This window comes from Pseudomonas sp. IT-232MI5 (assembly GCF_949767845.1).
GTDB lineage: Bacteria > Pseudomonadota > Gammaproteobacteria > Pseudomonadales > Pseudomonadaceae > Aquipseudomonas.
This window is the reverse complement of record NZ_CATKQE010000003.1, coordinates 115,343-230,685: the sequence shown is the minus strand read 5'-3', so window position 1 is coordinate 230,685 and position 115,343 is coordinate 115,343. Positions and strand designations below refer to the sequence as shown.

96 protein-coding genes, 2 tRNA genes and 1 pseudogene (2 of these 99 running past the window's edge) are annotated in these 115,343 nt (G+C 59.5%); 59 read left to right on the top strand and 40 right to left on the bottom strand.

Annotated features, from left to right (window positions below; all coding sequences use genetic code 11):
- The 11 genes from ACM6JQ_RS03620 to ACM6JQ_RS03570 form a co-directional block, all read left to right on the top strand.
- Window positions 1-1,351, top strand: partial view of a methyl-accepting chemotaxis protein gene (locus ACM6JQ_RS03620; RefSeq protein WP_414893238.1) — the 3' portion only. Its footprint begins 596 nt before the window's first position; only the last 1,351 of its 1,947 coding nucleotides appear in the window; its start codon lies beyond the left edge, outside the window; it ends in the stop codon at window positions 1,349-1,351.
- 248 nt (window positions 1,352-1,599) lie between these two features.
- The gene (gene aroQ, locus ACM6JQ_RS03615) at window positions 1,600-2,052 is read left to right on the top strand and encodes a type II 3-dehydroquinate dehydratase (protein WP_007914604.1); all 453 of its coding nucleotides are present in this window, start codon (window positions 1,600-1,602) and stop codon (window positions 2,050-2,052) included.
- A 48-nt stretch (window positions 2,053-2,100) separates the two neighbouring features.
- Entirely contained in the window at window positions 2,101-2,562 is a 462-nt protein-coding gene (gene accB, locus ACM6JQ_RS03610) for an acetyl-CoA carboxylase biotin carboxyl carrier protein (RefSeq protein ID WP_007914603.1), read from the top strand.
- Between the two features lie 17 nt (window positions 2,563-2,579).
- Window positions 2,580-3,938, top strand: a complete 1,359-nt coding sequence (gene accC, locus ACM6JQ_RS03605) for an acetyl-CoA carboxylase biotin carboxylase subunit (protein WP_007914602.1) — start codon at window positions 2,580-2,582, stop codon at window positions 3,936-3,938.
- 237 nt (window positions 3,939-4,175) lie between these two features.
- Complete coding sequence (gene prmA, locus ACM6JQ_RS03600; RefSeq protein WP_007914600.1) at window positions 4,176-5,054, top strand: 50S ribosomal protein L11 methyltransferase; 879 nt, start codon at window positions 4,176-4,178, stop codon at window positions 5,052-5,054.
- Window positions 5,055-5,084: 30 nt separating this feature from the next.
- Window positions 5,085-6,368: a DUF3426 domain-containing protein gene (locus ACM6JQ_RS03595; protein ID WP_414893237.1), complete on the top strand. Its 1,284-nt coding sequence runs from the start codon at window positions 5,085-5,087 to the stop codon at window positions 6,366-6,368.
- Between the two features lie 185 nt (window positions 6,369-6,553).
- Window positions 6,554-7,564, top strand: coding sequence for a tRNA dihydrouridine synthase DusB (gene dusB / locus ACM6JQ_RS03590; RefSeq protein ID WP_414893236.1), 1,011 nt, complete (start codon window positions 6,554-6,556; stop codon window positions 7,562-7,564).
- Window positions 7,561-7,881 carry a DNA-binding transcriptional regulator Fis gene (gene fis / locus ACM6JQ_RS03585; RefSeq protein WP_003221275.1) on the top strand — a complete coding sequence of 107 codons (321 nt, stop codon included), beginning with the start codon at window positions 7,561-7,563 and terminating at the stop codon, window positions 7,879-7,881. The genes dusB and fis overlap by 4 nt, the downstream gene beginning before the upstream one ends.
- Window positions 7,882-7,964: 83 nt before the next feature.
- Window positions 7,965-9,572: a bifunctional phosphoribosylaminoimidazolecarboxamide formyltransferase/IMP cyclohydrolase gene (gene purH, locus ACM6JQ_RS03580; protein WP_007914589.1), complete on the top strand. Its 1,608-nt coding sequence runs from the start codon at window positions 7,965-7,967 to the stop codon at window positions 9,570-9,572.
- A 149-nt stretch (window positions 9,573-9,721) separates the two neighbouring features.
- A complete protein-coding gene (gene purD / locus ACM6JQ_RS03575) occupies window positions 9,722-11,017 on the top strand; it encodes a phosphoribosylamine--glycine ligase (protein ID WP_414893235.1) in 1,296 nt (431 codons plus the stop codon).
- Between the two features lie 99 nt (window positions 11,018-11,116).
- A complete protein-coding gene (locus tag ACM6JQ_RS03570) occupies window positions 11,117-13,891 on the top strand; it encodes a hybrid sensor histidine kinase/response regulator (protein WP_007914583.1) in 2,775 nt (924 codons plus the stop codon).
- Window positions 13,892-13,913: 22 nt separating this feature from the next.
- Here ACM6JQ_RS03570 and ACM6JQ_RS03565 read toward each other — a convergent pair whose 3' ends face one another.
- Genes ACM6JQ_RS03565 through ACM6JQ_RS03555 form a run of 3 tightly spaced genes read right to left on the bottom strand, consistent with a single transcriptional unit; the run spans window position 13,914 to window position 16,109 of the window.
- Entirely contained in the window at window positions 13,914-14,555 is a 642-nt protein-coding gene (locus tag ACM6JQ_RS03565; protein WP_007914580.1) for a hypothetical protein, read from the bottom strand.
- Window positions 14,552-15,253, bottom strand: a complete 702-nt coding sequence (locus ACM6JQ_RS03560) for a hypothetical protein (RefSeq protein WP_414893234.1) — start codon at window positions 15,251-15,253, stop codon at window positions 14,552-14,554. The genes ACM6JQ_RS03565 and ACM6JQ_RS03560 overlap by 4 nt, the downstream gene beginning before the upstream one ends.
- Before the next feature lie 55 nt (window positions 15,254-15,308).
- Window positions 15,309-16,109, bottom strand: a complete 801-nt coding sequence (locus ACM6JQ_RS03555) for a hypothetical protein (protein ID WP_414893233.1) — start codon at window positions 16,107-16,109, stop codon at window positions 15,309-15,311.
- Between the two features lie 233 nt (window positions 16,110-16,342).
- On the opposite strand from ACM6JQ_RS03555, the gene ACM6JQ_RS03550 reads away from it, so the two are divergent.
- Window positions 16,343-16,939 carry a MarC family protein gene (locus ACM6JQ_RS03550; RefSeq protein WP_007914577.1) on the top strand — a complete coding sequence of 199 codons (597 nt, stop codon included), beginning with the start codon at window positions 16,343-16,345 and terminating at the stop codon, window positions 16,937-16,939.
- An 86-nt stretch (window positions 16,940-17,025) separates the two neighbouring features.
- Here the strand turns inward: ACM6JQ_RS03550 and ACM6JQ_RS03545 are convergent, their stop codons facing one another.
- From ACM6JQ_RS03545 to cobG, 5 genes are all read right to left on the bottom strand, one after another.
- A complete protein-coding gene (locus ACM6JQ_RS03545; protein ID WP_414893232.1) occupies window positions 17,026-24,186 on the bottom strand; it encodes a TcdA/TcdB pore-forming domain-containing protein in 7,161 nt (2,386 codons plus the stop codon).
- A 292-nt stretch (window positions 24,187-24,478) separates the two neighbouring features.
- Window positions 24,479-26,179, bottom strand: a complete 1,701-nt coding sequence (gene cobJ / locus ACM6JQ_RS03540; protein ID WP_414893231.1) for a precorrin-3B C(17)-methyltransferase — start codon at window positions 26,177-26,179, stop codon at window positions 24,479-24,481.
- Window positions 26,179-26,913, bottom strand: a complete 735-nt coding sequence (locus ACM6JQ_RS03535) for a precorrin-2 C(20)-methyltransferase (protein WP_007914574.1) — start codon at window positions 26,911-26,913, stop codon at window positions 26,179-26,181. Before ACM6JQ_RS03535 ends, cobJ begins: the two co-directional genes overlap by 1 nt.
- Window positions 26,910-27,536 carry a precorrin-8X methylmutase gene (locus ACM6JQ_RS03530; RefSeq protein WP_007914573.1) on the bottom strand — a complete coding sequence of 209 codons (627 nt, stop codon included), beginning with the start codon at window positions 27,534-27,536 and terminating at the stop codon, window positions 26,910-26,912. The genes ACM6JQ_RS03535 and ACM6JQ_RS03530 overlap by 4 nt, the downstream gene beginning before the upstream one ends.
- Window positions 27,529-28,824 carry a precorrin-3B synthase gene (cobG, locus tag ACM6JQ_RS03525; RefSeq protein WP_414893230.1) on the bottom strand — a complete coding sequence of 432 codons (1,296 nt, stop codon included), beginning with the start codon at window positions 28,822-28,824 and terminating at the stop codon, window positions 27,529-27,531. Before cobG ends, ACM6JQ_RS03530 begins: the two co-directional genes overlap by 8 nt.
- A 132-nt stretch (window positions 28,825-28,956) precedes the next feature.
- Here cobG and cbiE point away from each other — a divergent pair, with 132 nt between their 5' ends.
- From cbiE to ACM6JQ_RS03475, 10 genes are all read left to right on the top strand, one after another.
- The gene (gene cbiE, locus ACM6JQ_RS03520; protein WP_095113535.1) at window positions 28,957-30,168 is read left to right on the top strand and encodes a precorrin-6y C5,15-methyltransferase (decarboxylating) subunit CbiE; all 1,212 of its coding nucleotides are present in this window, start codon (window positions 28,957-28,959) and stop codon (window positions 30,166-30,168) included.
- Window positions 30,161-31,258 (top strand): cobalt-precorrin-5B (C(1))-methyltransferase, encoded by a 1,098-nt coding sequence (locus ACM6JQ_RS03515; RefSeq protein ID WP_095113534.1) that lies wholly within the window; start codon window positions 30,161-30,163, stop codon window positions 31,256-31,258. Before cbiE ends, ACM6JQ_RS03515 begins: the two co-directional genes overlap by 8 nt.
- On the top strand, window positions 31,255-31,983 hold the full coding sequence (locus tag ACM6JQ_RS03510) for a cobalt-precorrin-6A reductase (protein WP_095113533.1): 729 nt from the start codon (window positions 31,255-31,257) through the stop codon (window positions 31,981-31,983). The genes ACM6JQ_RS03515 and ACM6JQ_RS03510 overlap by 4 nt, the downstream gene beginning before the upstream one ends.
- A 159-nt stretch (window positions 31,984-32,142) precedes the next feature.
- Window positions 32,143-32,445, top strand: a complete 303-nt coding sequence (locus ACM6JQ_RS03505) for a type II toxin-antitoxin system RelE/ParE family toxin (protein ID WP_122606498.1) — start codon at window positions 32,143-32,145, stop codon at window positions 32,443-32,445.
- A gap of 3 nt (window positions 32,446-32,448) precedes the next feature.
- A complete protein-coding gene (locus tag ACM6JQ_RS03500; RefSeq protein WP_007914567.1) occupies window positions 32,449-32,739 on the top strand; it encodes an addiction module antidote protein in 291 nt (96 codons plus the stop codon).
- A 97-nt stretch (window positions 32,740-32,836) separates the two neighbouring features.
- Window positions 32,837-33,235, top strand: a complete 399-nt coding sequence (locus ACM6JQ_RS03495) for a DUF2946 domain-containing protein (protein ID WP_007914565.1) — start codon at window positions 32,837-32,839, stop codon at window positions 33,233-33,235.
- 48 nt (window positions 33,236-33,283) lie between these two features.
- A complete protein-coding gene (locus ACM6JQ_RS03490; RefSeq protein ID WP_007914562.1) occupies window positions 33,284-33,763 on the top strand; it encodes a copper chaperone PCu(A)C in 480 nt (159 codons plus the stop codon).
- 21 nt (window positions 33,764-33,784) lie between these two features.
- Complete coding sequence (locus tag ACM6JQ_RS03485; protein ID WP_414893229.1) at window positions 33,785-34,231, top strand: DUF2946 domain-containing protein; 447 nt, start codon at window positions 33,785-33,787, stop codon at window positions 34,229-34,231.
- Between the two features lie 85 nt (window positions 34,232-34,316).
- Window positions 34,317-36,437 carry a TonB-dependent copper receptor gene (locus tag ACM6JQ_RS03480; RefSeq protein ID WP_414893228.1) on the top strand — a complete coding sequence of 707 codons (2,121 nt, stop codon included), beginning with the start codon at window positions 34,317-34,319 and terminating at the stop codon, window positions 36,435-36,437.
- A gap of 101 nt (window positions 36,438-36,538) precedes the next feature.
- Window positions 36,539-37,912, top strand: coding sequence for a PepSY-associated TM helix domain-containing protein (locus ACM6JQ_RS03475; RefSeq protein WP_414893227.1), 1,374 nt, complete (start codon window positions 36,539-36,541; stop codon window positions 37,910-37,912).
- A 43-nt stretch (window positions 37,913-37,955) separates the two neighbouring features.
- Here ACM6JQ_RS03475 and ACM6JQ_RS03470 read toward each other — a convergent pair whose 3' ends face one another.
- Window positions 37,956-38,285 (bottom strand): hypothetical protein, encoded by a 330-nt coding sequence (locus ACM6JQ_RS03470; RefSeq protein WP_414893226.1) that lies wholly within the window; start codon window positions 38,283-38,285, stop codon window positions 37,956-37,958.
- 318 nt (window positions 38,286-38,603) lie between these two features.
- Here ACM6JQ_RS03470 and ACM6JQ_RS03465 point away from each other — a divergent pair.
- The 12 genes and pseudogenes from ACM6JQ_RS03465 to ureC all read left to right on the top strand — a co-directional run.
- Window positions 38,604-39,881, top strand: a pseudogene (locus ACM6JQ_RS03465) (TonB-dependent receptor); the annotation flags it as partial.
- A gap of 247 nt (window positions 39,882-40,128) precedes the next feature.
- Window positions 40,129-41,394: an urea ABC transporter substrate-binding protein gene (gene urtA, locus ACM6JQ_RS03460; RefSeq protein WP_007914554.1), complete on the top strand. Its 1,266-nt coding sequence runs from the start codon at window positions 40,129-40,131 to the stop codon at window positions 41,392-41,394.
- Between the two features lie 331 nt (window positions 41,395-41,725).
- Window positions 41,726-43,228, top strand: a complete 1,503-nt coding sequence (urtB, locus tag ACM6JQ_RS03455; RefSeq protein ID WP_414893225.1) for an urea ABC transporter permease subunit UrtB — start codon at window positions 41,726-41,728, stop codon at window positions 43,226-43,228.
- Window positions 43,228-44,307, top strand: a complete 1,080-nt coding sequence (gene urtC, locus ACM6JQ_RS03450; protein ID WP_414893224.1) for an urea ABC transporter permease subunit UrtC — start codon at window positions 43,228-43,230, stop codon at window positions 44,305-44,307. The genes urtB and urtC overlap by 1 nt, the downstream gene beginning before the upstream one ends.
- Window positions 44,304-45,173 (top strand): urea ABC transporter ATP-binding protein UrtD, encoded by an 870-nt coding sequence (urtD, locus tag ACM6JQ_RS03445; protein ID WP_007918913.1) that lies wholly within the window; start codon window positions 44,304-44,306, stop codon window positions 45,171-45,173. The genes urtC and urtD overlap by 4 nt, the downstream gene beginning before the upstream one ends.
- Before the next feature lie 143 nt (window positions 45,174-45,316).
- The gene (gene urtE / locus ACM6JQ_RS03440; RefSeq protein WP_007918914.1) at window positions 45,317-46,015 is read left to right on the top strand and encodes an urea ABC transporter ATP-binding subunit UrtE; all 699 of its coding nucleotides are present in this window, start codon (window positions 45,317-45,319) and stop codon (window positions 46,013-46,015) included.
- A 43-nt stretch (window positions 46,016-46,058) separates the two neighbouring features.
- Entirely contained in the window at window positions 46,059-46,898 is an 840-nt protein-coding gene (locus ACM6JQ_RS03435) for an urease accessory protein UreD (RefSeq protein ID WP_414893222.1), read from the top strand.
- Window positions 46,899-47,228: 330 nt separating this feature from the next.
- On the top strand, window positions 47,229-47,531 hold the full coding sequence (ureA, locus tag ACM6JQ_RS03430) for an urease subunit gamma (protein ID WP_003221215.1): 303 nt from the start codon (window positions 47,229-47,231) through the stop codon (window positions 47,529-47,531).
- Window positions 47,532-47,540: 9 nt separating this feature from the next.
- Window positions 47,541-48,074, top strand: coding sequence for a GNAT family N-acetyltransferase (locus tag ACM6JQ_RS03425; RefSeq protein ID WP_414893221.1), 534 nt, complete (start codon window positions 47,541-47,543; stop codon window positions 48,072-48,074).
- 5 nt (window positions 48,075-48,079) lie between these two features.
- Window positions 48,080-48,613 (top strand): GNAT family N-acetyltransferase, encoded by a 534-nt coding sequence (locus ACM6JQ_RS03420; protein WP_016984790.1) that lies wholly within the window; start codon window positions 48,080-48,082, stop codon window positions 48,611-48,613.
- Window positions 48,613-48,918: an urease subunit beta gene (locus ACM6JQ_RS03415; RefSeq protein ID WP_007915947.1), complete on the top strand. Its 306-nt coding sequence runs from the start codon at window positions 48,613-48,615 to the stop codon at window positions 48,916-48,918. Before ACM6JQ_RS03420 ends, ACM6JQ_RS03415 begins: the two co-directional genes overlap by 1 nt.
- Before the next feature lie 202 nt (window positions 48,919-49,120).
- The gene (gene ureC, locus ACM6JQ_RS03410; protein WP_194935505.1) at window positions 49,121-50,821 is read left to right on the top strand and encodes an urease subunit alpha; all 1,701 of its coding nucleotides are present in this window, start codon (window positions 49,121-49,123) and stop codon (window positions 50,819-50,821) included.
- Window positions 50,822-51,007: 186 nt separating this feature from the next.
- Here the strand turns inward: ureC and ACM6JQ_RS03405 are convergent, their stop codons facing one another.
- On the bottom strand, window positions 51,008-51,313 hold the full coding sequence (locus ACM6JQ_RS03405) for a chaperone modulator CbpM (protein WP_016984795.1): 306 nt from the start codon (window positions 51,311-51,313) through the stop codon (window positions 51,008-51,010).
- A gap of 23 nt (window positions 51,314-51,336) precedes the next feature.
- On the bottom strand, window positions 51,337-52,287 hold the full coding sequence (locus ACM6JQ_RS03400; protein WP_414893220.1) for a DnaJ C-terminal domain-containing protein: 951 nt from the start codon (window positions 52,285-52,287) through the stop codon (window positions 51,337-51,339).
- A gap of 291 nt (window positions 52,288-52,578) precedes the next feature.
- Between ACM6JQ_RS03400 and ACM6JQ_RS03395 the strand changes: the two genes are divergently transcribed.
- Window positions 52,579-53,853, top strand: coding sequence for an Hsp70 family protein (locus ACM6JQ_RS03395; RefSeq protein ID WP_095113524.1), 1,275 nt, complete (start codon window positions 52,579-52,581; stop codon window positions 53,851-53,853).
- Between the two features lie 123 nt (window positions 53,854-53,976).
- On the opposite strand, the gene ACM6JQ_RS03390 is transcribed toward ACM6JQ_RS03395, so the two are convergent.
- From ACM6JQ_RS03390 to ACM6JQ_RS03380, 3 genes are all read right to left on the bottom strand, one after another.
- Window positions 53,977-54,990 carry an AI-2E family transporter gene (locus tag ACM6JQ_RS03390; RefSeq protein ID WP_007915933.1) on the bottom strand — a complete coding sequence of 338 codons (1,014 nt, stop codon included), beginning with the start codon at window positions 54,988-54,990 and terminating at the stop codon, window positions 53,977-53,979.
- Between the two features lie 279 nt (window positions 54,991-55,269).
- Complete coding sequence (locus ACM6JQ_RS03385; RefSeq protein ID WP_007915930.1) at window positions 55,270-55,575, bottom strand: PsiF family protein; 306 nt, start codon at window positions 55,573-55,575, stop codon at window positions 55,270-55,272.
- A gap of 63 nt (window positions 55,576-55,638) precedes the next feature.
- A complete protein-coding gene (locus ACM6JQ_RS03380; protein WP_007915928.1) occupies window positions 55,639-56,433 on the bottom strand; it encodes an AraC family transcriptional regulator in 795 nt (264 codons plus the stop codon).
- 96 nt (window positions 56,434-56,529) lie between these two features.
- On the opposite strand from ACM6JQ_RS03380, the gene ACM6JQ_RS03375 reads away from it, so the two are divergent.
- Window positions 56,530-57,417: a DMT family transporter gene (locus ACM6JQ_RS03375; protein WP_095121883.1), complete on the top strand. Its 888-nt coding sequence runs from the start codon at window positions 56,530-56,532 to the stop codon at window positions 57,415-57,417.
- 109 nt (window positions 57,418-57,526) lie between these two features.
- On the opposite strand, the gene ACM6JQ_RS03370 is transcribed toward ACM6JQ_RS03375, so the two are convergent.
- The 3 genes from ACM6JQ_RS03370 to ACM6JQ_RS03360 form a co-directional block, all read right to left on the bottom strand.
- Window positions 57,527-58,405, bottom strand: coding sequence for an alpha/beta fold hydrolase (locus ACM6JQ_RS03370; protein ID WP_414893218.1), 879 nt, complete (start codon window positions 58,403-58,405; stop codon window positions 57,527-57,529).
- Window positions 58,406-58,496: 91 nt separating this feature from the next.
- Complete coding sequence (locus ACM6JQ_RS03365; protein WP_095113522.1) at window positions 58,497-58,802, bottom strand: DMT family transporter; 306 nt, start codon at window positions 58,800-58,802, stop codon at window positions 58,497-58,499.
- Entirely contained in the window at window positions 58,803-59,441 is a 639-nt protein-coding gene (locus tag ACM6JQ_RS03360) for an FMN-dependent NADH-azoreductase (RefSeq protein ID WP_095113521.1), read from the bottom strand.
- Window positions 59,442-59,549: 108 nt separating this feature from the next.
- On the opposite strand from ACM6JQ_RS03360, the gene ACM6JQ_RS03355 reads away from it, so the two are divergent.
- Window positions 59,550-60,479 (top strand): LysR substrate-binding domain-containing protein, encoded by a 930-nt coding sequence (locus ACM6JQ_RS03355; RefSeq protein WP_176472347.1) that lies wholly within the window; start codon window positions 59,550-59,552, stop codon window positions 60,477-60,479.
- Between the two features lie 90 nt (window positions 60,480-60,569).
- Entirely contained in the window at window positions 60,570-61,103 is a 534-nt protein-coding gene (locus tag ACM6JQ_RS03350; protein WP_007915920.1) for a ferritin-like domain-containing protein, read from the top strand.
- A gap of 93 nt (window positions 61,104-61,196) precedes the next feature.
- On the opposite strand, the gene ACM6JQ_RS03345 is transcribed toward ACM6JQ_RS03350, so the two are convergent.
- Window positions 61,197-63,272, bottom strand: a complete 2,076-nt coding sequence (locus ACM6JQ_RS03345; RefSeq protein ID WP_414893217.1) for an AsmA family protein — start codon at window positions 63,270-63,272, stop codon at window positions 61,197-61,199.
- Between the two features lie 384 nt (window positions 63,273-63,656).
- Between ACM6JQ_RS03345 and ACM6JQ_RS03340 the strand changes: the two genes are divergently transcribed.
- The 7 genes from ACM6JQ_RS03340 (at window position 63,657) to ACM6JQ_RS03310 (ending at window position 68,943) form a co-directional block, all read left to right on the top strand.
- Window positions 63,657-64,124 carry a hypothetical protein gene (locus ACM6JQ_RS03340; RefSeq protein ID WP_095113518.1) on the top strand — a complete coding sequence of 156 codons (468 nt, stop codon included), beginning with the start codon at window positions 63,657-63,659 and terminating at the stop codon, window positions 64,122-64,124.
- Window positions 64,125-64,279: 155 nt separating this feature from the next.
- Window positions 64,280-64,912 (top strand): TetR family transcriptional regulator, encoded by a 633-nt coding sequence (locus ACM6JQ_RS03335; RefSeq protein WP_007915913.1) that lies wholly within the window; start codon window positions 64,280-64,282, stop codon window positions 64,910-64,912.
- 300 nt (window positions 64,913-65,212) lie between these two features.
- Window positions 65,213-65,713, top strand: coding sequence for an urease accessory protein UreE (ureE, locus tag ACM6JQ_RS03330; protein WP_007915912.1), 501 nt, complete (start codon window positions 65,213-65,215; stop codon window positions 65,711-65,713).
- Window positions 65,710-66,384, top strand: coding sequence for an urease accessory protein UreF (locus ACM6JQ_RS03325; protein ID WP_007915911.1), 675 nt, complete (start codon window positions 65,710-65,712; stop codon window positions 66,382-66,384). The genes ureE and ACM6JQ_RS03325 overlap by 4 nt, the downstream gene beginning before the upstream one ends.
- Window positions 66,385-66,395: 11 nt before the next feature.
- Window positions 66,396-67,010: an urease accessory protein UreG gene (ureG, locus tag ACM6JQ_RS03320; RefSeq protein WP_007915910.1), complete on the top strand. Its 615-nt coding sequence runs from the start codon at window positions 66,396-66,398 to the stop codon at window positions 67,008-67,010.
- 27 nt (window positions 67,011-67,037) lie between these two features.
- A complete protein-coding gene (locus tag ACM6JQ_RS03315; RefSeq protein WP_007915909.1) occupies window positions 67,038-67,610 on the top strand; it encodes a HupE/UreJ family protein in 573 nt (190 codons plus the stop codon).
- Window positions 67,611-67,809: 199 nt separating this feature from the next.
- Complete coding sequence (locus ACM6JQ_RS03310) at window positions 67,810-68,943, top strand: AGE family epimerase/isomerase (protein ID WP_007915908.1); 1,134 nt, start codon at window positions 67,810-67,812, stop codon at window positions 68,941-68,943.
- Between the two features lie 54 nt (window positions 68,944-68,997).
- Here ACM6JQ_RS03310 and ACM6JQ_RS03305 read toward each other — a convergent pair whose 3' ends face one another.
- The 9 genes from ACM6JQ_RS03305 to ACM6JQ_RS03265 form a co-directional block, all read right to left on the bottom strand.
- Window positions 68,998-69,903 carry a cation diffusion facilitator family transporter gene (locus ACM6JQ_RS03305; protein WP_007915907.1) on the bottom strand — a complete coding sequence of 302 codons (906 nt, stop codon included), beginning with the start codon at window positions 69,901-69,903 and terminating at the stop codon, window positions 68,998-69,000.
- A gap of 200 nt (window positions 69,904-70,103) precedes the next feature.
- On the bottom strand, window positions 70,104-70,868 hold the full coding sequence (locus tag ACM6JQ_RS03300) for an SDR family oxidoreductase (protein WP_007915905.1): 765 nt from the start codon (window positions 70,866-70,868) through the stop codon (window positions 70,104-70,106).
- Between the two features lie 840 nt (window positions 70,869-71,708).
- Window positions 71,709-72,425, bottom strand: coding sequence for an ABC transporter ATP-binding protein (locus ACM6JQ_RS03295; protein ID WP_007915900.1), 717 nt, complete (start codon window positions 72,423-72,425; stop codon window positions 71,709-71,711).
- Window positions 72,422-73,294 (bottom strand): ABC transporter ATP-binding protein, encoded by an 873-nt coding sequence (locus ACM6JQ_RS03290; protein ID WP_007915898.1) that lies wholly within the window; start codon window positions 73,292-73,294, stop codon window positions 72,422-72,424. Before ACM6JQ_RS03290 ends, ACM6JQ_RS03295 begins: the two co-directional genes overlap by 4 nt.
- Entirely contained in the window at window positions 73,291-74,592 is a 1,302-nt protein-coding gene (gene livM, locus ACM6JQ_RS03285; RefSeq protein WP_007915896.1) for a high-affinity branched-chain amino acid ABC transporter permease LivM, read from the bottom strand. Before livM ends, ACM6JQ_RS03290 begins: the two co-directional genes overlap by 4 nt.
- A 3-nt stretch (window positions 74,593-74,595) precedes the next feature.
- The gene (locus ACM6JQ_RS03280) at window positions 74,596-75,510 is read right to left on the bottom strand and encodes an ABC transporter permease subunit (RefSeq protein WP_007915894.1); all 915 of its coding nucleotides are present in this window, start codon (window positions 75,508-75,510) and stop codon (window positions 74,596-74,598) included.
- Between the two features lie 239 nt (window positions 75,511-75,749).
- Complete coding sequence (locus ACM6JQ_RS03275) at window positions 75,750-76,883, bottom strand: ABC transporter substrate-binding protein (RefSeq protein WP_414893216.1); 1,134 nt, start codon at window positions 76,881-76,883, stop codon at window positions 75,750-75,752.
- 368 nt (window positions 76,884-77,251) lie between these two features.
- Window positions 77,252-78,535 carry an NAD(P)/FAD-dependent oxidoreductase gene (locus tag ACM6JQ_RS03270; protein WP_414893215.1) on the bottom strand — a complete coding sequence of 428 codons (1,284 nt, stop codon included), beginning with the start codon at window positions 78,533-78,535 and terminating at the stop codon, window positions 77,252-77,254.
- Between the two features lie 158 nt (window positions 78,536-78,693).
- Window positions 78,694-80,184: an aldehyde dehydrogenase family protein gene (locus ACM6JQ_RS03265; protein WP_007915887.1), complete on the bottom strand. Its 1,491-nt coding sequence runs from the start codon at window positions 80,182-80,184 to the stop codon at window positions 78,694-78,696.
- Between the two features lie 163 nt (window positions 80,185-80,347).
- Here ACM6JQ_RS03265 and ACM6JQ_RS03260 point away from each other — a divergent pair, with 163 nt between their 5' ends.
- A complete protein-coding gene (locus ACM6JQ_RS03260) occupies window positions 80,348-81,244 on the top strand; it encodes a LysR family transcriptional regulator (protein WP_038360422.1) in 897 nt (298 codons plus the stop codon).
- A gap of 96 nt (window positions 81,245-81,340) precedes the next feature.
- Here ACM6JQ_RS03260 and ACM6JQ_RS03255 read toward each other — a convergent pair whose 3' ends face one another.
- The gene (locus ACM6JQ_RS03255) at window positions 81,341-82,150 is read right to left on the bottom strand and encodes a helix-turn-helix domain-containing protein (RefSeq protein WP_038360421.1); all 810 of its coding nucleotides are present in this window, start codon (window positions 82,148-82,150) and stop codon (window positions 81,341-81,343) included.
- Window positions 82,151-82,324: 174 nt separating this feature from the next.
- Here ACM6JQ_RS03255 and ACM6JQ_RS03250 point away from each other — a divergent pair, with 174 nt between their 5' ends.
- The 5 genes from ACM6JQ_RS03250 to nadE all read left to right on the top strand — a co-directional run bounded on the left by ACM6JQ_RS03250 (window position 82,325) and on the right by nadE (window position 86,548).
- Entirely contained in the window at window positions 82,325-83,791 is a 1,467-nt protein-coding gene (locus tag ACM6JQ_RS03250) for an alanine/glycine:cation symporter family protein (RefSeq protein ID WP_095113513.1), read from the top strand.
- A gap of 134 nt (window positions 83,792-83,925) precedes the next feature.
- Window positions 83,926-84,195 carry a hypothetical protein gene (locus tag ACM6JQ_RS03245; protein ID WP_038360420.1) on the top strand — a complete coding sequence of 90 codons (270 nt, stop codon included), beginning with the start codon at window positions 83,926-83,928 and terminating at the stop codon, window positions 84,193-84,195.
- Complete coding sequence (locus tag ACM6JQ_RS03240; protein ID WP_038360419.1) at window positions 84,188-84,442, top strand: hypothetical protein; 255 nt, start codon at window positions 84,188-84,190, stop codon at window positions 84,440-84,442. The genes ACM6JQ_RS03245 and ACM6JQ_RS03240 overlap by 8 nt, the downstream gene beginning before the upstream one ends.
- A gap of 50 nt (window positions 84,443-84,492) precedes the next feature.
- Window positions 84,493-85,716 carry a nicotinate phosphoribosyltransferase gene (gene pncB / locus ACM6JQ_RS03235; RefSeq protein ID WP_414893214.1) on the top strand — a complete coding sequence of 408 codons (1,224 nt, stop codon included), beginning with the start codon at window positions 84,493-84,495 and terminating at the stop codon, window positions 85,714-85,716.
- A gap of 4 nt (window positions 85,717-85,720) precedes the next feature.
- Window positions 85,721-86,548, top strand: coding sequence for an ammonia-dependent NAD(+) synthetase (nadE, locus tag ACM6JQ_RS03230; RefSeq protein WP_095113511.1), 828 nt, complete (start codon window positions 85,721-85,723; stop codon window positions 86,546-86,548).
- A gap of 172 nt (window positions 86,549-86,720) precedes the next feature.
- On the opposite strand, the gene azu is transcribed toward nadE, so the two are convergent.
- On the bottom strand, window positions 86,721-87,167 hold the full coding sequence (gene azu / locus ACM6JQ_RS03225; RefSeq protein WP_007915878.1) for an azurin: 447 nt from the start codon (window positions 87,165-87,167) through the stop codon (window positions 86,721-86,723).
- Window positions 87,168-87,507: 340 nt separating this feature from the next.
- Here azu and ACM6JQ_RS03220 point away from each other — a divergent pair, with 340 nt between their 5' ends.
- Window positions 87,508-88,095 (top strand): TIGR00730 family Rossman fold protein, encoded by a 588-nt coding sequence (locus ACM6JQ_RS03220; RefSeq protein ID WP_095113510.1) that lies wholly within the window; start codon window positions 87,508-87,510, stop codon window positions 88,093-88,095.
- 68 nt (window positions 88,096-88,163) lie between these two features.
- A complete protein-coding gene (locus ACM6JQ_RS03215) occupies window positions 88,164-88,361 on the top strand; it encodes a hypothetical protein (RefSeq protein WP_095113509.1) in 198 nt (65 codons plus the stop codon).
- A 212-nt stretch (window positions 88,362-88,573) separates the two neighbouring features.
- On the opposite strand, the gene ACM6JQ_RS03210 is transcribed toward ACM6JQ_RS03215, so the two are convergent.
- The 4 genes from ACM6JQ_RS03210 to ACM6JQ_RS03195 all read right to left on the bottom strand — a co-directional run bounded on the left by ACM6JQ_RS03210 (window position 88,574) and on the right by ACM6JQ_RS03195 (window position 98,176).
- Window positions 88,574-89,464 (bottom strand): transglutaminase family protein, encoded by an 891-nt coding sequence (locus tag ACM6JQ_RS03210; protein WP_414893213.1) that lies wholly within the window; start codon window positions 89,462-89,464, stop codon window positions 88,574-88,576.
- Window positions 89,464-91,950, bottom strand: a complete 2,487-nt coding sequence (locus ACM6JQ_RS03205) for a circularly permuted type 2 ATP-grasp protein (protein ID WP_414893212.1) — start codon at window positions 91,948-91,950, stop codon at window positions 89,464-89,466. Before ACM6JQ_RS03205 ends, ACM6JQ_RS03210 begins: the two co-directional genes overlap by 1 nt.
- A gap of 88 nt (window positions 91,951-92,038) precedes the next feature.
- Window positions 92,039-95,314, bottom strand: a complete 3,276-nt coding sequence (locus tag ACM6JQ_RS03200) for a DUF2126 domain-containing protein (RefSeq protein WP_095113506.1) — start codon at window positions 95,312-95,314, stop codon at window positions 92,039-92,041.
- A gap of 549 nt (window positions 95,315-95,863) precedes the next feature.
- Window positions 95,864-98,176 (bottom strand): YgiQ family radical SAM protein, encoded by a 2,313-nt coding sequence (locus ACM6JQ_RS03195; protein ID WP_007915855.1) that lies wholly within the window; start codon window positions 98,174-98,176, stop codon window positions 95,864-95,866.
- 208 nt (window positions 98,177-98,384) lie between these two features.
- Between ACM6JQ_RS03195 and ACM6JQ_RS03190 the strand changes: the two genes are divergently transcribed.
- Window positions 98,385-101,006, top strand: coding sequence for a hypothetical protein (locus tag ACM6JQ_RS03190; protein WP_414893211.1), 2,622 nt, complete (start codon window positions 98,385-98,387; stop codon window positions 101,004-101,006).
- 372 nt (window positions 101,007-101,378) lie between these two features.
- Window positions 101,379-105,773 carry an NEL-type E3 ubiquitin ligase domain-containing protein gene (locus tag ACM6JQ_RS03185; protein ID WP_414893210.1) on the top strand — a complete coding sequence of 1,465 codons (4,395 nt, stop codon included), beginning with the start codon at window positions 101,379-101,381 and terminating at the stop codon, window positions 105,771-105,773.
- Window positions 105,774-105,812: 39 nt separating this feature from the next.
- Here the strand turns inward: ACM6JQ_RS03185 and dnaB are convergent, their stop codons facing one another.
- From dnaB to rnr, 7 genes are all read right to left on the bottom strand, one after another.
- The gene (gene dnaB / locus ACM6JQ_RS03180) at window positions 105,813-107,210 is read right to left on the bottom strand and encodes a replicative DNA helicase (RefSeq protein ID WP_007915846.1); all 1,398 of its coding nucleotides are present in this window, start codon (window positions 107,208-107,210) and stop codon (window positions 105,813-105,815) included.
- Between the two features lie 120 nt (window positions 107,211-107,330).
- Entirely contained in the window at window positions 107,331-107,777 is a 447-nt protein-coding gene (gene rplI, locus ACM6JQ_RS03175; RefSeq protein WP_003186385.1) for a 50S ribosomal protein L9, read from the bottom strand.
- Between the two features lie 18 nt (window positions 107,778-107,795).
- Window positions 107,796-108,689, bottom strand: a complete 894-nt coding sequence (locus ACM6JQ_RS03170) for a hypothetical protein (protein WP_007915845.1) — start codon at window positions 108,687-108,689, stop codon at window positions 107,796-107,798.
- A gap of 36 nt (window positions 108,690-108,725) precedes the next feature.
- The gene (gene rpsR / locus ACM6JQ_RS03165) at window positions 108,726-108,956 is read right to left on the bottom strand and encodes a 30S ribosomal protein S18 (protein WP_002551829.1); all 231 of its coding nucleotides are present in this window, start codon (window positions 108,954-108,956) and stop codon (window positions 108,726-108,728) included.
- Window positions 108,957-108,985: 29 nt separating this feature from the next.
- The gene (gene rpsF, locus ACM6JQ_RS03160; RefSeq protein ID WP_007915844.1) at window positions 108,986-109,405 is read right to left on the bottom strand and encodes a 30S ribosomal protein S6; all 420 of its coding nucleotides are present in this window, start codon (window positions 109,403-109,405) and stop codon (window positions 108,986-108,988) included.
- A gap of 306 nt (window positions 109,406-109,711) precedes the next feature.
- Window positions 109,712-110,479 (bottom strand): 23S rRNA (guanosine(2251)-2'-O)-methyltransferase RlmB, encoded by a 768-nt coding sequence (gene rlmB, locus ACM6JQ_RS03155; protein ID WP_007915843.1) that lies wholly within the window; start codon window positions 110,477-110,479, stop codon window positions 109,712-109,714.
- Window positions 110,476-113,106: a ribonuclease R gene (gene rnr, locus ACM6JQ_RS03150; protein ID WP_095113501.1), complete on the bottom strand. Its 2,631-nt coding sequence runs from the start codon at window positions 113,104-113,106 to the stop codon at window positions 110,476-110,478. Before rnr ends, rlmB begins: the two co-directional genes overlap by 4 nt.
- Window positions 113,107-113,332: 226 nt before the next feature.
- Between rnr and ACM6JQ_RS03145 the strand changes: the two genes are divergently transcribed.
- The 4 genes from ACM6JQ_RS03145 to ACM6JQ_RS03130 all read left to right on the top strand — a co-directional run.
- Window positions 113,333-113,419: transfer RNA gene (locus tag ACM6JQ_RS03145), tRNA-Leu, on the top strand.
- 180 nt (window positions 113,420-113,599) lie between these two features.
- A tRNA-Leu gene (locus ACM6JQ_RS03140) sits at window positions 113,600-113,686 on the top strand.
- A 287-nt stretch (window positions 113,687-113,973) separates the two neighbouring features.
- The gene (locus ACM6JQ_RS03135; protein ID WP_095113500.1) at window positions 113,974-114,984 is read left to right on the top strand and encodes an extracellular solute-binding protein; all 1,011 of its coding nucleotides are present in this window, start codon (window positions 113,974-113,976) and stop codon (window positions 114,982-114,984) included.
- On the top strand, window positions 114,984-115,343 hold the beginning of the coding sequence (locus ACM6JQ_RS03130; RefSeq protein ID WP_095113499.1) for an ABC transporter permease. It continues 1,206 nt past the right edge of the window; the window shows 360 of its 1,566 coding nt (coding positions 1-360); it begins with the start codon at window positions 114,984-114,986; the stop codon falls past the right edge of the window. The genes ACM6JQ_RS03135 and ACM6JQ_RS03130 overlap by 1 nt, the downstream gene beginning before the upstream one ends.

Here is a 115,343-nt window from a genome sequence, read left to right as displayed (position 1 = left end):
GCTCGGCGTCGTCGCCAACAATGAATCGGGCAGCGACGACTTCGCGGCGATGATGGGCATCGAGAACAGTGAAAAAACCGTCGCCGAAGATGCCGGGGTCGGCCTCAAGCGTGAACTCAACAGTTTGTTGGCCCGCTACCCGGCGGAGCTTGCGCGCACTCGCGACCAGATCCAGAAACGCGCCGACCTCAGCGCCGCCACTCACCAGAAAATCGCCGCCGTACAGCAAGCCATCGCCGGACTAGAGCCGGTGGTACGCGCCCAGCACGGCCAGATCCAGGGCGAAGTGCGCTTGATGCAAGGCGTGATGATCGGCCTGATTCTGCTGATCGCGTTGCTGATCGATACCTTGCAGCGCCGGCTCTCGCGCACCCTGACCAATCTGGCGCCGGCGCTTTCGACCTGGGCCGAAGGCGATTTCAGCCGCGATATTCATCTGGGCAAGACCAACCGCGAACTGCACGACATCGAAGCCTCGCTAAACCGCTTGCGTGCCTATCTGGTGGATCTGGTCGGGACGATTCGCGGCAATGCCGAACAAGTCGCGGGCAGCAGCCGCACCCTCGCCGAACTGAGCAACGACTTGCACAGCGGGGCAGAACATCAGGCCGGCGATACCGCGCTGATCCGCGATTCCCTCGGCGAACTTGAAGCGACAATCCAGCAAGTTGCCGGTGATGCACAACAGGCAGCAGAGGCCAGCCGTCACGCCGGACTGGCCGTTGTGCATGGCCAGACCGTGATCGGCCAGAGCCTGACCGGCCTGCACGCGCTGGTCGGTGAAGTTCAGGGCAACGCGCAGATGATCGAGCATTTGGCCGAAGAGTCGGCAACCATTGGCGGCGTGTTGACGGTGATCCGCTCGATTGCCGACCAGACCAACCTGCTGGCGCTGAACGCGGCGATTGAAGCGGCGCGCGCCGGGGAAATGGGCCGTGGTTTTGCCGTGGTGGCCGAGGAAGTGCGCTCGCTGGCACAACGCACCGCCGGTGCTACAGCGGAAATTCAGACGCTGATCGCCGGCCTGCAAACAGCGGCGCGGCAATCGGTCGAAGGCATGCGCGCACAGGTCGAACACGCCGAAGCCACAGCCAACCAGGCGCAAGCAGCGGATGGTGCGCTGGATAAAATCGTCGGCGCGATCCAGACCATCTCCGAGACGGCGATACGCATTGCCGATGTCACTGCGCAACAGAGCGGCGCTGTCAGCGAGATTCGCGATCACAGTGAGCGGATTCATCAGTTGGGTGGGGATAACTTGCTGCGGATCGGCCAAGGTCGCGAACAGGGCGAGAACTTGCTGGTTCTTGGCGGGCAACTGCATACAGCCGTTCAGGCCTTTCGTGTCTGACAAAGATCCCTGTAGGAGCTGCCGAAGGCTGCGATCTTTTGATCTTGCTTCTAAAAATCAAAAGATCGCAGCCTTCGGCAGCTCCTACAAGGATTGCCGCAAATGACCGGATCAAATCACTTGGTCACATATTTCGCGCAAACATCGGCCATCGTGCTGGCTATTGCATAGAACTGGACAGTCACAAAGTCTTTGCGGCATAGTCGCCGGGTTCTGACGATTGCTCACTCATAACAAGGACTACGCAGATGGCAACCCTCCTGGTGCTGCACGGCCCCAACCTGAACCTGCTCGGCACCCGCGAACCCGGCACTTACGGTTCAACGACCCTGGCGCAGATCAATCAGGATCTGGAGCGCCGCGCCCGTGAAGCCGGCCATCACCTGCTGTATCTGCAAAGCAATGCCGAGTACGAATTGATCGACCGCATCCACGCTGCGCGCGGCGAAGGCGTCGATTTCATTCTGATCAATCCGGCGGCTTTTACGCATACAAGTGTCGCATTACGTGACGCGTTGCTGGGAGTGAGCATCCCATTCATCGAAGTGCATTTGTCCAACGTGCACAAACGCGAACCTTTCCGCCATCACTCTTACTTCTCCGATGTAGCGGTGGGAGTGATCTGCGGCCTTGGCGCCAGCGGTTACCGACTGGCCCTGGAGGCTGCACTAGAACAGCTTGAAACACAGGCAACGACTTGAACTACAAGCGTTAAGCGCCCCTGACCGACCCTTGGGAGTTGATGATTCATGGATATCCGTAAAGTTAAGAAACTGATCGAATTGCTGGAAGAGTCCGGCATCGACGAGCTCGAGATCAAGGAAGGCGAAGAGTCCGTACGCATCAGCCGTCACAGCAAGACCCCGGCTCAGCAGTACTACGCGCCGGCGCCGATGCAAGCGCCGGCTGCCGCACCTGTTGCTGCTGCTCCGGTGGCTGCCGCCGCCCCGGCTGCCGCTGCTGCTCCAGCGCTGAACGGCACCGTTGCCCGTTCGCCGATGGTCGGCACGTTCTACCGTAAATCTTCGCCAACCTCGCCGTCCTTCGTTGAAGTCGGCCAGACCGTGAAGAAAGGCGACACTCTGTGCATCGTCGAAGCCATGAAGATGATGAACCACATCGAAGCTGAAACCAGCGGTGTGATCGAGTCCATCCTCGTCGAAGACGGCCAGCCGGTTGAGTACGACCAACCGCTGTTCACCATCGTTTGAACTGCGGAGAGCCTTTGATGACTGCGAAGTTGGAAAAAGTTCTGATCGCTAACCGCGGTGAGATCGCCCTGCGGATTCTGCGTGCCTGCAAAGAGATGGGCATCAAGACCGTCGCCGTTTACTCCAAGGCCGACAAAGAGCTGATGCACCTGGGTCTGGCAGACGAATCCGTCTGCATCGGCCCGGCTTCTGCCGCGCACTCTTACCTGCACATCCCGGCCATCATCGCTGCCGCTGAAGTGACTGGCGCTACCGCCATTCACCCAGGCTACGGTTTCCTCGCGGAAAACGCCGATTTTGCCGAGCAGGTCGAGAACTCCGGCTTCGCTTTCATCGGCCCGAAAGCCGAAACCATCCGCCTGATGGGCGACAAGGTTTCGGCCAAGCACGCGATGATCGAAGCAGGCGTGCCAACCGTTCCAGGTTCCGACGGCCCACTGCCGGAAGACGAAGAAACGGCGCTGCGCATCGGTCGTGAAGTCGGCTACCCGGTGATCATCAAAGCCGCTGGCGGCGGTGGTGGTCGCGGCATGCGTGTGGTGCACAAGGAAGAAGACCTGATCGCCTTCGCCAAACTGACCCGCACCGAAGCTGGCGCGGCGTTCGGCAACCCGATGGTGTATCTGGAAAAATTCCTCACCAACCCGCGTCACGTCGAAGTGCAAGTGCTGTCCGACGGCCAGGGTCATGCGATCCATCTGGGCGACCGCGATTGCTCGCTGCAACGTCGTCACCAGAAAGTTCTCGAAGAGGCGCCGGCACCGGGCATCGACGAGAAGGCACGCGAAGAAGTGCTGGCACGCTGCGTCAAGGCGTGCATCGACATCGGCTACCGTGGCGCCGGTACTTTCGAGTTCCTCTACGAGAACGGTCGTTTCTACTTCATCGAAATGAACACCCGTGTTCAGGTGGAGCACCCGGTTTCGGAAATGGTCACCGGTATCGACATCGTCAAGGAGATGCTCAGCATCGCCGCCGGCAACAAGCTGTCGTTCACGCAGGATGACGTGGTGATCCGCGGTCACTCGCTGGAATGCCGGATCAACGCTGAAGACCCGAAAACCTTCATGCCGAGCCCGGGTACGGTCAAGCATTTCCACGCCCCAGGCGGCAACGGCGTTCGCGTCGATTCGCACCTGTACAGTGGCTATGCGGTTCCGCCGAACTACGACTCGCTGATCGGCAAGCTGATCACTTACGGTGCCACCCGCGACGAAGCCATGGCCCGCATGCGCAATGCCCTGGACGAAATCGTGGTTGACGGGATCAAGACCAACATCCCGCTGCACCGTGATCTGGTTCGCGACGAAGGCTTCTGCAAGGGTGGTGTGAACATTCACTACCTCGAGCACAAGCTGGCTGGCGAGAAGCACTAAGCTTCAGCCCGCACCTGACAAAGCCGCCTTCGGGCGGCTTTGTTGTTTCTGCTGCAAAGTCAAAAGATCGCAGCCTGCGGCAGCTCCTGCCTTGGAATGCGAACTCCTGTAGGAGCTGCCGCAGGCTGCGATCTTTTGATCTTCAACCATGTTCGTGTTCTGCCGCGCGCTCGCGTAAACTTGCGCGCTTCTCGCCGGCCGCTAGGCTGCAATCAATATTTTTCAAAGGTGCCCGCCATGCCTTGGCTGCAAGTACGTCTCGCCATCAGCCCGGAACAAGCCGAAACCTACGAAGACGCTTTCCTTGAAGTCGGCGCTGTGTCGGTGACCTTCATGGACGCCGAAGATCAGCCGATCTTCGAACCGGAACTCAACACCACCCCGTTGTGGGCGCACACGCACCTGCTGGCGCTGTTCGAAGGCGGCACCGAACCGGCACCGGTTCTGGCCCATCTGGAACTGCTGACCGGCAGCCCGCTACCCGAGCATCACAGCGAAGTCATCGAAGACCAGGACTGGGAACGCAGCTGGATGGACGGTTTTGAGCCGATGCGTTTCGGCCAGCGCCTGTGGATCGTGCCGAGCTGGCACGCCGCGCCGGAACCTGATGCGGTCAACCTGCTGCTCGATCCGGGTCTGGCCTTCGGCACCGGCACGCACCCGACCACCGCGCTCTGCCTGGAATGGCTCGACGGTCAGGACCTGAAAGACTGCAACGTGCTCGACTTCGGTTGCGGCTCGGGGATTCTGGCGATCGCCGCCCTGCTGCTCGGCGCCAAGGAAGCGGTCGGCACTGACATCGACGTGCAGGCGCTGGAAGCTTCGCGCGACAACGCCGGGCGCAACAACATTGCCGATGAGCTGTTCCCGCTGTACTTGCCGGAAGATCTGCCGCAAGTTCAAGCCGATGTGCTGGTCGCCAACATTCTTGCCGGCCCGCTGGTTTCGCTGGCGCCGCAACTGTCCGGGCTGGTCAAGTCCGGTGGACGCCTGGCGCTGTCGGGCATCCTCGCTGAGCAGGGTGACGAAGTGGCTGCAGCTTACGCGCAGGACTTTGATCTCGACCCGATCGCCAATCGCGATGGCTGGGTGCGCATCACTGGCCGTCGGCGCTAATATGTCCGCCTGCATAATCCGGATCGCCGCATGACCGACAGTTTCGTCACCCAGTGCCCGCATTGCCAAACCAGTTTCCGCGTCAGCCATGCTCAATTGAGCGTGGCCCGCGGGGTGGTTCGCTGCGGCTCCTGCCTGCAAGTGTTCAACGCCGCCAAACAGCTGCTGGAACAACACGCCGGCAAGGACGCGGTGACGCCGATTGCACCACCGCTCGCCGAGCTGCCTGTCGAGGCGTCGCCGAGCATTGCCGCGCCGCCTGTTGTCGAGCCCCCCGCCATTGAACCTGCGGCACCGCGTGCCATCAGCCAGAAACAATGGAGCGCCTCGGCGCTTGATCTCGACAGCCTCGATCTGGACGAAGAACTGGCCCGTCTCGAACAACGGGAAATCCAGCCCGCCACCGAACTCGGCCGCCCGCGCGAAGAGTCCCTGAGCGCCCGTCGCGACAGCCCCGAGCCCGATGATGCCGCGTGGCCTGGCAGCCTGTTCAGCGAACCCGCCGATGAGCGGATCCCTGAGCCGGACGACGAACCACAAGCCGACGACATTGAACCGCTCACCTCCGAGCGCACCGAGCCTTCGCTGTCGCTGGAACCGGTGGATGTGGATGACGAGCCGGCGATTCCGCATCTGCGCTTGCACGACCCGATCGACCCGAATGCCCGCCGCGAACGCTTGTCGGCCAGCGACGAGGTCGATGACGACGATTTGCCATCGATCGAACCGCTGCGCAAAAAGCGCGAGCGCGCAGAGCCCGGCGTACGTGCCGAAGTCCTGCAGGACCTGACCGACGACCCACTGCAACTGGACTGGCAGAAACGCCGCTCACCGTGGGGACGCCGCTTGCTTTGGCTGTTGTTGGTCCTGCTGGCGGCAGGTGGACTGGCTGCCCAGTACATTTCCTATCATTTCGATGAACTGGCTCGACAGGATCAATACCGCCCGTGGTTTCAGCAAATCTGCCCGCAGATCGGCTGCACGGTGCCGTCGAAGGTCGACATCGCCCGGATCAAGAGCAGCAATCTGGTGGTGCGCAGTCACCCGGAGTTCAACGGTGCACTGGTGGTCGACGCGATCATTTATAACCGCGCGACGTTCTCTCAGCCCTTTCCATTACTGGAACTGCGCTTCGCCGACCTCAACGGCCACCTGATCGCCAGTCGTCGTTTCAAACCCGGCGAGTACCTTAGAGGAGATCTCGAAGGTCTGGCCGAAATGCCGCCGCAGACGCCGATCCATATTGCGCTGGATATTCTCGATCCCGGCCCCAAAGCGGTGAATTACAGCCTGAGTTTCCACTCACCCGAGTGAATCCCTGCATGGCTTTCGAATTGACGGCGGTTTTCTGACTTTGCCAGCCACGACCAAACCGGCGGCGATAACAGAATAACTGTTCAGATTTTGTTCAATTCAGCCTTTATCCAGTCATCGAGAGCGGGTATCATGCCAACCCTTTTTCGAACTCTCATGATCCGGCCCCACCTCAGGGAAGTCCTATGTCGGCGGTACGCATCGGCCCATACACATTGCAGAACGGCTTGATTCTCGCCCCGATGGCGGGCGTCACCGATCAGCCCTTTCGTCAGCTGTGCAAGCGTTTGGGCGCAGGGCTTGTAGTCTCGGAAATGGTCACCAGTGACATGAGCCTGTGGAACACCCGCAAGTCGCGCATGCGCATGATCCACGAAGGCGATCCCGAGCCACGCTCAGTGCAGATTGCCGGTGGTGATGCACAGATGCTGGCGGACGCAGCGCGGGCCAACGTCGAACTGGGCGCACAGATTATTGATATCAACATGGGTTGCCCGGCAAAGAAGGTCTGCAACAAGGCCGCCGGTTCCGCGTTGTTGAAAGATGAAACACTGGTGACCGAGATCCTGCAGGCCGTTGTGGCTGCGGTTGATGTGCCGGTCACCCTGAAGATCCGCACCGGCTGGGATCGCGACAACAAGAACGGCCTGACCGTGGCGAAGATCGCCGAGCAGGCCGGGATCACCGCGCTGGCAGTGCACGGCCGCACTCGCGCCGATCTTTACAAGGGTGAAGCCGAGTACGACACGATTGCCGCGATCAAGCAGGCCGTGTCGATCCCGGTGTTCGCCAATGGCGATATCGATTCGCCGGAGAAGGCCCGTTACGTGCTTGACGCGACCGGTGCCGATGGCCTGTTGGTAGGCCGCGCCGCCCAAGGGCGGCCATGGATTTTTCGCGAGATCGAACACTTCCTGCGTACCGGCGAGAAATTGCCGGCGCCGGAGCTGATCGAAGTGGAACACATACTGCTGGAGCATCTGGCCGCACTTCACGCTTTCTATGGGGACGTGATGGGCGTGCGCATTGCGCGCAAGCATGTGGGCTGGTATCTCGCAACCTTGCCGGGCGCCAGGGAGTTTCGCGCCCACTTCAATCGTTTGGATGGTACGGAAACACAATGCGCCAATGTTCGGGAGTTCTTCGCCGAGCATTACAAGAGCCTGACAGGGGACGAAGAAGGGGTGGCCGCATGACGATGATGACCGAGACTTTAGTGAGTGGAACAGCACCCGTGAGCGACAACGTGAATTTGAAACAGCACCTCAATACCCCGAGCGAAGAAGGCCAGACCCTTCGCGGGAGTGTCGAGAAGGCGCTGCACAATTATTTCGCCCACCTTGAGGGCGCGTCCGTCACGGATGTGTACAACCTGGTGCTCTCCGAAGTCGAGGCTCCCCTGCTCGAAAGCGTGATGAACTACGTCAAGGGCAACCAGACCAAGGCCAGTGAGCTGCTGGGACTTAACCGCGGCACGCTGCGCAAGAAACTCAAGCAGTACGATCTGCTGTAAGCATTCAATCAAACCAGAAAGGCGCCCGCGTAAAAAACGGTCGCCTTTTTTGCTGACTTCCTTTGCTTTTGATGGAAATTGAGATGACCGACCAGACTACCCGCCTGCCGATCCGCCGCGCCTTGATCAGCGTTTCCGACAAGACCGGGATCCTCGAATTCGCCAAGGAGCTTGAAGCCCTGGGCGTCGAGATCCTCTCCACCGGCGGGACGTTCAAGCTGCTGCGCGACAACGGTGTTGCCGCAGTGGAAGTCGCGGATTACACCGGTTTCGCCGAGATGATGGACGGTCGGGTGAAAACCCTGCACCCGAAAATCCACGGCGGCATCCTCGGTCGTCGCGGTATCGACGATGCAATCATGAGCGAGCACGGCATCAAGCCGATCGATCTGGTTGCCGTTAACCTCTATCCGTTCGAGGCCACCATCAACAAGCCAGGCTGCGACCTGCCGACCGCCATCGAGAACATCGACATCGGCGGCCCGACCATGGTCCGTTCGGCAGCGAAAAACCATAAAGACGTAGCGATCGTGGTAAATGCCAGCGATTACGCCAGCGTGCTCGAAGGCCTCAAGGCCGGTGGCCTGACCTACGCTCAGCGTTTCGACCTGATGCTCAAGGCCTTCGAACACACCGCCGCCTACGACGGCATGATCGCCAACTACATGGGCACCGTGAACCAGGCCGCTGAAACCCTGAGCACTGAAGGCCGCAGCGAATTCCCGCGCACCTTCAACAGCCAGTTCATCAAGGCCCAGGAAATGCGCTACGGCGAGAACCCGCACCAGAGCGCGGCGTTCTACGTGGAAGCCAAGCCTGCCGAAGTCGGCATCGCCACCGCGACCCAACTGCAAGGCAAAGAGCTGTCGTACAACAACGTGGCCGACACCGACGCCGCGCTGGAATGCGTGAAGAGCTTCGTCAAGCCAGCCTGCGTGATCGTCAAGCACGCCAACCCGTGCGGCGTGGCAGTCAGCCCGGACGCTGAGGGCGGCATCCGTCAGGCCTACGAACTGGCTTACGCGACTGACACCGAATCTGCGTTCGGCGGCATCATTGCCTTCAACCGTGAACTGGATGCCGAGACCGCCAAAGCGATCGTCGAGCGTCAGTTCGTGGAAGTGATCATCGCCCCTAGCGTCAGCGAAGAAGCCCGCGCCATTGTTGCGGCGAAAGCCAACGTACGTCTGCTGGCCTGCGGCGAGTGGTCGGCTGACCGCGCTGCAGCGTGGGACTACAAGCGCGTCAACGGCGGCCTGCTGGTACAGAGCCGCGACATCGGCATGATCAGCGCCGATGACCTGAAAGTCGTGACCAAACGTGCGCCGACCGAACAGGAGATCCACGACCTGATCTTCGCCTGGAAAGTCGCCAAGTACGTTAAGTCCAACGCCATCGTCTACGCCAAGAACCGTCAGACCATCGGTGTCGGCGCAGGCCAGATGAGCCGCGTAAACTCGGCACGTATCGCCGCAATCAAGGCTGAGCACGCCGGTCTGCAAGTGGCCGGTTCGGTGATGGCATCGGACGCGTTCTTCCCGTTCCGTGACGGTCTGGACAACGCGGCCAAGGTCGGCATCACTGCGGTGATCCAGCCGGGTGGCTCGATGCGTGATGCTGAAGTGATTGCTGCTGCTGACGAAGCCGGTATCGCGATGGTGTTCACCGGCATGCGCCACTTCCGTCACTGATTATTGCTTGATCGTACCCACGCTCTGCGTGGGCACGCAGCCCGGGACGCTCCGCGTCCCTCGGACGCAGAGCGTCCGTAGAGGCATTCCCACGCAGAGCGTGGGAACGATCAGCCCCCACAGAATTAGCGTCATCCGAGGTTTTTGAAATGAATGTTTTGATCATTGGCAGCGGTGGCCGTGAACACGCCCTGGCCTGGAAAGTGGCTCAGGATCCGCGCGTGCAGAAGGTTTTTGTCGCTCCGGGCAACGCTGGCACCGCCATTGAAGCCAAGTGCGAAAACGTCGCCATCGACGTGCTGGCCCTTGAGCAACTGGCCGACTTCGCCGAGAAAAACGTTGCCCTGACCATCGTCGGCCCGGAAGTGCCGCTGGTGGCTGGCGTCGTTGATCTGTTCCGCTCCCGTGGCCTGGACTGCTTCGGTCCGACCGCCGGCGCTGCGCAACTGGAAGGTTCGAAAGCCTTCACCAAGGATTTCCTCGCCCGTCACAAGATTCCGACCGCCGACTACCAGAACTTCACCGAGATCGAGCCGGCCCTGGCTTATCTGCGTGAAAAAGGCGCACCGATCGTGATCAAGGCCGATGGCCTGGCCGCCGGTAAAGGCGTGATCGTCGCCATGACCCTGGCTGAAGCCGAAGACGCCGTGCGTGACATGCTCGCCGGCAACGCTTTCGGTGACGCTGGTTCGCGCGTGGTCATCGAAGAATTCCTCGACGGCGAAGAAGCTTCGTTCATCGTCATGGTCGACGGCAAAAACGTTTTGCCGATGGCCACCAGCCAGGACCACAAACGTGTTGGCGACGGCGACAGCGGCCCGAACACTGGCGGCATGGGTGCCTACTCCCCTGCCCCGGTGGTCACCGCCGACGTGCACAAGCGCGTGATGGATCTGGTGATCTGGCCGACCGTGCGCGGCATGGCTGAGGAAGGCAACGTCTACACTGGCTTCCTCTACGCCGGTCTGATGATCGACAAAGCCGGCAACCCGAAAGTCATCGAGTTCAACTGCCGCTTCGGCGATCCGGAAACCCAACCGGTGATGCTGCGTCTGCAGTCGAGCCTGGTGCTGCTGGTTGAAGCGGCGCTCGCGCAAGCGCTGGACAAGGTCGAAGCCCAATGGGATCCACGCCCGAGCGTCGGCATCGTGCTGGCCGCTGGCGGCTACCCGGGCGACTACGCCAAGGGCGCAGCGATCAACGGTCTCGATGCTGCGGCGAAGCTGGAAGGCAAGGTCTTCCACGCCGGCACGGCACTGAAAGACAGCAACGTCGTCACTGCCGGCGGTCGCGTGCTCTGCGCCACCGCAATGGGCGCCAGCGTCGGTGAAGCGCAGCAGCAAGCCTACAAGCTCGCGGCCGCCATCGACTGGGAAGGCTGCTTCTACCGCAAGGACATTGGCTACCGCGCCATTGCCCGTGAACGTGGCGAAACCCAGGAATAAGCTGTCGATCAAGTCCGGCGAGGGATACCGTTCCTCGCCGGGCTGTTCCGCCGCCGCGCATCGTTATATTCTGGCATCAACCTACGAAGGGATTTCGCCGTGCGCTGGCTCAGGATTGCCATAAGCTTCACCGTCACGTTGCTGACCTTGCTCTGCATGCTCCCGGCCCAGGCCGCGCAAGGCAGTGGCTGGTCGGTATTGCTCGACGATCAAGGCAATCTGCAACTGAGTGATATCCGCTCCGCTCGCTACACCAATCAATTCAGCCCCATCGACCTTGACCGCCTCACCGCGTCCGAACCCGATGGCGCCTTGTGGCTGCGTTTCAGGCTGGCACCGGGCAAGCACGAGCAAGTGCTGCGCATCTTTGCCCCCGACCTGTCACAGCTCAATCTCTACGTACTCGACGGCGACAAGCTGATCGAGCAACGCAACACCGGCACCGACCAGCCGCAGGCCGAACGGCCGTTGCCGAGCAGCGACTTCATGTTGCCGTTGCCGCAGAGCGACAAACCCCTCGACGTGTATCTGCGCCTGGTGTCCGACCATCAGTTGCGCCCGCACGTCACCCTGCAATCGGCGGTGATGAGCGCGGCCAATCACAATCAGACGCTGGTCTTCGGTTTACTGTTCGGCTGCCTCGGCATGCTGCTGTTGCACAATCTGGTGCGCTACGCCTATTCCCGCTCGCGCAGCAGCTTATGGCTGGCGGTCTGCGAAGGCCTGCTGGGCCTGAGCCTGTTGCTGCTGCTCAACCTCGCCGGTCCCTGGCTGCCGAACTGGCATGCGGTGCAGACGCCGGGCGCCTATCTGGCGTTGCTGCTGACGGCGCCGGCCGGGCTGATGTTCGCCTATCGCTTCTTCGCCCCGCTCGGCCCGCATCCGCTGAACAAACTGTTGCTGGGCGACATTCTGTTTATCGTGACCTGTAGCCTGTTGCTGCTGTTCGTCAACACCCTGCCGCTGAACATCATCACTTATGCACTGGTGGCGCTGGCCGGCCTGAGCATGTTGTTCGTCGCGTTCTATCACTGGCAGAAGGGTTACCGCCCGGCGCGTTTGTTCGTCGCGGCGATGGTGGTGTTCAACATCGGCACGCTGATCATTCTTCCGGCCTTGCTGGGGCTGACATTGGTCTCGCCGCAAGGCTTGATCATGACCCTGATGGCATTCATCTGCATCAGCGGCCTGCTGATGAGCATCGCCCTCGGTGAGCGTCAGCGCAGCATCACCGAAAGCCGTTTCAGCGTCAGCCGCGACCTCGCCGCAAGCAATGCCGAGATCAACGCCAAAGCCGAATTCCTCGCCAAGATCAGCCACGAAATCCGCACGCCGATGAACGGCGTGCTCGGCATGACTGAACTGTTGCTGGGCACGCCACTGTCGGTCAAGCAACGCGATTACGTGCAGACCATCCACAGCGCCGGCAACGAACTGCTGACGTTGATCAACGAGATCCTCGACATTTCCAAGCTTGAATCCGGGCAGATCGAACTGGACGACGTGCAGTTCGACCTTAATGCCTTGATCGATGACTGCCTGAGCATTTACCGCGCCAAGGCCGAACAGCAGAACGTCGAACTGATCAGCTTCATCCAGCCGCAAGTGCCGCGAGTGATCAGCGGTGACCCGACACGTCTGCGTCAGACGCTGCTGAGCCTGCTGGAAAACGCTCTGAAGAAAACCGATGAAGGTGAAGTGCTGATCGTCGTCGCGCTCGACGAACGCAGCAGCAAGCCACGCCTGCGCATCGCTGTGCAGGACAGCGGCCAACCGATGGATCAGGAAGAACGCGACGCGCTGATGCACGCCGAACTGCACAGCAAGCACTTCCTCTCGGCGAATCGCTTGGGCGGCAATCTCGGTCTGGTCATCGCGCGGCAACTGATTCGTTTGATGCAGGGCGAATTCGGCATCAAGAGCGGCGCCAATCAGGGCAGCACCTTATGGTTGACCCTGCCGCTGGATCCGGATCGCCTCGAACACCCGACCTCCGATCTCGACAGCCCATTGCAAGGCGCACGAGTGTTGGTGGTCGACGACAACGACACCTGTCGCAAAGTACTGGTGCAGCAATGCAGCGCGTGGGGGCTGAATGTCAGCGCCGTGCCTTCCGGCAAGGAAGCGTTGGCCCTGTTGCGCACCAAGGCGCACCTGCGCGATTACTTTGATGTGGTGTTGCTCGATCAGAACATGCCGGGCATGACCGGCATGCAGCTCGCGGCCAAGATCAAGGAAGACCCGAGCCTGAACCACGACATTCTGCTGATCATGCTCACCGGCATCAGCAATGCGCCGAGCAAGATCATCGCGCGCAACTCGGGGATCAAACGCATCCTCGCCAAACCGGTGGCCGGCTACACCCTCAAGACTACGCTGGCCGACGAACTCAACCAGCGCAACAAAGGCCAAGTGGTGTTCCAGCCGCAAGTGGTCACCCCAGCCACGGCTGCCAAAGTGCCGAGCGACTTCCGCATCCTCGTTGCCGAAGACAACACGATTTCGACCAAAGTGATTCGCGGCATGCTCGGCAAGCTCAACCTGCAACCGGACACCGCCGCCAACGGCGAAGAAGCCCTGCAAGCGATGAAAGCCCAGCGTTACGACCTGGTGCTGATGGACTGCGAAATGCCGATTCTCGATGGCTTCTCGGCGACCCAGCAACTGCGCGCGTGGGAAGTCAGCAACCAACGCATCCGCACGCCGATCGTGGCATTGACGGCGCACATTCTCGCCGAACACAAGGAGCGCGCGCGTCAGGCCGGGATGGATGGGCACATGTCCAAGCCGGTCGAGTTGTCGCAATTGCGCGAGCTGATCGAGCACTGGGTTGCCCAGCGAGACCAGCAGAACCGGACGGCGTCGACCTTCTGAGCAGGATCGTATTGTTATTCGATCAGATCTCCAGGCCATCAAGGTATTTGAGTGAGCCGGTGATGACGGAGTTTTTCACCTTTTCGCGAAACTGTGCGTAATGCAGCGTGTTGAATGTAATGGCAGCAATTTGTTCAACGCTGTTGTGGATGAGTGTTTCATCCTCGCTGAACAAAAACCCGCTGGCCTCTCTCTCGATCTGGAACTGGCGGTGATAGATGCCCATTTCCACTTTGTTCGGGCCACTCATCACGCAGGGGATCATTTGAAAATATCCGACATTGGCACGCAGGCTCGAGGACTCGAACAGCCTGAGTGCCAATGCGTCACGCTCCATCACCTGCAGCGCACGCCGCATAGGTTCGCAGAACTGTTCACCCAATACCGCCGCGATACGCTGCGTTGCCTGACTGGCCATCAGATTATTGCGCGACGGCGTCAAGGTTTGCGGTTTCGGCACGTCCCATCCGACAAATTTCAGGACATTCCTGTAGTACTCGAACCAGTCCCCCGATAGTCCGTCCTCGAACGCCGCGCGCGTTGCTCTTTGCGCATAGGCTGTGCTCATGTAGATGTCGTCTCGATGGGTCGCAGGCAGGCCACCGGCAAACGCCACGACACTGCCGCCCACCACCGCAGCCTGCGGTGTAATCAAGTCCTTCATGCCGTAATCTCCTTGGGCAGATTCAGCACTGCCACGCTGTCCGCAAGTTTGTCCCTGACTTTCCTGGCAATCGCCTCACGCGCGCCGCTGTAGCGAATTTCCGACAGACTTGCCCGGGCGTGATGCACATGGACCAAGCCTTGAACCTCTTCGCACTGATACAACTGTTGAAATGGATTTTGGCTTAACTCGAGTGACGCCTCGAACTCAACAAACGCGCTTGCTATCGAATCGGCAGCATTCGCGACAATTACCAGTAGATGTACCTTCGCCAACGGCGGCGGCATGCTGTCCGACTCGGCCGTAGCCGATATTTTCATGAAACTGCGCAATCGCTGGATGGCGAGTTCGTCGCCCGGTATTTGTGCCATTCGCTGCAGAACAGCACCCATTATTCGGGTTTCAGACATGGCATCATTGCTTAACGCTGTATTGAAAAACTCCAGCGCGGACTGACTTCCGGGATTGCTGACCTGCCATGTCTGCTTCGACTTCTGATGGCGCAACCAGAAATCATCAAGGACACTCACGTACGTGCCGTACCAATCCGGGGACAGGGATTTTTCACGTTTCTTATTGGCAACCAGTTGCGCCAGCAAAATCGAATTGACCAGATCGCTATAAACTTCCAGCCGTTCACCATCGGGAATAATCACCACACAAGCCCCGACAATCAGAACTAAACACTCATCATCCATGTTAGGCCTCCGTAATAAAAAAGGGCAGTCGCCATGACTGCCCTTCTTCTGTCAATCAGATTTCATACTCTTCGATTTTCGATACCACGTTCAGACCCAGCTTAGTCCTGATGGCCATGCGCGCCTTATCAGCAACTTCGGTATTCTTGGCAAAGATCGTTTCACCGGTGTACAACTTCACATTGCGAATATCCACATCGACAAACATAACTTTAGTAGAAGTATTGCGACGCAGAAAACGCACAGCGCCGACGGCCATGATGGCTTCACCATTAACTTCGGTACAGACGCCAGCGGTGATGCCGCCAACGCCGTGGTTCAGCAGATTACGCTCATACAGAGTCAATGCGGTGTCGCGTTTTTTCAGAGCGGCGATGGCGTCGCCCGCCGTCTTCAGCATCAGCGCAGTTGCAGGACCAGGCACCGCAAGACCCGCTACCACCGAGCCGAGAATTTCCAGGACCAGTTTATCCATCCGTACGCTGGTGCCCGCAACTTCCAGATCGTTGTAGTACTTGGTAACAGGCGTCCAGCCTGAGTTGGTCATGACCTCGCGAAACAGCAGATACCACTCCAGGCCCTGGCTTTCGAGCGGGAATTTCTTGTTGGCTACAAGTGTCGCGAAAAGAAAGGCATTTTGTGCGTCGGTCCGATTGTCATCCGTCAGATGAGCAGAAAATGCCAAAAGACCCTCGCCAACAACTGCCGCCTTTGTCGGCGCGTCCACGGCGTCACCCGAATTAAGGGTCAGGGCAACACCACGACCCTGAATAGTTGGAACCTCATCAATTTCATATTGCTGCAAAGCACTAATACAGTTGGCGACATAGAGTTGTTGCATTACTGGGTTACTCACTTTCAATTCCTTATCATCATTTAAGCAAGCCTTCATTAACTTGCGAAAACGACCATAACCAAAGACACCAACACCCCACAAACAAAAACATGTAACACTACTTACCAAAGCAATAAAACCACAACTAACAAACAACTAAACCAATAACAATCAGCGCTATAAAAGTCGATACCCCAACCCCGCAAAGCGCTGATAGACTCCATCCCCACTCTCCTTCCCAGCGAGACATGACCATGCTCCACGTGTTGTTCAGCGTTTACCTGAAGATGCTGGTGCTCTACAGCCCGTTCTTCGTGCTGTCCTGTTTTATCAGTCTGACCCGCGGTTATTCGCGCAAGGAGCAACGGCGGCTGGCCTGGAAGGTCGCGGTGGCGACGCTGGTCTCCAGCGTCCTGCTGTATTTGTTCGGACGGGTGATTTTCGATGTGTTCGGCATCACCGTGGATGCGTTTCGCATCGGCGCCGGCAGTGTGCTGTTCATTTCGGCGCTGGGCATGGCGCAGGGCAAACCGGCGGTACAAGCCGACAACGTGCAGCAGGACGTCACCATTGTGCCGCTGACCATCCCGTTGACGGTTGGCCCGGGCACAATCGGTGCTTTGCTGGTGATGGGCGTCAGCCAGCCGCATTGGGACGACAAGCTCACCGCGATCATCAGTATCGCGCTGGCCAGCTTCACCGTGGGCGTGGTGCTCTACCTGTCCAATCGTATTGAGCGGATTCTGGGGGATCAGGGATTGCAGATCGTCAGTCGTTTAATGGGATTGTTTGTCTGCGCCCTGGCGGCGCAGATCATTTTTACCGGGATCAAAGGCTATTTGGTGCCCTGAAACCGGCCCCCGAGTGCGCCGGCCAAAATTAAAACGCCGCGAACGACAACGTTCGCGGCGTTTTGGTTTTCAGACGAATTCACCGGTCAGAGCAAATGGTCAGCCAGCACCGCCAGGCTGGCAGTTGCGTCATTGCCCTGCACGCTCGCCAAAGCCTTGAAGCATTGTTCGAGTGCGAACACGTACTGACGGCCAGCGATTTTGACAGCCAGTTCGCATGACCCCTGCTCCTCGATCCCGCGTACGATCAGACTGTGGCCATTGTCCGGATCGGCCAGTACCAGGTGGCCATCGATCCGCGACATCAGCCAATGCCCACACTCGGGCATATCCAGCACCAACAAGCCAGGTTCCGTCTCCTGCTCCGCGGATGGGCGCCGCACATCGACAACGATGCAATCGAGTCGCTGCCAGGTTGCGGCCGATATCCGATAACCCTCCGTGCGCGAACCGAAGGTCAGAATCAACCGTTCGACGCTGTCCGCAAGCAATGGCTGTACCTCAGTGAGGTCATCACTCACTTCCAGCACCATGACCTCCTCGTCACGGAGGGCGTAGCTACCCGGCAACCAGACGCCATCGACCGTTCCGGCGCTGAAGATCAATGGGTCAATCGGGTCGAACAGCAGCGGATTGGCCGCATCACGCGTACCAAGGAACGTAGCCCATTTTCCATCGTCCCGAGCAGACACCTCGAATAGTCGATCAAGCTTCGGCACGTAGTATTGGTAGCGATTACCGGTATTTTCAACGGGAAGAAACGCGGCATGGTCTTGCCCGTCCAGCAGCTTTTTTAAACGCTCCTGCAATTGCACAGACGTCTGGCCCGGGACGTATGACCAGCGGTTTTCCATGCCGACAATGCGCGCCGGCTGCTGATCCTGCAGTTGCAGCGTCACACCTTCGCGGGTACGCCCGAGCAGCCCGTCGCCATGCGGCAGCACTTCGCAAAACGCCCACGATGACCATACTCGCTCGGCCTGTGGCAACGCTTGGCGATGCAGCAACACGCTGCCGTTGCCGAACGCCGCGTGCATCTGCTCGAGAGCAACCAGCGTCTGGCGCCACAGCTGCCCGGAAGTAATATCAAGCAGCCAAACCGCTTGCCGGTCGGGCGTTAGCCCCAGCAACGTAAGCTCGTGGCTGCCCATGGCGTCCATCAACACAAGTTTTTCGTCAATACACCACACTGGCAGAAACGTCTGACCCGCTTGGGCACGCAAGCCGATGATTGCAAACGCGGCGCTGCTGTATTCCATGGCAAGCGCCGGTAATGCCGTCAGCCAGTCGGGGTTTTGTTGCAGCCAACGCTGGCCGAGGCCGACAAATTTCAGCACAGGTCTATCAAGCTCGGACAGCCAGTTGTCGTCCTTGGCGCCGAGGTCGACTTCGAACATTCGCCCATCGTCTTGGGTGGCCAGGAAGCTTTCGCCAACGCGCGTAACATCGATCACACCTTTCGCAAGCGCCTTGTGCCATGGCACGTTGTCACGCAGTTCTATGCCATGACTGAGCATTTGACTTTGCCGGCTGTAAAACAGCAGCGCAGCGGCGGGATCAGAGGCTCGAGGCATCAGCATCACCCTGTCCGCGTCACTGTCGGTGTCTGCTGGGAAGTACCTGTCGTGATGCGCGGCAATCCATGCCCGCTCAAGCAACTGATCGAAGGACCAGGCACGGGCGTGAATGTATGGCGCGTAGGTCCAGGTGCTGATGGGCGAAGCCATACCGAGTGTCTCGTCTGCGTAGGGACGGCGTTGTTTCTGGCGATGGCGGAAAAACGCGATTCTCGTGCCCTCCTCGGGCTTGAGGAAAGATTTTTCCAGACCGGGCGACCACATGTGGATGTCCGTCAGGGTCACTTCGCGGTCGGTCAGATGAAACTCCAGTGTCGTGCGCACATTCATGGACTTTTGTTCTAGCAACTGCTGCGAGACTCGCAGAGTGCCGTCCGCCAGTTGCCCGAAAGCGCTGATTTTCGTACCGGGCTCCACACTCAATAACCGATAACGATGCACGACCAGGCCGCTGATCACAGCCACGCGCCAGACCGTGGCATGCTCGGGATGATAAAACCACGCATGAGCAGCGCTGGCGGCGCCCAGCATCAGGCCGTCGTTGACTTCGCGCGGCAGCTCGCGCGCGTACAACAAGCGTTTTCGAGCGACATCGTAAAAAGCGGTTGTGCGCACAGCGTGGCTGGCCGGATTGAACGGCACCCTGAACCGGTGAAGCGTGACGTAACCAGTGCCCAGACGCCCTTCATTGTCTCGCTGGCGCAGATGGGCAAGGACATCACGCGGATTGTCTTTAGCATCGTTGAGGGTGATGGAAAGCAGGCGCAGCGACTGACGTTGCCAGTCCAGTTGAAACAACTCTCCCCCGGCCAGTTCGATCAGCCCCTCGAAGGCCGACAGCACGATACCGTCGACCGTTAGTTGACGCCCCGCCAGGTATGTCTGCAGGGCGCCGTCGTCCATCGTGGATACGTCATCAAAGCAGACCTGCTCAATGCTGGCCCAAGGAGCATGCACCAGCCATTGCGTCGCTCCATTGAATTTCACGGTTTTCAGTCCCGGGGTCAGACGGAGCTGGCAGCGGTCTGACGTGGCGCTGATTTCGTAGGACAGCTTGTGCTGGCACTCCATCGGCAAGGTCGGCACCGCTAGTTGGCGCACCTGCTCGTCCAGCACCACGCTGATCGTTGTCGCTTTATAGACCGGATGCAGTTTGTAGAGGATGTGTTTGAAAGAGGGTGTGCTGTGCAGATAAAAACGCCGGTTGCCCTGCTCGTCGTATTCCAGCTTGTCCGCCGCACTGTCGCGCAATTGCGGATAGCGTGTGTGGATGCGCTTATCCAGATGTCTCGTCAGCGTATCGCCCAGTGCCGCGAACGGATTGAAGTACGAGTAAAGGTCTGGCTCAGGCATTTCACTGGCGTTACGAGGCTCGACCTGCTCTCCCGGCAGAGGCTCGTACACATAGCCCGCGCCTCCCAGTTGATATTCGTAGCCGTAATAGCAGAGTGGTGTGCAAGGCAGCACCACGGTATGCAGTGAAGCGGCCCCGTGGATATTCAGCGCTGCGCTCTCGGGGAGACCGAAAGCCTGGCGGATATTGAGGGAACGGTGTATCTGCTGCGGGTCATCGTTGTATTTCGGCAATTCGAGTGCGCCGCCGCCCCATGGATAAAAGCGCTGGCTGTCAAAGCTAACCCGCCTGTCCTGCAGATCCAGATGGGTGATCACGGCTTCTGGCGGGAACTGCAATACACCCTCTGCGACAGTGAAAGCGCCCGGTTTGTAAGCGTTGTGGATGGCACGCAAATGATTGCCGACCGCTGTTGCCTTGTCGGCAATCTGCCCAAGATTGCTGGCGATGGCCGTGGCACCGATGCCGATGCCGAGTAACGGCACAGACAGAAAAGCCGCCGCTGCGCCAACCGTTCCGCCTGCCGCCAATGCAGCAACATCCAATCCCAACGCTATTGTGTTGAACGCCAGAGACGTGGAGAACTGCGAGCGCTGCTCGTAATTTTGCGCCAGTGACAGGTTATGGATGTCGAAGCCGATGTTGACCAGCGAAAACGCAAAACCAACGCCGGTTGCCCCGCGACCGAGCACACGGCCGGACAACGACGATTGGCGCAGGACCAACGCCTGTTCACTGGCCACCACTTGCCGCACCAGGTTGATCATCTGTGCGGTGTCGCTGAGCACGCCAAAACCCAACTGCGCATAGCTGACGTAAACCTGGACTTGAAGCGCAATCGACAAGGCTGGCAACTGATCCCCGGCCTGGTATTCACGATGGCGCAGTTCGCTGATCAGCGTCTGGATCGCAAAGGCGAAACTCAAGCGGCTGCCTCCATCAGCCTCGGCCGGGCCACTGGGTTTGCCTGCCTTCACGCTCTGATGCAGATGCTGCTTGATCTGAGTGAAGCGCGGGTCGGCCGTGCTCACGGTTCGCACTTGATGCGGATTCTGTGCATCGACCAACGTCAGCGAAAAGTCACCGTCCGCCTGAGGTGTGAGCGTTTCCAGCAACGGCAGATATTCACGCCCCAACGAGTGCTCACTGCGCAACTGCTGCATGGCCTGAGCAAACGCCTGCGCCCAATAGCGCGCATCCACTTGCGCCAGGCTGGCACCCATCCGCGCGTTTTCACTGAGCGAACGCTGGCGCGCCACGGCCTGCTTTGCCCAGACTGGGCCACTGCGTGAATCACGCGAAGGGATGCGCAAAAAACTGTCCAGGGGCAAACCCGTCGATAGCGTGCGGGCCGCCATTGCCTCAGTGTTCAACTCGATCACGTTGAATCGCGCCCCGGCCATGTCGCCCAGACCGTAGAGCCTGGCCAGTGCACTGTCGCCGGCACTCAGATAACGCTCAACGCCAAGTTTCACCTGCGCGCTTTCGGCGAACGCATAAATGGCAAAGTTCGGGTCGTAGAATCGATAGACGAATTGACCTCCTGCCTGGACTTTGGCCACCAGCAGGGCGTGATCACCGGTGTCGAGCAACAGGACGGTGGCTGCACTTTTCGCCTCCAGTGTCTGTATGACCGAGTCCAGACTCTGCAAGCCGCGGGAATCACCAATGGCACTGGCAGGCAAGGCTCGCAGTTCATTCAACGCACTGAGCAATGCCTGTGAACTGGGTTGCTGGTGGTTGATGTTGGCCGTGGCAACATGTCCCACCAGTGTCCGTTCGGCCGACTCGCCGGCAGCCACCGCTGCGCCCATCAGCAACGCCAGCGGATAACACCGGCGCCCCGGATCACTGCTCGTGTGCATCAGCAAATCCTGCGACAGCTGCCGGGCCGAGGTCGCGCCGGCCTCGAAGAATATCTCGCGCACCTGCGCACTGCGCTGGAGAATCCGCGAGCGGAACTCGCCTTGCGCCGTGTGATTGATCTGCCCGATACGTTCGCCCCATTGGCGCAAGGTCAAGGGTTCAAACAGTGCCTGAACCTTGAGTTCGCGGGCTGTCAGGACGTCATGCGCTTGTCCACGCGCCAGCCCGGCCTCGAAGTCGGGCGACTGCCGCTGGCGCAGGGCTTTTTCAACCGCATCATAGCGAGCGAAAGTACCGTCGCCGTCAGTCTCGACAGCAAGGTCGCGCACGGTTTGCCAGACGCTGGCAAAGCTCGCGTCGTCCAGACTTGTCGCGCCGAAAATCCCCCCGAGCATGACGCGCACCAACGGGCTGAGTTGTTCCAGCGGCAGAGAATCATGGGCGATGCGGCTGAGCAGTTCATTGAGGTTGCTTGAGGATTCGGCGCCCTGGGAAACGGGCAGCTCGCGAACAGGTTGCGCAAGGATCAACTGACGATTTTCAAAGCCGATGGAAAAGGCTTTGGTGAAGCTGATGTCACCGCTGAGTTTGTCCCTCATGGCTCGCACAAAGGGTTCGCCCAGATCATCCATCAATTGTTGCAGGACCGACGTCAGCAGCACCGCTTTACCGCCGACTACGGGCCAGCCTTGTTTGAACGTCAGCGTCTGTTGCGGCTGAAGCAGATCCGCCAGTTGCCCGGTGTAACGTGATCCGAGTTTGCCGGCTCTCCACTTTTCCTGCTCTTTGGCCAGCCATTGCTCGGCGTCATCATTGACGGTCCAACCGGAGATCGCTTCCTCCTCGGTCTGCACGTTGTAACCCTCGGCCAGTCGCAAGCGCTCCTGAACCGTAACCTCGTTGTGCGGCAGGAGGTGAGTCTCGACGTAATTTTTCAGCCCGGTCACCGCTGCACCGGGTCCGGTAAGCGCAATAGTGCCGCGCGATCCGACGCGAATACCATCACGGTAGTAGCTTAAAATCGCCTCGCTCAACTTACCCAGAAAATCCTGCAGCGTGCGCGTCAGTTGCCCCTGCTCGATTTTCTCGTTCATGACGTTTTCTATGACATCGAGCAATCGTTCAGTCTGTGACCAGTCTACCGACGACGCGATGGCCGCCTGCTCAACGGCCTGCAGGCAGTCATAGTTGAAGCGGATCAATTGCATGACCGCGAGCGTCATCTCGCTTTGCGGCTGTGCCAGCAGATAAGCGTTCATCTCTCTGCTGAATTGCGTGCCCATTCGCAGACCGTGTTGCGGGCTGACGACTTCACGCGGTGCGACAAATATATGCTTGACGCCGGGCTTGCTGCGGGCAAAGACCAGCAGTGCCTCGCGATGTGCGGCAGGCAAAGTGTCCGTGTGATCGGCGTAGCGCAGGCGGTCGCGACCGGGCATCAACGTTTCATCATGATTGAGCAAAAGCTGCAACACCCCCAGCCGTTGCTCGTCACTGAACCCGCTGATGTCGACACCGCCCAGTCTGTCAGCCAGCGGCGGCAGATAATCCATGTCGCTGTAACGACCACCCTCGGCATATTCGGCCTGCAAGCGAACAACATCGCTTGCCGCCGCAAAGTTACCGCGCATTGCCACTTCGCGCTGATAGACATCCTCTAGAAAGTGCCCGGCGAACTCCCGTCGAACATCACGCAACTGCAAGTCGCTGCCGGCCATTTGCTGATGGCTTTGCAAGCAGCGTTGACGGAAGGCTTCCAGCGTCGTGCGGTCTTTGCCGTAAGCGCGCACCATCAGGTCGATCCGGGCCTGATCAGCTTTCCCTTGCCATTGCGGTTGTTGCAGGTACTCGAACATCTCGCGTTTTAATACACGCGCACGATCTTCGATCATCTTTGCAAGTTCATCGGGGTTGCTCACGGTGTCCCCGCCAGACTCCATTGCAGCAACTCTGGCGCTGTCGGATATAACCCGATTCATTTCGAAAGCCAGTAACGCATCGCTGTCGTACCAGAGATTGAACTGGTAATTCTCGGCAGCCAGCACCTGACGCCAGATGTTCATGTAATCGCGCTGGATATTGCCAACCTCACTGCCACCCACCCAGACGAAGTGCATGACTGCGGGTATCGGACTGGGCACGTCACTGAGCATGTTTACAGTGCCTGCCAAGCGGGCGATGTAAGCGCGCAATTGTTCTTCGACGGTATCGATCAACGCTATTGCGGGCGCTGAGTTACGCTTTGCCAAGCGTTCAAAATTTTCCAGAAAGAGTGTTACAACCTGCAGCTTTTCAGCGAGGCTGGTGGCTAGTCCGGCCTGCTCGTAAAGCGCCACCAACATTGCATATTCGGCAGAAGCGGAAAACGCCTTGAATGCGCGCTTTAACGCGGAGTATTCATCGGCGGAAATAAAATCAAACTCGTCAACATATTGCTCCATGACACCCATCAAACTTCATCCTTTATTCGTTGAGAGAATCCTCGACGAAGTTAGTCTGCCCGCGGGGTAACTTCAAAAAGCACAAAACTCAAATAGTTTCCCAAGAAATATCAAACAACAGACAAGTTGCTTCCGCGCACGATTCGGTAACAAACAGACGCGCACCCCGTCGTTCGATAAACAAGCGAAGCGGCGCTCCCAACGGATGCAACGCCGTAATTCAAAATTAATCGTCCGGGAATGAATTTCGACTTGATGTCACACCGAGGCAACTTATTTACAACTTGCCTCGGCTCGGCACTCAGGAAAGCGGCTTTTCGCCGTACCAGCGCGGCGTGTAAACCCAATCACCACCGCTGGCACGCGCAAACGTGCAGGTGGTCGAAGAACCAATCAGCACCATGGTGCGCATGTCCACCTGCTCGGGAGTTAATGCGCCAAGTGTCGTGGTGCGCAGGGTCTGTCCCGGACGGCCGATGTCGCGGCCCAACACCACGGGGGTTTCAGCTGAGCGATGCTGCGCGACAATCTCCAGCGCCCGGCCCAATTGCCACGGACGTGCACGGGAGATCGGGTTGTAGAACGCCAAGGCCAGATCCGCTTCAGCAGCCAGATCCAGACGCTTTTCGATGATCGACCACGGTTTGAGGTTGTCCGACAGCGACATCACGCAGAAGTCATGGCCCAGCGGCGCTCCGGCTTGCGCGGCGGTGGCCAGCGAAGCGGAAACGCCCGGAAGGATTTCCAGATCGACGCTGTGCCACGCCGGATCAGCCGATTCGTGCAACGCTTCGAGCACTGCCGCAGCCATGGCGAACACACCCGGGTCGCCCGAGGACACAACGATCACCGAACGCCCCTCGGCGGCCAGTCTGAACGCGTGACGGGCGCGTTGCATTTCTTCGCGGTTATCGGTGCAGTGCTGCACTTGATCGTCGCGAAACGGACCGGCCATGCGTACGTAGGTTTCGTAACCGAGCACATCGGTCGCGCGAGCCAATTCGGCTTTTACCGCCGGCACCATCAGTTCGGCAGCGCCGGGGCCGAGGCCGATCACCGCGAGACGTCCGCGTGGCCGGCCAATGTTCGAAACATTCAACGGCTGCTCGGCAACCGCGATTGCCATGCCGTGACTGACCACGACTGCAGCCTCAGGCACTGCGGCACGTGCCAGATTTTCGATGTCGCTTTGCGCCGCAACAAAGCGCAGCGGCACTCCCAGCTCAAGCGCCGCTTCACGCAAACGTGGCGAAGCCATTTGCGTCTCGCTGGCCAGCAGACAGGCCAGCGACGGCACGGCGATTTGCGCCTGCAGCAACGCACTGCGAACGGCATCCGCCAGGTCTACGATTTCAGCACTCACCGCCACCGCCACGCTGCGTGGATAGATCAGTAACTCACTGGCGCTCGCTTCACGCGCGGCACTGCCGATATGAATCGAGCGCTGCGCCTGTGGGTCTTCCGGCAGTTGCGCCTGATCCAGCCACGGCGCCGCGCCTTCGATGCGCACGCTGTGGCCGGCCAGCAGATCAGAGACAAAACGCTTGCCCAGTTCCAGATCGCCCAGCGCGTAACCACTCGGGGGATTGAGCAGGCACGTACCAAAACGCAACTCGCCGCTGGTGGTGATTGCCGCAGCGACTTGCAGCCCGGCAGCGATGTCCCGCGCCATGACGTTCACCCCGCCGAGGCCGCCCAACAGCGGCACCACGGCGCTGCCGTCTTCGGCCACCGCGAGCACTGCCGGTTCGGCGCCCTTTTCCAGCAACAGCGGCGCCAGCGTGCGGATGACGATGCCGGCCGCGCACAGAGCAATGATCGGCGTGTCCTGCTGATACAGCGCGCGCAGGGTCGCGCCGAATTCCTGATAGGTGCAATCGGCGCCTTCGACGCGCCCGGCGAGGCCGTGGATCTGCGCCGCCGGATAGACCTGCTGAATGCGCCGTGCGGTGGCCAGGCTACCCTGACCGAGAATGACGATGGCTGGCGTGGATTGAGTCATCAGCCTTGCCACCGTTCGCCCGGCACGATGATCAGCGAGAAGTACGGCGAAGACATCGGCTCGACCTGATCCATCGGCACGATCTTCTGATTGGCCATGGTTGCGCGCTCGACGTACAGCGCACGCTCGGCCAAGCCGAGTTCTTCCAGCACCTGACGCACCTTGGGGAAGTTGCGCCCCAGCTTCATGATCACCGCCGCGTCGGCATCGGCCAGACGTCGCTTCAGCTCTTCATGGGGCAACACGCCGGAAAGCACCGACAGGCTCTGATTGCGATACACCAGCGGCGCGCCCAGCACCGAAGCGCCGCCGAGCATCGAGCACACGCCCGGCACCACTTGCGCTTCGTAACGGCTGGCGAGGCGATCGTGCAGGTACATGTAGGAGCCGTAGAAGAACGGATCACCTTCACAGATCACCGCGACATCGCGACCGGCATCCAGATGTGCCGCGATGGTTTCGGCAGCCTCATCGTAGAAATCGCTGATGACCTGTTCATACGAGAGCGGAGCCGGCAGCACTTCGGTGGTCACCGGGTACACCAGCGGCAGCAGATTCTGTGCGTCTTGCAGGTGCGCTTCGATGATGCCGAACGCGTTGCCCTTTTTGCCCTTGGCAACGAAGTACGCCACCACCGGCGATTCGCGCAGCAGGCGCAGGGCTTTGACAGTAATCAGTTCCGGATCACCCGGGCCGACGCCCAGACCAATCAAACGTCCTTTGGCCTGCATCATTCGATCTCCGTGGCGAGGGCATTAACGGCGGCGGCGGCCATGGCGCTGCCACCGAGGCGGCCTTGCATGATCACGAACGGTACGCCACGGCTGTCGGCGGCCAGGGCGGCTTTCGATTCGGCAGCGCCGACGAAGCCGACCGGGAAACCAAGAATCAATGCCGGTTTCGGTGCCCCGGCGTCGAGCATCTCCAACAGATAGAAGAGTGCGGTCGGTGCGTTGCCGATCACCACTACGCTGCCTTCCAGGTGCGGACGCCAGAGTTCCAGCGCGGCGGCGGAGCGGGTATTGCCCAACTCGCGAGCCAGCTCCGGCACGCTCTCGTCGCGCAAGGTGCAGATCACTTCGTTATTGGCCGGCAGGCGTGCACGGGTCACGCCTTCGGAGACCATCCGCGCATCGCAGAGGATCGGCGCACCGGCGGCCAGCGCATCGCGCCCGGCCTTACCCGCACCTTCGGAGAATTGCAGGCCGTCGACGGCTTCGACCATGCCGCAGGCGTGGATCACCCGCACCGCGAGTTTTTCCAGATCGGCCGGGATGCGCGCCAGATTGGCCTCGCTGCGAATGATCGCGAAGGAATTGCGATAAATCTCCTGACCGTCGCGGATGTAATCAAGCATCAAGGGGGCTCCGAGAGCGGGTGGCGAGCAGGGTCGCGACCGCTTCAATAGTAAGGTTGCGTGCGTGCAGCGCGCCGAAACCCGGCAGCGTCGCATCGCGAAAATAGAGGTCGTAATGACCGGGATTGACGGCCAGCAACGTCACCGGGGCACAGTGGGCGGCGGCGCACGAGCGCGAGCAACCACTGAGGTGGATGTTGAGGGCAGCAGGCAGCAACGTCGCCAGAAGGCGGGCGTCCTGCTTGGTGTCGGCCAGGCCTTTGCCGCAGCCATTGGAACCGGTGCAGGCGATCAGCCGTGCAAGCGGTTCGCCAGCGCGGGTCAGCAGGTTCAGTCGCTGAAAAACTTCCAGCACTTGGACCGCATCACCTGCGTTGACGTCGGGCAGCAGCAGGCTTTGCCAAGGGGTGAAGCGCAGGCTGCCATTGCCGAACTGGCGGGCCAGTTGCGCCGCCCCGCGCAGCATCACCGGATCAAGACGGCCCAGCGCCGGCACTGCACCGATGTACACCCGCCCCGAGGTATTTTGCGGATGAGCGCCGATGTGCAGATCGTCCGCCACGGCCGCGCGCTGCCAATGGCTGATCGGCTTGATCGGCAAGCGCGTGCTCAGTTGCCCGATAAACGCCGAGAGCGGCAACTCGTCGAGCAAATGGCGCATGCGCGTCTGCTCGGGCCGCGCCAACTCAAGAAACAATTCCAGCACCGCAACCACCAGTGCATGGCCGTGTTCCAGCGCCACTGCGCCGACCGCGCGATCCGTCGGGCAACCGGCCAGACCGAACGCCAACAAGGTTTCACCGTCACACTCGAACGCTGACAACCACAGATCATGGGGATGTTCGAGCATCGCCAGTGCTTCACCGCCATCGAGTTGCACGGCGAACTTGGCGCTCAGCTCGTGGAACCGTGGATGGCTTTGCAAGGTGTCGAGGATCTGCCCGGCGAGGCCTCGAGTGTCGAAATGCATCTGCCGATCAATCCCGGCCGCAGGGCTGAGCATCAGGTTGCGCACATCGTCAGCGGCCGCCGTGCGCGGACCAAGACCGGCGGCAAGCAAGCCTTCGATCAGTGCCGCAGATTGCTCGCCGATCCCACGGATTTGCAGATTGGCGCGGTTGGTCGCCTCAATAGCCCCGCCGAACTGTTCGGCAACGTCGGCCACCGCGTCAGCCTGATCGGCGCTGATCGAACCACCGTTGAGTTTGATCCGACAGATACCGCCGTCCAGTGCCTGGACGATACGCAGCAACCCCGGGCAGGCCGAGGGGCGTAAGGCGGTGGACATCGGGTGTTCGTTCAAGGGGCTGACCGGCTGCGTGGGAAAGGCGCTTCGCGGGCGAAGGCGCGGTATTATGCCTGCTTTGTCCGCTGGCATGAAAAGACTGCCCGTCGGAACGGCGTGTTTAGAGGAATATAGATGTCACCCTGGCTGACGGTAGTGGGAATCGGTGAAGACGGCTTCAAGGGCCTGGGCAAAAACGCCCGGCGTGCCCTACTGGGCGCCTCGCGGATCGTCGGTGGCCAGCGTCAACTGGATTTGCTGCCGGTGTGTATTCGCGGCGAACGGCAATTGTGGCCCAGCCCGTTTGCCCTCGCGCCCGTGCTGGCGCAGCGTGGCGAAGCGGTCTGCGTATTGGCCAGTGGTGATCCGATGTTTTACGGCGTCGGTGCCAGCCTCGCCCGCCAGGTGCCGAGCGAAGAGATGCTGATCCTGCCAGCGCCGTCGTCCTGTTCACTGGCTGCCGCTCGTCTCGGCTGGCCGTTGCAGGAGGTGGTGACGCTGTCGCTGCTGGCCCGGCCACTGGCGGCACTCAATGCACAACTGTTCAGTGGCGTGCGTCTGTTGTTGCTAAGCAACGACGGCCAGAGTCCGACTGCTGTTGCGCAATTGCTCCGTGAGCGCGGATTTGGTTCGAGTCGCCTGAGCGTGCTTGAGCACCTTGGCGGTGACGCCGAACGGCGCATCGACAGCACCGCCAATGCCTGGAATGCGACGTCGGTGGCCGACCTCAATGTCATCGCTATCGAATGTCTGGCCGACGCCGACGCCCCGCGCCTGTCACGTTTGGCCGGACTGCCGGATTCGGCATTCCAGCACGACGGCCAGTTGACCAAGCGCGACGTACGCGCCATCACCCTCGCCCGTCTCGCCCCGACCCCCGGCGAACTGCTCTGGGATGTCGGCGCCGGCAGCGGTTCGATCGGCATCGAGTGGATGCGCGCGCACCCGAGTTGCCGCGTCTTGGCCATTGAAGCCGACGAAGGTCGCCAGCAATTGATCGAACACAACCGCGATGCGCTGGGTGTGCCCGGTCTGCAATTGATTCGCGGCAAGGCACCGCAGGCGCTGGCCGGACTGGAGCGCCCGGACGCGATTTTCATCGGCGGCGGCGTGACCCGTGAAGGCGTGTTCGAAACCTGCTGGGAACAGCTCAAACCCGGTGGCCGTCTGGTCGCCAACGCGGTGACCCTGCAAAGCGAAGTGGCCCTGATGAATTGGCGCGAACGTTACGGTGGCGAGCTGACGCGTATCCATGTCGCCCAGGCGCAACCGCTCGGCGAATTCGACACTTGGCGTCAGGCGCTGCCAATCACCCTGCTCGATCTGGTCAAACCCCTCGATGCGTGACGAAACTGCCGAACAACCCGCGCCCCTGCGCAGCGGCCTGACCACCGGCAGCTGCGCCACCGCCACCAGCCTTGCCGCCGCACGCTTGCTGCTCGGCGGGCTGTCCGCCGATGCAGTGCAGATCGTGTTGCCGAAAGGCAAACAGGTGCAGATGCGCCTGGAGTTCTGTCGTTTGACCGACGACGGCGCCGAGGCCGGGACGATCAAGGATGCCGGTGACGATCCCGACGTGACCCACGGTGCGCTGCTCTACTCGCGGGTGCGGCTGCTGAGTGAGCCGGGAATTCGCTTCAATGCCGGTGCTGGCGTGGGCACCGTGACTCGGCCGGGGCTGGTGCTCGGCGTTGGTGAGCCGGCAATCAACCCGGTGCCGCGCAAGATGATCAGCGATCACCTGAGCCTGCTCGCCGCCGAGACCGGCTACGGCGGCGGCTTCGACGTCACTGTCAATGTCGAGGGCGGCGAAGCGCTGGCGCTGAAAACCATGAATCCACGGCTGGGCATTCTCGGTGGATTATCGATCCTCGGCACCAGCGGCATCGTCCGGCCGTTTTCCTGCGCGGCTTACATCGCCTCGATCCATCAGGGCATCGATGTGGCGAAAACCAACGGTTACCTGCACATCGCCGCCTGCACCGGCAACGCCAGCGAAGACACCATGCGTCGGGTCTACAACCTGCCGGAAATCGCCCTGATCGAAATGGGCGATTTTGTCGGTGCAGTGCTCAAGCATGTGCGCAAAGTGCCTGTGGATAAACTCAGCCTGTGCGGCGGCTTCGGCAAGATCAGCAAACTGGCCGCCGGGCACATGGATCTGCACTCGCGGCATTCGAGTATTGATTTGCCGCAACTGGCGGAGTGGGCGGCGGCGATTGGCGCCGATGCGGCGTTGCAGCAAGGCATTCGCGAGGCCAATACCAGTCAGCAGGCATTGGCCATGGCCAGTGCGGCGGGGATCGCCCTCGGTGATGAAGTCTGCCGCCATGCGCTGAATTTCGCCCGCAGCGTGGTGCCCGCGCAGGTGCAGGTCGAGGTGTTTGCGATTGATCGTCAGGGCGGGATCGTCGGGCATGCCGGAGGTTCTGCATGAAGCGGATTTTGCTGCTCGGCGGCGTCACGGAAGCGCTGGCAATTGCTCGCACGCTGGGGGCAGAACATATCTATAGCCTCGCTGGCGTTGGCCGAGTACCGACCGACCTGACCTGTCAGGTGCGCGTCGGTGGCTACGGGGGCGCTGAAGGTCTGGCGCAATTCATTCGTGACGAAGGCATCGACCTGTTGCTCGACGCCACGCATCCCTATGCCGCACAGATCAGCCAGAACGCCGCGACCGCCGCGCGACTGAGCGGCATCCCCTGCTGGGCTTTGCGCCGTCCGGCATGGCAGCCGCAACCCGGTGATGACTGGCGCGAAGTCAGCGACTGGGCCGAGTTGATCGCGACCCTCAAGCCGTTTCGCCGACCGCTGTTCACCCTCGGCCGAGAACCGCTGCAGCACCTCAATGAAATCCCTCAGGACCAGTTCTGGACTCTGCGCGCCCTCGACGTTTACCCGGGCAATGAACGCTGCGAAGTGATCGGTGCGCGTGGGCCGTTTCTGCTTGGGGATGAGCGCGCACTGTTCGAGCGGAGGCAGATCGATGTGTTGATCAGCAAGAACAGCGGCAGCACCGCCACCGAGCCGAAGCTGGAAGTGGCGCGTGAACGTGGGGTGCCGGTGATTGTGTTGAAGCGTCCGGGGTTGCCAGAGGTTGATCGGGAATTTCGATCAGCGTCTGAAGTCCTTGAAGCCCTGACGACGTCAGACTTTTCCTGACTTCGAATTTATTTGCGAATTTACCTGCAATTTTTGAGGACGCAGCCGACTGTTTTTCACTACATCCTCACCCCAATACTTCGGTTCCTTTAATCCCGACAAGCAGACAGCCAAGAAAAGCGGCTTGCCAGCTTGTATCCCAAGGAATACGATCCCGACATGATCGCTTTTGAACGATCCCGCATATTTTCCGAATGGCTCGACTCCTTGAAAGACATCAAAGGGAAAGGCCGAATCATCTCCAGAATTAAAACAGCCGAAAATGGCAACTTCGGTGATTGCGGGTTCGTCGGTGACACTGTTTATGAAATGCGTGTTCATTACGGCCCCGGTTACAGGATGTACTTCACACGCAAAGGCGAAGTGATTTATCTACTGCTGATCGGGGGCGACAAATCGACACAAAAAAGAGATATCAAACGCGCCGTGCAGATGGCTCATAACATCGGAAATGAGGAGTAAATCATGACCGAAGAATTCGCCCGTTTTGACGCCGCCGAGTACCTCAAAACTCCCGAGGACATGGCGGCGTATCTGGATGCCTGTTTTGACGACGATGAAGGCGACGGCGTCCTTATCCGTGCAGCGCTCAATGACATCGCCCGGGCTCAAGGCATGACACAAGTGGCGCGGGATGCAGGTTTGGGCCGCGAAAGTCTTTATAAAGCGCTGAGTAGCACTGGCAATCCCGAATTCGCAACTATCATGAAAGTCATGAAGGCTCTGGGTTTGCGATTGCATGCCGTAACACTGTGAACGCGCTGCGACACCAAACCGCACGACGCTTTTTTACTTATCGGCCCTGATCAGGCTAAATAGCCGCGCCTGATCGCCCACCCAATGGATCTGTCCCATGAACCGACACCGGCTAGCAATTGCCTGGATCGCCTGCTTTGCAGTGCTGTTCAACATGCTCGCCATGCCGATGACCGGGGCGATGGCGCAGGCGGCCAATTCACCGGCCGAACAGTTGCTCTGGAGCAGTTTCTGCACCGGCAGCGGGACCAAGATGGTGGCGATCAACATCGGCGCCACCGATCAGAAGGCCCCGAGCAACGACACTCATTCGAACATGCAGCATTGCTGGTGCTGCTCGGGCTCGGCACCGTTGGTGGCGTTGCCGGGGCATTCGCCGCAGCTTTACTTCGCCCGTTATGAAAGCAATCGCAGTGTGGCGCCCGCCTCGTTGCAAACACCCACGCCGCGCCAGCAATGGCCGAGTCTCAATCCCCGCGCCTCCCCTCTGGTTTGATTTGTTCGCGCAATTGACCTGCGTTTCAAATCGTTCTGGAGAACTGCCATGTTGAACAAACTCATCGTCGTCGCTGCGCTGCTGTTGCCGGCGTGCTTTGCTCATGCCCACGAATACAAGGTGGGCGAACTTGAGATCGCCCATCCGTGGTCGCAAGAGTTGCCGCCAAATGCGCCGACCGTTGCTGCCTATTTCATCATTCACAACGCCGGCAAGACGGACGATCGCCTGCTCAGCGTCGACTCGCCCATCGCCCCGGAAGCGCAACTGCACGAACACGTCATGCAGGGCGATCTGATGAAGATGCAGCAGGTGCCGAGCGTGGCCATTCCGGCCGGCGGCAACGTGACATTCGCGCCGATGGCCTATCACGTGATGCTGCTCAACCCGACCGATCGCAGCCTGCTCAGCGACGGCAAGCGCTTCCCGCTGACGATGCATTTCGAGAAGGCCGGTGACGTCACCGTCGACGTCTCGGTGCAGAAGAAACCGCCGGAAACCACGCAGGCCCACGCGCACGCCCAGTAAGCCTTCCGGCAGACTCCGCCCATGCGCCCGCAGAGCGCCAGGCCCTCCCGGCAACGCCGTCAGAATCAAACTCTGAGTCGCGGCAGCTGGATCGCCCTGTTCGCCATGTTGATGATCTTCATCGGCCCACTGATTTCTCAGTCGATGCCGATGGATCAACACGTCTCGACATCGATGCCGATGAGCATGGACATGTCGATGGACATGCCGGGCATGGATCACAGCGGCCATGATGCAAAGCCCAGCGCCGAACACTGCCCACCGCAATCCTCGCACCACGTGTTGTGGGAAAAGTGCGGTTATTGCAGCCTGCTGTTCAATTGCCCGGCACTGACCGGCGGCGGTGATTTCGTCGCCTGCAACATCCCGCCGCTGAACACCTTCACCCCACCCTCCCCACGCCTGGGCCACGCCCGGCAGACCTTCTTCCCCGGCGCCCGCAGCCGCGCCCCGCCCGTCGCAGCGTAAACACCGCACCTCTGATTGCACACGGTGGAGAAGACAGCTTCAGGCTGCCGGCCGTGTCGTTTACGACTGTTTGATGGAAATTGTCATGTCCAGGTTTACTGCTGTTCCACGCTTGGGTTCTGCCCCGGCGTCCTTCGCTCTGAACGAATCGCGGGTTCGTTTCAGGCACGCTACCGCCGTCCTTTGCGGCGTTCTGCTGTCCCCGCTGGTGCTGGCCGATGATCACGCCGCGCACAACGAAGAACTCAGCCCGACGGTGATTACCGCAATCGCCCCGAGCTCGCCACTGACCATCGTCACCAATCCAAAAGATCCACGCCAACCAGTGCCGGCCAGTGACGGCGGCGATTATCTGAAAACCATTCCGGGCTTCGCACTGGTACGCAATGGCGGCACCAACGGCGATCCGGTGCTGCGGGGCATGTTCGGCTCACGCCTGAACATTCTCACCAACGGCAGCATGATGCTCGGTGCCTGCCCGGGCCGGATGGACGCGCCGACTTCGTACATCTCGCCGGAAACCTACGACAAACTGACCGTGATCAAAGGCCCGCAAACCGTGCTTTGGGGTCCGGGCGCGTCGGCGGGTACGGTGCTGTTTGATCGTGAGCCGGAGAGCTTCGGCGAACTCGGCACCCGCGTGAACGCAAGCATTCTGGCTGGCTCCCACGGACGTTTTGACAAGGTTGTCGACGCCGCTGCCGGTGGCCCGTTGGGCTACGTGCGAGTAATCGGCAACACCGCGCATTCCGACGACTACCGCGACGGCAACAACGACATCGTCGCCTCGCGCTACGACAAGTGGAACGGCGACATTGCGGTCGGCTGGACCCCGGACGCCGACACTCTGATCGAGCTCACCGCCGGCAAGGGCGATGGCGAAGCGCGCTACGCCGGACGCGGCATGGACGGCTCGCAGTTCCTGCGCGAGAGCCTCGGTTTGCGTTTCGAAAAATCCAATATCACGGACGTGCTGGAGAAACTCGAAGCGCAGATCTACTACAACTACGCTGACCACGTTATGGACAACTACACCCTGCGCACGCCGTCCGGCACCGGCATGATGGCGGGGCCGATGGCGTCCAATGTCGACCGCCGCACCCTCGGCGCGCGGATCAAAGCGACCTGGCGCTGGGCTGATATTCAGTTGATCACCGGCCTCGACGCGCAGACCAACGAGCACCGCCAGCGCAGCGGCATGGGCATCGACACCTACAAGGATCAGCCGTACAGCAAGGACGCCGATTTCCATAACTACGGCGTGTTCAGCGAAATGACCTGGTACGCCGCCGACCGTGATCGCCTGATCACTGGCGCCCGCGTCGACCGCGCTTCGGCCAAGGATTACCGGCAAACCACCGGCTCGGGAATGATGACTCGCCCGAACCCGACCGCCGACGACACCCGTGCCGATACCCTGCCGAGCGGTTTCGTCCGTTACGAGCATGACCTCGCCGACAGCCCGACCACGCTCTATGCAGGCCTCGGCCACGCGCAACGCTTCCCGGATTACTGGGAGCTGTTTTCGCCCAAGTCCGGCCCGGCGGGATCGGTCAACGCGTTCGATTCGATCAAACCGGAGAAGACCACCCAGTTCGACTTCGGCGTGAACTACAAGCGCGCCGACCTCGAAGCCTGGGCCTCGGGTTACATCGGTGTAGTCCGCGATTACATCCTCTTCGACTACTCCCCGGGAATGATGGGCATGAGCACCTCGCGCGCCGAGAACATCGACGCGCGAATCATGGGCGGTGAACTCGGTGCCGCGTACAAACTCACCGATAACTGGAAAGCCGATGCGACCCTGGCCTACGCCTGGGGCAAGAACAGCAGCGACGGCACGGCCCTGCCGCAAATGCCGCCACTGGATGCACGCTTCGGTCTGACCTATAGCGAAGACAACTGGAGCGCCGGCGCACTGTGGAGGGTGGTTGCCGCGCAAAACCGTATCGACCAGAACAAGGGCAACGTGGTCGGCAAGGATTACGACAAGAGTTCGGGCTTCGGCGTGTTCTCACTCAACGCTGCCTATCGGATCAACAAGAACTGGAAGGTCAGCAGCGGCGTCGACAACCTGTTCGGCAAAGCTTACGCCGAACACCTGAACCTGGCGGGCAACGCCGGGTTCGGCTACCCGGCCAATGACCCGCAAGCGATCAATGAGCCGGGGCGCACGCTCTGGACCAAGGTCGACATGAGTTTCTAACAAGAAAAGTCAAAAGATCGCAGCCCGCATGTACCCCTGTAGGAGCTGCCGAAGGCTGCGATCTCTTGATCTAGAAAAATTCGCCCAGCGGAGCACACGTGATGAAACAGCCCAAACCGAATTTCTACAACCTGGCCTGGCGTTGGCATTTTTACGCCGGTCTCTTCGTCGCCCCCTTCATGGTGATGCTGGCCCTGACCGGCATCATTTACCTGTTCAAACCGCAACTCGATTCGCTGATGTACAGCAGCCTGCTCAACGTCCCCGCAGGGCATCACACTGTCCCGGCCGATGACCTGCTGCAACGAGTGAAAAGTGCCTATCCGCAAGGCCAGGTCACCCAGTACCTGCCGCCAGTGAACGCCGAACGCAGCGCACAGTTTGTGGTGAAAAACGCCGGCCAGGAACTCAACATCTTCGTCGATCCGTACCACGGCGACATCCTTGGCGAACAGGATGCCAAGCAAAACCTGCAGGCCATTGCCCGGGCGATCCACGGCGAATTGATGATCGGCACCGTCGGTGACCGCCTTATCGAAATGGCCGCCGGTTGGGGCGTGGTGCTGGTGGTGTCCGGCCTGTTCCTGTGGTGGCCGCGCGGTCAGGCCGCGGGGATTCTGTGGCCGCGGTTGAACAGTCGCGGTCGCGTGTTGTGGCGTGACCTGCACGCGGTCACCGGGTTCTGGGGCGCGACCTTGCTGCTGGTGATGTTGCTCAGTGGCATGACCTGGACCGGCTTCTGGGGCAAGCAATACGCGCAGGTGTGGAACGTGTTCCCGGCGGCGATGTGGGACAACGTGCCGACCTCCGACGTCGAGGCTCGAACCCTTAACAGCGCCACCCGCCAGACCGTGCCTTGGGCGATGGAAAACACGCCGATGCCGATGTCCGGCGATCACGCCGAACACATGAACCACGGCGCCACCAACGCTGGCCCCGCAGCACCCGCCATCAGCCTGCAAGACGTGCAAAACATCGCCACCCAGCGCAAAGTCGAGCCGGGCTACAGCATCACCCTGCCGACCACTGCCACCGGCGTGTTCACCATCGCTGTGTTCGCCGATGACCCGCGCAACGATGCGACCCTGCACGTCGATCAATACACCGGCAAAGTGCTCGCCGATGTGCGTTTCGAGCAGTACGGCAGCGTCGCCCGCGCCACGGAAATCGGCGTGATGCTTCACGAAGGCAAAATGTTCGGCACCGTCAACCAGATCGTCGTGCTGCTGATCTGCCTGATGATTCTGCTCAGCGCCGTAAGCGGCGTGGTGATCTGGTGGAAGCGTCGGCCACAAGGCAAATTGGGTGTGCCGCCGCTGCGTCATGATTTGCCGAAGTGGAAAACCGGGGTGGTGATCATGTTGGCGCTGGCGGTGGTGTTTCCGCTGGTGGGGGCTTCGCTGGTGGTGGTGTGGTTGCTGGACAAGCTGTTCTTGGCTCGATTCAGTCAGCAGGCTGCGGATTTGACGCATTGATCTAACGTGCGCGGGTGATTTACATCGCCCGCGCCTTCATCCATTAGCAATCTCCCACCTTCAAGTGTCCATTGCAGTTGTTGAGAACGGGCACTTGGGTAACGTCAACCGTAACGTCATCTTGAGGAGCGTAAACCCCGTTATTTTGTTTACACATGACTTTGATATCGCAATTACGAGCAACTGACTTGGATTCCGCCGCTTCAGGGATAACTTTCGAACCACTACTTATTGACTTACATGACTGACGTGCCGGTGCATCTATCCATGCCTGTTGGCAAGTCGGAAAGGTGTAGCCAGCAATCGCACTTAATGGAAAAACAAACAACGAACAAATTACGGCAACGCCGATTCCAGGGCCTATCGTGTTCATGGCACAACTCCTTCGTTTGTGAGCAAAGCCTTACTTTTCAGAAACAGCCTATCGTTGAACACCCGGTCTCGGACACTGTTATAAATGACGGTTTTTTAGACTGTCTGGTAATTTGGATGAGCCGATAATGAGATTATCTGCATGAACAAAACACGCTCGCATTCCCCCATCAATTGCGCTCAAGTTGATCATGAGTAATCCGAGATGCGCATTTTAGGCTGGTCTATAGAATGCCGGGGCTTATAAGCCGGCAAACTTTAGTGTTACTGCATAACGCAATTTGCCTTTTAGCTCGCGGCCAATAGCTGCGGACATTCTTTTGAAGATCGATGGACACGCCTGACCAGCGACTGGCAAATCAACGATGCCGTCAGCGCCAGCAACGAGCTCTACTACTTCAAGGCCCAGCACCGCTGGCAGAACGCCGAGAACTTCAACTTCGACGCGGGCAGTCAGCAACTGAGTCGCAGCGGTTACTTCGGCATCGGCCACAAGCAGGAACAGGTTGGTGGTCGTCAGACGTTCACCTTCGAGCACTCGCTGTTCGGCCTCGACAGCCAGACCGTCACCGGCGTCGATTACAACCGCATCCGCTTCCAGCTCGACAGCAACTCGCCGTTCAACGATGTGCTGCCGAACGGTCAGCCATTGGATCTGCATCCCCCACAAAGTAGGTATTTCGAGAGTGCCGATCCGTACCGCGATCAGTTCGACAGCACCACCAGACAGATGTCGGGGTTCGCCGAAAAACGCACGCAGTTTGGCGAGCGCTAGTCGTCGGTGACCGGCGTGCGTCGCGATTATGTGCATGTCGATCGTAACGACTTGACCGATGGCAGCCAGAGCGACCATACCCTGACCGGCAACAACTGGAAGGCCGGTCTGGTGTTTGCTCTGACGCCCGAGACGTCGCTCTACGGCCAAGTGGCAACCAGCACTGATGGCATCGGCGGTTTGATCTCTCTGAACCCGAGCCAGCAGCAATACGATCTATCGACCGCCCGCCAGACCGAAATCGGCCTGAAGCAGTTGTTCTGGGATCAGCATGGCGAGTTCACCCTGGCGGCGTATCGCATCGTCAAAAAGAAACTGCTGACTGACGATCCGGGCAACCCGACGCTCAAGCAGCAGGTCGGCCAGCAATCGTCCAACGGACTTGAAGCCAGCCTTGATCTGCAACTGCCGAACGCCTGGCAACTGCAGGCCAACGCCGCAATTGTGAAGGCCAGGTACGACGACTTCTCGGAAGTGGTCAACGGGCAAACCCCGTCGTATAACGGCAACCGCCCGGTGGACGTGCCGCGACGCACGGCGAATCTGTGGCTGAACAAAGCGCTGACCGATGAGCAGAAGGCCGGCGCCGGCGTACGCTATGTCGATGCGCGGTATGCCGACATGGCCAACCGCAATGAGCTGCCGAGTTACACCGTGGTCGATGCGACGTTGTCGTGGAGAGCTCTGCGCAGTACGACGCTGGGTGTGCAGGTGAACAAACTGTTTGATCGCCGGTATGTGCAAAGCCAATACAATGGCGGGCAGCAGTGGATCCTTGGCGAGCCGAGGTCGTTTCTTGTCACCGCTGATTACACCTTCTAATCCAATCCCCTTTAGGAGTTGCCGCAGGCTGCGGCAGTTCAGGGATCGGTTCGCGCCCCAATCTGGAGCGGCCGCCTGCACCAACGCTCCACGAGCGTCCCTTCATGGTGCATCGCAATCGCGCGCAAGCGCTCTAAACCGACATTTTCCTGCCCAAACCCGACCGGGCACAGCCCTTGCAAAACACCCTTCAGTCGTTCGCATCTGCCAACCAAAAAAAACTTCAAACGTTCATGGAGATCGCACAATGAAGCGTCGCAGTTTGATCAAGGCTTTCACACTCACGGCATCCATTGCCGCGATGGGCATGACCTGGACTGTCCAGGCCGCCGAGACCATCAAGGTCGGGATTCTGCATTCGTTGTCCGGCACCATGGCGATCTCCGAAACGTCGCTCAAAGACATGGCGCTGATGACCATCGACGAGATCAACGCCAAGGGCGGTGTGAACGGCAAGATGCTTGAGCCGGTGGTGGTCGACCCGGCGTCGAACTGGCCGCTGTTCGCCGAAAAGGGCCGGCAGTTGCTGACCCAGGACAAGGTCGCCGTGGTGTTCGGCTGCTGGACCTCGGTGTCGCGCAAATCGGTATTGCCGGTGTTCGAAGAGCTCAATGGCCTGTTGTTCTATCCGGTGCAATACGAAGGCGAAGAGATGTCGCCGAACGTCTTCTACACCGGCGCCGCGCCTAACCAGCAGGCGATCCCGGCGGTTGAATACCTGATGAGTGAAGAAGGCGGCAGCGCCAAGCGCTACTTCCTGCTCGGTACCGACTACGTCTACCCGCGCACCACCAACAAGATCCTGCGCTCGTTCCTGCATTCCAAAGGCGTCGCCGACAAAGACATCGAAGAGGTCTACACGCCGTTTGGTCACAGCGACTATCAAACCATCGTCGCCAACATCAAAAAATTCTCCGCCGGTGGCAAGACTGCGGTCATCTCGACCGTCAACGGCGACTCCAACGTGCCGTTCTATAAAGAGCTGGCCAACCAGGGTCTGAAGGCCACCGACGTACCGGTTGTAGCGTTCTCGGTCGGCGAAGAAGAACTGCGCGGCATCGACACCAAACCGCTGGTGGGCAACCTCGCGGCGTGGAACTACTTCGAGTCGGTGGAGAACCCGCAGAACAAGAAATTCGTCGCTGACTGGAAGGCCTACGCGAAGAAACACAACCTGCCGGGCGCCGACAAAGCCGTGACCAACGACCCGATGGAGGCTACTTACGTCGGCATCCACATGTGGGCGCAAGCAGTTGAAAAAGCCAAATCCACTGACGTCGACAAAGTCCGCGAAGCCCTTGCCGGCCAGACTTTCGCGGCGCCGTCGGGCTACACCTTGACCATGGACAAGACCAATCACCACCTGCACAAACCGGTGATGATCGGCGAGATTCAGGCTGATGGTCAGTTCAACGTGGTGTGGCAGACCGAAGGGCCGATCCGTGCGCAACCGTGGAGCCCGTTCATTCAGGGCAACGACAAGAAGCCGGATTATGCGGTGAAGAGCAACTGAGGCGGATTCAGTTTTTGAGGCGGGCTTTAGATTCCCCCCCCTCACCCCAGCCCTCTCCCTCAGGGAGAGGGGGAAAGGGAGCCGATCTTCATGCCTTTCAAAGCCTGAGTTCGGCTCGAATTCGCAGGTCGCAGCACATCGTTCAAACACCTCGGTCAGTCCCCTCAATTTCAAGAGGGAGAGGGGGAAAGGGAGCCGATCTTCATGCTTTTCAAAGCCTGAGTTCGACTCGAATTCGCAGGTCGCAGCACATCGTCCAGACACCTCGGTCAGTCCCCTCTCCCTCTGGGAGAGGGTTAGGGTGAGGGGGCGGTTGAACAGGACACCACTAATGCCCACTGCCATACACCGCTTTCTCATAGCCATCGCACTATTGCTGCCAATGCTCGCCCACGCCGGCGATGCCGAAGACTTCGTCGCGGCCAATCCTGTGCAGCAAGCCAAACTGCTGGAAACCTGGGCCGCGCAGCCCGACCCGGCGCGTATCGAATTGCTCAACGCCCTGCAACAAGGCGAGCTGACGATCGACGGCCAACCGAAAACCCTGCGCCTGAACAATCGCCTGCGGGGTCTGATCGACACCGCCATGGCCAGCCATCAATTGCTCGCCGCCGACGCCAAAATCCGTCTGACTGCCGCGCAGCAATTGCAGAAAAGCGCGAAACCCGCGCAGCTGAAATTCCTCGACCAGCAACTGGCTGGCGAAAAAGATGAAAGCGTCCGTGCCGCACTGAGCCTGGCGCTGGCCAATCTGCAACTGGTCGACACTGATCCGGCCGTACGACTCGCGGCGGTGCGATTGCTTGGCGAAACCGGCGACCCACTGGCGCGCACGCGCCTCGAAGGTTTGCTCGAACCCGGCGTCGAAGCCGATGCCGGCGTACGCACGGCGGCCGAAACCAGCCTCGCCCAAGTCAAACGCAAACTGCTGATCGGCGAGATCCTCGGCCAGGCGTTCAGCGGCATGTCGCTCGGTTCGATTCTGCTGTTGGCAGCGCTCGGTCTGGCGATCACCTTCGGCCTGCTCGGCGTGATCAACATGGCCCACGGCGAAATGCTGATGCTCGGTGCCTACTCGACCTACGTGGTGCAGTTGATGTTCCAGCGTTACGCACCGCAAGCGATTGAGTTTTATCCGTTGATTGCGCTGCCGGTGGCGTTCTTTGTCACGGCGGCGATCGGCATGGCGCTAGAGCGCACGGTGATTCGCCACCTCTACGGCCGCCCACTGGAAACCCTGCTCGCCACCTGGGGCATCAGCCTGATGCTGATTCAACTGGTGCGCCTGTTGTTCGGCGCGCAGAACGTTGAAGTGGCCAACCCGGCGTGGCTGTCCGGCGGGATTCAGGTTTTGCCAAATCTGGTGCTGCCGTACAACCGCATCGTCATCATCGCCTTCGCACTGTTCGTCGTCGTACTGACCTGGTTGCTGCTGAATAAAACCCGCCTCGGCCTCAACGTCCGTGCCGTTACCCAGAACCGCAACATGGCCGCCTGCTGCGGCGTGCCGACCGGGCGCGTCGATATGCTCGCCTTCGGCCTCGGCTCGGGCATCGCCGGCCTCGGCGGCGTAGCGCTGAGTCAGATCGGCAACGTCGGCCCGGACCTCGGCCAAAGCTACATCATCGATTCATTTCTGGTGGTGGTGCTCGGCGGTGTTGGCCAGTTGGCCGGCAGCGTGCTCGCAGCCTTCGGCCTGGGTATCGCCAACAAGATTCTCGAACCGCAGATCGGTGCGGTGCTCGGCAAGATCCTGATCCTCGCGCTGATCATTCTGTTTATCCAGAAACGTCCGCAAGGCCTCTTCGCACTGAAAGGACGGGTGATCGACTGATGAACCAGCCTCTGTTAGTCACGGCCACGCAAAAGGCCGGGCCGAAAATCACCCTCGCGATTGGCGCGGTAATCCTCGCTCTGCTGATCGCCCTGCCGCTGCTGTCGTTGTTGTCGCCCGACAATGCGCTGCACATCTCGGCGTACACGCTGACGCTGGTTGGCAAAATCCTCTGCTACGCCATCGTCGCCCTGGCGCTGGATCTGGTCTGGGGTTACGCCGGTTTGCTGTCGCTGGGTCACGGCCTGTTCTTCGCTCTCGGCGGTTATGCGATGGGCATGTACCTGATGCGTCAGGCCGCCGGCGATGGTCTGCCGGCGTTCATGACCTTCCTGTCGTGGAGCGAACTGCCGTGGTACTGGACCGGCACCAGCAGTTTTATCTGGGCGATGTGTCTGGTGGTGTTGGCGCCGGGATTGCTGGCGCTGGTCTTCGGTTTCTTCGCTTTCCGTTCGCGGATCAAAGGCGTGTATTTCTCGATCATAACCCAGGCCCTGACCTTCGCCGGCATGCTCTTGTTTTTCCGCAACGAGACCGGGTTTGGCGGCAACAACGGCTTTACCAATTTCCGCACGATTCTCGGTTTCGGCATCACTGAACCGGGGACCCGCGCGGTGCTGTTTCTGGCGACGGTGTTGTTGCTGGTGGCGAGCCTGTTCATCGGCTGGCGCCTGGCGCAGAGCAAGTTTGGCCGCGTGCTGACTGCGCTGCGCGATGCGGAAAACCGCTTGATGTTCTGCGGCTACGACCCGCGCGGTTTCAAGCTGTTCGTGTGGGTGTTGAGTGCGGTGTTGTGTGGCCTGGCCGGGGCGTTGTACGTGCCGCAAGTGGGCATCATCAACCCGAGCGAAATGTCGCCAACCAACTCCATCGAAGCAGCGGTATGGGTTGCCCTTGGCGGTCGCGGCACGCTGATCGGCCCGCTGCTCGGCGCCGGTGTGGTCAACGGCATGAAGAGCTGGTTCACCGTGGCCTTCCCGGAATACTGGCTGTTTTTTCTCGGCGCGCTGTTCATCGTCGTGACGCTGTACCTGCCCAAAGGCGTGATCGGTCTGCTGAAGAAACGAGGTGAACAATGAGAGTCACGGCGAGCGCTGAATTCATGCTGGAACCGGCCTTCTTTCCCGTCGAACCGAACAAGGACGCCGGCACCAGCCGCGACTCGATCGGCCTCGGCCAGCGCGTCGGCCCGGGCCTCGACACCCGTCACGGCACGATCCTCACACTGGAAGACATCAGCGTCAGCTTCGACGGCTTCCGTGCGCTGAACAATCTCAACCTGTACATCGGCGTCGGCGAATTGCGCTGCATCATCGGCCCTAACGGCGCGGGCAAGACTACGTTGATGGACGTGATCACCGGCAAGACTCGCCCGAGTCACGGCAAGGCGTGGTTCGGCGAAACGCTGGATCTGACTCAAATGAGCGAAGTGCAAATCGCTCAGGCCGGCATCGGCCGCAAGTTTCAGAAGCCGACGGTGTTCGAGGCGCTGAGCGTGTTTGAAAACCTGGAACTGGCGCAGAAAACCGACAAGTCGGTGTGGGCCAGTTTGCGTGCGCGCTTGAGCGGCGAGCAAAAAGATCGAATCAGCGAAGTGCTGGAGACGATTCGCCTGACCACCTCGGTCAATCGTCAGGCAGGCTTGCTCTCCCACGGTCAGAAGCAGTTTCTCGAGATCGGCATGTTGCTGATGCAGGATCCGCAATTGCTCCTGCTCGATGAGCCGGTGGCGGGCATGACCGATGCGGAAACCGAGTTCACGGCTGAACTGTTCAAGTCGCTGGCGGGCAAGCATTCGTTGATGGTGGTGGAGCATGACATGGGCTTTGTCGGCTCGATTGCCGACCACGTCACCGTATTGCATCAGGGCAGCGTTCTGGCGGAAGGCTCACTTGAGCAGGTGCAGGAAAACGAGCGCGTGATCGAGGTTTATCTCGGCCGCTGAAGCTGCAAACACTCATCAAAACTGTGGGAGCTGGCTTGCCAGCGATGAGGCCGGCACATCCAGCATTAATGCCGACTGATCCACCGCTATCGCTGGCAAGCCAGCTCCCACAGGGTTCTGTGTGCAACAGGGAGAATTTGGAAATGCTGCAAGTCGACAAGCTGCACCAGTACTACGGCGGTAGCCACATCCTGCGTGGCCTCTCGTTCGACGTGAAAGTCGGCGAAGTCACCTGCCTGCTCGGCCGTAACGGTGTCGGCAAAACCACCCTGCTCAAATGCCTGATGGGCCTGCTGCCGGCCAAAGAAGGCGTAGTCAATTGGGAAGGCAAACCGATCACCACGTTCAAGCCACACCAGCGTGTTCACGCCGGGATTGCCTACGTGCCACAGGGCCGGGAAATCTTCGGCCGCCTGACCGTGGAAGAGAATCTGCTGATGGGTCTGTCGCGTTTTCCCGGCAGTGAAGCCAAGGAAGTCCCAAGTTTCATCTACGAATTGTTCCCGGTGCTGCTACAAATGAAGCAGCGTCGCGGCGGTGACCTCTCCGGTGGTCAGCAACAGCAGTTGGCGATTGGTCGCGCATTGGCCAGCCGCCCGCGCTTGCTGATCCTCGACGAGCCTACCGAAGGCATTCAACCTTCGGTGATCAAGGAGATCGGCGCGGTAATCAAGAAACTCGCGGCGCGCGGTGATATGGCGATTTTGCTGGTCGAGCAGTTCTACGATTTCGCCGCGGAACTGGCCGATCAGTATCTGGTGATGTCCCGGGGCGAGATCGTCCAGCAGGGGCGCGGTGAAAATATGGAGGCCGAGGGTGTACGCGGGCTGGTAACGATCTAGTACAACGAATTAATCTGTAGCTTCCTAACGATAATTACACACCATGAATTCGACTGTTGCACCTGCCCTGTTTACCCCGAGCTGGCACGCCGCGCTGGAACTCGCTTATGCCCGTTTCGGCGACTGCACGCGCCCGGTCATGCGCCGACACCTCGGGCCGCTGCGGGTGCAAAAGCACCTGTACGCCGAAGGCCCTGAAGTCTGTCAGCACATCATCGTCCACCCGCCGGGCGGGATTGCCGGCGGTGATCGGCTGGACATCAGCGCGCGCGTCGAAGCCGACGCATGGGCGCAGATCACCAGCCCCGGTGCCGCCAAGTGGTATCGCGCGGGTGGGCCGGCGTATCAAAAACTGGATTTGAAAGTGGCAGCCGGCGGGACGCTGGAATGGCTGCCGCAGGAGACCATCGTCTATAGCGCCGCGCAGGCTGAGCTGAGCACTTCGATTGAACTTGAGGGTGACGCACGGCTGTTTTACTGGGATGTGGTGGCGCTGGGTCGCCCGGCCAGTGGCGAACGTTTTGACCACGGGCATTTTCAGGCGCACCTGGATATTCGCCGCGATGGCCGATTGCTCTGGCACGAGCGCCAGCGCATTGTCGGTGATGACGGTTTGCTTGATTCGCCGATTGGCCTGGATGGCAATCCGGTGTTTGCAACGTTGTTGGTGACCGGTGAGATTGAGGCTGAGTTGCTGGAGCGCTGCCGCTCGCTGGATCACCAGGTTCGCGGGGATTTGACGCAATTGCCGGGACTTTTGGTTGCCCGTTGTCTGGCCAGTGAAGCGTTGCTCGCACGGGCCTGGCTCATCGATTTATGGCGCTTGCTGCGTCCGGTGCTTCTGGATCGCGAGGCGGTGTCACCGAGAATATGGAACACCTGAAAGCAACCCTCACCCCCCGCCCTCTCCCGGAGGGAGAGGGAGCCCGACCGAGTCGTTTGAAATGAATTTAACTGACTGAACGAATACCGCTGACTGAACCGGCCATTGAAAACAACCGAGATCAGTCCCCTCTCCCTCGCAAGAGGGAGCCTGACCGAGTCGCTTGAAATGAATTTAACTGACTGAACGAATACCGCTGACTGAACCGGCCATTGAAAACAACCGAGATCAGTCCCCTCTCCTTCGGGAGAGGGCTAGGGTGAGGGGCTGCTCCAACTGGCACCCCACACCGGCAAGAACCTCACAAATCTGCCCTGATGGAACCCCACAATGGACCTGACCCCACGCGAAAAAGACAAGCTGCTGATCTTCACCGCCGGCCTCGTTGCCGAGCGGCGTCTGGCCCGCGGTGTGAAACTCAACTACCCGGAAGCCATGGCCTACATCTCCGCCGCTCTGCTTGAAGGCGCGCGTGACGGCCAGACCGTGGCCGAGCTGATGCACTACGGCACCACCCTGCTCAGCCGTGAACAAGTGATGGAAGGCATCCCGGAAATGATTCCGGAGATCCAGGTCGAAGCGACGTTCCCCGACGGCACCAAACTGGTCACCGTCCACCAACCGATCGTCTGAGGCTACGCCATGACTTACACCATTCGCGACGCCGTCCACGCCGACCTGCCGGCGATCCGCGACATCTACAACGATGCCGTAATCAACACCACGGCGATCTGGAATGAACAGGCCGTCGACCTCGGCAACCGCCAGGCGTGGTTCAGCGCGCGTCAGGCCCAGGCCTATCCGATTCTGGTAATCATCGACGGTGACAACAGCGTACTCGGCTACGCTTCATTCGGTGACTGGCGGCCGTTCGACGGCTTTCGCCATACCGTCGAACATTCGGTTTATGTGCGCAGCGATCAACGCGGCAACGGCCTCGGCCCGCAATTAATGGCAGCGCTGATCGAGCGCGCCAGAACCTGCGACAAACACGTGATGGTCGCCGCCATCGAAAGCGGCAACGCGGCCTCGATTCGCCTGCACGAGCGCGCCGGTTTCGTCATCACCGGGCAGATGCCGCAAGTTGGCACCAAGTTCGGTCGCTGGCTCGACCTGACGTTTATGCAACTGACCCTAAACCCTGGCGCGGAGCCGCCTGACGCCAACAAGGAGTGACACCGATGAACGCCGCCCAACTGCGCCGCGTCAATGCTGAAAGTTTTGCCCATTACCGTCAGGGCCTGATTGATCTGCTGCTTGATGCGGTCGGTTACGGCGCCAGTGTCGGCTTCATGGCCGACCTCGATGCGGCGCAGGCGCGCGCGTATTTCGATGAGGTGCAGGACAACGTCAACAAAGGCAGCGTGCTGCTCTGGGTGGTGGTCAAGGACGAGCAAGTGCTGGCCAGTGTGCAACTGGGTCTGTGCCAGAAGGCCAACGGTCTTAACCGCGCCGAGGTGCAGAAACTGCTGGTGCGCGAACACGCACGGCGTCGCGGTCTCGGTCAGCAATTGATGAGTGCGCTGGAACTCGAAGCGCCCAAACACAAGCGCGGCATGCTCTACCTCGACACCGAGGCCGGCTCGCCCGCCGAAGATTTCTACAAGGCGTTGGGTTACACCCGCGCGGGCCAGATTCCCGATTACGCCTGCGACCCGCACGGTACCTATCGACCGACCGCCCTCTATTACAAGATTCTGCAAGGAGCCCAGTGATGATTCCTGGCGAGTACCAGATCCAGCCCGGCGACATCGAACTCAACGTCGGCCGTCGCACCGTCAGCCTGAAAGTCGCCAACAGCGGCGACCGGCCGATCCAGGTCGGTTCGCACTATCACTTTTTTGAAACCAATGACGCGCTGACCTTTGATCGTGCAGCGAGCCGTGGCATGCGCCTGAATATTCCGGCGGGGACGGCGGTGCGCTTCGAGCCGGGGCAAAGTCGTGAGGTTGAGCTTGTGGATTATGCTGGGCATCGCCGGGTGTTCGGGTTTGCCGGGCGGGTCATGGGTGATCTCTGATATCGGCGTGCACCGCTGCCCCTCACCCCAGCCCTCTCCCGAGGGAGAGGGAGCTGATCACCGATAGCCGACCCACCGCGAACAGTCCCCTCTGCGGAGCTGATCACCGACAGCCGCCCCACCGCGAACAGTCCCCTCTCCCTCTGGGAGAGGGCTAGGGTGAGGGTCGATGGCTCACCACTATTTTCCTGAAGGACGCTGCATGAAAATCTCCAGACAAGCCTACGCCGACATGTTCGGCCCCACCGTCGGCGACAAGGTGCGCCTGGCCGACACCGAGCTGTGGATCGAAGTCGAACAAGACTTCACCACCTATGGCGAAGAAGTGAAGTTCGGTGGCGGCAAAGTTATCCGCGACGGCCAGGGCCAAAGCCAACTGCTCGCGGCCGAAGTGGTCGACACGCTGATCACCAACGCGCTGATCATCGACCACTGGGGCATCGTCAAAGCCGACGTCGGCCTCAAGGACGGGCGCATCGCCGCGATCGGCAAGGCCGGCAACCCCGACGTGCAGCCGAACGTGACCATCGCCATCGGCGCCGGCACCGAAGTGATCGCCGGCGAAGGCATGATCCTCACCGCCGGCGGCATCGACACGCACATCCACTTCATCTGCCCGCAGCAGATCGAAGAAGCGCTGATGAGCGGCGTCACCACCATGATCGGCGGCGGCACCGGACCTGCCACCGGCACCAACGCCACCACCTGCACCTCCGGGCCTTGGCACCTGGCGCGCATGCTTCAGGCCGCCGACGCCTTCCCGATGAACATCGGTCTCACCGGTAAGGGCAACGCCAGCCTGCCCGAGCCGTTGATCGAGCAGGTCAAGGCCGGCGCCATCGGCCTGAAATTGCACGAAGACTGGGGCACCACCCCGGCGAGCATCGACAACTGCCTGAGCGTCGCCGATCAGTTCGACGTGCAGGTGGCGATCCACACCGACACCCTCAACGAATCCGGTTTCGTCGAAACCACCCTCGGCGCGTTCAAGGGCCGCACCATTCACACCTATCACACCGAAGGTGCCGGTGGCGGTCACGCACCGGACATCATCAAGGCCTGCGGCTTCCCTAACGTATTGCCGAGCTCGACCAACCCGACCCGGCCGTTCACCCGCAACACCATCGACGAACACCTCGACATGCTGATGGTCTGCCACCACCTCGACCCGAGCATTGCCGAAGACGTCGCGTTCGCCGAAAGCCGCATCCGCCGCGAAACGATTGCCGCCGAAGACATTCTTCACGACCTCGGCGCATTCTCGATGATCAGCTCCGACAGCCAGGCCATGGGCCGCGTCGGCGAAGTCATCACGCGCACCTGGCAGACCGCCGACAAGATGAAAAAACAGCGCGGCCCACTGCCGCAGGACGGCGAGGGCAACGACAATTTCCGCGCCAAACGCTATATCGCCAAGTACACGATCAACCCGGCGATCACCCATGGCATCAGCCATGAAGTCGGCTCGATCGAAGTCGGCAAATGGGCGGATCTGGTGCTGTGGCGCCCGGCATTCTTTGGTGTGAAACCGACGCTGATCCTCAAGGGCGGTGCAATTGCCGCCAGCCTGATGGGCGATGCCAACGCCTCGATTCCGACACCGCAACCGGTGCACTACCGCCCGATGTTCGCCAGCTACGGCGGCTCGCTGCATGCCACCAGCCTGACCTTTATCAGTCAGGCTGCGCAGGAAGCCGGGCTGCCGGAAGCGTTGGGTTTGAAGAAAAAGATTGGCGTAGTGAAGGGCTGCCGTGACGTGCAGAAAACCGATCTGATTCACAACGACTATCTGCCGAACATCGATGTTGATCCGCAGACCTATCAGGTCAAGGCTGACGGGGTGTTGCTGTGGTGTGAGCCGGCGGAGACGCTGCCGATGGCGCAGCGGTATTTCCTGTTCTAACCAAAAAAAGGCCCTTCGGGGCCTTTTCAATGTTGAGTCAGAAACTCCGCGTTATCGTTCATCGCTGGCAAGCCAGCTCCCACAGGTTCTGCGCCGATCCGAGATCTACATTCCAACGCAAAACCCTGTGGGAGCTGGCTTGCCAGCGATAAGGCCAGCTCAGCCACAACAAGATTTTCAGGCTGACTACTCCACCACCAACCGCCCCAAACGCTGCCGCAACATACGGTTCTCGGCACGCAACTCACGCACCTCCTCCAGCAGGTCCAGCGCCAGCGCAACGCCCTCCCACTCCAGTTCCAGATCACGGCGCAACTTCGCCGCCCGTTTGGCCAACGCCAATTCGTAATCGGTGAAGCGCCACTCCCGGGGCTGCGCGCCCTGAGGTTCGAGGATGCCGTGCTCGACGATTTCGATCACGTAGACGTCCGACAAATCGGCCGCCTCACAGAATTCTGCCAGGTCCAGTTGAACGATCAGGGGGCTGCTCATGATGGGCTACTCCGTCGTCGAATTCAGAAGTTCTCGCGCGGGTTGAACGCGGCTTTCTTCGCCAGTTCCTGCCACAGCGCCTTGACCTCGTCGTCCGAGGCTTTCGGCATCACGGCTTTGAGCTGGACGAACAGGTAACCGCGCTCGCCTGCCTTGTTTTTCAGGCCATGACCCTTGGCGCGCATGCGCTGGCCGTTCTGGCTGCCGGCCGGAACCTTGAGGTTGATCTTGCCGGTCAGGGTCGGCACCGCCACTTCAGCCCCCAGCGCCAGTTCCCACGGTGCCAGCGGCAAGGTGATGATCAGGTTTTCGCCTTCAACATCGAATTTCGGGTGTGGCGCAAAACGAATGGTCAGATACAGGTCGCCATTCGCCCCGCCACCGACGCCCGGTGCGCCCTGGCCTTTGAGGCGGATGCGTTCGCCGTCGGTCACGCCCGCCGGAATTTTCACGTTCAGGCTCTTGCTGGTATTGCTGACGTGCTGGCCGTTGGCGTTGTATTGCGGCACCTGGAAGGTGACTTTCTTCGATTCGTTAGCGAGCGTCTCCTCGAGGAAGATCGGCAGTTCCATTTCCACGTCTTGCCCTCGGCGCCCAGCACTGCGTTGTTGCCGACCTTCGCCGCCACCGAAACCGGGGCCGCGATTGCCGAAGATCGAACTGAAGAAGTCCGAGAAGTCGCCGGTGTCAGCACCGCCGCCGCCAAAGCCACCACGGCTCTGCCAGCCCGGTGGCCCCTGGAACGGCTGACCGTGCTGGCCATAACGGCGCAGCTCGTCATATTCGGCACGTTTGTCGGCGCTTTTCAGCGCTTCATAGGCTTCCGAGGCGTCTTTGAACTTGGCCTCGGCGTCTTTTTCCTTGCTGACATCGGGGTGGTATTTGCGCGCCAGCTTGCGATAGGCAGCCTTGATTGCCTTGTCGTCTGCTGTCGGCTCCACGCCGAGTATCTTGTAATAGTCTTTGAAGTCCATCGAAGGAATCACCGTCCGTTATCGATTTCGCGCCGATGCCAGCATGCGCCGATTCGCGCGTGCCAGGTTGACCGATCTCAAGGTTGTGACCGGGTGGCGCAGCAGAAGTTTATCGGCAGTGGACGGCGGTTCTTGCGACCGCCGGTGGTTCTGCCGGCCCATGCCAGCAAGTTTGGGGCGAAGCTGCGATTTTCAACCAGTTTAGTCGTGAAATAGCAGATGACCGGCCTTCGATTCTGGCGCGCACTGACATACACTGCGCGGCCGTTTTTTTGACCGGAACCGAAAGACATGAAAGACGCCTCTCCAGCCCGTGCCTGCGGCATCGACTTCGGCACGTCCAACTCCACCGTCGGCTGGCTGCGCCCCGGCATGGAAACGATGATCGCGCTGGAAGACGACAAGATCACCCTGCCGTCGGTGGTCTTCTTCAACATCGAGGAACGCCGCCCGGTTTACGGCCGTCTGGCGCTGCACGAGTACCTGGAAGGCTACGAAGGCCGGCTGATGCGCTCGCTGAAAAGCCTGCTCGGTTCCAAGCTGATCAAGCACGACACCAGCGTGCTCGGCACGGCGATGCCGTTCAAGGACCTGCTCGGCCTGTTCATCGGCCAGTTGAAGAGCCGTGCGGAAACCGCCGCTGGTCGGGAATTCGAGCAGGTGGTGCTCGGGCGTCCGGTGTTCTTCGTCGATGACGATCCGCTGGCTGACCAGGAAGCGGAAGACACGCTGGTCGAAGTGGCGCGCAAGATCGGCTTCAAGGACGTGTCGTTCCAGTACGAACCGATCGCCGCCGCCTTCGACTACGAGTCGACCATCGAAAAAGAAGAGCTGGTGCTGATCGTCGACATCGGCGGTGGTACCTCCGACTTCTCGCTGGTGCGCCTGTCGCCCGAGCGTCGTGGCCTCGATAACCGTCACGATGACATCCTCGCCACCGGCGGTGTGCACATCGGCGGGACCGATTTCGACAAACAGCTGAGCCTGCAAGGTCTGATGCCGCTGTTCGGCTACGGCAGCCGCATGAAGAGCGGCGCCTACATGCCGACCAGCCACCACATGAACCTGGCGACCTGGCACACCATCAACTCGGTGTACTCGCAAAAATCCAGCCTGGCGCTGGGCAGCATGCGCTACGACATCGAAGACACTGGCGGCATCGATCGCCTGTTCAAGTTGATCGAACAACGCGCCGGGCACTGGCTGGCGATGGAAGTCGAAGAAACCAAGATCCAGCTGACCCACACCGACAGCCGCCACGTGCCGCTGGACCGGATCGAAGCAGGCTTGAGTGTTGAGCTGACCCGTGCGCTGTTTGAATCGGCGATTGATGCGCTGCTGGAGCGGGTGCGCGGCAGTGTTACGCAGCTGTTGAACGATGCCTGTGTGGCGGTCGATCAGGTCGACACCGTGTTCTTCACCGGTGGTTCGAGCGGGATTCCGGCGCTGCGCAACAGCGTCTCGGCGATGTTGCCGAATGCGCGGCATGTTGAAGGGAATATCTTTGGCAGCATTGGTAGCGGTCTGGCGATTGAAGCGATGAAACGCTACGGCGCCATGAACTGATGATCGTTCCCACGCTCTGCGTGGGAATGCCGCCATGGACGCTCTGCGTCCGCTGTTGAGGTTGTGACGCGGAGCGTCACGGGATGCATTCCCACGCAGAGCGTGGGAATGATCATGGAGTGGTTAGACCATCCCGCCCAGCTTCAACTCACTCTTCAGGTACGCATAATAAATCGGCCCCGCCACCACCCCCGGCAGGCCGAACGCGGCCTCGAACACCAGCATCGCCAACAGCAACTCCCACGACTTGGCACTGATCTGCCCGCCAACGATGCGCGCGTTAAGAAAGTACTCGAGCTTGTGGATAAAAATCAGATAGCCCAGCGCGGCAATCGCCACCCAGATCGACAGTGACAGGCCGACGATGGTGATCAGCGTGTTCGACATCAGGTTGCCGATCACCGGCAACAGGCCGAGCAGGAAGGTCAGCACGATCAGGGTTTTGGTCAGTGGCAACTTGATGCCGAACATCGGCAGGATCACCGCGAGGAAGATCCCGGTGAAGAAAGTGTTGAGCAGGGAAATCTTGATCTGCGCGAAGACAATGTTGCGGAAGGCCTGCACCAGCAAGTGCAAGCGATCAAACAGGGCCGCAGCCAGCGGTTTGCGCTTGGTCACGTCGGGGATGCGCTGCAAGGCAATGATCGCGCCGAGCACCATGCCGATCAGCAGCGTGACGAACATGTGTGCGGCGTCTTTGCCGACCAGTTGCAGGTCAGACAGGTGCTTGCTCATCCACTCGCCAATCGCCACGCGAAACTCGGCAGCACTGGCCGGTAGATAGGCGTCGATGAACGGCGGCAATTGCCCGCGCGCGCGGTCGACCACACCCATGAATTTGTCGAGGGAAGCGCCGGGGTTTTCCGCTTCATGCAGGAGAAAACTGATCGCGCCGGCGAAGATCAACGCCAGCACACTCACCACCAAAGTGCCGAGCAACGCCACCGCCAGCCAACGCGCGCGGCGGCCTTCGATCAGCCGTTGCAGTTGCGGGGTGAGCATGTTGACCAGTTCAAATACCAATAGCCCGGCCAGCAGACTCGGCAACAAGCGCAACGGCAGCACCAGCAGCAAGCCGCCGAAAATTATGATGCAACTGACCCAGAACACTACATGACGCTCAGAAAACGTTGGCATACAGCCTCAAAACGAACGGCGTAAAAGGATTGGCAGTCTGCCAGCGTTCCGGGGTGAGCACTAGAAATATGCGGTGCTTCAGGTCCCCTCACCCTAACCCTCTCCCAAGGGAGAGGGAACCGATCGAGGAATGGCGAAAAAATCCGGCGACCTGCCAGTCCTGTATTGAATCCAGAATCGGCCGGATAGTTCAGGTCGATGGATATCTGAAAACACCGCGGTCAGTCCCCTCTCCCTCTGGGAGAGGGTTAGGGTGAGGGCGCACCCCACAGAACCAGGTTATTTTTTCTTCAGGCAATCACTCATGAACGTCTTGCGCGCATCGCCGGTCAGGGCTTTGGTTTTCGCGTCGGCGTTGCAGGTTTTCATTTTTTCCTGCTGCGGGGTCAGGGCCTTGGCATCGTTGGCCGCTGGCGTTGCCTTGAGGCAGGTGCTCATGAAGGTTTTGCGCTCATCGCCTTTCAGACTCTTGGCGGTCGCATCGGCATTGCAGGTGGTCATTTTGTTCTGTTGCGCCGTGGCGGCGAAACCTTGGGAACACAGGAGCAAACCAATCATCAACAACGGCACACGCAACATCTTCATGGAGTTTTCTCCTTGTCGCCGCTCCGATGGGGGCGGCCTCTGCTGGAGTGTAGCCAAATCTTGTTACACCTTCCTGCCTTCCAGATGGCTACGGCGATACTGCTCCGGCGTGCAACCGGCCTGCCGCGCGAACATGGCGATAAATGCCGAGCCGCTGCTGTAACCAAGATCGAAGGCGATTTCCTGTACGCTGCGCGACGTCTCCAGCGCCTCGATTGCCGCGAGATAACGCAGACGCTGGCGCCACTCGCCGAAACTCATCCCCAACTCCCGAACGAATTGCCGGGCCAGCGTGCGCTCACTGACGTGCACTTGCAGCGCCCAATGCGCCAGCGGCTGATTGTTGCCCGGTTCGGCCTGCAAGGTTTCGAGGATTGCCAGCAACCCCGGACTGCTCGCGTACGGCAGATAACATTCGTGCACGGGTGCCTGCTGCAATTGATCGACCAGCACCTGCGCCAGACGCTGATCGGCATCCCGTTCGGGAATCTTCACGTCGCGGGCGGCGAAGTCTTTGAGAATCGCCTTGAGAATGTCACTGATCGCCAGGGTACAGGCGCGCTTCGGCAACTCGGTACAAACCTCGGGATCAAGGCACACCGCACGATAGTTGACCGGTTGATGGCTGTAGAAACTGTGCTCGACCTGCGGCGGTACCCATACCGCGTACTGTGGCGGTGACATGAAGCGGCTGCCGTCGACGTCCATGTGCAGCACGCCATGAGCGGCGTACTCCAGCGTGCCCCACGGATGGCGATGCGGCGCGGCGTATTCATGGGCATTGAAGTCGGCGTAGCGGAAGTACACCGCCGATGGCAGTTCGCTGAAATCCAGCAGATCGATGTGTTTGCTGTTCATGCTGTCCGGTTTCAGAGGCAGGTTGTCCGGTTCGAAGTATAGGCCTGCATCCAGACAAGGGATAATCGCCCTTCATCAACGTAATGGTTTCAACTCATGCAATACGCGTTTCCGCTGCTGGCGATTTTTATCTGGGCCGGCAATACCGTGATCAACAAACTCGCGGTCGGGGCAATCTTCCCCGCCGAGATCGGTTTCTATCGCTGGCTCCTCGCCGGTTTGCTGTTCACCCCGTTCATGCTCAAAGCGGTGATCGCGCACTGGCCGCAGATCCGCCCGAACCTGGGCAAGATTTTCATCCTCGGCGTACTCGGCATGGCGGTGTATCAAAGCCTCGCCTACTTCGCCGCAACCCTGACCACCGCCACCAACATGGGCATCATCCTGTCGCTGATGCCGTTGATGTCGCTGGCCATGGCAATCATCAGTCTCGGTCAGCGCCTGACGGCGGGGGCCCTGGTCGGTGCGGTGTTGTCGTTTGCCGGTGTGCTGGTGGTGGTGTCCTCCGGCAGCCTCGGCGCGTTGCTGCAGCACGGCGTGAACATGGGCGATGCGATGATGTTGATCGCCACCCTGGCCTATGCGATCTACAGCACTTTGCTGAAAAAATGGCAGCTGCGCCTGCCGCCGCTGGTGTTGCTGTATCTGCAGGTGCTGGTGGCGATTGTCGTGTTGTTTCCGCTATACGCAGCTTCGCCGAAGACCGGGCTGACTCTGCAGAACATTCCGCTCGTGCTGTATGCGTGCCTGCTGGCGTCGATGCTCGCGCCGCTGGCGTGGATGCAGGCTGTGCAGCGTCTGGGGCCGAGCCGCACGACGTTGTTCTTTAACCTGCTGCCATTGATTACCGCGCTGATTGCGGCGGTGGTGTTGAAGGAGCAGTTGGCGATGTATCACTTGGTGGGCGGGTTGTTGACGCTGGGCGGGGTGATTCTTTCCGAGCGCTGGACCACCGTGTTGGGCCGTCGAATCAGCGTTGCCTGATGGAAAAGATCGCAGCCTGCAGCAGCTCCTACATGAGTTCGGGGCGTTCACAAAATCTGTGTTCGACACTGAACCTGTAGGAGCTGCCGCAGGCTGCGATCTTTTGATCCTAAAGGCCTGCAGCCTTCAGCCGCGCCGCATGCTCGACAAACAGTCGTACCGGATCCGCGCCCTTACCCACCAGCCCCAGCGACTGGTTAACAATGTCGAAGTGATCCAGCGGATAGTCATCGCCAATCACCGTGCCCAGATGCGAGCTGTACCGTCCGACCATCCCATCGCACTGCCCCGGTTCACGCACAAACGTTTTCGCAAACAACCGGCAACTTCGATTCGTCCCGTCAAACAAATTCCCGCCACGATCAGTCTTGCCCGGCTGCAATGTCCCCGACCACGAGTAATAGCGCACACCGTTGACCTCTTCCGGCCCGTGCCCGCCCCACGTTTCCGGCAAGCCCTGTGGATAACGCTGGTTGAACAGCGCCACGCCCTCAGTGGTCAGCGATTGATGCGAGGCGTGAATATCCACCGGCAGTTTCGGCCCGTGGTAACCGGTTTCCATTAGCGCCATCAGCCAGCCGACAAAACGCAGCAATGCCTCAAGCACACGACCCTTGGCGCTGTCCGCCGGGTAATGTTTTTGCAGATAGTCGGCCAGTTCCGAACCATGATTCGGTCCGGCGACCGACGTCACCGAGGCCACCAGATCCGGCCGCTTCGCCGCCGCATAGCGCGCCGTCAATGAGCCCTGACTGTGGCCGAACAGGTTGACCTTTTGCGCCCCGGTTTCGCGCAAGATCTCATCGATGCGCGCCAGCAACTGCTCGCCGCGCACCTCTGTGGAGTTGAGCGGCGACACCTGCACCGCAATCACCGTCGCACCACCCCGGCGCAGTGCCTTGACGATGCCGTACCAGTACGGATAGAGCACCAGCCGGATAAACCCGAGCATTCCGGGCACCAACACCAATGGATAACGCGTCGACATGGGCAAACATCCTTGTGGTCGGTGAGTGGATGCCAGACGTGCAAAACGCCCGCCAAGCATCCTCCCTGATCATGACAACTCAACGACCAGCCTACTTCAGGCCCACCACCCCCGCCACAATCAGCCCTACCGAAACCAGTTTGACCAGCGTCAGGCTCTCACCCAACAGGGCAAAGCCGAGGAACACCGTGCCCAGCGAACCAATCGCGGTCCAGATCGGGTAGGCGATGCTCACCGGCAACTCACGCATCGCCAGGGTCAGGAAGTAGATCCCGCCGAGCGCCGCAATCACCGTGATCAACGAGGGCCACAGCCGGGTGAAGCCCTCGGCGTACTTCATGCCCATGGCGAAGGTCACTTCAAACCCGGCGGCGATCAGCAAGAACAGCCAGGCCACCTAGAACTCCCGGGCAAGGCTGAGCAAACGCTGCTCCGCCTCGGCCACCGATACCGCGAAAGTGCGTTCGGCGGACTCTTCGCCCTCGGCCGCGACCACGCTGACGTCATTGATGCCGATGAAACCCAGCGCCGTGCGCAACCATGGATCGGCGTGGTTCAAGGCTTCCAGTTCACCACCCGGACCGAAGCCGAAGCCACCGCGACTGGTGACGATCAAGGCTTTCTTGCCCTGCAACAAAGGCGTGTACTGGGCGACGCCATTGTCCAGCGTGTGATCGAAGGTCAGCCCCAGGCGCACGATCTGATCGACCCAGGCCTTGAGGCCGCTGGGCACACTGAAGTTGTACATCGGTGTGGAAATCAGCAGCAGGTCGTGCTCGAACAACTCGCCGACCAATTGATCGCTCAGGGCCAGATCGGCCTGCATCGACAGTGGGCGTGCTTCAGGCTGTGGATAAAACGCGGCGGCGACAAAGGCTTCGTTGACCGCCGGAATCAGTGCCCGCCCGACCTCGCGGCGAGTCACTTGCGCCTGCGGATGACGCACCTGCCAGGCACTGAGAAAATGTTCCGCCAGACGCCGCGAATGGGAACGGTCGCCACGTGGGCTGGCATGGATCGCAAGAATTTTGCTCATCTGGAACTCCTTGAGGCTAGACTTGAGTTGGCGTGTCGTTGCAGATTGCAGGTGTCACCCCTAAGCCTCAAATGAGCAAAAGTCAGTCTGGATGAGTTTTTTTCATCCATGGAGTTTTCAATGTTCGCCTCGCTGCCTCTCACCGCCCTGCGCGCTTTTGAATCGGCGTCACGGCTGCTCAGTTTCAAGGCTGCCGCCGAAGAACTGTCGGTCACGCCCACGGCGATTTCTCACCAGATCCGGTCGCTGGAAGACTGGCTCGGCCTCGCGTTGTTCGAACGCCTGCCACGCCAGGTGCGCCTGACCGAGGGCGGCGAGCGCCTGTTTCGCAGCCTGCACGGCGCATTGCTGGAAGTGGCGCAGAGCGTCGATACCCTGCGCCCGCAGCGCAACGCCAGCACGCTGACGCTATCGACCACCGCCGCGTTTGCCGCGCTGTGGCTGGTGCCGCGCCTCGGACGCTTTTATGCGCAGCATCCGAACATCAACGTGCGCCTCGACACCCACTGCGAAGTCATCGATCTGCATCAGGACGCCAGCGTCGATCTGGTGTTGCGCTACAGCCTCGACGACTACCCGAACCTGTACGGTCTGTGCCTGTTCGATGAATCGTTCGGCGTTTATGGCTCGCCCGAGCAAGTGGCGCTGGCCGCGCGGCGTACGCCAACGTTGATCAGCGTGCGCTGGCACAACTCGAAACTGTATGCCCATGGCTGGGAAGCGTGGTGCGCCAAGGCCGAGGAAAACTGGCTGAACCAGCAACCGGCGATCCGCGAATACGATGAAGAACATTACGCCCTGCAAGCGGCGATCGCCGGGCAAGGGCTGGTGCTGGCGAGCAATATTCTGGTGTCGGAGAGCGTCGCCAGCGGTTTGCTGGTGCCGTACAAGGGCGAGGTTCAGGTCGATGGCGCCGGTTACAGCGCGTTGTGTGTGCCGGGGCGTGAGCGGCATCCGCCGGTGCGGGCGTTTTTTGCCTGGTTGCGCGACGAAGCGCAGCGCTCGGGACTGGTGCCAAGGTCGCAGCAAATCGGGTAAAACTTTTTGCAACGCTCATGACTCACAGCTTAGGTAGCGACCGCGTCCGCAGAACGTGGCGACAATCGGATTAGCCTCCAGGAGATCGAAATGAGCGACGACCTGCATCTGTCAGATGTTCAAACCTTGCGCGACCGTGCGCGCCAACACGTCGAGAATGGCGCCGTCACCGAGGGTTACAGCGCCGACCGTGAAGAGGTGCTGCGCTTGCTCAATGAATCGCTGGCCACTGAACTGGTCTGCGTGCTGCGCTACAAGCGCCACTATTTCATGGCCAATGGCGTGAAAGCCCATGTGGCCGCCGAAGAGTTTCTCGAGCACGCCACCCAGGAAGCCGAGCACGCCGACCGTCTGGCCGAGCGCATCGTGCAATTAGGCGGCGAGCCTGAGTTCAACCCCGACCTGCTGTCGAAAATGTCCCACGCGCAATATGTGGCCGGCAACACCCTCAAAGAGATGGTCTACGAAGACCTCGTTGCCGAGCGGATCGCCATCGACAGCTATCGCGAGATCATTCAGTACATCGGCGAGAAAGACCCGACTACGCGGCGTATCTTCGAAGATATTCTGGCGCAGGAAGAAGAACATGCCGATGACATGGCTGACATCCTGAACGACCTCTAAACCCTATCGCGAGCAGGCTCACTCCTACATGTGGAATGCGTTCCCATGTAGGAGTGAGCCTGCTCGCGATGGCGTCTTTCATAACGCTGAAGATTACTTGGTAGGTTTTACGGTGACAGGCGCCTTGCCCGCCTTCATCTGCTCCAGCAACGGCGCACACTGATTCGGCTCACCGCCACTCGGCGCCACCAGCGCCAACAGCCCCGCCGCCGGTGCGGCAATCACGCCCAACGCAACCATCCCCGCTCCACGCAACATCAGCGGCACGGCCTTCACGCCGGCATCCGGCTTGATGAACTTGCCCCGCACATACAGCGGCGAACGCAGGGAGATCAAACGCCAGCCCTTGGATTCCGGCGTTACCGTCAGATCCAGTTGCTCGGTGGCCATGTTCGCCGTGCCGTCGATATAGATGATCGCGTTCTCGGTATCGAAGACAAACAACTGCGTGGTCGCCAGACCGGTCTTGATGTCAAAGTCGGCGGCTGCGCAGTTGATCTTCACTTCCTTGTCGCCAAAGATCTTGCCGACCACATAGTTGCCGACGTTGAGCCCGGCCAGTTCCATCAGCTCACGGCTGATCGCGCCGTCGTTGATCAGCATCTTCAACTTGCCGTTGGCGCCGCCCAGCAGCTTGGCCACCGAGTTGCCGCGACCAGTGATATCGGCGTCGCCATTCAGCTCACCAAAACTGGTCTTCATCGGTTCGAAAGTCGGGAACAGCTCTTTGAGTTTGAACCTGCGCGCAGTCAGCTTCGCCCGGCCTTCCAATGGTTCGGTGCGGCCATTGAGGCGAATCTGTGCATCGAGATTGCCGCCAGCGACGCCGAAGCGCAGCGGCTCCAGGCTGAGTTCGCCGTCGTTGAGTTTCAGGTGGGTATAAAGATCGTTGAACGGCAGTTTCTCGCTGTGGACGATGCGCTTGCCGGTGAACTCGACGTCGGCGTCCATCGCGCGCCAGCGATCAGTCTTGAACTCTTCCACCGGCAGCACTTTATCGGCCGGCTGTTTGCTCTCGCCACCGCGGGCCTTTTGCTTGTCATTGGAGTCGGCGCCGATCAGCGGTGCGAGGTCAGCGAACAACAGTTGATTGGAGAGCAACGCGCCGCTGAGTTTTGGTCGCGGCTGGCTGGCGACGTAGGTCAGGTCGCCATGAATATCACTGCTGCCGATCTTGCCGTTGAACTGCTCATAGGTAAATTTCGCCCCGGCCTCGTCATGCAGCTTGGCGATCAAATGGCCGTCGGTGGCGTACGGTGGCGTATCCGGCAGGGTCACGCCGGTCAGCGGATAGAGATTGCCGAGGCTGGCGCCGGCCAGTTTCAGGCGCAGATCGAGGGCGCCGAGATTGAGCGGATCGGTCAGCGTGCCAGCCAGTTCGATGCTGGTGTCGCCGATCTTCGCCTGGGCCTGCAGCGGGAATGGCTTGCGCGCATCCTGCAAGGCGAGCAACCCGCCGATCTTGCCTTGGCCGGTGAGGTTCTGCCCGTGGTATTGGCCTTTGACCTTCAAGGCAAATGCATAATCCTGCGGCGCACCGCCCTTGTCCTGCGCGGTTTTCGCCGCCTTGGCACCAACGATGTCGCTGTACGGGATCGGCTTGCCCAGCGGATCGATCAGCACATCGAGATTGGTCTTGAGTGTCTGATCGTCGAGGGTGACGTGCCCCTTGTCGAACCCGATCGCGCCGATGTCGACCACCCAGTTCGACGGTTCAGCGTTCGGATCTTTCGGGTCAAACTTGAACGTCCAGTTGGCGCGGCCATCGGCCAGACGCTGCAACTGGGCATTGGGCTCGGTCAGGTCGATGCGCGGAATCACCACCCGTTGCGCCAACAGCGCCAGCGGCGAGATACGCAGCTCAACGCGCTTGAGCGTGACCATCTGCGGTTGCTTCGACCAGTCCGGGTTGCCCAGGCTCAAGTCCTCGGCGACCACGTGCGGCCACGGCACCCACGCGCGCCAGCCACCCTCGTCCGGCTCGCGCTGCCAGATCACCGCGAGATTGCCGTTGATGGCAAACGGTCGGTGCAGTTCTTCCGAGACTTTGGCGTTGAGCGGCGGTTTGATCCGGTTCCAGTCGAAGAACACGATGATCAATACCAGCACGGCCAGTAGCAGCACGAGGATGGCGAAGGTCCAGCTGAAGATTTTTCCAGTGCGCGTCATGCACAAAGCTCCTGATCACGACCGCACGCAGAGACTGCGGCGCACGGCTGAAACGGCGGGCCAAAGCGGCCCTCATGAAATCTACGACTGGCAAACCAGCCGCAGGTTTAATCGAAAGGCCGATTACTGCGCAAAAAGTCGCGCGAAATCTGACCAATCAGTCGAACAGTGTTACCGCGACCGCACTTTTGCGAGGCGCGAGTGAGTGGGAAATACCCACCTCGGTGCAAAACCGTCGGCCGGAAAGCCGCGATCTAGAGCCTCCCGGCAGAACAATCAATTCTGTTGATTATTACCATTGCGTTTATGAACTTTTATATCGACTTATCGAGAGTAGCATTGCCCTCGTACCCACTTTATCGCCCTCCCAAGGAGCAACCCATCATGAAACGCCAATTACTGCTCAGCCTTACCCTGTCGATGCTAGCCAGCACTGCTTTCGCCCTGCCCGCTGCCGACCAAGCGACTCCGCAAGTTAAATCCAGCCACTCGGTATTCAGCCAAACCGTAGCAGCTGATGGTTCGGACCGTACTCCACAAGGCCAGACCCTGGCTGAAGGCGGCCGCGATCGCCTGGAAGAGAAAGGTCTGGTTCAAGACGGCTACGACAAGACTCCTCAAGGTCAAACTCTGGCGTCTGACGGTAGCGACCGCACTCCACAAGGCCAGACCCTGGCGTCCGACGGTAGCGACCGCACTCCACAAGGCCAGACCCTGGCTTCTGACGGCGGCGACCGCACCCCACAAGGCCAGACCCTGGCTTCCGATGGCGGCGATCGCACTCCACAAGGCCAGACCCTTGCCGAAGGTGGTGGTGACCGTGTGATCGAACGCAACAGCGCTTTGAGCTAAGCCCATGGCGGCCTCGAAAAAAAGCCCAATCCACGGATTGGGCTTTTGACTTTTCCGGCCCGATAAAATCTTCCGCTGCATGCCCTCCCGTTCGACGCCGACAAAGCCGATTTGCTAGAGTGCGGCGCTTGTCCTGCCAAAGAACACACCCTGCGATGCTGCCCCGCGCCGAACAGAAACAACAGACCCGCAACGCCTTGATGGACGCTGCCCGCCACCTGATGGAAAGCGGCCGAGGATTCGGCAGCCTGAGCCTGCGCGAAGTGACGAAAACCGCCGGGATTGTGCCCACCGGTTTCTACCGGCATTTTGCCGATATGGACGAGTTAGGCCTGGTGCTGGTCAGCGAAGTCGGCCAGACCTTCCGCGAAACCATTCGCTTGGTGCGCCACAACGAATTCGTCATGGGCGGCATTATCGACGCCTCGGTGCGGATTTTCCTCGACGTGGTCAGCGCCAATCGCTCGCAATTTCTGTTTCTTGCGCGCGAGCAGTACGGCGGTTCGCTGCCGGTGCGCCAGGCGATCGGGCGCTTGCGCGAGAACATCAGTTCCGACCTCGCGGCCGACCTGACGATGATGCCCAAACTGCAGCATCTGGATGCCGCCGGTTTGAGCGTGATGGCTGACCTGATCGTCAAATCGGTGTTCGCTACCCTCCCCGACATCATCGACCCGCCCGCCGAAGCCTTGCCGGAGCATCTGACGCCGCAGGCGAAGATCACCCAGCAACTGCGCTTTATCTTCATTGGCCTCAAGCACTGGCAAGGGCTAGGCAGTACCGAGTAGCAACCTCTTCCTTACTGATACATCCGGTCCCCTGTAGGCCTTCGCCTGCTCGCGATAGCGGTTTAACAGCTACATATTTGCTGACTGACACTGCGCTATCGCGAGCAGGCTCACTCCTACAAAGGTGCGGTGTCACAGCCTCCATTTGGTGCATTAAAAAATCTTCACGCACCAAAACCTTTCATATTCCCGCAACATCTTGAAACATCCACTACGCTCCGACAGGGATTTCCTACATCTCGTCCGATTGGCAAGGCCCTTGCTCTAGCCAGAGTATTGTCCATAGCTGGAAGTTTTCCGATGCTGGTGATTCACCGCAGAATCGACCCTCAACCCGTCTGGGCCGCCGAGTTGCACCTGACCTTCGAAGCACGGAGCAAAAGCCGTTTGCGCTGTTTCAGTGCCGAGGGCGAAGACGTCGGGTTGTTTTTGGAGCGCGGTCAGTCGCCGCTGTATGACGGCGAATGCCTACAGGCTGAAGACGGCCGCATCGTCCGCGTCTGCGCCCGTCCCGAACACCTGTTGCATGTCACCTGCGCCAACGCCTTCGAACTGACCCGCGCTGCCTATCACTTGGGTAACCGCCACGTCGCCCTGCAAGTCGGCGATGGCTGGCTGCGTTTGCTCGACGACTACGTGCTCAAAGCCATGCTGGAACAGCTTGGTGCGCAGGTCGAAGCGATCGAAGCGCCATTCCAGCCGGAGCACGGCGCCTATGGCGGCGGCCATCACCATTCACGCCACGGCGACGAAGACTTCAATTACGCGCCGAAACTCCATCAGTTCGGCGTACGCCTGTGAATCCGGCCTGGGCGCTGCTGCGCCTGGCCAGTCCGCAGCTGCCGATTGGTGGCTACAGCTATTCGCAAGGCCTGGAAATGGCGGTGGATAACGGCCGCGTCAACAACCCGGACAGCGCGCGGCGCTGGATCAGCGATCAGTTGCTGCTCAACCTCGCTCGCTTCGAAGCGCCGCTATTGCTCGCGCATTGCCAGGCGGCGGCGGATGAACAGTGGGCTGATTTGCAGATCCTTTGCGAAAGCCATCGCGCCAGTCGCGAGACGCGCGAGTTGCATCTGGAGAGCCGGCAGATGGGCTATTCGTTGCAGCAGTTGCTCAACGGTTTGCCAGAACTCGACGCATCCGCCCGCAGCTTTCTCGATCAATGCACTGAACCGCATCTGGCCCTGTGCTGGGCGCTGGCCGCGCGTGCCTGGGGCATCAACCCGCAGGACGCCCTCGCCGCATGGTTGTGGAGCTGGCTGGAAAACCAGCTCGCCGTATTGATGAAAACCCTGCCGCTGGGTCAGCAAGCCGCGCAACGCCTGACCAGCGAACTGCTGCCGCTGCTGCAACAGGCGCAGCAGGACGCCAGCCGAATCGATCCCGAACACATGGGCAGCGCCGCGTTTGGTCTGTCCCTGGCGTGCATGGCCCACGAGCGCCAGTACAGCCGACTCTTCCGTTCTTAGGAGAAACACTCATGAACACACAACCTCTGCGCGTCGGCATCGGCGGCCCGGTCGGTTCCGGCAAAACCGCGTTGACCCTGGCCCTGTGCCTGGCCCTGCGCGAGCGCTACAACCTCGCCGTGGTCACCAACGATATCTACACCCGCGAAGACGCCGATTTCCTCGTGCGCAACGAAGCTCTCGCACCGGAGCGGATCATCGGCGTGGAAACCGGCGGCTGCCCGCACACGGCGATCCGCGAAGACGCCTCGATCAACCTTGAAGCGGTCGATCAACTGAACCGGCGTTTTCCGGGGCTGGATCTGATTCTGGTGGAATCCGGCGGCGACAACCTCTCGGCGACTTTCAGCCCGGAGCTGTCCGACCTGACCATCTACGTGATCGACGTCTCGGCCGGCGACAAGCTGCCGCGCAAGGGCGGACCGGGGATCTGCAAATCCGATCTGCTGGTGATCAACAAGATCGACCTCGCGCCGCTGGTGGGCGCCTCGCTGGAGATGATGGACAGCGACACCAAACGCATGCGCAACGGCAAGCCGTTCGTTTTCAGCAACCAGAAAACCGGTCAGGGCCTTGAGCAAATCATCGCCTTCATCGAACGCCAGGGCCTGCTGACCGCAGCCTGATTCACTGCTCAACAAGGAAGCTTATCCATGACACTCAAACGTATTCTTGGCGCCGTGGCGCTGCTGCTGACGCCGGCATTGGCTTTCGCACACCCGGGGCATGGCGACAGTGGCTTGATCGCCGGTATCAGCCACCCGATCGGCGGCCTCGACCATTTGCTAGCGATGGTGGCGGTCGGTTTGTGGGCGGCGCAGCAGCAAGGCGCGGCGCGCTGGGCGCTGCCGTGCACATTTGTCGGCACCATGTTGATTGGCGGCATGCTTGGGTTTGAAGGGCTGGAATTGCCGGCGCTGGAAAGCGGGATTGCCGCGTCGGTGCTGGCGTTGGGTCTGGCGGTGGCGCTGGCGGTGCGTCCGCCGTTGGTCATGGCGGTGGTGGCGACGGCGGTATTTGCGCTGTTCCATGGCGTGGCGCATGGCTTGGAACTGCCGGACATGAGCAGTCCTTGGGCGTATGCGGCGGGTTTTGTGGCCGCGACAGCTGCACTGCATGCGGCGGGTTATGCAGTAGTGCGTTTCCTGCCTAAGGCTGCGGCACCGTTGGTGCGCCTTGCAGGTGCTGCCTCAGCAATAACAGGCGCCTGGCTGCTGGCAGGCTAATCTCCATCGCCTGTACCGGTCTCATCGCTGGCAAGTCAGCTCCCACAAGGATATTTGGTGTTCACACAATTGTGGACTGACCCAATCACCTGTGGGAGCTGGCTTGCCAGCGATGACGGCCGATCAGACACCAAGACTCTAACGGCCGCCGCTCTGCTACCATGTCGCGCAATCGCCCCAGCCGTGACGACGTCCGCCCATGCCCCACGCTTCCCGCTCCACCTCCCTGCCTGAATTGACCGCCCTGTTTGGCGCTGTGCAACAGCACTTCGTCGACGTGATCGTGCCGCTCTGGCAAGGCCCGGGCTGGAACGCCGACATGGCGTTGCCCTATGAGGCGCTGGACGCCGCGCATCAGCCGCTGCCACCGCAGCGCTACCGGGCGATGGCCTGTGCGCGACAGCTGTATCTGTTTTCCAGTCTGATCGGAGTTGTGGATAACGCTGAAGTCCGTGCGGCGGCGCTGTTCCGCTCCTTGCAACGGCACTTTCATGATGCCGATCATGGCGGCTGGTTCTATAGCATCGATGCCCAGGGCAAGCCGCTGGATCAGCGCAAGGATCTCTACACCCACGCGTTTATCCTGTTTGCCTGCGCGCATTACTGGGCAAAGTCCGGCGATCCGCTGGTCGAGTCGACGCTGAACGCGGCCCTGGAAATCATTGGCCGACGCTTCGCCACCGGCGATGGATTGTACGAAGCCTGCCTGGAACGCGACTGGATCACCCTGCAAACCGGTCCGCTGCAAAACCCGTTGATGCATCTGGCCGAAGCATTCCTCGCGACCCTTGCCGTGCGCGAAGATGCCCAGACGCAGAAAGCACTGCTGGAGTTATGCACAGCCATGCACAAGCGGTTCGTCGATCCGCAATATGGCGTGTTGATGGAGAAGCCGCTCGGCGCTGTGGATAACTGGTATGAGCCGGGGCACCAGTTCGAATGGTATTTCCTGCTCGAATCGTCGCCGTTGTTGCGCGGTTCGAAATTGCACGCCGCACTGGATCGAGCGTTTGCGTTCACCGAGCAATACGGTGTGGTGCAGCCATCCGGCGCGGTGCGGGCAATGCTCGATCTGGAAATGGACGGACGCCCGCGAGACTCGACCCAGCGGATCTGGGCGCAGGCGGAATATCTGCGCGCGCTGACCTTGCGTCAGGGCAGTGAAGCGGTGGTGCTGCGCCAGTTGCAGGCGTTGCAGCAGCGATTCCTGCATGCGGGTGGCTGGCATGAGTGTCGGGATGAGTTGGGCGAGGTTAGCCGCAAGGACATGCCTTCGACTACGCCGTATCACTTGGCGACTTGCTATAGCGGCCTGGCTGAATATCTGCGCTGACGGATAAATAGCCTGCTCCGGGCGGCAAACCGACGAATGGCCGTTACGTGGTCTTCAGGCAATCCATTTCTTGTCCCCGGTAAAGCTGATGGTCAACCATCGCGCCGCATCCGGCTTGCCCAGTTTCGCCGAAATCTCCTCGCGCAACGCATCCAGCTGTCCGACATTGCTCAACGCATAATCCGCCGGCAACACCACATGAATCTCGATAAACCGTGCCCGTCCGTGCTTCTGCACGTACGACACGTAATCATCGAAACCATGCTCGGTTTTCGCCGCCTCCATCACCTGCCGGACCTGATCATCCAGTGTATCCGGCGCAATCCCCAGCACATCGCGTAAGGCCGGGCCAAGGATCTTGAACGCTGGCGGCAACATGGTCAGCGCCAGCACGATCAGGATCAACGGGTCGACATACACCGCCCACTCGCCATAGCCCTGGGACTTGAGCAGCAACGCCGCGAGGAAACTGATCAACAGGCCCACGGACAGCATCGCGTCCACCAGCCAGCTGATGTTGTCGAACTGGATCAGGCTGGATTTGAGCTTGCGGTTACGCCGACGCACGTAGAAGAAATAAGCGAACTCGACAACGGTAAACACCGCCGCATAAATGATCACCAGCCCCAGTTCGATCTCGCGACCACCGTTGATGATGCCAAACACGCCGTTGAGAAACGCGTAGATCGCGATCAACATCAGGAAGCTGCCTTCGATAAGCAGCACCATGGGTTCCAGATGCCAGAAACCGAATTGGAAACGGTGATTGCTTTCCTTGGCGATCAACTTGGCCGTGATCAACATCAGGACTTTGATGAACGTTGCGATCAGCGAGAAAAAACCATCGAACAGGATGGATTGCGAACCAGAAACAAAACCGGTGACGATCCCGGCAATCGCCACAGCCAACATCAGAATGGTCGATTGTTTGAGCAGTGCCTGCTCACCTCGGTTACTCACTTTGACTCCTCGAAAAACCTTGAAAACCGCGGGGTGCGGTTGAGTTGTTGCGAGGGGAGTTTACCTTATCGCCATTTTTTGCCTGTTCTGGCCTCATCGCTGGCAAGCCAGCTCCCACAAGTATCGAGCCGTTCACAAGATTTGTGTACGCCAATAAACCTGTGGGAGCTGGCTTGCCAGCGATTGGCCTTAACGCGGTGTCAGGCCTTATTGCGCTCAATGGCAAACCCGGCCCAGGTCTGGCTCACCGGCATCAATTCCAGGCTGTTGATGTTGATGTGCGCCGGCGCATTCATCACCCAGAAAATCGTTTCGGCGATGTCCTGCGGCTGGATCGGCTCGGCACCGGCGTAAGTCGCGTTGTAACGCTCCTGATCGCCAGCAAAACGCACCAGCGAGAACTCGCTCTCACACAGTCCTGGCTCGATGTTGCTGACCCGCACACCGGTGCCCTGCAAGTCGCAACGCAGGTTCAGCGAAAACTGTTTAACGAACGCTTTGGTCGCGCCATACACGTGGCTGCCCGGGTACGGATAGTTGCCCGCGATGGAGCCAAGGTTGACGATGCCGGCGCCACGGCCATGGGCAATCAGGCGCGGCAGCAGCAGGCGGGTTGCGTACATCAGGCCTTTGACGTTGGTGTCGACCATGGTGTCCCAATCGTCCAGATCGCACTTCGGCGCCGGGTCCACGCCCAGTGCCAGACCTGCGTTGTTGATCAGGCCACGCAGCTTGGCGAACGATGGCGGCAAGTTGGCAATCGCCTCCTCCATCGCCTTGCGATCGCGCACATCGAGCACCAGGCCATGCACTTCGGTCTGCTTCGACAGCTCGGCGCACAGCGCATTGAGGCGTTCTTCACGACGACCGGTCAGCACCAGTTTCCAGCCAGCCTCGGCAAAACGGCGGGCACAGGCTTCACCAAATCCGGACGTCGCGCCGGTGATAAACAGGGTGTTGGACATCGTGTTCTCCTTGCTTCGACCGCCGGGGCAGCCCTTGGAATAGAAAATCAGCAGGCAGCATGCCCGCACGCGCATTCACGGGCAACACCCACAAGCTGTACAAAAAACAACCAATCGCACCAACGCTATAGCAACCGTGGCCTGTAGCCATGTGCACGCATGTTATCCACAGTCCCTTCCACAGTTTCCGGGGGCAAGTGCAAACGCGCAAAGCCGCGCCACACAAGGCTTTGCGGGCGAAATAGAAAGTTTTTTGCTTGACCCTGAAGTGGCGGATGTGCGGGACATGGCATTTTGCACGAGCGGACAGTCAACACAGTGATTGCGCGAGGCCAGTAATTACGGCCCTCAGCGCAGTCTTTCCAGAGTTTAATCACAGACTTATCCACAGGCTTGTTGACATGCAATGGCCGCTGAGGTGGCACCCAAAAAAAGGTTGACAACGACGTCTCCCGCTCTCGTAAAAACGCCTGATCAAAAAACAACCACATCCTTGCAGGCCACGGCGCACAAGGCGCGCAGCCAGATACACCCACGTTATTCACAGCCAGCTCCACAGTAACCGGGGACAAGTCAAAACTGTGGAAAAACAGCCATTTGCAGCGTCTATATGTCGCGCTTTGGCAGCTATGGGAATTTGTTTTCCACAATTCCACGCAAGACTTGAAATCACTGATCAATTCCCTGTAGGAGCTGCCGAAGGCTGCGATCTTTTGATCTTTAAAGACAACATCAAAAGATCGCAGCCTTCGGCAGCTCCTACACAGGCGTGCGGTATGTTTGCGGAATGAAAAAGCCCCGGGACTTGCGTCGCCGGGGCTGTGCATAACGCTGGAAGAATCAGTGCCCGCCCAGATAGGCGTTACGCACCTCCTCATTCACCAGCAACTCTTTACCCGTGCCGGTCAGGCGAATCTCGCCGTTGACCATCACATACGCGCGGTCAGACAGTTTCAGCGCATGGTTGGCGTTCTGCTCGACCAGAAAAATGGTCATGCCGGTTTTCGCCAGTTCACGCAGGGTCGCAAAGATCTGCTTCACCACAATCGGCGCCAACCCGAGGCTAGGTTCATCGAGCAGCAACAGCTTCGGTCGACTCATCAGTGCCCGAGCAATGGCGAGCATTTGCTGTTCACCGCCAGACATGGTCATCGCCCGTTGGTTACGTCGCTCTTCCAGCCGTGGAAACAGCGTAAACATGCGCTGCATGTCCTCTTTGGCGTACTTGTCGCCAATCGGGATGGTGCCCATCAGCAGGTTCTCCTCGACGGTCATGTCGGGAAACACCCGCCGCCCTTCCGGCGACTGCGCAATGCCGTTGGAAGCAATGTAGTGCGAGGACTTGTGGGTGATATCGACGCCTTGATAAAGGATCTGCCCGCCCGCGGCCCGTGGCTGGCCGAAGATCGACATCAGCAACGTCGATTTCCCCGCCCCGTTGGAGCCGATCAGGCTGACGGTTTCCCCTTCATTGATCTGCAGCGACACACCTTTGAGGGCCTGGATCGGACCGTAGAAGACGTCGAGGTCTTTGAGTTCGAGGATCGGTTGCGTCATACCAGCTCCTCTTCATCGGCGCCCAGATAGGCCGCGATCACTTTCGGATCGTTGCGGATCGCTTCAGGCCCGCCTTCGGCGATGACGATGCCGTGGTCCAGCACCACGATGTGATCGGAAATGCTCATTACCATGCCCATGTCGTGTTCGATCAGCACCACGGTCAGATCGTGCTCGTCGCGCAGCAGCCGGATCATCGCGCTCAGCGCTTCGGTTTCCTGAGGGTTGAGGCCGGCGGCCGGTTCGTCCAGGCAGATGATCTGCGGCCGCGTGCACATGGCTCGGGCGATCTCCAGACGGCGTTGCTGACCGTAGGAAAGTTCACCGGCGAGACGGTTGGCACAGTCCACCAGATCGACCACTTCCAGCCAGTAGAACGCGCAGTCCAGCGCGTCACTTTCGGCCTTGCGGTAGCCCTTGGTGTTGAGGATGCCGGCGAGCATGTTGCGGTTGACCCACATGTGCTGGGCCACCAGCAGGTTTTCCAGTACCGACATTTCCTTGAACAGACGAATGTTCTGGAATGTCCGCGCCAGGCCTGCACGGTTTACCAGGTGCGTACCGCCGAACATCTTGTAGTACATGCGGCTGAGGAAGGATTTCGGCGAGACAAAATCCGTCGGTTTGAACGACTCGCCCAGCAACTGAATGACGTTGGTCTGCTGGCCGCGCACATTGAGTTCGATCTTGCCGCCGGTGGCTTTGTAGAACCCGGTCAGGCAGTTGAACACCGTGGTCTTGCCGGCGCCGTTGGGGCCGATCAGGGCGAAGATCGAGTTGCGTTTTACCTTCAGGCTGACATCGCTCAAGGCCTTGATGCCACCGAAATGCATCATCAGTTTTTCAACAGAGAGTACGACTTCACTCATGGCGCAGTCCTCTCATAATGAATGGCACCTTTGCGTGGAGTGACCCCGGTACGGCTGATGCGAATCAGCCCGCGTGGTCGCCAGATCATCATCAACACCATCAGGATGCCGAACAGCAGCACGCGATATTCAGCGAAGCCGCGCAGCAATTCCGGAGCGACGGTGAGTACGAACGCGGCAATCACCACGCCGATGGTCGAGCCCATGCCGCCGAGCACGACGATGGCGAGGATCAGTGCCGATTCGAAGAAGGTGAACGAGGTCGGGTTGACGAAGCCCTGGTAGGTGGCGAAAAACACCCCGGCCAGACCTGCGGTCGATGCACCGATAGTGAACGCCGAGAGCTTGACCAGCACGTGGTTGAGGCCCATCGAGCGGCAGGCGATTTCATCTTCACGCAAGGCTTCCCAGGCGCGACCGACCGGCATTTTCACCAGCCGATGCTTGATGTACAGCACAGCCAACACCACGAGGAACAACACCGCATAGATGAAGTAATACTTCACGTCCGGGTTGTAGGCGATGCCGAAGAACTCGTGAAACGGCACCCCGCCATCCTTCGCCCGTTTGCCGAATTCCAGACCGAAGAACGTCGGCAGTGGCGCTGGCATACCGTTCGGGCCGCCGGTCAGCGACAACCAGTTGTTGAGGACCAGGCGAATGATTTCACCGAAGCCCAAGGTCACGATTGCCAGATAGTCGCCGTGCAGACGCAACACCGGGAAGCCAAGGATGCACCCGGCCAGCCCGGCAGTGATCGCCGCCAGCGGCAACACCGTCCAAAAGCCCAGACCGAGATACTGATAACCGAGCGCCAGACCGTAGGCACCGATGGCGTAGAACGCCACGTAACCCAGATCGAGCAGACCGGCCAGACCGACCACAATGTTCAACCCCAACCCCAGCAGCACGTAGATCAATCCGAGGATCACCACGCCCAGCAGATAGGAGTTGGAAACAAACGGCACGATGATCGCCAGCACAATCAGCAGCGGGATGATCCAGCGCAGGCTCGATTTATGGTCGCTTGGCAGCACATGCACACCGGAACCGGTGCTCTCGAATCCGTCGAGGATTTTCAGGCCCTTGGGTGTTTGCAGGAACAGGCTGAGGGCGAAGCGGCCGATCATGACAATGCCGATAATCCACGCCACGCGGGTCGGCTCAAGATTGAAGCTGTAACCCTCGAGTACGACGCCGACAATCGGCCCGAATACGATCAGGGCAATCAGGCCGGCCAGAATCGCCTCAACCAGGCTTTTTTTGATATCAATGCTTTTTTGAGTGGTTGAAGACATCGCTTACACCTTCGACACAAGAGGACGGCCCAACAGGCCCTGCGGCCGGAAGACCAGAACAAGTACGAGCAGCGAGAAGCTGAACACGTCTTTGTAGTCGGAGTTGACCAGACCGGAGAACAGCGACTCGGAAATGCCGAGGATGATCCCGCCGAGCATGGCCCCGGGCAGCGAACCGATCCCGCCAAGCACCGCCGCGGTGAACGCCTTGATGCCGATGATGAAGCCGGCATAGAAGTCGAAAGTGCCGTAGTTCATGGTGATCAGCACGCCGGCCAGCGCCGCCATGGCTGCACCGATGATGAACACATAGGAAATGACCCGATCGGTATTGATGCCGAGGATCGAAGCCATCTTGCGGTCTTGCTGGGTCGCACGGCACATGCGTCCGAGCTTGGTGTACTTGATGACGTAGGTCAGCAAGCCCATACCGACGAACGCGGCCACCAGAATGAAGACTTTGGTGTAGGTCAGTTGCACGAAGCCAGTACCGACTTCAACACGCCACGCCCCGGTCAGCAGGGTAGGCACACCCTGTTGTTTGGCGCCTTGGGCGATCTGTGCGTAGTTTTGCAGGATCAGGGAGATACCGATGGCGCTGATCAACGGTGCCAGTCGGGTCGAGTTGCGCAGGGGTTTGTAAGCGACTCGCTCGATGACCCAGCCATACACCGCCGTGATCACGATGGTGAAAATCAGGGTGCCGAGCATCAGCAGCGGGAAGGATTCAATACCGAAGTACGCCAGCAGAGCCAGACTGATTGCCGCCAGGTAAGCAGAAATCATGTAAACCTCGCCGTGGGCGAAGTTGATCATGCCGATGATGCCGTAGACCATTGTGTAGCCGATGGCGATCAGGCCATAGACCGACCCGAGGGTCAGACCGTTGACCAGTTGCTGCAGGAAAATACCATCCATAACGCAATCTCACGCAGTGAGAACCTGCACACCTGTGATGTGCGGTTCTTCTAGGAAAAATACAGATTTACGTCGGAGCAATGTCAGCCACGATCCACCCGTCACCACCGCCCCCTGTAGGAGTGAGCCTGCTCGCGATAGCGGATTAACATTCAACACATGTGTTGCCTGTAACTCCGTCATCGCGAGCAGGCTCACTCCTACAAAGGAACCGTGGGATCAGCTGATCGCGTCAGCCCTTACTTCTGTTTTTCCAGCTGGTGATACTTGCCGTCCTTGTCCCACTGGTAAACCACGTAGTCGGAGACTTTCAGGTCGCCCTTGGAGTCCCAGTTTTTTTCGCCCATGACGGTTTTCACCGGATTTTTCTTCAGCCAGGCTGCGGCCTCTTCGCCCTTGTTGGACTTGGCACCGTTGAACGCGGCAGCCAGGGTCTGCACCGAAGCGTAGGCGTACAGGGTGTAACCCTCAGGCTCGGTACCGGCCTTGCGGAAAGCGTCTACCACAGTCTTGCTGTCTGGCAGCAGGCGCGGGTCGGCGCCGAAGGTCATCAGCACGCCGTCGACGAATTGCGGGCCACCGGCGGTGGTCACCAGTTCGTCAGTCACGATGCCGTCATCGGACATGAACTTGACGTCTTTCAGGCCTTGTTCACGCAGCTGGCGAACCAGCGGGCCGGCCTCCGGGTGCAGACCGCCGAAGTAGACGACGTCGGCGCCGGCGCCACGGATCTTGGTGACGATGGTGCTGAAGTCTTTTTCACCACGGGTCAGGCCTTCGTACAACACAGGCGTCACGCCACGCTTGACCAGTTGTGCCTTGGTGGCATCCGCCAAGCCTTGGCCGTAGGTGTCTTTGTCGTGCAGCACAACGACTTTCTTGCCCTTGAGCACGTCGACGATGTAGTCGCCGGCCACAATGCCCTGTTGGTCGTCACGCCCGCACATACGGAACATGGCGCTGAGGCCGCGCTCGGTGACTTGCGGGTTGGTCGAACCCGGGGTGATGGCGATGATCCCGGCTTCGTCGTAGATTTCCGACGCTGGAATGGTCGAAGAGGAGCAGAAGTGACCGACCACGCCGGCGACTTTCTGGTTGGTGAGGTCCTTGGCGACCGTCACGGCCTGCTTCGGCTCGCAGGCGTCATCGCCTTTGACCAGAACGATTTTCTCCCCGTTGACGCCACCCGCCGCGTTGACTGCATCAGCCGCTGCCTGTGCACCCTTCATGTACTGCTCGCCAAATGCCGCGTTGGCGCCCGTCATTGGACCCGCTACACCGATTTTCACATCAGCTTGAGCAAACGCAGAAACACCCAACGCAGTAGCCACTGCGAGGGCCAGAAAGCCTTTCTTGTAAAACGTCTGGGACATGAGGTGGTGCTCCAAGGTTTTTTTTAGTTGGCACTGCGACTTCACTTCACTGAATGCTCAGAGCAAGGGCCGTGCCATCGGTTTTTTATTCTTCAAAAAGTCGCTGCTTTCTTGTTATTTCGACTGTTTCGTTCCCATTTTCATTGGGCGTGCAACCGTCTAAACCGCGGAAGGTGAAACCATTTATTTTTTCAGGCGCAACCCGCACGCGCCATCATTGCAACCGCGGCGCCAAACGACGTGCAACCAGCCTGTAACAGCCCGCGTCACCGAACTGCACACTGCTGGTGCGGGACTGCTACAACCCGCACCATTACAGGCTAGTCGCTGCATCGAAAAGCGCCGCTTCCGGCAACATATTTCAACACTCAAATGACGATGCGCAGGCACTGGCCCGCGTGATACAGCGAGAAACCGGCCTCGTACAGGCAACTGCGCAAGCCCACGCCGGCCAAGGGCTGCATCGGTGCGAAGGGAATCGGCAGGGCTTGCGGATTGCCGTTACACAGATAATCAGCGAAAGCCTTGCCGACCACGGTGCCGGTAGTGACGCCACGGCCGTTGTAACCGGTGACGGCCACCAGTCCCGGCGCCGGCTCGAACAAACGCATGAGGTGATCGGGTGTAAACGCAATGCGCCCGGTCCAGGTGCATTCCCACTCGACGGGTTTCAGATTGGGGAAGTAATGCTGCTGCACGCGATCGGCCCAGGCCTTGAGAAACCAGGTCGGCTTCTGATTGCCGTTGCCGAGGCTGCCGAGCAATAACCGGCCTTCTTTGTCGCGACGAATGCTGCTCAGCACTTGCCGCGTATCCCACGAGCCCTGCCCGCCCGGGAGAATTTGCTGCGCGGCGTCTTCGGTCAACGGCACCGACGCGACCTGATAGTAGTAACCGGGGAAGAAGTTGCGCTTGAGCTCGGTCCAGTCGCCTTCGGTGTAGGCGTTGGAGGCGATGACCACTTGCTCGGCCAGCACCGAACCGTGCTCGGTCTGCACCGACCATTTCGTGCCCTGACGCTCAAGGCGAGTGACCGGTGAATGATCGAACAGTTGCCCGCCGAGACCGCTTACCGCATTGGCCAGCCCGGTGACATAAGCCATCGGATTGAGCGTACCGGCGCGGCGATCAAGCAACGCAGCGGCGATTTTTTGCGTGCCCGTGGCTTGCTCGCACGCCTTGCCAGTGAGCAATTCGACTGGCGCGCCACGGCGTTTCCATTGTTGTTCACGACTGCGCAGATCCGCTTCGCCCTTGGCGTTGTGCGCCATGTGCAGGGTGCCTTCGCGGCGTAACTGACAATCGATGTTGTACTTATCCACAAGGCTGAACACCAGCGCTGGCGCCGCCCCGAGCATGCGATTGAGCTGACTGCCGACCGCTTCGCCAAACCCGGCTTCGATCTCGTCCGGTGGAATCCACATGCCAGCGTTGACCAGCCCGACGTTGCGCCCGGAACCACCGTGACCAGCGCGATGGGCCTCCAGCACGCAGACGCTTTTGCCCTTTTCCAACAGATGCAGCGCCGCCGACAACCCGGTAAACCCGGCGCCGATCACGCAGACATCGACTTTGACTTCACCCCTGAGCGCGGTGTTATTCGGCCTTTGTGGCGTGAGCTTTTCCCACAGACATTCTTCGCGTAACGGCATTGCCAGACTCCAACAGAAACCTAACAAACACTGCAAAATGATCGTTCCCACGCTCTGCGTGGGAATGCAGTCAGGGACGCTCTGCGTCCCAAAAGCGAACGCGGAGCGTCCGCTGAGGCATTCCCACGCAGAGCGAGGGAACGATCGATCTCAACCTATCAGTCGAATGTGATGCCCTGCGCCAGCGGCAGCTCCAGCGAGTAGTTCACGGTGTTGGTCTGGCGGCGCATGTACGCGCGCCACGCATCGGAGCCGGACTCACGACCGCCACCGGTTTCCTTCTCGCCACCAAAAGCGCCGCCGATTTCGGCACCGCTCGGGCCGATGTTGACGTTGGCGATGCCGCAGTCGCTGCCGACCGCCGACATGAACTGCTCGGCTTCGCGCACATCGGTGGTGAAGATGCACGACGACAGACCTTGCGGTACAGCGTTATTCAGGCGCAGCGCTTCCTGGAAATCGCTGTAGCCGACCACGTAGAGGATCGGCGCAAAAGTTTCACTGCAGACCACGTCGCTCTGCTCCGGCATTTCAACGATGGCCGGCGAAACGTAGTAAGCGTTAGGGAATTGATCTTCGAGTTGGCGCTTGCCGCCGAACACCCGGCCGCCCTCGCTCAATGCCTGTTCCAGCGCGTCCTGCATGTTTTCGAAGCTGTGCTTGTCGATCAGCGGGCCGACCAGATTGCCTTCCAGCGGGTTGCCGATGCGCACTTTCGAGTAAGCGGCCTTGAGACGAGTTACGATTTCTTCTTTGACCGACTCATGAGCGATCAGACGGCGCAAGGTGGTGCAGCGCTGGCCGGCCGTGCCGACCGCACTGAACAGAATTGCGCGCACGGCCATGTCGAGATCCGCGCTCGGGCCGAGGATCATCGCGTTGTTACCGCCCAATTCCAGAATGCTGCGAGCGAAACGAGCGGCGACTTTCGGCGCCACTTCGCGGCCCATGCGTGTGCTGCCAGTGGCGCTGATCAACGCAACACGCGGGTCATCGACCAAGGCTTCGCCAGCGTCGCGACCACCAATAATCACCTGGCAAAGATTCGCTGGGGCGTCGGTGAAATTCTTCACTACACGATCAAACAGCGCTTGGCAGGCCAACGCGGTCAGCGGAGTTTTCTCCGACGGTTTCCACACCACCGGGTTACCGCAGACCAGCGCCAGCGTGGTGTTCCACGCCCACACTGCGACCGGGAAGTTGAACGCGCTGATCACCCCGACCACGCCCAGCGGATGCCAGGTTTCACGCATGTGGTGGCCCGGACGCTCGGAGGCAATGGTCAAACCGTACAACTGACGGGACAGGCCGACGGCGAAGTCGCAGATGTCGATCATCTCCTGCACTTCACCGAGACCTTCCTGGGTGATCTTGCCGGCCTCCCAGGAAACCAGCTCACCGAGATCAGCCTTGTATTCGCGCAGCACTTCACCAAATTGACGCACCAATTCGCCGCGACGCGGGGCCGGCACCTTGCGCCATTGCTCGAACGCATGATCTGCGCGACTGATGTGCTGCTCGACTTCGGCCGGGCCTTCCCAGTTGACGGCGGCAATGCGGCTGCCGTCGATCGGTGAATGCACCGGCACTTTGCCGTTCTGATAAAGGGCCGGGTTCACACCAAGACGATCAAGCAATGCGGCAACCATGGGTCACTCCTCAAGCAAAAAACTGAATGTGTGCGGACGCTTTTTCGCGACCGGGCAGGCCTTTAGTTGTAGCGTCACAATGGCAAGGCAACAAACGACCTTTACGCGAGATATCATTCCGTTTATTCATGCTGGGCATAGAAAGACAAGAAAAGGATCAGCCATGCTGAACAAACGCCACCTGCCATCGATCACCGCATTGCAGTGTTTCGAGGCCGTGACCCGTCACCTGAGTTTCACCCGCGCCGCCGAGGAACTGAACCTGACTCAGAGCGCGGTGAGCAAGCAGGTCGCGCAGCTTGAAGAACTGTTGCAGCACTTGTTGTTCCGTCGCGTGCGTCGGCGCTTGCAGATGACCCCGGCCGGGGATTTGTACTTGGTCGAAGTACGAAAAATCCTCACGCAAGTGGAAATGTCGACGCATTACCTGCGTTCCTACGGTGGTGAAACCGAAGTCCTGCGCGTGTCTACGCCATCGACCTTCGGCGCGCGCTGGCTGGTGCCGCGCCTGAAAGGCTGGCGTCTGCGCCATCCATCGATTCACCTGGATTTGTGCAACGAGCAAGAAGCGGATGATCTGCTGCAAGGGCGCAGTGATCTGGCGTTCTATTTTGGTCAGGGCTCACGGCCCGGCACTGAATGCCTGAAGTTGTTCGGCGAAGAACTGGTGCCGGTGTGCGCGCCGGGCAGCCTGCCGGACAAGCCGTTCACTGATCCGACGCAACTCACCGATCTGGTACTCCTGCAAAATGCCTCGCGCCCGCAGGCGTGGCATGACTGGTTCGACAGTCAGGGTTACCAGACCGAACACAGCTATCACGGGCCGCGTTTCGAAACCTTTTATATGTGCATTCGCGCCGCGCAGGTCGGCTGTGGTGTGGCGTTGTTGCCGCGGTTTCTGGTGGAAGAGGAATTGGCCGACGGCAAACTGGTCATTCCCTGGCAGCATGCAATGCCCAGTTCCGACGCGTATTACCTGGCGTATCCAGAGCATGCGGCGGAAGTGCCGAAGGTGCGGGATTTTGTCAAGTGGATGCTCGAACAGATCGACAATCCCTGACCGATCGCCCTGTAGGAGATGTCGAGTGCAACAAGGCTGCGATCCTTTGATCTTAAAAGGCCGACATCAAAAGATCGCAGCCTGCTATGAGTTCTGTCAGGCGATAACAAACAGGCCCTCGACAACCTGAGCCTGAGCCAGACGCGCGCGCAGATCATCATCGATAGCGCAATCATCAGGCTTGTACAACCGAACGCGTCGATACGCATCGACGCGATTGATTTCCTGCCCGAGATATTCCCAGACAACCCTCGAGCACGCAGGAGCACGATGATCCGCCGCTGAAACCCCTATTTTCAAACCATTGAGCCGTGTAATACAGCTTTTGAAACTTGGGATGAGAATGGTCTGGCTGATTTCGTTGGAGGTAAGCGACTCATAATCGATGAAAAACAAGCGATCACGCAGGTAATAAGCAACACCCAGATATTGATACCGTTCAAAATCTTCCCTAGCCCCGGCTATCTGTAAGCGCTCGTTTCTCTCGTAGACGACGTCATCCCCCTCCCCCCGTACATGCACGAGCGAACACAGAATGGAGCCGGGGTCAGTCATTGCGTGGTAATACTCGTAGTAATAACCGATGTGGGCTTTCAGTTCCGCTGAAGACTTCTGACGCAGATGCTCATGCATTATCTGTGGCGCAGTTACCTCGCCCAAGGCTGGGTTCTTACGAGCTTTCACGCCAATCAGGTTGATGAATTGCTCCGTTGGAAGTCCAATCTCAAACTCCTCCACACCAAAGAAGTCGCAGATTCGTTTGAGATTAAAAGGTGTCGGAACGCTTTTCCCACAAAGGTACTTATTGAATTGCCCACGATTAATGCGAACTTTCCTACAAACCTCCGCGACAGATCGGTAGTGACTGCACAGCAGTCTCAAGTTTGCCGGAAGAAACTCACACATACAGTAATCCAACAAAAATCAAGAAGAGGCAACCATAGCAGCAATTCGCATCACTTTTAAGCAACTTGCGAAATTGCGCCGGATGAAATATGGCTGGATATTACGACACCTGAAAGCCTTCAGGACTGACGACACCATTAATTCGCCAGCACTCTATATAGCAAGGAGCTTTGAATGCTAGACGTCATCAACGATTTTTTGTCGGGCAAGGTATTAATACCTTTAGTTCTTGGATTGGGAAGCTATTTCACTATCCGATCGGGATTTGTCCAGATTAGATATTTCCGCCACATGTTCGGTGTTTTACACGGAAGTTGGCGCGCAGGCAGTCATCAATTGAGTTCATTTCAGGCACTCACACTCAGTCTTGCCGGACGCGTGGGCACCGGCAATATCGTTGGGGTCGGGATTGCCGTCAGCATGGGTGGGCCCGGCGCCGTATTCTGGATGTGGATGACCGCACTTTTGGGTATGTCAAGCAGCCTCTTCGAATGCACGCTGGGCCAGCTCTATAAACGCAACGACGAAAACGGTCTCTATCGAGGGGGTCCGTGTTGGTACATCCAGCACGGTCTGGGTAAACGCTGGCTCGGGATAATAGCGGCTGTATTAATGCTGGTGACCTTCGGCTTTGCAATCAATGGACTCGAGTCCCATGCAGTATCTCACTCGCTAAAGGATGCGTTTGGTCTGCCCCCCATGTGGTCAGGACTCGCACTTTCCTTGATGCTGGGAGTCGTCCTCATCGGCGGCATAAAGCGCATAGCAGCAGTAGCCGACCTTTTGGTTCCTATCAAGGTCCTCGCCTATATCGGCGTGACGGGCTACGTGTTGATTCTGCAGTTCGATCAAGTTCCGACAATGCTAGTGACCATTATCAAAAGCGCACTCGGTCTGGATCAGGCGCTTGGCGGTTTGATTGGAAGTGCAATTATCATGGGTGTCAGACGCGGGGTATTTTCCAACGAAGCAGGACTGGGTAGCGCTCCCAACGTTGCGTCAGTAGCGAAGGTCAGTCATCCGGTTGCACAGGGCGTCGTACAAGCACTGAGTGTTTTCATCGATACATTCGTAATCTGCACATGCACTGCACTAATGATTTTGCTGTCCGGTTTCTACACTCAGGGCCTTGAAGGTGACGGGATCGCTCTGGCACAAAACTCGTTGGCAGCCGTTGTAGGAGAATGGGGGCGGATGTTTATCAGCGTGGTACTTGCGTTGTTTGTATTCACGGCGATGCTTTACAACTACTACTTGGGAGAAAACAGTTTGCGCTTCATGTTTGACGAACCGCGTAAAGTGCTGATTCTCTATCGTGCGCTAGTGTTGACTCTAGTATTCTGGGGATCGATAGAAGATCTTTCCACTGTTTTGGCTTTTGCAGATATCACCATGACGTTACTGGCACTCGTCAACCTGATAACGATGGCCCTGCTTTTCAAGATATGCCTGCGCATCTTGCGTGATTACGATGACCAACGCCGCGCCGGAGTCGAGACACCCATTTTCGATTCAAAATTATTTCTTGATCTGGATCTTGATCCTGTGGCGTGGCCACCGTTAGCTTGCCGCTCAAGCACAATGAAACTTGGCGAGCCCTCTGCCCCCCCGGGAATCAGCAAACAGATTGCTCAGGCTTAGATAGAACAGATGCAGAGCCATTAAACCAAGTAATGGCTCTGCAGAAGGCAAACCAATAAATCCAACCATCGAACTAAAATAATATTAGGTTCCTCGACCTGTCACGTCTAAAACAATCTGAAAGAGCTTATCCCATGAATCGATTTCATCCGCTCAAAGCAAACGCAACCAACATTCCCACCTTCTTTATAGACTCGCATGCCGCACCTGATCAGTTATTTGAAGACGCCTGCTTCAGAATCCGCGCGGCCGCCAGTCTCCTGGAGACGTTCACCTCAGTCACTATTAAAGGAACCAACGACTCTGACTTCTATCGACTAATACTGCCTGCCTATGTATTACTTCAGGATGGTGTTGATACGCTGGAACAGATCTCCTTCAAGGGAAGCTTCATCCATGTATAAAATTGCAACCAACGAAATGATAAGAGCGGCCATGATTAAAGCAGTTGAAACCAAGCTGATACCAAGACACTCTCTGCTCGCCGAGTATATAAAGAGCTGGGACTGTCTTGAACAAGTGCTTCACGCCGCACTTGAGGTACAACCGAAAATGAACAATTTTTGCGGGCTAAGGTGTATGGCCTCAGCGGATCTTTCACCTGAAATCAAAAAAGCACTGGCAATCCCCACCGCTGATATGCGCCACTAGCGCCATTGATTGAGACCGCGCACAGGCGCGGCGCACCTGGAGACCCCGTTATGAGCGAGAGCGTGTTTGCCGATCGCATCGTGCAGAACCTGCTCGACACCGACTTCTACAAACTGACGATGATGCAGGCGGTGCTGCACAACTACCCCAACGTCGAAGTCGAATGGGAGTTTCGTTGCCGTAACAGCGAGGATCTGCGCCCGTATCTGGCCGAGATCCGTTTTCAGATCGAGCGTCTGGCCGAGCTGAGCCTGAGCGCCGATCAACTGAGTTTTCTGGAGCGCATCAGCTTCCTCAAACCGGACTTCCTGCGTTTTCTCGGGCTGTTCCGCTTCAACCTGCGCTATGTGCACACCGGTATCGAGAACGGCGAACTGTTCATCCGCCTGCGCGGGCCGTGGCTGCATGTGATCCTCTATGAAGTGCCGTTGCTGGCGATCGTCAGCGAAGTGCGCAATCGCTATCGCTACCGCGAAACCGTGCTTGAACAAGCGCGCGAACAGCTCTACCGCAAGTTCGACTGGCTGACCGCCAACGCCTCGGCCGACGAGTTATCGCAGCTGCAGGTCGCCGACTTCGGCACCCGCCGGCGCTTTTCGTTCGGCGTGCAGGCAGAAGTGGTGAACGTGCTCAAGCACGACTTCCCCGGCCGTTTTGTCGGCACCAGTAACGTGCATCTGTCGCGAGAACTGGACATGAAACCGCTGGGCACCATGGCCCACGAATGGATCATGGCGCACCAGCAACTCGGCCCACGGCTGATCGACAGCCAGATCGCCGCGCTCGATTGCTGGGTCCGCGAATACCGTGGCCTGCTGGGGATCGCGCTCACCGATTGCATCACCACCGATGCATTTCTCGGCGACTTCGACCTGTTCTTCGCCAAGCTGTTTGACGGCCTGCGCCATGACTCCGGCGATCCTGTGGTGTGGGGCGAAAAATGCATTGCGCACTATCACAAGCTCGGCATCGACCCGATGAGCAAGACCCTGGTGTTCTCCGACAGCCTGACCCTGCCCAAGTCGCTGGAGATCTTCCGCGCCCTGCACGGCCGGATCAATGTCAGCTTCGGCATCGGCACCAACCTCACCTGTGACATTCCGGGTGTCGAACCGATGAGCATCGTGCTTAAAATGACCGCCTGCAACGGCCAACCGGTGGCGAAGATCTCCGACGAGCCAGGCAAGTCCCACTGCAAAGACCCGAATTTCGTCGCCTATTTGCGACACGTTTTCCAGGTTCCTGCCGATTCCAGTCTATCTAGCAAGGAGTGAATTCATGCAAGCCGTACAGCGTGAGATTGCTGAACAGCTCAAGGTGCAACCGCCGTTCGCCGACTACCAGGCCCTGCAGGCCGAAGTCGCCCGGCGCATTACCTTTATTCAGGATTGTCTGGTCAATTCCGGGCTCAAGACGCTGGTGCTGGGCATCAGCGGCGGCGTCGACTCGCTGACCGCCGGCCTGTTGGCCCAGCGGGCGATGCGTGAGCTGCGCGACCAGACCGGCGACAACAGCTACAAATTCATCGCCGTGCGCCTGCCGTACGAAACCCAGTTCGACGAGCACGACGCCCAAGCCTCGGTGGATTTCATCGCCCCGGACGAACGTCACACGGTCAACATCGGCCCAGCGGTGAAATCGCTGGCCAGTGAAGTGGCGGCGTTTGAAGGCAAGCACGCGGTGTCGGTGGACTTCGTATTGGGCAACACCAAGGCGCGCATGCGCATGGTCGCGCAGTACACCATCGCCGGCGCGGCGCACGGGTTGGTAATCGGCACCGATCACGCGGCGGAAGCGGTGATGGGTTTCTTCACCAAGTTTGGTGACGGCGCCTGCGATCTGGCACCGCTCAGCGGTCTGGTGAAGAATCAGGTTCGCGCGATTGCCCGCAGCTTTGGCGCGCCGGAGTCGCTGGTCGAGAAAGTGCCAACGGCGGATCTGGAAGATCTGTCGCCAGGCAAACCGGATGAAGCATCGCACGGCGTGACCTATGCCGAGATCGATGCGTTCCTGCACGGTGAGCCGGTGCGTCAAGAAGCGTTCGACATCATCGTCGCGACCTACAACAAGACTCATCACAAACGCATGATGCCGTTTGCGCCTTAAGCGCTGACGGAATGAAAAAGCCCGCTGAGGAGTGATCCTCAGCGGGCTTTTCTTTGGCCATTGCTTTCATTGATGCGAATGGCCCCTTCGCGAGCAGGCTCGCTCCCACATTGATGGCGCAAACCTGTGGGAGCGAGCCTGCTCGCGAAGAACGATGACGCGGTTGACCGGCTTACTTGACAGTAATGGTGCCTTTCATCATCGAGATGTGGCCTGGGAACGAGCAGAAGAAGCCGTATTTATCAGTGCCGGCCAGCTTCGACACGTCGAAGGTTACCGAGTCAGTTTCCTTGGCACCGATGATTTTGGTGTGCGCGATCACGCGAGCATCGCCATCTTTCAGGTAGTTTTTGTCGATGCCAGCAGCCAGGCCATCAGTGGCGATTGGCTGCATGTCCGCTTCTTTGCTGATTACCAGGTTATGGCCCATGACGTTCTTCGGCAGGCTGCCGGAGTGAGTCAGTTCAACGGTGAAAGTCTTGCAGCTCTTGTCGATCACGATTTCCTTGGTGTTGAAGGACATCTGATCGGTGGAGTCAACGGTGGTTTTGCACTCGGCAGCCATCAATTGGCTGCTGGCCAGCGCCAGCAGGGATACCGCAACAACTTTGGAAAACATGGTGAATCTCCAAGGCAGGGTTAACAAAAACACGAATGGTGGAAAGACTGCCTGAAATCTTCGCAAGTTCCTATGACTTGAGTCAAAAATTGTATACAACTTTCAGGCTATGACACTCATCGAGACAATCTAACGGCCAGAATTCCGGGCCCGGCCTATGATCGGCGCATCTACTGAGACGGAGTGCCTGTCATGTTCTTTAACGGTCTGTTGTGCAGTTTGCTGGCCGCCTACGCCTGTGGCGCCAGCGGTACCTTTGAATCACCGGAACGCGAAGTTTAGCCCTTGGATCGAGGCGTGCCAGCCATTACCCTGTGACGGATTGACCCAGGAGGAAGGCATGTCTCTGAAATCCGTTTGTGTATTTTGCGGTGCCAATGCGGGCACTGATCCGGCTTACACCGAAGCCGCCATCGCCCTTGGCCGGGCCTTGGCTGAACGCAAGTTGACCCTGGTCTACGGCGGTGGTGCTGTGGGTCTGATGGGCATTGTTGCCGATGCGGCGCTGGCCGCTGGCGGCGAAGTGATCGGCATCATCCCGCAGAGCCTGATGGACAAGGAAATCGGCCACAAAAGCCTGACACGCCTGGAAGTGGTCAACGGCATGCATGCGCGCAAGGCGCGCATGGCTGAACTCAGCGATGCGTTTATCGCCCTGCCCGGCGGTCTCGGCACGCTGGAAGAGCTGTTCGAAGTCTGGACCTGGGGTCAGCTCGGCTACCACGGCAAGCCGCTGGGCCTGCTGGAAGTGAACGGCTTTTACAGCAAACTCACCGCTTTTCTTGACCATATCGTCGGCGAAGGCTTCGTTCGCGCGCCACACCGTGACATGCTGCAAGTGAGCGAATCGCCGCAAACACTGCTCGATGCCCTGGATAACTGGAAGCCGACCATCACGCCCAAGTGGGTCGACCAAAAACCCGGCTAACCACGAGGCACCGATACAGGGCAGAATATGCGCCGCTCAACCTCACCTTCGACCCAAGAGGATCGCCCATGGCCAAACCCAATTACTCCTTCGCCAAACGTCAACGAGACCTGGCAAAGGAACAGAAGAAAGAGGAAAAGCTTCAGCGCAAGAAACAAACCGCTGAAGAAGCAGCACTGAACCCTGACGGTGAAGTGGCGACGCAAGATGATGTTGATGCAACCGATGCGACTGAAACACCGAAAGATCAGGCGCCCGACGCCTGAACCCCACCGGGTTTGATGATCGAATCAGACCCTGCGGATTTGTGACAGGGCTGGCGGTTTCACCGCCGGCCCTCACAGCCCTCCCCCTTCCCAAGCACACCCAAATTCCCATGTGAGAGCGAGCCTGCTCGCGATAGCGGTGTGTCAGTTGAAATATTTGCTGCTGACACACCGCTATCGCGAGCAGGCTCACTCCTACAGTTTGATCGGCGTTAATCCAGAGGCATTACGGTGACGCGCACTTCCGGGTCGTGATTGCCGCCACCGAGGATCACCCCACGCAACGGCGACACATCAGAGAAATCCCGCCCCCACGCCAATGTGATGTGCTCCAGCGCCGGTTGCACATTGTTGGTTGGATCAAAATCCACCCAGCCCAGCACCGGACAAAACACTGAAACCCAGGCATGCGATGCATCGGCGCCGATCAAACGTGGCTGCCCCGGTGGCGGCTGAGTCAGCAAATAACCACTGACATAACGCGCCGCCAATCCTCGGGAGCGCACGCACGCCAGCATCAAATGCGCGAAGTCCTGACACACCCCGCGTCGCCGCTCCAGTACTTCCACCAAGGGCGTCGCCACTTGGGTCGCCTCGGCGTCGAAGGTGAATTCGCTGAAGATCTTCTGCATCAAGTCCTGCACACCAAGAAGCAATGGCTGCCCCGGCGGGAAACAGCTTTGCGAAAACTCGACGAAACTGCGCTTCAAATGTACGTACGGTGACTGGAAGCGGTAGCGACAGGCTTCGAGCAACTCAGCGGACAACGGCTGGCTGCTGTAGGTCAGCGCATCGCGGGTCAGCTCCCAGGCGGGCGACTGATTGAAATCCAGCGCAGGCCGCGCCAGCACTTCCACCGTGAGTTGTGCATTGACCTGCAATTCGTCATGCGGGCGTTCGAAGGCCAGTCGGGTCAACGGATTACCAAACACATCCAGCTCATCGCGCCGCGCTGTCGGGTCCGGGCTGATCAGCAATTGCTGATCGGTACAACGCTGCCAATCGCATTTCCGCGGCCACAAGTGCGCCAGTTGCTGCGCCAGGGAAACCGGGCTGTCGTAGTGATAACAGGTGTCGTGGAAAATCTGGTATCGAGCATTCATCAGACGGACACCGTGCGTTGGCTAACGTCATCGACATGAGCGAAATGACGCAGAGCCAAGCGATCCGAGACCTGCCCACTGGCCTCGGCAATCTCTTGCAGCAGATCCGCCAGACCGCTCAAAGCCGCTCGTACGCTGGACTCACCGAACAATGGATTCTCCAGACAACCCAGATCGAACCGTGCCAGACGCTCGACCAGTCGCGGCAACCCCGCTTCCCGTGGCGCGCCAAAATCATCGTTCAAACGTTTCAACGTGCGCGTGACCAGTTTCAACTGGAACAACACCGCGTGCGGGTTCTGCTCGTCCAGCAGCAATAGGTCGAGCACCGGAATCAATTGCGCCACGGCCAGATAACGTGAGCGATAGGTGATGCTGCTGTTGCCCAACTCCAGCAACCACTCCAGGCCCGCCTGATCGAAAGCACCGGCGCCACGCAGAAACGCCGCGAGGCTACTGCTGAGAAACTGCAGTCGCTCGATACGCCGGCCAATCATCAGAAAGCGCCAGCCTTCGTCGCGGGTCATGTCGTCGAGGGCAAACCCGGACAACGCCGCCAGCGACATCACCAGCCGGTTGAGGAAATCCAGCAGTTCGCCGAAGTCAGGCTCGTCGGTGTCCAGTTCCATCGCTTCGCGCTGCAACTCCACCAGCGCCTGCCAGTTCTCCCGCGAAAGCTTGCCGCGCACCTGTGACGCCGCCCACTGCAAGCGTTGCAGGTTGGAACGCAGGCTGAACGACCAGTCTTCACCGAGCAATGCAGCGAGCAAGCGCTCGGGCAGCTCTCCTTCATCCGGCAACAACGTCAACCGCTCACCGAGATCGACCGCCGCCTGCAACGCTTGCGGGTCATCACCATCGACATACCGCGCAAGCATGATGCGCAGCAGCCGCGCACTGTCGTCGCAGCGTTCGCAGTAACGGCCGAACCAGAACAGGTTCTCCACCACTCGCGAGGGTAGATACGGATCGCGCCGCACCAGATCGTGCACGCCGACATTACGCTGGCTCTTCCATTGCTCGCCGCTGGGTGGACGATCGCCAAGTACCCAAGTGTCCTTGCTCGCCCCGCCGCGCTGCATCGATACCACTTCGGCATCAGCCTCGGCGGCCACCCGGGTCAGACCACCGGGGAGCACACGATAACCATCACCACCGGCCACGGCGTACATGCGCATGCCGATCGCCCGCGGTTGCAGTTGACCATTTTCGGCCTGCCAGATTGGCGCTTGCGATAGCTGAGCCAATTCTTGCGCAACGTAGGCATAAGGGCGCGCCTGCATGCGTTCAGCAAGCGTGTGACGCTGTTTTTCACTCAGATCACGGCCAAATACAGGCGTGAAGCTTTGCGAGGGAAACGCCGGTTTGATCAACAGCTCAGGTAGTTTTTCCAAGGCCTGCGCCAGTACCGGTGGCTCGCCGCACCACCACGTCGCGATTGACGGCAAGATCAGCTCTTCGCCAAACAGGTATTGATTGATCTTCGGTAAAAAACCCAGCAACCCCGGCGATTCCAGCACCCCACTGCCCAACGCGTTGGCCACCAACACGCGGCCCTGACGCACCGCTTCGAGCAGGCCGGGAACACCCAGCGCGGAGTCCGTGCGCAGCTCCAGCGGATCGCAGAAATCATCATCGAGCCGGCGCATGATGGCGTGCACCCGACGCAGTCCGCTGAGGGTTTTGAGGTAGACCGTGGCATCGCGCACCGTCAGGTCACCGCCCTCGACCAGCGGGTAACCGAGCTGGCGAGCCAGATACAAGTGTTCGAAATAGCTTTCGTTGAAGCGCCCAGGCGTGAGCAGCACCACCAGCGGCGCCTCATCGTCACTCGGTGCCTGCCGTGCAAGGGTTTCCTGCAATGTGCGGAAAAACCCGGCCAGATGCTGCACCTTCAGATCCCGGTACAACTCAGGAAAGGCGCGGGACACGATGGTGCGGTTTTCCAAAGCATAACCGGCGCCCGACGGTGCTTGTGTGCGATCCGCCGTGACCCACCAGCGCCCATCCGGCGTGCGCGCCAGATCCACGGCATACAGATGCAGGTACGCGTCTTCCGGCGGTGCAATGCCCTGACAAGGCCATAGGAAATTGTTGTGTCCAAACACCAGTTCAGCCGGCAACAGGCCTTCGCTGATCAATCGTTGCGGCCCGTACAAATCAGCCAACACCGCATTGAGCAGACGTGCACGTTGAGCGATGCCCGCCGACAAATGCTGCCATTCATCTGCGGCAATCACGTGGGGCAACAGATCCAGCTCCCACGGCCGATCCGCGCCTTTGGGATCGGCATAGACGTTATAGGTGACACCGTTTTCCTGAATCTGCCGCGCCAGCAAAGCCTGTCGCTGCATCAGTTGCGCCGGGGTGCTGCGCTGCAACTGATCGAACAGCCGCCGCCAGTGCGGGCGCACCGCGCCACTGCCGTCGAGCAGTTCGTGATAAGTGCCCGCCGTCAGCGGGTAGCGGTCTAGCAGGTCAGGCATGGAAAGCTCGGCAGACAGCAAAGAACGGTCAGACTAACGCAGGCACATGACATGCGGATATACGAAAAATCCGCATGTCGCGTGCGATCTAGAAACGTCGCAAATCGATTGTCATCGGTAGCTCGTCACTGATTTCCACGTTGGGTATAGGAAGTTTCCCCGGCGTGTGTCCGACGCGGAAGAATCGCGCCATGCGCCGGCTCTCCGCTTCGTTGGCATTGACCGGCAACGTCTCGTAATTACGCCCGCCCGGATGGGCAACGTGGTACTGGCAACCGCCCAGCGAACGGCCCATCCAGGTGTCGAGCAAATCGAACACCAGCGGTGCGTGCACGGGAATCGTCGGTTGCAGACAGTTGGCCGGTTGCCACGCACGGTAACGCACACCCGCGACGAACTCGCCCACGCGCCCGGTCGGGTGCAACGGCACCGCGATGCCATTACAGGTCAGCAAATAACGCTGCGGCGGCAGCCCTTTGAGCTTGACCTGCAGACGCTCCAGAGATGAGTCGACGTAGCGCACCGTACCGCCTGCCGCGCCCTCCTCGCCCAGCACATGCCAAGGCTCCAGCGCCTGACGCAGCTCCAGTTCGATGCCGTTGACGGCGTAATCGCCGACCTTGGGAAAACGAAACTCCAGATGCGCGGCAAACCATTCCGCGCGCAGCGGATAACCGGCGTTGTTCAGCTCCACGATGACGTCGGCGAAGTCCTGCTCGATAAAGTGCGGCAGCAAGAAACGGTCGTGCAGCTCGGTGCCCCAACGCGCCAGTTTCGGCGGCGCATAAGGCTCGCGCCAGAAACGTGCGACCAGCGCCCGCAGCAACAGCTGCTGGGCCAGGCTCATGCGCGCATGGGGCGGCATTTCAAAGGCGCGCAGTTCCAACAAGCCAAGACGTCCGGTGGCGCCATCCGGCGAATACAGTTTGTCGATACAGAACTCGGCACGGTGCGTGTTGCCGGTGACGTCGATCAGCAGGTTGCGCAGCAGACGATCCACCAGCCACGGCGCGCACTCCTCACCCGGCTCGGGCATCTGCGCGAAAGCGATTTCCAGTTCGTACAGTGCATCATTGCGCGCCTCGTCGACACGCGGCGCCTGCGACGTCGGGCCGATGAACAATCCGGAAAACAGATACGACAGCGACGGATGGTTTTGCCAGTAGCTGATCAGGCTGCGCAGCAGATCCGGGCGACGCAGAAACGGTGAATCCGCCGGCGTCGCACCACCGAGCACAAAATGGTTACCGCCGCCGGTGCCAGTGTGGCGACCATCGATCATGAATTTCTCGGTGGTCAGTCGGGTTTGCCGTGCCTCTTCATAGAGAAACTCAGTGCGTTCGACCAATTCGTCCCAGGTCGCCGACGGCTGCACATTGACCTCGATCACACCGGGATCCGGGGTGATGCGGAAGTTGCTCAGGCGCGGATCGCTTGGCGGCTCGTAGCCTTCCAGCAACACCGGGCAATGCAGTTCTTCAGCCGTCGCTTCGATGGCGGCCACCAGTTCCAGGTAATCCTCGACCCGTTCCAGCGGCGGCATGAACAGGTACAAACGTCCCTCGCGCGCTTCGGCGCAGAACGCGGTGCGGGTCAGCCAGTCGGCGGACTCGTCGATTTTCGGCGCGCGTTCGTCAGGCGCCGCCGCTTCTCCCGGACTGTTGAGCTGCGCGGTGTCTGGCAACGCGGCGAAGTCCTGATTCGGATCCTGTGGATGAATAAACGGATACTCGGCCGCCTTCACCCACGGCTGCGAACCCAGTGGCAAGCGATAACCCAGCGGCGAATCGCCCGGCACCAAACGGCAATGTTCGTCGCGCAGATACCAGCGCCCGCTCTGCCATTGATCGCCCTTGGCTGTACGCGCCAGCGGCAACACCTGGCCGATCACTTTGTTCAGGCCCTGACTGAAGACCTTGCGCAGTCGCGCGCGCTCCAGCGGCTCCTCTAGACGCGAGTCTTCGGCGCTGACATTGCTCGGTAATGTGCCTTCGCGCCAGAGGTAATAGAAATTGTCCTCGTAGGCCGGGAAGACAAAGCGTGTAGGCAATTTCAGGCGTTCGGCAACGCTGGCGAGAAAGCGCCCAGCCAATTCGCCATTGGCGCCGTAATCCTGCTGTTCGTCGGCGATCAGCGCGCCGTTGCGCCAGATCGGCACGCCGTCGCGGCGCCAATAGCAATTGAGCGACCAGCGCGGCAGTTGCTCGCCCGGGTACCACTTGCCCTGACCGAAATGCACCAGACCATTCGGCGCGTAGTGTTTGCGCATGCGCTGGAACAGTTCGGCGGAGAGCTGACGCTTGGCCGGCCCCAGCGCAGCGGTGTTCCACTCGGCGCCATCCGGGTCATCGATGGAAACGAAGGTCGGCTCGCCGCCCATGGTCAGGCGCACGTCATCCGCCAGCAGGTCAGCATCGATCTGCCGGCCCAGCGCCTGAATTGCCAGCCACTGCTCATCGGTGTAGGGCTTGGTGACGCGCGGCGCCTCCCAGATCCGTTCCACCGACATCTCATGGCTGAACACACATTCGCACGGCTCGACCAAGCCACTGATCGGTGCCGCCGAGGACGGATCGGGACTGCAGGCCAACGGTATGTGCCCTTCACCAGCAAACAGCCCGGACGTGGCATCCAGGCCGATCCAGCCGGCACCCGGCAAATACACCTCGCACCAGGCGTGCAGATCGGTGAAGTCGACGTCCGTACCGGACGGGCCGTCGAGGCTCTTCACATCGGCGGTCAGTTGAATCAGGTAGCCGGAGACAAAACGTGCCGCCAACCCGAGGTTGCGCAACAACTGCACCAGCAACCACGCCGAATCCCGGCAGGAGCCAGAGGCATGTTCGAGAGTGTGTTCCGGGGTTTGCACGCCCGGTTCCATGCGAATCAGATAGCCGATGTCTTCGCTCAGGCGCTGGTTGAGCGCCACCAGAAAATCCACCGCCGGCAACGGCGTGCGGTCGATTCCGTCCAGATAGGCCTTGAATTTCGGCGTCAGCGGCAAGGTTTCGAGGTACGGCGCCAGCTCCTTGCGCTCATCGGCGGCGTAGGCGAAGGGGATTTTCTCGGCGTAGGGTTCGAGGAAGAAGTCGAACGGATTGAACACGGCCATTTCGGCGAGCAGATCGACTTCAATACGCAACTCATTGGTCTTCTCGGGGAACACCAATCGGGCGAGGTAGTTGCCCTGCGGATCCTGCTGCCAGTTGATGAAATGCTGCTCGGGCGAAACTTTCAGCGCATACGACAGAATCCGCGTGCGGCTGTGGGCGGCCGGGCGCAGGCGAACGATCTGCGGGCCGAGTTCGACAGCGCGGTCGTAGCGGTAATGCGTGACGTGATGCAATGCGACATGAATCGACACGGCGTGCCTCCTGCGAGCCTAAGCGTATTCGAAAGCGCGCAAGACTTATGCCATGCAGTGGCTTGGGCGCTTTCCCGGAATGCTTAGGGCAGTACAGCACCAAAATCGGGCGATGCGGGGAAATGGTTTGGGCTGATTGCACGTAAATGTTGCGAAGAGCCCCTCACCCTGGCCCTCCCGAAACGTCGGACCGCCCATAGGGAGAGGGGACTGACCGAGGTGGATGTTGGAGATACGCCGACCTGCAAGTCCTGAGTCGACCCCGGATTTTGAGAAGCATGGAGATCTGCTGTGAAGAGCCCCTCACCCTAGCCCTCTCCCAGAGGGAGAGGGAACTGACCGACGTGGTTGTTGGAGATACGCCGACGTGAAAGTCCTGAGTCGAACTTCGATTTTGAAAAGCACAGCGATCGGCTCCCTTCCCCCTCGCCCCCCATGGGGGAGAGGGCTGGGGTGAGGGGGATGGATCTCCCGGACAACGCAATATCCAGCCCCAGAAATGCACAACGCCAACCCGAAGGTTGGCGTTCTGTTCAGCTCAAGCGATGTTTAGCGCGGTACGACCGGCTTGCGGGTTGGTTTCGGCCCTTTGCCTTTCGCAGCGTCTTTACGTTCCTTGGCTGCCTGCTGATTGCGGGCAAACGCCGCCGCCTTGGCCTGTTCCCGCTTGTCCCAAGGATTACCACCATCACTGGCACGTGGCGGCAAACCAGTGTGCTGAGTGAGGATCTTGGTGGTCTTCTCTTTGCCTTCCTTCGCCACTTTATGGCTGCCGGCCGGCGTCGAGTTCTTGCGACGGGCGCTCTGGTAGCTGTCAGTCGCCGGCTGATGAGTCGGGATCAACTGATCCTTGCCCGAACCGATCAAGTCACCACGGCCCATGCGGATCAGCGCTTCACGCAGCATCGGCCAGCCTTTCGGGTCGTGATAACGCAAGAACGCCTTGTGCAGACGACGCTGCTCTTCGCTCTTGACGATGGTCACGCCGTCGCTCTTGTAAGTGACCTTGCGCAGCGGGTTCTTGCCCGAGTGGTACATCGCGGTGGCGGTGGCCATCGGCGACGGGTAGAACGCCTGCACCTGGTCAGCGCGGAAGCCATTGCCCTTGAGCCACAGGGCCAGGTTCATCATGTCTTCGTCGGTGGTGCCCGGGTGGGCGGCGATGAAGTACGGAATCAGGTACTGCTCTTTGCCCGCTTCCTTGGTGTACTTCTCGAACATGCGCTTGAACTTGTCATAGCTGCCAATGCCCGGTTTCATCATCTGGTTGAGCGGACCTTCCTCGGTGTGTTCCGGGGCGATCTTCAGGTAACCACCAACGTGGTGGGTCACCAGCTCTTTGACGTACTCCGGCGACTCGACCGCGAGGTCGTAGCGCAGGCCGGAAGCGATCAGAATCTTCTTCACACCCGGCAATGCACGGGCGCTGCGGTACAGCTGAATCAGCGAAGAGTGGTCGGTGTTGAGGTTCGGGCAAATGCCCGGGAACACGCAGGACGGCTTGCGGCACGCGGATTCGATTTCCGGCGTTTTGCAGGCGATGCGGTACATGTTCGCGGTCGGGCCGCCGAGGTCGGAAATGACGCCGGTGAAGCCTGGAACCTTGTCGCGGATCTCTTCGATTTCGCGAATGATCGACTCTTCGGAACGGTTCTGGATGATCCGGCCTTCGTGCTCGGTGATCGAGCAGAAGGTGCAGCCACCGAAGCAGCCACGCATGATGTTCACCGAGAAACGGATCATGTCGTAGGCCGGGATCTTCTCCTTGCCATACGCCGGGTGCGGAACGCGCGCGTAGGGCATGCCGAACACGTAGTCCATTTCTTCAGTGGTCATCGGAATCGGCGGCGGGTTGAACCAGACGTCGACTTCGCCATGCTTCTGCACCAGCGCACGGGCGTTGCCCGGGTTGGTTTCGAGGTGCAGCACGCGGTTGGCGTGGGCATACAGAACGGCGTCGCCACGGACCTTTTCAACCGATGGCAGACGAATCACGGTCTTGTCACGGGTCATGCGCGGGCTCGCCAGAATCTGTACGACCTTGGCTTCCTGCGGATCTTCAACCGGACCTTTTTCCTGCTCGATGGCGCAGGCCTGGGTGTCCTGGGTATTCACGTACGGGTTGATGATCTTGTCGACCTTGCCCGGACGGTCGATACGCGTCGAGTCGACTTCGTACCAGTCTTTCGGCGTATCGCGACGGATGAACGCGGTGCCGCGCACATCGGTGATGTCTTCGATCTTGTGCCCGTAGGACAGGCGCTGGGCGACTTCGACGATCGCGCGCTCGGCGTTGCCGTACAGCAGAATGTCGGCGCTGGCGTCGATCAGGATCGAGTTACGCACGCGATCCTGCCAGTAGTCGTAGTGGGCGATGCGGCGCAGCGAGGCTTCGATGCCGCCGAGGACGATCGGGACATGCTTGTAGGCTTCCTTGCAGCGCTGGCTATAAACCAGGCTCGCGCGGTCCGGACGCTTGCCGGCCATGCCGCCAGGCGTGTAAGCGTCGTCGGAACGGATTTTCTTGTCCGCGGTGTAGCGGTTGATCATCGAGTCCATGTTGCCCGCCGCAACGCCGAAGAACAGGTTCGGCTCGCCGAGCTTCATGAAGTCGTCTTTGGACTGCCAGTTCGGCTGCGCAATGATCCCGACGCGAAAGCCCTGAGACTCCAGCAGCCGGCCAATGATCGCCATGCCGAACGACGGGTGATCGACGTAGGCATCACCGGTAACAATGATGATGTCGCACGAATCCCAGCCAAGCTGATCCATCTCCTCCCTGCTCATCGGCAGGAATGGCGCTGGCCCGAAACATTCGGCCCAATATTTTGGATAGTCAAATAACGGCTTGGCTGCTTGCATGTCGACGACCGGTGTTGAAGTGAAAATTCGCGGGCGCGGAATATAGCACAAAAAATAACCAATTCCGACGGCAATGGTCGGTTTCTCTTACAACCGGCGTCGAGCCTGCCCGATAACCCGTAACCGGCAAAAAATCATCGTTCAAACTTAACATTCATCAGTCCGGTGCCTGCGCCAACTGATATGGCAACCCTTCAAGGATGAAGCAATGTCACCCAAACAGCCCGCCAAGGGCAGCATTAAAGTCAACACACCAACCAGCCCGGATGCGCCGCAGCAAGGCAATACCGGGCGAGCGACACGGACGGGGCCTGAACCGTCCCTGTCTGTCCACCCTGCAACGCGGCCGGGTGGCACTCACGGCGCTCACGGCACTGACAGCCCTGAGGTAACAAGACCACCGCCCGTCGTCATCACGCACACGACAACCGCCTCGGTGAAAACAGGCGCAACGGGACCAAAATCGCTGGAGAGTTACCGTATCCTCGCACCTGACCGTTTGCCCCGGGCCAATACCGAGGGCTTGAGGATGTACAAGGGCCGCGAATACGTCGATGTCGCGCACGACAGCATCGTGATGGTCGGGGTCGATCCGCAGACGGGCCTCTACCGCGCCCAACTCGCGGCCGAGCGCGTGGCCTCTGGTCCGCTACTGCTGCGCGACAGCGACAGCAGTCTGTGGCATTCGCTTGAGGACGGTGACGCCGTTACCTTGATCGACACTCACCTGCAGACGTTGCACACCAATCTCGATCTCACACGTGCCAAGGCCGACAGCGACGGGTTGTTGCGCCACGAAGGTCGGCTGTACCTGCTCCTGCACAATCAGGTTTATCAGGTCATGCACGATGTGAGTGCATCCACGGCGACACACAAAGCGTGGCGCATCGTCAATCCGAAAGACCCCGTGGCAATCGACAGCGCAAATATCTTCCGGGCCAGCCGCAGCGGCGAAACGCGGTCGGTCAGGCGTGATGAGGGCAATCGCTGGGTCTATCATTTGCCAGACCTGAAGGGAGGTATTCAGGACGCGGAGATTGTCCGCCTGAGTAAAGACACGTTGATGCAGATGTATGAGCCTTTTCACAAGGCCCACACGGAGTTGACGAACTCGTCGGACCGGCATAACACCCTCTGGGCGCAAACCCAGAAACTGGCGGAAGGCAGCGCAGAGCGAATCGCAAAACTGCTGAGTCTCGAAGTGCATTTGCTCAAGCATGTGCAGAAACAGGCGGATTTCGTGGAGTCGCTGGTGCTCAACAGGAAATGGCTGGTCCTTGCGAAAGCCAGCGGGCTGTTCAAGCAGGAACTGCACACCTTCCGCATAGAGCGCGCCGAGTTCCTGAACCGCCTCATGGCAGCCATGGATCTGCGGGTGAAGCCAACGATCTCCAGTCTCGATGCCGACAGTTGCAAGCGAATCATCCCTCACCTGAACAAGAAGCTGAGGTTTATCGAAGAACGTGAAGTGGTGCTGGCAGAAATCAGAAAAGCCGACCCCGGAGCGGCGCCGATACTCGAAGAAATCAGGCAGCAAGTTCCGTCGGCCGAGCGCATCAACTTCAACAAGCTGACCCTCTATATACACCTGTTTGCGGGCACACCCGAGCATTCGCCCAATACCACCATGCCCTCGCTTTCAGCCGTCGACCTGGTCACCGCAGACCTGAAAAACATTCCGCAACATGAGCATCCGATGGCACTGCTTTTGAGCCTTGATCAGATCAGGGCGGACAAGTCCCGATTTGAAATGCAACTGGCCGCCAACGCTGACACCGATGCTTTGAGGGCCGGGTATCTGAGGGAAATCCTCGATCTGATTGATCCATTCGAGAAGCGAATCGAAAACCGGCTGAGCGACATTCTGGAGTCGATCGGGCGCGATCGCGAGCTGCCCAACATCGACCACGATATCGATTTCGATTTCCTTCCAGCACTGCCTGACCCTTCCGAAAGCCCCCGCCCGTCAGCCCCCAGAAAGATTTTCCGGGTCCGCCAGCACGGCACGTACCGGGTTCTGGTCGGCGAAACGGAAACGGCGCTGGACGGCAACGTCATCGTCAAGGTGCCGGACCCGTTGCGTCCCGGTTCGCCATCCGCCCGCTACGAAAAAAGACAGGGCGAATGGTTGCCAGTGCGGCCACCCATCGTCAGTACACCCAGACCACAACTGGTCGCCGAGGCAAAACGGTTACTGGTCGACGTTGAACAACACGTCGCCAAGGCCAAGGTGGACGAAGCGAAAAAAACCAATCCGACCGAGATTCTTGAAGGCTTGGGCAAAGAGGCGGAAAGCCTCAACGAGCAGGCAAGGCGCCTGGAAAGCCATGAAGACGCGACCAATGACGCCGAGATCCTCGCCCTGGCTGCGCGATTGCGCAGCGCTGCCGAGTCACTGGATGCGCATGGCCAAAGTGTTCTGGTGCGCATGTACAAGAACAGGGACGTGCTCGACATCATGCGTTTGAACTACCTGATGGATGCCAAAGAAGTCAGCGTGAGCAAAACCGTTGAGCGCAAGCAATCGGGCAAAGGCAGGGACAAGTCGTTTCTCGATGTTTATTCGATCACTGATCGCACCGACGGCACACCGTTATGGGAGGCACATTTCCACTATGACCAGCACAACACCGCGCCGCTGAGTTTCACTACACGAGGCGGTCACCTCAAAACCCTCGAACAGAGCCGACGCGGCATCGACGCTCAGCGCCGCGATGAACAGGCTGGCTTGCCGCACGTGGCCATCTGGCGCCAGACCTTCGATGGCAAGACCGCGCGCAAAATATTTGCACTGGCCAGCCCGGCTGGCGTGCCTTCCAAGCCTGAGTAAAGAACTCAGGGCCATACGATCAATCAGGCAATGACGCCGCCCCTGCCATCAGCTCCCGCTCAGGCGAGCTGATGCGCAAACCTGCAAGGATAGAAAGACATGCCCGTTAAATCGCCTCCCAGAGGCAACAATTCCGGCAATCCCCCGGTTCGCCAAAACGCTGGGGCAGACGTGGACACCCCGCGCCTCGACTTGCCAGCGCGCGCAGATTTAGAGATCTCGATACCCGGTGGGCAAACGCCACGACCGGGCCGCTTACCAACGCCAGCCGATATCGATGCGATCGAGCCGGCTCCGAGCATCACGATTCATCGACCCGCGTTGCCGTTTGAAAATCCGCGTGCGCCTAGCCAGTCCCTGGAACATTACTGGGTGCCTGCGGCCACAGGTTTGTCGGATCGCAACGCTGACGGCTTGCGAACGCACAAGGGCCGCCAGTATGCCGATGTACCTGGCGGCATCGTGATGGTCAGCAAAGATGCGCAAACAGGACTGTATCGCGCCAGGCTGCCCAGCGAGTCCAGCCCCTCGGGGCCCGTGCTGCTGCGAGACTCCAGCGCGGGACTCTGGCATGAACTGGAACACTTCGAGCCCATCGGGGTGCCATTATCGAGCACCCGCCTGGAAGCTTTCCGTACGCCACTGGATTTCAGTGACGTTCAAAGGGGCAGCGATGGCCTCCACCGGCTCAACGGCAAGCTCTATGCGGTGATCGACAAGCACAGTTATCAGGTTCTGCACGACACCGATGCCTCTACCCCGTCGACACTGGTGATGCGTATCGTCCGCGCGCAAGATCCGGTTGCCGGCGACAGCACCAACACTTACATCGCCACACGTCCCGGGCGCTCGGAGCCGATCATTTTCGATGCTCGCGATGGCTGGCTGGGGACGCCGGTCGGCGGTGTCGGCGGCATGTTCCGCAGCGAGCCAGGCAGCCCCGCGCAGCCCGGCTTGCTGCAACGGTTTGCCACCGCGATCAATCATTTGCGCACGCCAGAGTCCCGCGCTCGAAAACTCTTCCCGGCCCTCAACAACGAGGAGATCACCCGGCTTCTGCATTCGCACGGGGATGACGTCCGCGGCTATCTGTCCCAACGCGAGGCCAGTTATAGGGCGCTCAAGGCGGATCTCGCTTCCTGGATCAGGAAGACATCCTCGCAGGCCCCCACCGAAGCTGCACATCCCGCGGTGGAGCGTGCTGTCGAAGAAATAAAACGTTGCTGGAAGCGGCAGACGGGGACGACGCTGAAACTTGATTTGGCAGAGGCAATCCTTGCGCCACTGACGGCTGATTTCAGCCATGTACGAACTCTGGAGCTGAAAGCGGTCGCCTGGTCGGACACCGCCGATACCTTCCTTGGCAGTTTTCCCAACCTCGAGAAACTGTCGGTGACTCACTCCACTCTGGATAAGCTGCCGACCGATATCGCGCCGATGACCGTTCTCAAGGCTCTGGAGCTGAACTCGAACCGAATCCAGCTCGATGAGCAGACAGCAGTAAAACTGGGCGCACTCGAACAGCTTGAACACCTCGACCTGTCGAGCAACCCGCTTGGCAGAATCCCGGACTTTCGCGGCATGTCGCAACTTCGGTCATTGAACCTGAGCAACACTGGACTGGATCACTGGCCCAGCGGTTTACGCGATCAGGTGGCACTGGACGTGGTCGACTTGCGCAATAACCAACTGCGCGAAATTCCACAGGCGAACCTTGCCCCGTCAAGCAATGAACTACTGGCGATCGCCCGTATCAACTCGGTCACCCTGATTGAAGGCAATCCCTTCCCGGCCGGCTACTGGCGAACGCTTGAGGTCTATTGGCGCCGCGTAGTGGCCGACTATCCGGCGATGCGCACCGGCCCCCGCGCCGACGCGTTCAGACTGGATGGCGACATTCCCGAAGTGGCGATGGTGCGGCATATGTATCCAGACAAGGATCCGCAAGCCGCCAGGGAATATCTGCTCGCCCTGGGTGATGGCGCCGAAGAGCAGATCGCGCGACGCCTTGCCGGTTTCGCGTTACTGGAAACGCAACTGCAGGCCTACATCGCCGACAGTCAACCCGGCCCGGCCTATGCCAGGGGCCCGGAAAGAGTCAACGCCACCCGCCTGGCAAGGATCATCAGAGGCTGCTGGCTAGGCGAATCGGACGGCGTACTGAAACTGCCACCGCTGTACGGTCCATTACCCCTGCTGACCGTGGATTTCAGCCACATCAAATCCCTCAGTCTCGACTCGGTCATCTGGTCGGACACCGCCAATACGCTTCTGTCCAATTGCCCCAATCTGGAAAGCCTGAGCATCGTTAACTCCGGCATCGATAAACTGCCGCAAAAAATCGCCGAGATGGACAAACTCAACTATCTGGACCTGAGTTCAAACCAGATAAAACTGGATGAGCAAAGCGCTTTGGCACTCGGTGCACTGCACCAGTTGAAACAGATCGATCTGTCCAACAATCAACTGCGGGCAGTGCCCGACTTCAGCACCATGTCCGGGTTGCAAGCCTTGAACCTGAAAAACACAGGCCTCAGTCAGTGGCCTGCCGGGCTGCTCGACAAAACCGCTTTGAACCACCTGGACCTGCGCGACAATCGCTTGAGCGAGGTTCCCCAGGCCAACCTCAACCCGACACCCGAGACGCTGGCTGTCGTCGCGCGGATCAACAACGTCACGCGGCTTGAAGGCAACGACTTCCCCTCTGCGTACTGGCGAAAATTCGACGGCTACTGGCGACGCCTTAAAGAGTCTCACCCCGAGCTGATGGAGCCGGCCCATCCCGCCGTATTCGATAGCGAAGACTCCAGGGCGCAGCGCTATCGAAACCTGTTCCCAAGCAAAACCATCAAGGAGTGCAGAGAGTTCATCTGGAATCATGACAAAGGCACCGTTGCACCACGCTTGCTCGGGCTGGAACAAGAATTCGATCTTTTGAAAACCCAGCTCGACGACTGGGTCTTTTCCGGGGGCGGCAACCGCCTGCGTTACGTGCGTGCCAATCAACTGCAGATCAACGCCACCACCCGCAATGACCGCACCGCAGCGCGGGATCGGATCATCAGTTGCTGGCGCCGCGAAACAGCGCAAAAACATGCATTCGACGGCACGCCGATCGGTCTGGAACTGGACTTGAGCGGCCTGACCTTGCCGACCCTGCCGGATCTGAGCATCGACTTCAGCCATGTTGGTTCACTCAGATTGAGCGGCATGAACCTGACGGAGTCACCGGAAGGCTTCCTCACCCGTTTTCGTCATGTGCGCTGGCTGGACATGTCGAACAATCGCCTCAGGGACTTGCCCCCGGCGGTAGGAGAAATGCACGGGATGACGCGCCTGTTTCTGCAGCACAACCAACTTGAGCTCAATGCAGAAACGGCACGGATACTGGCCGGACGCACAACACTCAGAGCACTCTGGATCGACAACAATCCCCAACTCGGTGTGATCCCGGACTTCAGCCTGATCACCGATATGCGCGAGGTCAGCCTGGCGAACACCGGCATCACGCATTGGCCAACCGGACTGTTTGATCAACCCCTGCTGACCCGGATCGATCTGAGCAATAACCAGATCACCACGATTCCCGACTTTGTCACTGCTCCGCCCCCGGAGCGCCTGGCGCATTCGGTCCAAGTGAACAGTGGCACGTTACTGACGAATAATCCGATTACTGATGAGACGCGGATACAAATGGGCGTCTATCGCATGCAACTGGACGAAGCGCAAACCGGGCTTCACAACAGATTCAACCTGTTCACAACGTCATTTCCTTTGGCTCAACGCCCCATTGCAAGGACCGCCGCAGAGCCCACCCCGATCTGGACCAACGGACTACCCACTGATCAAGCGTTCGCCAGAAACACTCAATGGCGCACGTTGCGCGAGCAGCCAGGCTCAGACGGCTTCTTCAACATCCTCGCAAGCCGTGCGCACCATGCCGATTTCCGGCGTCAGGTCTGGGATGTGATCGATGTCATCAGCCAAGACGATCCACAGTCGCGAACCTTGCGTCGAGAACTGTTCGATCGCGCGTGCGAAGCAGGTTGCACTGACCTTGCCGCAGCCACCTTCACCGACCTGCAAGTCCTGGCCATGACTTACAAGGCGCGCGTACAGGCCAGGCTCGATTTGAATGGCGCCCCCTTGGTGGCGTTGTCCAAAGGATTGTTCCGGCTCAAACAGGTCGACGACATCGCCGCGGCAGAGATCGCTTCAAGCAGGGCAATCATTGACGATCCGGCAACCTCCCGGGAGCTGCGAAACAGCCACCACCTGCGCATACGCGATCCCCATGAAATGACCATGGCCTACCGCTTTGGTCTCAAGGATCGGCTGCAATTGCCGTTTCAGCCACAGGCACTCACGTTTATCGGCATGGCTGGCGTTACCCCGGCAATGCTGGATGCGGCGTATCGCAAAGTCTCGACGCTGAATGGTTCGCCTGAAGAGTTTCAGGCGTTGGTGTCGATGGATTTCTGGCAGGACTTCATCATTCACAAATACCAGGCGCAATTCGATGCGAGTCGCCAGCCGTTTCAGAATCGCCAGGAAATTCTCGACAGCCAGTCATCACAAGGCCTGCTGAGCGAGGCTCAATACAACATGCAAACCGATGATGTGACGGCGCAGTTGGCGATTGTCGAAGCGACATTGATCCAGACGCTGACGCGGCAGGAATTGCAGCCTCGAACAATGATCGAGGCGCCTCCTGCCGACGTCACGCCTGCGCAGGAAACCCCGGGAACGAGTGGTGCAATGCTGTAATCGATACGTCGCAGCAGGCCGATGGACTTCGGCCTGCTGTCACTCGTCGTCGTCGAAGTTGTAGCTGCCTGGGGCAAGGTTTTCGAAACGGGTGTACTTGCCGATAAACGCCAGGCGGATAAAACCGATCGGGCCGTTACGCTGCTTGCCGATGATGATTTCGGCGATGCCCTTGTGTTCGGTTTCCGGGTGATACACCTCGTCGCGGTACACGAACATGATCACGTCGGCGTCCTGCTCGATCGCTCCGGATTCGCGCAAGTCGGAGTTTACCGGGCGTTTGTTCGGACGTTGTTCCAGGGAACGGTTGAGCTGCGACAGCGCCACCACCGGGCAGTTGAATTCCTTGGCCAGCGCTTTCAGGGATCGCGAGATCTCGGAAATTTCGTTGGTACGGTTGTCACCGCTGGAACCGGGGATCTGCATCAGTTGCAGGTAGTCGATCATGATCAGGCCGACGTCGCCGTGTTCACGCACCAGACGCCGGGTCCGCGCACGCATTTCCGACGGGCTGATACCGGCAGTGTCATCGATGAACAGTTTGCGATCGTTGAGCAGGTTGACCGCCGAGGTCAGGCGCGGCCAGTCATCGTCTTCGAGTTGACCGGAACGCACTTTGGTCTGGTCGATGCGCCCCAGCGAGGAGAGCATACGCATGATCAGCGATTCGCCTGGCATCTCGAGGGAGTAAACCAGAACCGCCTTCTCGCTGCGCAACACGGCGTTTTCCACCAGGTTCATCGCAAAGGTGGTTTTACCCATCGACGGACGGCCGGCGACGATGATCAAGTCGGACGGCTGCAGGCCGCTGGTCTTCTCGTCGAGATCGGTGTATCCGGTGGACAAGCCAGTGATGGCGTTGTCAGTGTTGAACAAGGTGTCGATCCTGTCGATGGCCTTGGTCAGCAAATCGTTCACACCCACCGGGCCGCCGGTTTTAGGCCGGGCCTCGGCAATCTGGAAGATCTGCCGTTCGGCTTCGTCAAGAATCTCGGCGGCAGTACGACCTTCAGGGTTGAAGGCGCTATCAGCGATCTCGGTACTGATGCCGATCAACTGGCGCAAGGTCGCTCGTTCGCGAACGATCTGCGCATAGGCCTTGATGTTGGCGACGGATGGCGTGTTTTTCGCCAGCTCGCCGAGGTAACCGAGGCCGCCGACTTGCGAGGTCTGACCTTCCTTGTCCAATTGCTCGGACAGGGTCACGACGTCGATCGGCATGTTCTGATCGGCCAATTTGGCGATCGCACGGAAGATCAGACGGTGGTCATGTCGATAGAAATCGCCGTCGGAGACTTGATCGAGCACGCGTTCCCAGGCGTTGTTGTCCAGCATCAGACCACCGAGTACAGCCTGTTCGGCTTCGATGGAATGCGGCGGCACCTTCAGGGCAGCGGTTTGCAGATCGTATTGCTCTGGAGCGGAGATATCGTTCATGGCCACTTGTGTTGTTTGGAAAAACAGGGAATTCAGAAAGACAAAGGGCACGACCTGTATAACAGGATCGTGCCCGATGTTAACCGTCTGACGGACAAGCCGCCAGCCGATCAGTGTTGCTTAAGCTGCTACCACGACAACGCGTACGGTGGCTTCAACTTCGGCGTGCAGGTGCACAGCCACGTCGAATTCACCCACGTTGCGGATGGTGCCGTTCGGCAGACGAACTTCGCTTTTCGCAACTTCAACGCCGGAGGCGGTCAGTGCGTCAGCGATGTCGTGAGTACCGATCGAACCGAACAGCTTGCCTTCGTCGCCAGCGGTGGCAGTGATGGTCACTTCCAGCTCGGCCAGTTGGGCAGCACGGCTTTCAGCCGATGCTTTACGGTCTGCGGCAGCTTTTTCCAGCTCAGCACGACGCTCTTCGAACGCAGCCAGGTTGGCAGCGGTCGCAGCGGTAGCTTTGCCGAAAGGCAGCAGGTAGTTACGGCCGTAACCGGCCTTAACGTTTACTTTGTCGCCCAGGTTGCCCAGGTTGGCGATTTTTTCCAGAAGGATCAGTTGCATGTGAAAATCCTCTAACTTTTAACCTTCACCGTTCGCGCTGTCGGTGTCTTTCGACACGTGACGACCGCGAAAATCAATCAGGCTGTCGACAATGGCCAGGACCACGAGCAACGGATAGATCAGCTGCATGAACAACAGCAGCGTGACGTACAACCCCACCAGCCAGAAACCGGCCAGTCGCTTCTGCCCGACCAGCCCATGAATCAGGGCAAGTCCGGCGAACACCAGCGGTACACTGCACAACGGCGTCAACATGGCCATCTGTGCACCGAGATTCGGGCCCAGAAGCATCAACGCCAGCAGCAACATCGCCGGCCCCAGCGGGATCCGGATGGCGCGAAACTCGCGACCAAAACCACCCGGGTTGTACAACAACGCCTGCCAATGCCGCCCGACAATCAGGCTCAGCACGCTGACGATTTGCAACAGCGCCGCAATCAGTCCGGTCAGGACTGGTGCAATCAGGGACGCGAAACGCGCTTGCTCATCGACCGACAATTGCTTGTAGGTCTCACCGAGAAGCGCCGGCATGACCTTTATCAAGGCCTGCGCGAGCATCTCGATCTGGGCCGCAAACGCGGCCCCGAGCACCACCGAAAACACCACTCCAATCACTACGCTGACCAGCAGCGTGCGAACCCAGGACTCACTTGCGCGCAAAACCAACGCAAGTCCCGAAGACCCCAGCAGCACCAGAAGTGCGCGTGGATCATCGGCATACAGCCACCAGATCAATGCCGGCAGCAGCCCCAGAGACAGAACACCCAGGGCGTCCGTCAGTCCGCGCCGCAGCAGCACAAGGCTCCCGGCGGCAGCGCCCAACCAATACAACAACGGCAATGTTGCACATCCGGCCACCACGAGAGTGGCCTGCATACGGCCTCGCATGATGAACTCAGCTAAGGCACGCATGCATTCAATCCTTTGCTACTTGTCGACTGCCCGGTCTCAGCGGCCGTGGCTGTCGGTGTAGGCCAGCAGGGCCAGGAAGCGGGCGCGCTTGATAGCGGTGGCCAGCTGACGCTGATAACGAGCTTTGGTACCGGTGATGCGGCTTGGAACGATTTTGCCGGTCTCGGATACGTAGGCTTTCAGAGTGTTGAGATCTTTGTAATCGATCTCTTTCACGTCTTCAGCGGTGAAACGGCAGAATTTACGACGACGGAAGAAACGTGCCATTTGATAGGCTCCTTAATAAGGTCCGTGGATTACTCGTCAGCGTTATCGCTGTCGTTCTCTTCGCCTTCAGCGCTTTCAGCGCCTTCGTGCTCAGGACGATCGCGACGCTCACGGCGCTCACTGCGGTTTTCTTCAGCCTTGAGCATCTCGGACTGGCCGGTAACGGCTTCGTCGCGACGGATGACCAGGTTACGGATCACTGCATCGTTGTAGCGGAAGTTGTCTTCCAGCTCGGCCAGGGCCTTGCCAGTGCACTCAACGTTCAGCATCACGTAGTGAGCCTTGTGAACATTGTTGATTGCGTAGGCCAGTTGACGACGGCCCCAATCTTCCAGACGGTGGATTTTGCCGCCGTCTTCTTCGATCAGCTTGGTGTAACGCTCAACCATGCCGCCGACTTGCTCGCTTTGATCCGGGTGGACCAAAAAGATGATTTCGTAATGACGCATGAATGCTCCTTACGGGTTGTAGCCTGCCGCTCAAAAACGGTCAGACAAGGAGTGAATGACACTTATGGACTTGCTGGCGCGGGGCACATGCGTGCCTGCCGTCACAGCAAGGGGCGCAATTGTAGAGAAGGGACAGAAGAGGTGCAAGGCAATTGGTGATTATTTGAACAACCAACGATCTTCGCCTTCCCACAAAACAATGTAGGAGTGAGCCTGCTCGCGATGAGGGGGTAACATTCAACTTTGATGCTGAATGTTGCACCGCTATCGCGAGCAGGCTCACTCCTACAGGGGATTTGCAGCAGATCAGGATTTCTTGGTGGCAGCCTTGGCTTTGGCACCGCGCTGACGCTGCGCTTCGAACAGGCACACGCCAGTTGCCACGGACACGTTCAGACTGCTGACACTACCGGCCATCGGTAGCTTCACCAGATAGTCGCAGTGTTCGCGAGTCAAGCGACGCATGCCTTTGCCTTCGGCGCCCATGATCAGGATGGTCGGGCCGGTCAGGTCCTGGTCATAAATGCTGACCTCAGCCTCACCCGCCGTACCGACAATCCACAGACCGCGCTGCTGGAGCTTTTCCAGAGTGCGCGCGAGGTTGGTCACCGCAACCAGCGGAATCACTTCCGCCGCGCCGCAAGCGACTTTACGCACGACCGGCGTCAAAGTTGCCGATTTGTCTTTCGGCACGATCACCGCCAGCGCGCCGGCCGCATCGGCCGAGCGCAGGCAGGCGCCGAGGTTGTGCGGATCGGTCACGCCGTCGAGCACCAGCAACAGTGGCGCGCCTTCGGTGCGGTCGAGCAGCTCGTCGAGCATCGCTTCACCCCAGACCTGGCTCGGGCTGACTTCCGCGACTACGCCTTGGTGAACACCTTCAACCCAGGCGTCCATTTCGCGGCGCTCGGCCTGACCGACCTGGACACGATTTTCGTTGGCCAGCTCAACCAGGGTCTGCACGCGCGGATCGTTGCGGCTTTCCGCCAACCAGATCTGCTTGACGCGTTTCGGGTGGTGACGCAGCAACGCTTCTACCGCGTGAACGCCGTAGATTTTTTCCAACTGACTCATGACTTCGCCTTCGGTTTACGTGCCCCGCCACTTTTGGCTGGAGCAGAACCCGCTTTTGGCGGGCCTTTACGGTGTTTGCTCGGTTTTGCTGGCTTGCCGCCGGAGGCCTTTTCAGGCGCCGACCGTCCGGTCTTTCCCCCGGACGCCGCTTTACCACCGTTTTTGGCATCGGAAAGCAGAGCTTTCTTCATTTCACGGCTTTTGCGCAGCTCGGCGTTTTTCGCTACGGCGTCGCTTGGGCGATAGGCTTCGGCAGCTTTCTCTTTGGCTGGACGACGACCAGCGCTTTTCGCAGGAGCCGCTTCGGCTTTTTCCTTGGCGGCCGGTGCGGCAGTTTCAGCACCACGCTTTTTGCGACCGATCGGCGCGCTGATGGTTTTTTCCGCCATCTCGAAGTCGATCTTGCGCTCGTCGAGGTCGACACGCATGACGCGCACCTCAACGGTATCGCCCAGACGGAAGCTACGACCGGTGCGCTCGCCCGCCAGGCGGTGATGCACAGGATCGAAGTGGTAGTAATCGCCCGGCAGCGCGGTGACGTGCACCAGGCCTTCGACGTAGATATCGGTCAGCTCGACGAACAGACCAAAACCGGTCACTGCGGTGATCACGCCCGGGAACGATTCGCCCACGCGATCCTTCATGAACTCGCACTTGAGCCAGTTCACGACGTCGCGGGTCGCTTCGTCGGCACGGCGTTCGCTCATCGAGCATTGCTCGCCGAGCTGCTCCAGCGCTGCTTCGTCGTACGGATAGATGCGCGCCTTCGGAATGGTCATCGCACCGGCACGGCGAACGTGCGGGGTGTCCTGTTTCGAATGGATCACGCTGCGGATCGCGCGGTGCGTGAGCAAATCCGGGTAACGACGGATCGGCGAAGTGAAGTGGGTATAGGCTTCGTAATTCAGGCCGAAGTGGCCCTGGTTGTCAGCGCTGTACACCGCCTGGCTCAGCGAACGCAACATCACGGTCTGGATCAGGTGGAAATCCGGACGATCCTTGATGCTTGCCAGCAATGCCTGATAGTCCTTCGGCGATGGACCGTCCTTGCCTTTGTGCAGGGACAAACCGAGTTCGCCAAGGAACGCGCGCAGTTTTTCCAGACGCTCCGGTGGCGGACCGTCGTGGACGCGGTACAGCGCAGGAATTTCGTGCTTCTTGAGGAATTCGGCGGTGGCCACGTTAGCCGCCAGCATGCATTCCTCGATCAGCTTGTGCGCGTCGTTACGGGTGGTCGGACGAATTTCGGCAATCTTGCGCTCGGTACCGAAGATGATTCGGGTTTCCTGCGTTTCGAAATCGATCGCGCCACGGACGTGACGGGCAGCCAGCAGAACCTTGTACAGCGCATAAAGCTGCTTGAGGTGCGGCAGAACATCGTTGTACTCACCGCGAAGCTGACGCGCCTCGGTGATTTTCGGCGTTTCCAGCATCGCACTGACTTTGTTGTACGTCAGACGAGCATGGGAATGGATCACCGCTTCATAGAAGCAGTAGTCGGTCATTTCGCCGGACTTGGAGATGGTCATCTCGCAAACCATGGCCAGACGATCGACGTGCGGGTTCAGCGAGCACAGACCGTTGGACAGTTGCTCAGGCAGCATCGGCACTACACGCTCGGGGAAGTACACCGAGTTGCCGCGCACTTGTGCTTCGTTGTCCAGCGCCGAGCCGATCTTCACGTAGCTGGAAACGTCGGCAATCGCCACGTACAACTTCCAGCCGCCGGAGAACAGGCGCAGCTTGCCCGGTTTGGCTTCACAATAAACAGCATCGTCGAAGTCGCGGGCATCTTCACCGTCGATGGTGACGAACGGCAGATGGCGCAGGTCGACGCGCTTCTCTTTGTCTTTTTCTTCGACTTCCGGCTTGAGCTTGGCCGCTTCTTTCAGAACGGCTTCAGGCCAGACATGCGGAATGTCGTAGGTGCGCAGGGCGACATCGATCTCCATGCCCGGCGCCATGTAGTTGCCGACCACTTCGACCACGTCACCTTGCGGCTGGAAGCGCGGCGTTGGCCAGTGGGTGATTTTCACCTCAACGAACTGACCGATCTGCGCGTTGGCGTTACGGCCCGGCGTGACCAGCACTTCTTGCTGGATCTTCGGATTGTCTGCGACGACAAAACCGATGCCGCCTTCTTCGAAGTAGCGACCAACGATGGTTTCGTGAGCACGCGACACCACTTCGACGATCACGCCTTCGCGGCGACCGCGACGGTCAAGACCGGAAACACGCGCCAGTGCACGGTCGCCATCGAACACCAGACGCATCTGCGCCGGGCTCATGAACAGATCGTCGCTGCCATCGTCCGGCACCAGGAAGCCGAAACCGTCACGGTGACCGCTGATGCGACCAAGGATCAGGTCAAGCTTGTCGACCGGCGCGTACGTGCCACGACGGGTATAGATCAGTTGAGCGTCGCGCTCCATGGCGCGCAGGCGACGGCGCAGGGCTTCGATCTGGTCTTCTGTGGTCAGACCAAACTCTTCGACCAGTTGCTCGCGGGCAGCAGGCGAACCCCGATCGGCGAGGTGCGCCAGGATCAGTTCGCGGCTAGGAATAGGGTTTTCATATTTTTCCGCTTCACGAGCGGCCTCGGGATCGAGGGACTGCCAATCGGCCATTAGAGAGTTTTCACCTTGTCTATATGCGGGTTAGTTTGGCATAGGCGCCATGAAACGGGAAATTTCCGACTCTATAAGGCCCTTATCAAGGGCTGTAGCGTCACTTGAAAGCCGTTTTGCACACCGCCGGTAAAAAAAATCATATTTTTTGCTGAGAGGGGTTTACAGTTAAAAAGACGCTCCGTATAGTGCGCGCCATCGACGACGCACAAGCGTTGCCGATACTGCCCAGATGGTGAAATTGGTAGACACGCCAGCTTCAGGTGCTGGTGACCTTACGGTCGTGGAAGTTCGAGTCTTCTTCTGGGCACCAATTTCGAGCTTGAGACTAGATCAGTTTCAAGGCTCACACAAAACCCGCGAAAGCGGGTTTTTTGCATTCTAAGCCCAGGTTTTCTTAAAACTGATTTATTAAAATTAAATCAGGGGTTTACAGATCAAAAGTCGCTCCGTATAGTGCGCCACATCAACAGCGGCAACGCTAGCGATGATTGCCCAGATGGTGAAATTGGTAGACACGCCAGCTTCAGGTGCTGGTGACCTTACGGTCGTGGAAGTTCGAGTCTTCTTCTGGGCACCAATTCAAATTCAAGGTCACGACCTTGGATTTCACAGAAACCCGCGAAAGCGGGTTTTTGCGTTTCTGGCTTCCAGAAATCCAGAATCCCCCCTGCAGGAGCTGCCGAAGGCTGCGATCCTTTGATCCTGTTTTTAAAGCAAGATCAAAAGATCGCAGCCTTCGGCAGCTCCTACAGTTCAACGTGAGGCCGTACCAGAGCTGGCAGCCTCTCGCAAGGCGCACTTGAGAAACAATATCGTTTATCATTGTTGCAAGTTTTTGCAATGCGACAGTGAGGAACCCTGCGAATGATGTTTCGAAATACCCTGCGCCGAGGCCTGACCTTCACCCTCCTCGGCCTGGCGCTCGCCACTCCCCTCACCCAGGCTGCCGATGCGGTTTCCCTGACTCTCTATAACGGCCAGCATAAAGAAGTCGGCGACGCGATCGCCAAAGCCTTCGAAGCCAAGACCGGCATTCACGTCAACGTGCGCAAAGGCAGCAGCAATCAACTCGCCAGCCAGATCATCGAAGAAGGCGACCGCTCCCCCGCCGACGTGATCTACACCGAAGAATCGCCACCGCTGAACAATCTCGGCGAACTGGGCCTGCTGGCAAAGACCGATGACGCCACGCTGGCCGTGCTTCCGGAAAAATACGTGGCTGGCAACGGCACCTGGATCGGCGTGACGGCGCGCGTTCGTGTGGTCGCCTACAACCCGAAACTGGTCGACGAAAAAGACCTGCCGAAATCGGTAATGGAATTCTCCGACCCACAGTGGCAAGGCAAAGTCGGTTTCGTACCGACCAGCGGCGCCTTTCAGGAACAAGCCGTCGCCATCATCAAAATGCACGGTCGCGATGCCGCCGAGGAATGGCTGACCGGCCTGCGCGCGTTCGGCAAGACCTACAGCAACAACATGGTCGCCCTCAAAGCTGTGGAAAACGGCGAAGTCGCTACCGTACTGGTGAACAACTACTACTGGTTCGCACTGCAACGCGAGAAAGGCAAACTGGATTCGAAACTGCATTACTTCACCGGTGGCGACGCCGGCGGCTTGATCACCGTGTCCAGTGCTGCCGTACTGAAATCCAGCAAACATCCAAAAGAAGCCCAGCAATTCCTTGCCTATATGGCCAGCGAAGAAGGCCAGCGCGTGATCACCCAAACCACCGCCGAATACCCGCTGCACAAAGGCATGGAATCGGATCGCGGGCTCAAGCCGTTCAGCGAACTGGAAGCGCCGAACGTAACCCCGGCCGATCTGGGCAATGCCGAAGAAGCCTTGGAACTGGAACGTGAAGTTGGCTTGAACTGATGGCCGCATCGTTATCCGCCCCCGCCGCGCGCGGGGGTTACGTGCCAAAACGCAAGCGGCCTTCAATCTGGCTGGTATTGCCAGTTTTGTTGCTGGTGATACTGAGTCTGTTGCCGCTCGCCTATGTCGGGCTCAAAGCCTGGCAGGCCGGTTGGGCCGAAGCGCTGCACTTGTTGTGGCGCCCATATGTGTTCGGCCTGCTGCGCAACACCTTGGCGTTAATGGTTGGCGTAACCCTTACGTGCGGCGTGATCGGTCTGTCGCTGGCCTGGCTGCTGGAGCGCAGCAATCTGCCGGGACGACGCCTGTGGGGTGTGATTCTGTGCCTGCCGTTCGCAGTGCCGGCGTTTGTCAGCAGC

What these genes read in the sequence shown, in the direction of transcription:
- aroQ (WP_007914604.1), top strand. Translation starts at nt 1,600, where the DNA reads ATGGCAACCCTCCTGGTGCTGCACGGCCCCAACCTGAACCTGCTCGGC.
- accB (WP_007914603.1), top strand. Translation starts at nt 2,101, where the DNA reads ATGGATATCCGTAAAGTTAAGAAACTGATCGAATTGCTGGAAGAGTCC.
- accC (WP_007914602.1), top strand. Translation starts at nt 2,580, where the DNA reads ATGACTGCGAAGTTGGAAAAAGTTCTGATCGCTAACCGCGGTGAGATC.
- prmA (WP_007914600.1), top strand. Translation starts at nt 4,176, where the DNA reads ATGCCTTGGCTGCAAGTACGTCTCGCCATCAGCCCGGAACAAGCCGAA.
- ACM6JQ_RS03595 (WP_414893237.1), top strand. Translation starts at nt 5,085, where the DNA reads ATGACCGACAGTTTCGTCACCCAGTGCCCGCATTGCCAAACCAGTTTC.
- dusB (WP_414893236.1), top strand. Translation starts at nt 6,554, where the DNA reads ATGTCGGCGGTACGCATCGGCCCATACACATTGCAGAACGGCTTGATT.
- fis (WP_003221275.1), top strand. Translation starts at nt 7,561, where the DNA reads ATGACGATGATGACCGAGACTTTAGTGAGTGGAACAGCACCCGTGAGC.
- purH (WP_007914589.1), top strand. Translation starts at nt 7,965, where the DNA reads ATGACCGACCAGACTACCCGCCTGCCGATCCGCCGCGCCTTGATCAGC.
- purD (WP_414893235.1), top strand. Translation starts at nt 9,722, where the DNA reads ATGAATGTTTTGATCATTGGCAGCGGTGGCCGTGAACACGCCCTGGCC.
- ACM6JQ_RS03565 (WP_007914580.1), bottom strand. Translation starts at nt 14,555, where the DNA reads ATGAAGGACTTGATTACACCGCAGGCTGCGGTGGTGGGCGGCAGTGTC.
- ACM6JQ_RS03560 (WP_414893234.1), bottom strand. Translation starts at nt 15,253, where the DNA reads ATGGATGATGAGTGTTTAGTTCTGATTGTCGGGGCTTGTGTGGTGATT.
- ACM6JQ_RS03550 (WP_007914577.1), top strand. Translation starts at nt 16,343, where the DNA reads ATGCTCCACGTGTTGTTCAGCGTTTACCTGAAGATGCTGGTGCTCTAC.
- ACM6JQ_RS03545 (WP_414893232.1), bottom strand. Translation starts at nt 24,186, where the DNA reads ATGGGTGTCATGGAGCAATATGTTGACGAGTTTGATTTTATTTCCGCC.
- cobJ (WP_414893231.1), bottom strand. Translation starts at nt 26,179, where the DNA reads ATGACTCAATCCACGCCAGCCATCGTCATTCTCGGTCAGGGTAGCCTG.
- ACM6JQ_RS03535 (WP_007914574.1), bottom strand. Translation starts at nt 26,913, where the DNA reads ATGATGCAGGCCAAAGGACGTTTGATTGGTCTGGGCGTCGGCCCGGGT.
- ACM6JQ_RS03530 (WP_007914573.1), bottom strand. Translation starts at nt 27,536, where the DNA reads ATGCTTGATTACATCCGCGACGGTCAGGAGATTTATCGCAATTCCTTC.
- cobG (WP_414893230.1), bottom strand. Translation starts at nt 28,824, where the DNA reads ATGTCCACCGCCTTACGCCCCTCGGCCTGCCCGGGGTTGCTGCGTATC.
- cbiE (WP_095113535.1), top strand. Translation starts at nt 28,957, where the DNA reads ATGTCACCCTGGCTGACGGTAGTGGGAATCGGTGAAGACGGCTTCAAG.
- ACM6JQ_RS03515 (WP_095113534.1), top strand. Translation starts at nt 30,161, where the DNA reads ATGCGTGACGAAACTGCCGAACAACCCGCGCCCCTGCGCAGCGGCCTG.
- ACM6JQ_RS03510 (WP_095113533.1), top strand. Translation starts at nt 31,255, where the DNA reads ATGAAGCGGATTTTGCTGCTCGGCGGCGTCACGGAAGCGCTGGCAATT.
- ACM6JQ_RS03505 (WP_122606498.1), top strand. Translation starts at nt 32,143, where the DNA reads ATGATCGCTTTTGAACGATCCCGCATATTTTCCGAATGGCTCGACTCC.
- ACM6JQ_RS03500 (WP_007914567.1), top strand. Translation starts at nt 32,449, where the DNA reads ATGACCGAAGAATTCGCCCGTTTTGACGCCGCCGAGTACCTCAAAACT.
- ACM6JQ_RS03495 (WP_007914565.1), top strand. Translation starts at nt 32,837, where the DNA reads ATGAACCGACACCGGCTAGCAATTGCCTGGATCGCCTGCTTTGCAGTG.
- ACM6JQ_RS03490 (WP_007914562.1), top strand. Translation starts at nt 33,284, where the DNA reads ATGTTGAACAAACTCATCGTCGTCGCTGCGCTGCTGTTGCCGGCGTGC.
- ACM6JQ_RS03485 (WP_414893229.1), top strand. Translation starts at nt 33,785, where the DNA reads ATGCGCCCGCAGAGCGCCAGGCCCTCCCGGCAACGCCGTCAGAATCAA.
- ACM6JQ_RS03480 (WP_414893228.1), top strand. Translation starts at nt 34,317, where the DNA reads ATGTCCAGGTTTACTGCTGTTCCACGCTTGGGTTCTGCCCCGGCGTCC.
- ACM6JQ_RS03475 (WP_414893227.1), top strand. Translation starts at nt 36,539, where the DNA reads ATGAAACAGCCCAAACCGAATTTCTACAACCTGGCCTGGCGTTGGCAT.
- ACM6JQ_RS03470 (WP_414893226.1), bottom strand. Translation starts at nt 38,285, where the DNA reads ATGAACACGATAGGCCCTGGAATCGGCGTTGCCGTAATTTGTTCGTTG.
- urtA (WP_007914554.1), top strand. Translation starts at nt 40,129, where the DNA reads ATGAAGCGTCGCAGTTTGATCAAGGCTTTCACACTCACGGCATCCATT.
- urtB (WP_414893225.1), top strand. Translation starts at nt 41,726, where the DNA reads ATGCCCACTGCCATACACCGCTTTCTCATAGCCATCGCACTATTGCTG.
- urtC (WP_414893224.1), top strand. Translation starts at nt 43,228, where the DNA reads ATGAACCAGCCTCTGTTAGTCACGGCCACGCAAAAGGCCGGGCCGAAA.
- urtD (WP_007918913.1), top strand. Translation starts at nt 44,304, where the DNA reads ATGAGAGTCACGGCGAGCGCTGAATTCATGCTGGAACCGGCCTTCTTT.
- urtE (WP_007918914.1), top strand. Translation starts at nt 45,317, where the DNA reads ATGCTGCAAGTCGACAAGCTGCACCAGTACTACGGCGGTAGCCACATC.
- ACM6JQ_RS03435 (WP_414893222.1), top strand. Translation starts at nt 46,059, where the DNA reads ATGAATTCGACTGTTGCACCTGCCCTGTTTACCCCGAGCTGGCACGCC.
- ureA (WP_003221215.1), top strand. Translation starts at nt 47,229, where the DNA reads ATGGACCTGACCCCACGCGAAAAAGACAAGCTGCTGATCTTCACCGCC.
- ACM6JQ_RS03425 (WP_414893221.1), top strand. Translation starts at nt 47,541, where the DNA reads ATGACTTACACCATTCGCGACGCCGTCCACGCCGACCTGCCGGCGATC.
- ACM6JQ_RS03420 (WP_016984790.1), top strand. Translation starts at nt 48,080, where the DNA reads ATGAACGCCGCCCAACTGCGCCGCGTCAATGCTGAAAGTTTTGCCCAT.
- ACM6JQ_RS03415 (WP_007915947.1), top strand. Translation starts at nt 48,613, where the DNA reads ATGATTCCTGGCGAGTACCAGATCCAGCCCGGCGACATCGAACTCAAC.
- ureC (WP_194935505.1), top strand. Translation starts at nt 49,121, where the DNA reads ATGAAAATCTCCAGACAAGCCTACGCCGACATGTTCGGCCCCACCGTC.
- ACM6JQ_RS03405 (WP_016984795.1), bottom strand. Translation starts at nt 51,313, where the DNA reads ATGAGCAGCCCCCTGATCGTTCAACTGGACCTGGCAGAATTCTGTGAG.
- ACM6JQ_RS03400 (WP_414893220.1), bottom strand. Translation starts at nt 52,287, where the DNA reads ATGGACTTCAAAGACTATTACAAGATACTCGGCGTGGAGCCGACAGCA.
- ACM6JQ_RS03395 (WP_095113524.1), top strand. Translation starts at nt 52,579, where the DNA reads ATGAAAGACGCCTCTCCAGCCCGTGCCTGCGGCATCGACTTCGGCACG.
- ACM6JQ_RS03390 (WP_007915933.1), bottom strand. Translation starts at nt 54,990, where the DNA reads ATGCCAACGTTTTCTGAGCGTCATGTAGTGTTCTGGGTCAGTTGCATC.
- ACM6JQ_RS03385 (WP_007915930.1), bottom strand. Translation starts at nt 55,575, where the DNA reads ATGAAGATGTTGCGTGTGCCGTTGTTGATGATTGGTTTGCTCCTGTGT.
- ACM6JQ_RS03380 (WP_007915928.1), bottom strand. Translation starts at nt 56,433, where the DNA reads ATGAACAGCAAACACATCGATCTGCTGGATTTCAGCGAACTGCCATCG.
- ACM6JQ_RS03375 (WP_095121883.1), top strand. Translation starts at nt 56,530, where the DNA reads ATGCAATACGCGTTTCCGCTGCTGGCGATTTTTATCTGGGCCGGCAAT.
- ACM6JQ_RS03370 (WP_414893218.1), bottom strand. Translation starts at nt 58,405, where the DNA reads ATGTCGACGCGTTATCCATTGGTGTTGGTGCCCGGAATGCTCGGGTTT.
- ACM6JQ_RS03360 (WP_095113521.1), bottom strand. Translation starts at nt 59,441, where the DNA reads ATGAGCAAAATTCTTGCGATCCATGCCAGCCCACGTGGCGACCGTTCC.
- ACM6JQ_RS03355 (WP_176472347.1), top strand. Translation starts at nt 59,550, where the DNA reads ATGGAGTTTTCAATGTTCGCCTCGCTGCCTCTCACCGCCCTGCGCGCT.
- ACM6JQ_RS03350 (WP_007915920.1), top strand. Translation starts at nt 60,570, where the DNA reads ATGAGCGACGACCTGCATCTGTCAGATGTTCAAACCTTGCGCGACCGT.
- ACM6JQ_RS03345 (WP_414893217.1), bottom strand. Translation starts at nt 63,272, where the DNA reads ATGACGCGCACTGGAAAAATCTTCAGCTGGACCTTCGCCATCCTCGTG.
- ACM6JQ_RS03340 (WP_095113518.1), top strand. Translation starts at nt 63,657, where the DNA reads ATGAAACGCCAATTACTGCTCAGCCTTACCCTGTCGATGCTAGCCAGC.
- ACM6JQ_RS03335 (WP_007915913.1), top strand. Translation starts at nt 64,280, where the DNA reads ATGCTGCCCCGCGCCGAACAGAAACAACAGACCCGCAACGCCTTGATG.
- ureE (WP_007915912.1), top strand. Translation starts at nt 65,213, where the DNA reads ATGCTGGTGATTCACCGCAGAATCGACCCTCAACCCGTCTGGGCCGCC.
- ureG (WP_007915910.1), top strand. Translation starts at nt 66,396, where the DNA reads ATGAACACACAACCTCTGCGCGTCGGCATCGGCGGCCCGGTCGGTTCC.
- ACM6JQ_RS03315 (WP_007915909.1), top strand. Translation starts at nt 67,038, where the DNA reads ATGACACTCAAACGTATTCTTGGCGCCGTGGCGCTGCTGCTGACGCCG.
- ACM6JQ_RS03310 (WP_007915908.1), top strand. Translation starts at nt 67,810, where the DNA reads ATGCCCCACGCTTCCCGCTCCACCTCCCTGCCTGAATTGACCGCCCTG.
- ACM6JQ_RS03300 (WP_007915905.1), bottom strand. Translation starts at nt 70,868, where the DNA reads ATGTCCAACACCCTGTTTATCACCGGCGCGACGTCCGGATTTGGTGAA.
- ACM6JQ_RS03295 (WP_007915900.1), bottom strand. Translation starts at nt 72,425, where the DNA reads ATGACGCAACCGATCCTCGAACTCAAAGACCTCGACGTCTTCTACGGT.
- ACM6JQ_RS03290 (WP_007915898.1), bottom strand. Translation starts at nt 73,294, where the DNA reads ATGAGTGAAGTCGTACTCTCTGTTGAAAAACTGATGATGCATTTCGGT.
- livM (WP_007915896.1), bottom strand. Translation starts at nt 74,592, where the DNA reads ATGTCTTCAACCACTCAAAAAAGCATTGATATCAAAAAAAGCCTGGTT.
- ACM6JQ_RS03280 (WP_007915894.1), bottom strand. Translation starts at nt 75,510, where the DNA reads ATGGATGGTATTTTCCTGCAGCAACTGGTCAACGGTCTGACCCTCGGG.
- ACM6JQ_RS03275 (WP_414893216.1), bottom strand. Translation starts at nt 76,883, where the DNA reads ATGTCCCAGACGTTTTACAAGAAAGGCTTTCTGGCCCTCGCAGTGGCT.
- ACM6JQ_RS03270 (WP_414893215.1), bottom strand. Translation starts at nt 78,535, where the DNA reads ATGCCGTTACGCGAAGAATGTCTGTGGGAAAAGCTCACGCCACAAAGG.
- ACM6JQ_RS03265 (WP_007915887.1), bottom strand. Translation starts at nt 80,184, where the DNA reads ATGGTTGCCGCATTGCTTGATCGTCTTGGTGTGAACCCGGCCCTTTAT.
- ACM6JQ_RS03260 (WP_038360422.1), top strand. Translation starts at nt 80,348, where the DNA reads ATGCTGAACAAACGCCACCTGCCATCGATCACCGCATTGCAGTGTTTC.
- ACM6JQ_RS03255 (WP_038360421.1), bottom strand. Translation starts at nt 82,150, where the DNA reads ATGTGTGAGTTTCTTCCGGCAAACTTGAGACTGCTGTGCAGTCACTAC.
- ACM6JQ_RS03250 (WP_095113513.1), top strand. Translation starts at nt 82,325, where the DNA reads ATGCTAGACGTCATCAACGATTTTTTGTCGGGCAAGGTATTAATACCT.
- ACM6JQ_RS03245 (WP_038360420.1), top strand. Translation starts at nt 83,926, where the DNA reads ATGAATCGATTTCATCCGCTCAAAGCAAACGCAACCAACATTCCCACC.
- ACM6JQ_RS03240 (WP_038360419.1), top strand. Translation starts at nt 84,188, where the DNA reads ATGTATAAAATTGCAACCAACGAAATGATAAGAGCGGCCATGATTAAA.
- pncB (WP_414893214.1), top strand. Translation starts at nt 84,493, where the DNA reads ATGAGCGAGAGCGTGTTTGCCGATCGCATCGTGCAGAACCTGCTCGAC.
- nadE (WP_095113511.1), top strand. Translation starts at nt 85,721, where the DNA reads ATGCAAGCCGTACAGCGTGAGATTGCTGAACAGCTCAAGGTGCAACCG.
- azu (WP_007915878.1), bottom strand. Translation starts at nt 87,167, where the DNA reads ATGTTTTCCAAAGTTGTTGCGGTATCCCTGCTGGCGCTGGCCAGCAGC.
- ACM6JQ_RS03220 (WP_095113510.1), top strand. Translation starts at nt 87,508, where the DNA reads ATGTCTCTGAAATCCGTTTGTGTATTTTGCGGTGCCAATGCGGGCACT.
- ACM6JQ_RS03215 (WP_095113509.1), top strand. Translation starts at nt 88,164, where the DNA reads ATGGCCAAACCCAATTACTCCTTCGCCAAACGTCAACGAGACCTGGCA.
- ACM6JQ_RS03210 (WP_414893213.1), bottom strand. Translation starts at nt 89,464, where the DNA reads ATGAATGCTCGATACCAGATTTTCCACGACACCTGTTATCACTACGAC.
- ACM6JQ_RS03205 (WP_414893212.1), bottom strand. Translation starts at nt 91,950, where the DNA reads ATGCCTGACCTGCTAGACCGCTACCCGCTGACGGCGGGCACTTATCAC.
- ACM6JQ_RS03195 (WP_007915855.1), bottom strand. Translation starts at nt 98,176, where the DNA reads ATGCAAGCAGCCAAGCCGTTATTTGACTATCCAAAATATTGGGCCGAA.
- ACM6JQ_RS03190 (WP_414893211.1), top strand. Translation starts at nt 98,385, where the DNA reads ATGTCACCCAAACAGCCCGCCAAGGGCAGCATTAAAGTCAACACACCA.
- dnaB (WP_007915846.1), bottom strand. Translation starts at nt 107,210, where the DNA reads ATGAACGATATCTCCGCTCCAGAGCAATACGATCTGCAAACCGCTGCC.
- rplI (WP_003186385.1), bottom strand. Translation starts at nt 107,777, where the DNA reads ATGCAACTGATCCTTCTGGAAAAAATCGCCAACCTGGGCAACCTGGGC.
- ACM6JQ_RS03170 (WP_007915845.1), bottom strand. Translation starts at nt 108,689, where the DNA reads ATGCGTGCCTTAGCTGAGTTCATCATGCGAGGCCGTATGCAGGCCACT.
- rpsR (WP_002551829.1), bottom strand. Translation starts at nt 108,956, where the DNA reads ATGGCACGTTTCTTCCGTCGTCGTAAATTCTGCCGTTTCACCGCTGAA.
- rpsF (WP_007915844.1), bottom strand. Translation starts at nt 109,405, where the DNA reads ATGCGTCATTACGAAATCATCTTTTTGGTCCACCCGGATCAAAGCGAG.
- rlmB (WP_007915843.1), bottom strand. Translation starts at nt 110,479, where the DNA reads ATGAGTCAGTTGGAAAAAATCTACGGCGTTCACGCGGTAGAAGCGTTG.
- rnr (WP_095113501.1), bottom strand. Translation starts at nt 113,106, where the DNA reads ATGGCCGATTGGCAGTCCCTCGATCCCGAGGCCGCTCGTGAAGCGGAA.
- ACM6JQ_RS03135 (WP_095113500.1), top strand. Translation starts at nt 113,974, where the DNA reads ATGATGTTTCGAAATACCCTGCGCCGAGGCCTGACCTTCACCCTCCTC.